We start from the raw sequence: 115343 nt of genomic DNA, 5'->3' as shown, positions 1-115343 counted from the left end.
TAATATGTTATAATGTTTTAAAAATGGTGGTGTGACAATGAGCGAAGATAAAGAAACACCTGAAAGAAGAAGAGAGAGATTAAAACACGAAGAGGTAAAAAGAAATCCAGCTGGGAATATGAACGATGCATTTAATAGAAATGAAGCTGGAAACTTATCTGGTTTAGCAGGCAGCTTAGGATGGAAGGGTCTTGGTGTACTTATTACTGTAATGATTATAGGTTTTATCATTGCGTCACTATTTTTAAAATAATATCAGGTTTATAAATTAAGAGTACTGGAGGCGCTTTTTTGAAAAACTATGCAGTGTTTATTGGTAGTTTTATATTGTTGCTATTTGCTTTTCAAATTGTTTCTGGTCTATTTCTTACACTTACATATGTACCTGAGACTTCACAGCACTTGAGTAGCTCAACGGTCAGTATTTTTTCTGTTAATTATCCATTTTTAAGTTCGATTATAGCGGCCACTTTTTCATTTATTATTTCAAACAAAGTATGTAAAGTTAAGAAGAGTACCTATAAATAAGTAGGTGCTCTTTTTGTGCTGAGAACAGTGATTACTATTTTTAATAAATTACATATTCCTTTTTATGGTATTGTATATAGATACGTATTAAATACTGTTGAAAGAGGGAGATACTTAATGTTGCAATCACTAATCTTTGATATGGATGGAACGCTGTTTCAAACAGATAAAATTTTAGAATTATCACTTGATGATACCTTTAACCATTTGCGTACACTCAACCAGTGGAATACTAGTACTCCTGTTGATAAGTATCGTGAAATCATGGGTGTACCGTTACCCAAAGTATGGGAAGCTTTATTACCTACTCATTCAGGTGAAATAAGAAAGTATACGAATGACTATTTTTTGAAAAGCTTAGTTGAGAATATAAAAAAAGGCAAAGGCGCTTTATACCCTAATGTAAAAGAGGTCTTTAGCTATTTAAAAGAAAATAATTGCTCCATTTACATAGCAAGTAACGGTTTGAAGGAATATTTAGAAGCGATTGTAGACCATTACGATTTGGATAAGTGGGTAACAGAAACATTTAGTATTCAACAAATCCAAACGCTCGATAAAGGAGATTTAGTCAAAACGATTATAAAGAAATACGATGTAAAGCACGCAGCAGTAGTGGGAGACCGTCTATCGGATATCAATGCTGCAAGGGATAATGGTTTAATGGCAGTGGGGTGCAATTTTGATTTTGCTCAAGAAGCTGAGCTTGCACAGGCTGATGTGGTAATAGATGATTTAATGGAGTTAAAAAGGATTGTATCCAACATAAATAGTAGCTTGTCAGTTTAATAGACTGATCCTCGTACATAACCATTATAGATGGTTAATGTCTCAATTTTATTAAGAAAATAAATTTTTTATATGCATGTAAAAGGATAGGTCTTTAAAGGGCTATCCTTTTCGTTTACCTTACAGTATTGGAATCCACTTGATTTTTTAAATCTTCACTGCAGTTTCTGCTCCGTCAATGAACTCACACATATATAGACCTAAATCTACTGAAGTTGAAACATAAGTAATGAGCGGTTCCCCTGTAATTTAAAATTTTTACATAATCTTTTCTTGTCATTAATAAATGGTTTACAATACTGAGCTATGCTTAGGTTAAGATTTCCAAAATAGTTTTATAAGAAGGGAGAGTTTGGATTATGACTTCACATATGATTCGTAAATCTGATAGCGCTCACTTATATATTAGAGGATACAAAATTAAGTTGACACTCAGCCAGTGGAAGCTTGTAAGCACTCAGAGATAATGGTTAACCCAACTGTAAAAGAGGAAAACCTCCATCTTAATTTAGATGGGGTTTTTTGCATTTCTTTTAGTAACTTTTTAATTGGTTAACTATTTAGACTTTATAATAAAAAAGACTAATAAAAGTTAAAAAATGTAATAAAAAAGAGAAATATTATTTAAGTGAAATTAAAATAAAGCACAACTAAATATGCATTTTTTAAATGTTTTACCATTTTTTATTGACCATAAAAATTTAAAAGAATTAAAATAAATATAAAGTAAGTAATTACTTACATTTTTAAAATTAGTTTGTGGGAGGATGAATATTTTTAATGTATAGCTTAAGTTTTCAAAAGGTGGACGAGGCGAATGAACGAGTTGGAGCAAAAGCTTTAAACCTTATAAAAATGAAAAGAAAAAATTTACCGATTCCAGATGGGTTTGTTATTCAAACGGAAGCTTTAAAGCGATATATCGAATGGAACGGGATTGATCGTCAAACGGATAATATACACGAGAGAATTTTACACGGGGAAATTCCTATTGAAATTGAATCAGATCTCATAGAGGCATTTCGAAACCTAAAGTGCTCTTATACATCGGTAGCTGTTCGTTCATCATCTAGTGCTGAAGATTTAGAAGGTGCATCTTTTGCTGGCCAGTATGAAACCTATCTTAATGTGAAAAGCACCGAGGATTTTTTGAGTAAAGTGAAAGCGTGCTGGGCCTCATTTTTTACTGAAAGAGTCGAACAATATACTCAAAATATGTATGCTAATTTTGACGAAGTTTCAATGGCAGTTGTTGTTCAAGGGTTAATTGAGTCCGAAGTATCGGGAGTGATATTCAGTCAAAATCCTGTCACTCATAATACAAAAGAAATGATGATTAATGCCAGCTATGGATTAGGAGAAGCCATTGTATCGGGCTTAGTAACACCTGATGTTTACCTAGTTAATAAGCAAACTTTTAAAATAGAGAAAGAAAAAGGGCTAAAGGAAGTAAAGATAATTCCACTTGCTGAAGGCGTTGAAGAAATCGAAACAACGGAAGATGAGCAACAAAGGTTTTGTTTAACAGACGAGAAAATCATTGAATTGGCCGAAATAACAAAAGAAGTAGAAGCTCTTTACCAACATCCCGTAGACATAGAGTTTGGGGTTCAAGACAATCAAGTATATCTATTGCAGGCAAGAGCTATTACCACATTAACAGAGGCCAAAGAATTAACTCCTTTCCAAAAAGATATATCTTTAAGTTTCGACGATATGGAAGAGTTTTGGATTTTAAATGACACAAGTTTTTCTCATGCTGTTAGTCCTTTGTACGCTTCATTTATTATTCCGGCATTTTCTGAAGGAACAGCTGCTAGTTTTAAAAAATTAAAGTTTATGTTTAATAGACTTAATTTAAAACTTTATAAAGGTCATATCTATACAAAAATGGAGCCTTTTAAAGGAGATTCTAATAAAAGATTCCAAGAAAATAAAGAATTGATGGAAAGTATTTATCCAATCCTAACAAAACGGATGAATCAAATGATTACGGAACAATTCTTGCCTTACTATAACAAATTAAATAGTTTTACCTATGAAAGTCTAACCCTTCAGAGAGGAAAAGAGATTCTTCAAAGTTTAGCTGATTTTTATAAAGTGGCATATGATCTGCACTTTGATATTGTTATGCCTCAAATGTCTTTAAATACTATAGTTGAAGAGTACTATAAAAACCTTACAAATAAAAAATCCGGACATGATGTTTATGAGCTATTGACGGGGAAAATGAACAAATCGTTGGAAACTGATCAGGAGCTTTCTAGACTTGCTTTAACAGTGAAAAGAGATAGTGAACTTACTGAACTCTTTCAAGAAGAATGCACAGAAACTTTAGTGAAAAAGTTAGAGGAAAGTGAAGCAGGAAAAAGCTTTATGGCTGAATTAAATACTTTTCTAAAACAGTATGGATATCGAAACGTTGTAAGTCACGATTTTGTAGGAGAAACTTGGCTAGAGAATCCTCTTCACGCATTATCAATTATTCAAGGGTATGTTAATGACAATTACAACTTTGATGAGAATTTCAAACAGACGGTCAAGAAACGTGAACAGAACTATAATGAATTTCTGGAACAGATAGCGGATAGCAAACACAAAGAAGAATTTAAAAAATATTATCAGTGGGCATTAGATGCGTCCGTTATAAGAGATGATCATCATTTTTATATCGATGCAATGTTGGATGCAAAAGCTCGTTTATTCCTACTTAAGCTAGGTAATTTACTAGTTAATCATCATGTTTTTCTAGTGAAAGAAGATATTTTCTTCTTATATCTTGATGAACTAGAGTCTCTTTTAGAAAATCCAGTAGACATGACCCAATTAATTGAGAAACGTAAAGAAGAACATGTAGAACATGAGCAAACGTCTAATTTACCTAGATACTTCGGAGTCCCTGAAGCAGCTCAGCTGAAAGAAGCTGAGAAATATATGGGAGCTATTGAGGAAGATGACGCGAACAGCGAACATTCTATTAAAGGATTAGCCTCTTCTTCAGGAGTCTATACCGGAAAAGTAAAAGTTATTTCAAGCACAAAGGAATTTTACAAGTTAGAAAAAGGGGACGTTTTAGTATGTAAGACCACTACTCCACTTTGGACTACTTTATTTCAAACTGCGGGGGCTGTTATCACCGACGCTGGAGGTATTCTTTCTCACTCGGCAATAATTGCACGTGAATATGAAATTCCTGCAGTAGTTGGTACGAAAATAAGTACGGATAAGCTAAAAGATGGCGATATGGTTATGGTCGATGGTACGAATGGAATTGTCACGCTTTTAAATGACTAAATGATTCTCTTCGCTTCTATTTGACAACAGCTCTTTTTCCTTTATATACTGCCTAATGGAAAGTAAATACTTACATTCAGGAAGCATAAAGGATGATTAACATGAAAAAAGATGAAACAAAAAAGAAGATAACAAAAGCTACAATAGAACTGCTTAAAGAAAAAGGCTATAAAGGTACTACCACTAGAGAAATTGCAGAGCAAGCTGGCGTTAATGAATTGACTGTTTTTCGCCACTTTGGCAATAAAGAAGGCATTATTCAAGCTATTGTCAAAACAACAAGCTTTTCACTTGAGATTTTTGATAAATCAATTGAATGGGAGCTTGAAAAAGATTTGACGAATTTCGGTTACCTGTTACTAAAAGACTTTGATAATAACCGAGACATGATTTCAATTGCTTTAAAAGATCCTTTAATTTTCTCACAAGCGCACGAGGAAATTATAAAAAAAATTAATGATACGAAAAAAATATTAAAAGAATACTTTGAAGAAATGCAAAGGAAAGGATATATCAAAGAATTAGATTGCTGCACACAAGCAGAGATTTTCCTAAGTACGTATTGGGGATATTTTATGTATAAACTAAATTTTGGAGACAAAGCCTTACATGCGGATTATCAAGATATGATAAAAAACAGTATAAACACGTTTATAAAAGGAATTTCTCTCCACTAAAAGGAGGCATTAATGTTTGGGTAAACATAAAGAGCTTATCTTGATTATTTCATTGCTAATTGGGACATTTCTTGTACCAATTAATTCAACCATGATTGCCGTTGCTCTATCAACTATATCAGCTCATTTTAATGAACCACTTGCAAATATTTCGTGGGTAGTAACTATTTACTTGATTGTAATGGCTGTTACTCAGCCTATCGCTGGAAAGCTAGGAGATTTGTACGGAAACAGAAATATCTATTTATGGGGCGTAGTGTTCTTTCTTATAGCATCTTTAGGATGTATATTTTCAACTAATCTCATTTCCCTTATTATTTTTCGATCACTGCAGGCAGTAGGAGGAGCTTTACTCACCCCTAACACGATAGCCATCATTAGATATGTGGTGCCAAAAGAGCGGCTTCCTAAAATTTTAGGTGTATTTGGAATGGGAATGGGATTGGGTGCTGCAATTGGACCATTGCTAGGGTCTGTATTGCTTGAAAACTTCAACTTGGAAGCTATATTCTGGGTGAATGTGCCTTTTCTTTTCTTGGCTTTAATCAGTGGCATAGTTATGATTCCTAAATCTAATGTAAAAAAACAAGCAAGTACTTTAGATATTCAAGGTTCCATCTATTTAGCCATTAGTATTTCCTTATTGATTTTATTAACACACGGTATGGAAATTACTAAGGCTTTAATAATGGGATTAGTATTTGTTTTATCTTCATTCTTGTTTATCAAAAGAGAAAATACGGCAGAAAACCCGATTATCAATTTTTCTTTGTTTAAAAATGCCACCTTTACAAGCGCTAATTTGTCTATTATGCTTAGCAATTTTGTTATGTATGTGATTTTATTAATTATGCCGCTGTTAATGAAGGCTCAATTTCACTTATCTACAGCACAAACGGGTATTGTTTTATCGGTTTTTTCGATTTCAATGTCTTTAAGCGGCTGGATAGGAGGATTGTTAAACAATAAGTTTAGTTCTAAAAAAGTGATTGGCTTTTCTTTTGCTATGATCATTGTCTCTACTATTCTTTTTCTATCTTTAGAGAACGTTGGATCTATTCTTTTTCTTATAGTGTCTTTAATTATTGGAGGTTTTTCGACCGGAATAGGTCTAACAAGCATGCAGGTTGCCTCTCTAGACTCGGTAAGCAAAGAGCAGTCTGGTACAGCCTCTGGCATTTATTCAACGTTTCGTTATTTCGGAAGTATTATTTCGTCCACGCTTATTGCTCTTGTTACAAGCTACAACTCCATCTTCATTATTTTAGGGTTATCGGGGGTAGTAGGTATACTAGTAGCTAAAAACATTAAATCTGGTAGCCAAGACATGATAAGCAGCAATAATTCCAGTGCAAAAGCATAGTTGTTTTTTGATAAAGCTTTTGGTTATATATGTGATTTACTAATTAATCAATAAAAAAAGTACTGCTTCTAAAATAGGAGCAGTACTTTTTTTGCTTAAAAACCTTAGAAAAAACAACACACGAATTTACAAACCGACTTGTTTCAAATAAAAAAATTCTAATAATTCAATCTTGTTGTTGACGAACTCGCATTTCAGATGTACACTTAAGTCACAAAGCTACTTAGTATACAAGTTACCTAAGTGTACTAAATTATATGTTAATGGATATATCGTTTAGAAAACAGCAAGTCATAAATTAATGAGGTGACTAAAATGAAAGAAATTAGTATTGAAGAATTAAAAGGAAAAGCCATTCAATTAAGAAAAACAGCTCTTACAATGATTTATGGAGCACAATCTGGCCATCCAGGAGGTTCACTTTCTGCAGCTGATATTATGGCAGCGCTTTATTTCAAAGAAATGAATGTTGATCCGCACAATCCTAACTGGGAAGATCGTGATAGATTTGTTCTTTCTAAAGGTCACGTTTGTCCCATTCAATATTCCGCTTTAGCTTTACGAGGATTCGTTCCCTATGAAACGATATACACGCTAAGAGAATACGGTTCTCCGTTTCAAGGGCATCCAGATATGAAAAAGTGTAAAGGTATTGATATTTCAACAGGCTCACTAGGACAAGGACTTTCGTGTGGCGTAGGCATGGCAATTGCAGGGAAACGAGATTTTAAAGACTACCGAGTTTTTTCTTTAGTAGGAGACGGAGAATGTCAAGAAGGACAAATTTGGGAAGCTGCTCAAACAGCAGTTAAGTACCAATTAGATAATTTAATTGTATTTGTAGATAATAACAGACTTCAAATTGATGGATTTTGTGATGAAATTATGCCATTACAAGATTTAGAGAAAAAATTTGATGCGTTTGGTTTTGAAACAAAGCGAATTAATGGACACTCCATGGAAGAGATTGTAGAAACATTGGATGAAGTAAGAGTAGCGAAGAATGGAAGACCAAAATGTATCATCTGTGACACGGTAAAAGGTAAAGGAGTTTCGTTCATGGAGGATGTAGCTGATTGGCACGGAGTTGCTCCTAATGAAGAACAATATCATCAAGCAATGGAAGAAGTAGCAGGAGGTTTAAGATAATGAGCATACTAGAAAAAGATCTTACAGTAAAAAAAGCTACGAGAGAAGCCTTTGGAGATGAAATCGTAAAATTAGGGAAAGAAAATAAAAATATTTATGTCATTGATGTCGATATTGCAAAGTCGTGTAAAACAGTAAACTTTATCAAACAATTACCCGACCAGCATATTAATGTCGGTATTGCAGAGCAAAATGCAGCTGGGTTAGCAGCTGGACTTGCTACGACTGGTAAAATTCCTTTTGTAAGCACTTACGCGGTTTTTGGTTCGTTAAGAATGCTTGAACAAATTAGACAAGAAGTCTGCTACCCTAACTTAAATGTAAAGATTGCTTGTTCACACGGTGGTCTAACGCCAGCTAACGATGGCGGAAGTCATCAGGCTATAGAAGATATGGGTGTATTAAGATCGGTTCCAAATATGACCGTCATTATGGGAGCTGACTATTATTCTACTAGAAAGCTAGTAGAACAAGCTGCGAAAATATACGGACCTGTATATCTTCGTTTTACTCGCGATACGGTTCCCATGATTTACGATGAAAATGAAGAGTTTACAATTGGAAAAGCCAAGAAAATTAAAGAGGGAAGCGATATCGCTATTATTGCCAACGGCGATACAGTACGACTCGCTTTAGAGGCAACGAAAGAATTAGAGAAACAAGGCATATCTGTGAAATTACTAGACATGCATACGATTAAGCCTTTAGATCGAGAAGCAGTGGTTGACTGCTTAAATATTGGAAAAATCATTACGGTTGAAGATCACAATATTTTAAATGGCCTTGGCAGTGCCGTATGTGAAGTAGTTGCGGAAGAAGGAAAAGGTACAGTTCGAAGAATTGGTGTACAGGATCAATTTGGGCAATCTGCGCCTTATGAAAAACTATTAGAGTTAAATGGAATTACTGTAGAAAATATTATCAAAACAGCTAAAGAACTGATTTAAGACTAACTAAATTAAATAGAAGAAGCTAACAAGATGGGGGAAATATAATATGTTTGATTTAAAAGAGAGAGTAGCAATTATTACTGGTAGCGGTTCCAAAAAAGGAATTGGACGTACAATCGCCCTGACACTTGCAGAGCAAGGAGCGGCTGTTGTTATAGCAGATATCAATTTTGATGGTGTACAAGATACAGTCAACGAAATAAAAGAAGCCGGTGGCAAAGCCTTGGGAATAGAGCTAAATGTAACAAGTAAGGATTCTTGCGATGCGATGGTTAAACAAACACTTGAAGAATTCGGCAGAATTGATATTTTAATTAATAATGCAGGGATTTCTCAAAAGGTTACCGTTCAGGATATGACGCTTGAAGACATTACAAAAGTGTTTAACGTCAATATGTTTGGGTTGTTTCTATGTACGCAAGCAGTATTAGAAACAATGAAAGATCAAAAGTATGGTCGAATTATAAGCCTGTCTTCTGTTTCGGCTAAAAGAGGTGGAGGAGTGTTTGGGGGACCTCACTATTCGGCATCTAAGGCAGCAGTATTAGGTTTTTCAAAAAACTTAGCGCGCGAGGTAGCTTTAGATGGCATTACGGTTAACTGTGTAGCTCCCGGACTCGTTAATACAGAAATTTGGAAGTCTCTCCCTGAAGAAGATGCAAAGTCTGTGATTGATAGTATTCCTATGGGTAGACCAGGTGAAGTGAAAGAAATCGCGGCTACAATTGCCTTTTTAGCTTCAGAAGAAGCTTCGTATATTACAGGAGAAGAAATTGATATAAACGGTGGCTCACATATGGATTAATATTCAAGTTCGTTATACAGGCATGCCATTATGGTATGCCTGTATAGCTGTTTATTGATAAAATCATTAGCAAAATGAAAAACTCACTACATAAATAAGGATTTTTTTGTTAGAAGATGCTAGGCTTGTTGCCCCTAAAAATAGAACAGTATATAATAATTATGTCTACTTAATTATGAATAAAATGAGTTAATAATTATAGAGAGAAGTGATTTCCATTAGTTTTAATCCAGTTTCCAATAATAAATTATATATTCAAATTTATAATCAAATTCTTTCTGAAATTCAATCTGGCGCGTTCCAAGTGGGAGATAAACTCCCTGCTGAAAGGGAGCTGTGTGAACAATTCGGTGTAAGTCGAGTGCCTGTTAGACAAGCCCTTAGCGCACTAGAATTGAACGGTTTTATTTATTCTCGTCAAGGAGAAGGTGTATACGTTAAAGAATTTCAAACAGAAGCTGAAAATTCTCAATCCACATTTTTGATGGAATCTGCCTCCCCTGAAGACATTGTTGAAGCAAGAATGAACATAGAACCTCTTATTGTACGCTTTGCAGCTTTGAGAGCTACAGAAGAAGACATTAAGGAACTGCGTGCAACAATTAATAAGATGGAGGAAGAAACGAACGCAGGCGTGTATGTACCAGAAACGGATGAAGCCCTACATAACGGCATAGCCAAGGCCTCGCATAATGATTTATTTATTAGCATTATGGCAGCTATCAGCAATGCAATGAAGCAGCAGGAAATGTGGAAGTTTATAAGAGATCGAACAGTAACGAAACCTGACTATAGAGAAGTTAATTTTAATGAGCATAAATTACTTATTAATGCAATTGAACAGCATAATGAAGAAGAAGCTGTGAGAATTATGAATTTTCACATGCGAAATTTATATGATCGTTATTGGAAAGCCTAATTCCAACTGACTTTCTATCAAAAGCATATTAAATATGAAGTTAAAAGGCAGCTAAAGTGCAGCTGCCTTTTTTGTGTTAAAAAAACCGCATAAAGCAAGCACTTTTCTATAATGTCAAAATACGCATTCTTCTTCTCTTCTAATAAAATTCAGAAAATTTTTAATTTAATAATTATATTGACAATTGCTAGGTATGTAAGTACACTGTTTATATAAGGTAACTTAGTATACAAGTAGCTAAATTAATAAAACGGAGGTAATGTGAATCTTAAAATTCATTATTTTTAAGCTTGATATTTTTTGAAGAGATTAGCAGAGGGGCTCAAAAATGTAAGCGTTTTTTATCGTTGCTGTGCATTACAAATATTTTGGATTATTAGTATAGAAAGTAGATTTATAATGCTTTTATATCGCTAGTAAGGTTTTGTTGTACGATATTTTCTAATAGTTCTTACTTTTTTAAATGATAAATAATACAGGGGATACTTCGCTTTTTCATTTTTTACATCTCCATATGAAAGGGATTACAGAAGTAGGAGCTAGATTTACTTAGACTTAGAAATAGATTAATCATCTTTTATATCAACCACTAATTCTTTCTGTCAATTAGCCTAGGGTAAATACTCGGGTCAAAGACCAAAGAACACGAAGAGGAGAAAGATGATAACCCAGGGGAGGAATTATTTTGGATTCAATTAACTTAGAACGTTCAACTACCAAAAAAGTAACGTTGAGGCTCATTCCATTTCTATTTTTATGTTTTACCATATCTATACTTGACCGAGTAAATATTGGGTTTGCTGCATTACAAATGAATGAAGATTTAGGTTTTTCTAATGCTGTTTTTGGATTAGGAGCAGGAATTTTCTTTCTTGGCTATTTCCTTTTAGAGGTACCTGGCAGTGCTATGATGACGAAGGTCGGGGCTAGAAGATGGATTAGTAGAATCATGATTACATGGGCAGTTATTGCTATTTTAATGGCTTTTATCCAAACACCATGGCAGTTTTATACAGCAAGATTTCTTTTAGGAGTTGCTGAAGCTAGCTTTTATCCTTGCATGGTCTTTTATCTAAGTGGTTTTTATCAAACAAAACATCATGCAAAAGCAATTGCCGGATTTATGATTGCGATCCCTGGTGCTAATGCAATAGGATCTCCTCTCTCTACTTACTTATTAGGCATTGACTGGTTAAACATGGCTGGATGGCAATGGCTTTTCGTTTTGGAAGCGATTCCAGCTTTGATCTTAGGTGTGATATGTTTCTTCTATCTTGACGATAAGCTTGAGGATGTCAAATGGCTGACGAACGAGGAGAAGAAATGGTTAATCGACGTTACAACAAAAGAGAAGTTAGAAAAACAGGAAGCCAAACACTATACATTTGCTCAGGCCTTAAAAGATCGTGACGTCTTAACCTTATCCCTAGGATACTTTTTCTGGATGGTTGGCTACTATGGCATCGTCATGTTTTTACCGACAATTTCAGAAGGTTTATCTAAAACGACTTCTCTTAGTACACATGCGATGGGCTGGATTTTAGGATTAATGTATGTTTGTGCAATGGTAACCATGATGTTGGTTAGTAACCACTCTGACAAGAAAAATGAAAGACGTTTTCACGTAGTTGCTTGCTTAGTAACAAGTGGCGTGGCATTGATTATTAGTAGCTACGTTGCAAATACGAACATTGTTTTATCGTTTGTATTCTTGACGATCAGTCTTTGCGGAGCGTTCGGAGCATATTCTCCGTTTTGGGCAATTCCACCATCTTTCTTAACAGAAGCTGCTGCTGCAGGTGCTATTGCTCTTATCAATAGTATTGGTAATCTAGGCGGTTTCTTCGGACCGTATATTGTGGGATACATTAAAGATCTAACAGGATCTTTTAATGCTAGTATGACATTTTTAGGTATTAGCATGTTTGTAGCGTCCTTTATCGTAGCCTTTTTACTAAAACAGTCAGGAAGAGCTATTAAAAAAACCACAGTCGATCGATTAGAAAAAACTAGTTGATTCTTGTTTGAAAGAAATGTGTAGTACTAGAAGTGGCTGGCAATTAGTTTCTAAGACTGTCGGTCAACTTTCTTACATGGATAAGAATAACAGGGGTGTATGACAATGATGAAGCTAGGAGTTTTAACAAGTGGCGGAGACGCTCCAGGAATGAATGCTGCTATTCGAGCAGTAGTAAAAACAGCTGTTTATCACAACATGGAGGTAATGGGAATCGAGGGTGGTTACCAAGGTTTAATAGAAGGTAAACTTTATAGATTAACCTCTACGGATGTAGACTATATTGCGGATAAAGGAGGAACATTTTTAAAAACCTCCCGGTGCCCAGAATTTATGAAAGAGTCGGGGAGAATAAAAGCTTTAAGTATATTAAAAGATTATGGAATTAATCATTTAGTAGTAATCGGCGGTGAAGGCTCTTTTAAAGGAACACGAAAATTACATCAGTTAGGTGTAAATGTCATTGGTATACCGGCAACGATTGATAATGATTTATCTTACACAGATTATTCACTTGGATTTGATACTACATTAAATACGATATTAGAATGTCTCGGTAAAATTAAGGATACAGATTTATCTCATGAAAAGACTACGATTGTAGAAGTTATGGGAAGATATTGCGGAGATTTAGCCCTGTACTCTGCTTTAGCGGGAGCTGGAGAAATTATCTCGACACCGGAAAGAAAATTAAGTTTTGAAGAGATATGTTCCAAGCTGAACAAGAAAATCAAAAGTGGCAAAAAAGATAACCTAATTCTAATTACTGAAAACATATACGATATTCAAGACCTGAAAAAATATGTTGAGGATCAATTAGATATCAGCGTAAGGACGAGTATATTAGGTTTCATCCAAAGAGGAGGGCAGCCATCCGCATTTGATCGTATCTTAGCAAGTAAAATGGGGATTACAGCAGTAGAACTATTACTTAAAGGGTATTCTGGTAGGGCCGTAGGAATTAAAGAAAATGACTTAATCAATGTAGATATTGAAAAAGTTCGTTCGAAGTTATCTAGTAATGATGATAAATACAGCTTACTGGATACCATTCTAGCTTAAGCACATCTTTTCTATCATACAATGGTTTATCAAACTAAAGATAAAACGAATTTGTCTTTAAAGAAATGTATTTGAATACAAACGAATTTTTCTAATAAAAAGGAGGAAATAGCTATGAATAAGCAGGTCAATGTAAAACAGGGAACTATCGTTTGTCAAGTATGTGGGAAAGTTATTGAGAATGTAGACAACTCTGAAGGGGTTAAAACATGGTACGGGAAGTGTTCTGAGGATTGTTCTAGGAAATAACGTATCAGGAAAAGAGACTCAAAAATCATTAGAATTTTAATTAAGACTATAGATGAATGAGGAGAGTAATCTTATGAAAGTTATAATTGCTTCAGATCATGGCGGAATAAACATTCGTAAAGAGATTATCAATCTGCTAGATGAAATGTCCATAATATATGAAGATTTAGGCTGCGAATGCAGCAGTTCAGTCGATTATCCGGACTATGCGATTCCAGTTGCCAAAAGAATAGCGAATGGAGAAGCCGATTTTGGAATTTTAATCTGCGGTACAGGGATTGGGATGAGTATTGCCGCTAACAAAGTAAAAGGAATTCGTTGCGCACTCGTTCATGACGTTTTTTCAGCTAAGATGACACGTGAACACAACGATACGAACATTTTAGCCATGGGGGAACGAGTAATTGGGCCAGGTTTAGCCCGCGAAATCGCGAAGACGTGGTTATCAACTCAATTTGTTGGGGGGCGTCATGAAAATCGCATCTGTAAAATTACAGAATACGAAAATGTATCAGAACCTTCTCTTGAAAGAAAATAAAGACAGAAAAGGCAAGAATCAATCTGATTCTTGCCTTTTCCTATTACTTCACTTACTGATATGATGATTACAGATCTTATCAGAATAGCAAAACTAACTATTCCAATTCCCATACCAGTTAACCTTCCGTAAAAGCAGCTTATTATGACAACACTGAGACTAATTCTTTTGCAATTAAAATGGATGTAATAAAATATGCCTGATTTATTCTTGAGAGCTAAAGAAGTTTGTTTGCTGATGAAGAAATTTGCACGGTTAGTATCTATATATAGGAGGAAGCAAGCATGCAGGGTAAAACGATGATAACAAAAGTTATGGCTTACATAACTAGATTCAATGATCCCTATACAGAGTTACTAGTTTGCGAACATAGAGATTATCCAGAAGCAGGAGTTCAAGTTCCAGCAGGTACTGTAGAAGAGGGAGAAACAATTGAAGAAGCTTTATATAGGGAGGTCAAAGAAGAATCTGGATTAGTGGAGTTTTTATCGGTGAACAAAATAAAAACATACGTCTATCATCATGAAAGTAAAAGTCAGTATCATGAACGACATGTTTTTCATTTAGAAGTTCAAAAAGAAACGGCAGAACGGTGGGAATATAAGGTGAATTCTGAAGGGGAAGATGCAGGATTAATCTTTTTCTATTATTGGGTTCCTGTTGGAGCTGTTCCTAAACTAGCTGCAAATCAAGATGACTGCATTAATCAGTTATTCGTATAGTTTTGAATTTACTCATAAAAGAAACATGCATTTAAACAAAAAATAAAACCGATTTTCATATTATATTAAACCGTCCATAAGGAGAATAGGAAACATGCTTAACCAATTAAAGTTGTGGGCTAAAAAGTTAAAAAAGCAGCTATTTATCTTATACTTAGCTTATAAAGATAACCGAGTATCTTGGTATACCAAAGTATTTACTGCTTGTGTGGTTGCATATGCCTTCAGTCCAATCGATTTAATTCCTGATTTTATACCGGTTTTAGGCTATATTGACGATATAATCATTGTTCCTTTAGGAATTATGCTTGCTTTAAAGATGATACCTAAAAATGTAATAGAGGACTGCACAATAAAAGCAGAAGAGCTCATTCAAAATGAAAAACCTAAAAATTGGGTTGTGGGTTCAATTATTATCATAGTATGGCTACTTATTTTTACGTGGAGCTGTTTTACTGTTTTTAAGTTTTTAAACTGAATGTACTCTTACAAAGAAAAAAATATATTAGGTTTACTATCGATCGTTATGATAAAAAATGGTAAATGATATATACAATTGAAAGGAGTACATTAGAACACATGCAGCAAATTGATATTCAAGAAAAAAAATAGACAGAGCTCTCTTTCAATGTATTTCCTCCATATTTATCTTAAAACAGAAACAAAGATTGTACCTCAGCCCATAATTGATAACCATAGGTATCAATTATGGGCTAATTTACCTCTATGCCTTTTGAAGAAATGTTCAGGTTAATGGTTTTTTTATATAAATTATATTGATTTACAATTAGAAATAAAGGTTGAAATCAAGCTAATAATCCATTTGTTTAGTACGGTTTTTTTACTATCCACTTTTTAGAGATGTAGTGTAAGAGAAAGCCTCTGTACTGATTTATAATATAGTAGCTAGCAATATAGAGTATACTTCCAAATAAGAAGCTGTTAAGAATCATGCCTGTTAAAAAATTCTTTCCTACTTTTGCTCCCAGTTCTAGTCGATTATCTAAATCTTCATCTGTATTCTGAAGTAAAGTTTGATCAAGATCGATTGGGAATATATATCCTCCAACTACTGTATTCAAGTAAAACATCAACGGAAAGGCCCACATAAAAAACATTCCACCAATGAGTCCTGCTATGCTGTTTCCTTTACATAATTTAGCTAAACCTACGGATAGTATAAGGCCAAATCCAAAGGTAGGAACAAAGTTCACAACAGAACCTAGACTAAAACCTAGCGCAACTTTATGTGAATGATCTTTTAATCGTAATAGTTTAATAAGTAAGTATTTAAATCGGCGCTTCAAACCCGCTATTTTGCTCACATTATTCCCCCTATCCTTTACCATGCAGCCTCTATTTTTCTTTTTTATGTTCACAATTATAAAAAGGTGCTTTATTGTATGAAAGATTTAGCGGTATATACGTAAAACAGTAAGGTCAAAGAATAGTAACTTTAACCATTATAAGTATATTTATACTTTATATGACAAAACAAATAATTACCTCCTAATAAATCAAGTGATTTTTAGAATTGTCACGAAAAATTCACAAATAGGTTGTTTCTTTTCTATTTCTCCCTGCTAAAATTTTATAGTCAAGAACAAGAAAAATATAACATCGGGGGATATACTTAGTGAAAAAGATAATTTCTTCATTAGCTTTATGCTCATCATTGATTGTTTTACCAACAATAAGCCATGCAGCTTTAGGGGACAAGCTATTAAAAGAAGGTATGACAGATCCAGACGTAAAAGAATTACAGGATGTTTTAAGACAGAAGGGCATATTTTCAGCTACTTCGACTGCCTATTTTGGTTCAATTACAAAAGATTCAGTTCTAAGCTTTCAGCGTTCTCATAGTTTAACCGCTGATGGAATGGTGGGACCTAATACATATCAAGCGTTAATAGCTAATTCAACAAGTGCGGTTACAAGCAGTACACTTCTGAAATATGGAATGACTAGTAATGAAGTTGAAAAAGTACAGCAGCTGTTAAAGGAAAAAGGTTACTTTAACGCCACACCAACAGGCTATTTTGGCACAATTACTCAAACTGCCGTTATGAATTTCCAACGGGATCATGGCTTAGCTGTGGATGGAATAGTAGGTCCAGCTACTTTAAATGCCTTAAATAACGCATCTACTAGCGCCACTGGTTCTTCAACTGTTAATAGTTCAACGCAAGCGACAGCTAGTGATATTGTGGCTTATTCTAAAAAATTCATAGGGGTGCCATATGTTTGGGGCGGAACTTCTCCAAATGGTTTCGATTGCAGTGGTTTCATTTATTATGTATTTAAAAATGGAGGTGGAGTAACTGTACCGCGAACAGTAGCCACCTTGTATCAGTCAGGAAAAAGTACATCTACTCCGAATATTGGAGATATCGTATTCTTCGATACTACTGGAGGTCCTTCACACGCTGGAATTTATATTGGAAACGGGCAGTTTATTCATGCTGGAAGTTCAACTGGTGTAACTATTGCATCGTTAAGCAATTCTTACTGGGCACCTCGTTATTTAGGAAGTAAATCTATCCTCTAATAGATTACTAGTAAAAAACACAGCAATTCTAAGCAGCTGCTTGATTATTATTTATGTAAATAAAGTAAAAAGTCCTGATATATAGTCAGGACTTTTTATTATAGCCACCAGTTAGCCATTCAAACGTTAAACATTCCTTATATAAGCTTGTTCCATTGAGTGGCTTTGATAGGTTTGAGTGTATGTGGTAAACATCGAAACATTGGTAAGTATTCCTGCAGCAAGCATTAACAATGTCAGCGAAGAACCTCCAAAGCTTATAAAAGGTAGGGGGACACCGGTAATAGGAAGAAGACCCGTGACAGCTCCAAGGTTTACAAATACTTGAACAGCTATCATAACGAAAATATTTAGAAAGAATGTTTGTTAAAGTTTTACCTTCTAACTTTTATATAAAAGCTGTGATTACTTGCAGCGCGCAAAATTTTTTTGAAGATTACCTTTTTATTTTTATGAATATTGAGCTTTATGATACGATATGAAGTGAACTTTTTAAATGAGGGTCTATATGCAAAAAATTAAAGGTAAAAGAGTAAAGATCAGTATATTCATGCTGGGATTAGGGATGGTTTTTTTCCTGTTTGCCGGGAAAGAGCTTGTAGTGAACGAAAAGCCTGTAAAATCTGACGTGATTATTGTGTTAAGTGGTGATAATGATCGACTGGAGAAAGGAATTGAATTATATAAAAAAGGATATGCGTCTCATTTGATCCTTTCGAATGGTCAAGAGAATAATTTTTATCATCAAGCCAAAGACTCTGGAATACCTGAGGGTTCAATTATATTAGAAAATCACGCTACAAGTACTACGGAAAATGCTAAATTTACAAAAAAGCTAATGATGAACTATCACTTTCAATCTGCTATCGTTGTTTCTTCAAACTATCATATGAAAAGGGTAGAAAAAAACTTTAATAAAGAATTTGAGGATACCCAAATACAATTAACCTATTGTTCTAGTGGAAGTCGTTATTATAATCCACAGAGATGGTGGGAAACTGCTTTAAATAGAAAAGTTACTTACACAGAATACGTCAAACTTATTGGCAATTATTTTGGTTTTAGCGGAAAGAAATCTAAAGAATTATTAAGAGAATTTATTTAACAAAATAGCAAAAAGTCCATAGGGAATGCCTCTATGGACTTTTTGCTATTTGAAATTCCGGCTAGTTTAACATAGTCTTGTAAGCTCATATGAAACGGAGTGATAGTGGATTATTTGTTTAACATAAAGGAAAGCACGGTGCCCCATATAAAGATTACTAAATAGAATAACCTTTGCAGCAGACCGGTAGGCATAGGAACAAAAAATACAAGCATAATGAGTATAAGGATGACTAGTAAGGAGACTAAGCAGCCATAAGTCCAATACTTGCCGCTGCTTAAAGATGATGCATACATCCAAAGACCAGCTAAAACAGTAACCATGCCAAGCTGAGCAAGTATTGAATGCCAAAATAAATTAATATCAGCCGGGATAAAGCCTGAAACAATATTACCTAAAGCTAATATAAGAATAAAAGCTGTTGCTAGTTGGCTTTTTCTCGTTTTCTTTAGGTTTTGTGAAATGTACAAAACACCAATTGAAAGTGTCAATCCGTTTATAATAAACAATACGTTCATCCAGAAATGGTGAGGAGAGCAAATTTCATGAGGTGCAATTGAATAGGTGTAGTTTCCACAAGAAGTTACACCAAGATCACTCATTGCGTGATGTAAAAAACTGTAGGGAGCAGTTGAAGTCAAAATAAAGAAAGGTTCAACTAAAAAATACAAGCAAGTAGCAAACCAGCTTAAAATGCCAACCTTTTTTGATATATACAGAATCATCACCTCTTAAAAAGCGTTATATACGAATTATATATCCAAATAATGTTAAAAAGAATGCCCTTGAAGCCTATTTTTATGTAGGACTTGGGGTTGATGTGAGGAAGGAGGACAAAGTGTTTAACTTGGAGGTGTTTAGGAAAGGACCTCTTTACTAATGCTTTGTAGCGCTAGAGAGGTCCAAAAGCAGCTTGATTAGAAATGAATAACGCTGATTATACGGCCTAACTTACATAGAGTTTAATGTATCCAAAACGCAGTGACATTCAAGATGTTTTCTCTAGAATTTAATAATCTGCTGTTTTTTGAATATCTACATCATATTCATGTGCAAATGTTTCTAATTCCTTAAAAACATTTGGTGGATTAAATAATGCTATTCGCATATTCCACCCGTTTTCTACTTTTACTACTGCTAATTTTGATTTCCAACTTAACCGTTTAAATACAATTCTTTTAATGTCCCTGGGTTTAACGGTTTTTGCATATACTTTAAACCATAATATATATATTCTATAGGTTAAAGTATCTCTGTCTATCTGAAATTCATATCGGAGAAAAAGGGAAAGAAACAAGCAAAGGATAGCCAAAAGGTGTAAAAAGACAAGTTCTTTATGTTGAACTGCTTGAATGAGTAATAAAGTATTTAAAAGTAATAAAGGATAAACAACAGTTTTTTGAGCGGTAGCTTTAAATAACATAAAGTCTCCTTCCTTTAGTAAATAAGCCAACTTATTTTTCTTCTATGATATTATTTAGTTATTGATTTAGATTAGATTTATATTGGGAGGTCTTTTATATGTATAATACCATTTCAGATTTTATCAAAGAATGGAACAACGAAGCCATGCTGACTCAAAAAGTTTTAGATAGCTTGACAGATGATTCGTTGAAACAACAAGTGTATCCTGAAGGGCGTACGTTAGGGAGAATTGCTTGGCATTTTACAACAAATATTCCAGATTACCTAACTGAATTCGGATTAAGTATAGACAGAATTGAAAGTACAGCAAGCGTTCCATCTTCAGCACAGGAAATCGCTATAACCTTTAAAAATGTAAGTTCTCATGCTGCTAAAATTATCGAACAGCAATGGACAGATGAATCTTTAGAACATACGCAAGAAGCGTTTGGAAGAACCCAATCCAATGCCACAATCTTAATGGGACTAATCAAACATATTGTTCATCACCGAGGTCAAATTACCATTCTTATGCGTCAAGCAGGCCTAAAACCTGCTGGAGTTTATGGGCCTCCAAAAGAAGATTGGGTTCATTTAGGTGTGGAAAATCCACCGCTTTAATAATATCAGGTAAGTAAAAAAGAGGCTGCCCATAGAAAATACTATAAAATTATTTTCCAGGCAGCCTTTACGTAAAACCTAATTAATCATTTAGTGCTTACTCTGAAAAAGATTTTGAGTAATGTACAACACCTTGCACATTTTTTAGAGATCCTTCTGTTAACTCTATGGCCATAAAAAATTCTTCAGGCACGTCAAATGGAGCATATATATTCCATGAGCTAGCTGGTTTAAATCCAAACTTAGGATAGTAATCTTTGTGCCCTAAAACAATTACTGAATGATAACCAAGCTCTTTTGCGCGTTTTAACGCAGCGTGTATTAGTTGGCTCCCAGCTCCTTGTTTTTGATACTGAGGTGCAACTGAAACTGGAGCAAGTGCTAAAGAAACGGTAGCGTTATCGCCATCTATAATTGTTATTTTAGATAGAAGAATATGGCCTATAATATCTACTGCATTCGGATTTAATGCGACTAGTGAAAGTTCAGGAATAAATTCATCTGACTTCCTAATTCGTTTCACAAGTAAATGTTCTTTCTTATCGCTGTATTCTTCATTTAAAAAGGCGCTTTTCACAACTTTTTCAGTTTCATTATATTCTTCAGTGAGTTCTTGTTTAATTAAGATATCCATTTAGAGTCTCCTATCAACTTGCTAAATTACCGCTTTTTATACTCCATAAATGGGGCTTCCTTTATGCACACATTCATTAAGGAAGCTTACTCACCCAGCTCTAAGCATAAGTTTAACAAACAAAAACCTCCAAAATTAGTATGTATATATTTTACAGTGTTGTATTTTGTGAGTCCACCTTTAATACATAATATTTGTTTATTGATTATGGTAAAATGTACTATATATGTTAAATTAAAGTATGTAAAGAAGGTGTAATGTCTGGTGTTGAAATTATTATTTATAAGTCTAGTAAGCTGTTTAATCATTTATATTGGGAAACGTGTATGGAAAAAAGGTAGTACTAATTTTATTGCTGGATATGGAAAGATATTTACACCTAAGGATGAAAAGCAGCTCGCTAAAGGAATTGGATTTATTATTATGTTGTTTGGCTTTGAAACTATAATATTTCCCATTCTTTCTTTATTTTTTGAAGGGCTTGGCTTTTATTATGGATTGCTGGTTGTATTAAACTTCTTCGCTATATTTGGACTTATGATAAAGGATCAGGTGCAAAGAGAAGCCTAAAGGGGGAGAAAACAATCAATAAAAATATTCGGCTTATGATTGGTTTAATCGGCACTATTATCCTGTGTTTTTATGGAATAAGAGGTTTATTCATGCATGAAACAATACCGTTTTCTTCTTATCTCTTTGCGGTAGGTGGAGCTATTTCTACCATTGCTCTTATCTGGGAATTAATAAAGAAAGATGCAGCTTAAATTGAAAGGAGTGATGATGTGAAAAGACGATGGATTTCCTGGTGGATAGCTAATATAATTTGGATCATACTTTTCGTCGTAGGAACAGCTGTTGTCTGGACAAGAGAAGTGGATGGAGCGGGTGTTACCCAAACACTAGAGCTGAAATTGTTCGCATTTATAGTGTTGCTGATTGCATTTATTTTTCCTTTGATTCTTCAAGTTATATGGCTGATTTTCAATTTTAAAGCTAACAAACATGTACTGTAGAAAATAGAAATGATGTTATGGAATAGAGAGGTGATATGTATGCAAAGCCAAAAGTGCTCTAAATGTGATTCAACTCTAACCAAAGCTCGTATTCAATCATCACCTGGTACAGTAGGTGTAAATAAAACACCGAGCAGCGTATTAAATAACAATTACAATTGCAGTGAGTTAATACCTTATGTTTGTTCAAGCTGCGGTTATGTGGATTTTTATGTGGAGGAGCCTGGAAAGTTCGCGTAATAGACTTTTATAGTAAAGCAAATAAAATTTTAAGAGGTCGAAAGTGAATAAAAAAATTCGATGGGGCTTAGCTAGCTGTATAACAATTATAGGGGTGTTAAGTATATATTTTTTGTTCTTTTCTTACGATAAGTTTTATGTAACGAAAGATGAGAATATGTTTAACACAAAGCTTTTAAGTGATACGTATGGAAATTATGAGTGCGTGGAGATGGCTGATCAAACAAAGTATGACTCTAAGAAATATTTTAGAGCCTTTGGTAAAACACAAAATGGGGATTTTGTTTATGCTATTAAAGGTGACCCTAAGCATAAACAAGTGCTGCTAATTGAAAACACAGAGATGCCTGCGTGGTTTTTGTATTCTCGTCAATAAAGATATTGTATCATTTTTCTTTTGAAATATAGCTAGAATAAAAGGAGGGATGTTATGAAAAAAGGGTTATGCTTATCTTTTATTTTATTTTTGATTATTCTATGTGCAGCATGCTCAAGTTTAACTTGGAAGAAACAATATGCGGATTCTCCACCTAAAGAGTTATTGTCAGATGGAGAAGAATATTCTATTTTGGCAGTAGGAGAAGACATCGACCATTTTGAGGAAATAAGCGGCTTAAAGCAGGTTCGATATTTTTCTTCTTTGGAAGAAGCAAAGAATCAATATCCACACTTAAAGGTAGAAGGCAGCCCTTTCTTTATTATTTTTAATGATAAAGAAGTCGTTTTAAGAACTTCAGAATTAAACAAAGCGATACGTTTTGTAGAAGAAAATTACTAGATACAAAAACAAATAAATTTTGTATCATCTTTTCCTCCTCCAAATCTAATTTTTTAACTAAACGCTTAAGAACTAATAAAAGACACCAAGGAAACATAAAGCACCTTGGTGTTTTTACGTTTAACAATATATCATATAACAATTGCAAAATACAAAATATAGAAAATATGATAACATATGTTTATTGTTGTGGGATAAAAAATGTTTGGGGGAGAAATATGAAAAAGTTCTATCTTGGATTGTTTGTTATTTGTTTGGTGTCTATCATTTCCGCTTGTTCAAAAACGGAATATGTAAACAATGTTGATTACTTAAAATTACAAAAAGCGGAAGTAATGTTAACCGATGATAAAAAAATCGTTGGGGAAATGATAGTACCTGATAAAAAGAATAAGAGTAAACGTATCGTTCCAACGGAGTTACACTATACATTCACGATGGAAAATAAGTCTAATAATAGTATGGCTCTCTCTGATCCTGTTAAAACAAACATTCGCATAGAACCAGATAAGGAGTTAGTATCAGCTGTAAAAGAAGCAATTGGTTCAAATATTTATAAGATGGATAACAATAAGTTAGGGGTTGGCATGAGTATAGGAGAAATTCCATCTAAAGGAACAAGTAAATTCACTCTTAATTATACGTTAGGAGCAAAGGGAAAAACAATGAATTACCTCTTTTGCCAGCTGAAGAAAAGCTAAAAAAGCTACAGGCTAATGCATTAAAAGGCACACTCATTATCTCTCAAGACGACAAGGATATTGCCGAATTTAGATTGGATTCAAGCCAATAAACATGATTATTGGCTTGAATAGGTTAATAGCTCTCTAACTCTGTATATCGTCAGCGTTAGCGAGCTATTGTTTTTATATTTATACGCTTGTATGTGGATTTACTTTTCCCAAAAATAAAATTGATTAGCCTTACTTATTTAGTTACGATAAGCGCTCGAATAATTTCATTCCAGTAGTATTTGAAGTTTTTTTCACTTGTTTCTTTTTGCGTTAGGCTAATTGATTCTTTTGTATTTTCTTTTTTTATGGTCATTATGATTTCCCCTTATCTCTTTATATTTAGTATGTTGTGGTTTGATTTACCATATTTTATAATGAAATTAACGATCGTTACAGATGAACATTACGATTGAATCAATCGGAATACCCGATTATATAGAGGTGAGGAAAATCGAAATAAAACAACTGATTACATTTAAAACAGCTGCAGAAAATTTAAATTTCACCTATACGGCTAAAATTTTAAACTTTGCTCAATCAAGCGTTACCGCTCAAATAAAAGCTCTTGAAAATGAACTTGAAACGCCTTTATTTGAACGTCTCGGAAAGCGCTTGGTTTTAACAGAGGCAGGCAGAGAATTTAAAAGGTACGCCGATAAAATGATTCAACTGACTAAGGAAGCAAAAAATGCTGTAAGTGGAGTGGAGGAACCTGCCGGTACACTTATTATTGGGTCTTCTGAAAGTCAGTGCACGTATAGATTGCCTCCAATATTAAAAGAGTTTAAGGATCAATTTCCAAAGGTTAAAATGATTTTTAAGCCCATTTACTCTCAAGCACAAACAAGAGCGCAGCTGCTAGACGGAACTCTTGATATCGCCTTCACAATGGAGCCTATTCAGCATCATGATGCAAATCTACATACGCAATGTCTTGTTGCAGAAAACTTAAAAATTATTGCTTCTCCTCAGCATCCTTTAGCTGATAAAGCGGAAATCTACTTAGAAGATCTTGAGAATGAGACTCTTTTGTATACCGAATCAGGATGTTCATATCGTGTAGTATTGGAAAACTTGTTTCGTGAGGCGGGTATTTGTACATCAACTAAATTTGAATTTGTAAGCGTAGAAGCTATTAAGCAATGCGTTATGCTAGATTTAGGTATTGCCATATTGCCCGAAGTAGTAGTAAGAGGAGAGCTAGAGAAAGGCATATTAAAAGAATTGGCTTGTACTAAAGTTGATACGCCTCTTTATACACAAATGTTTTGGCATAAAGATAAATTTATGTCTCTTCCTTTACAATCTTTTATTCAATTGGCTTGTAGTACTTTTGGGTTAAAGTATAAGGGGATTGAAAGTAAGAATCTCTAGGTACATTATGCTGACTAAAGAATTACACAGGATCCATAAAATAATCTCATATCTTTCCTAATAAGATAAGAGGTGAAGGAAATCTTTATTCCCTCACTAATATATAGATGAACCTTAATAAACTAGATTTTAATTGGTGAAATCTGAGTTAGGAGTTGATCTAATTTGAAAATGGGAGTAAATCAAATTGAACTGAATGGTTTAACATTTCAATATCGAGAGTCGGGCGAAGCTTCGGCACCCGCCATTATTGCACTTCACGCTTTGGGAATGAGTGCAGAGTCGTGGGATGAAGTAGCAGCTGTATTAGGGAAGGAATATCGATTTTTAGCTTTAGACCAGCGAGGACACGGTGGAAGTGAAAGAACCGGCACCTATACGTTTGAACTTATGTGTGATGACTTACTTCAGTTCGTAAATGCCATGAATTTGGAGCGCTTTACGTTGATTGGGCATTCTATGGGCGGTACGGTGTCCTATCTTTTTTCTGAAACATTTCCAGAAAGGGTAGATCAATTGATTGTTGAAGACACTCCTCCACCTTTTACAGGAGAAAAGTTCGAAATTCCTGCCAAACCTCCTGGTTCTTTACCGTTTGACTGGGAGGTTGTACCTTCAATTCTTCAACAGTTAAACAACCCCAATCCTAAATGGTGGGGAAGTCTTACAGAGATAATTGCACCTACTCTCATTATAGGAGGAGGATCCAGCCATATTCCTCAAGATAAATTGCAGGAAGTTTCTAAGCGCATTCCAAATTGTAAATTAGTAACGATAAAAGGGGCTGGACATGAGGTGCACGCAGGAAACTTATCCGCTTTTTTAACTGCTGTGAAAAGCTTCCTTGCTTCGTGACTTTCTGGAGCTTTTATTTAATTTGAAAGACTGTTTAACTAAATATAATTTTTAAAAGTTATTAAACTTTTATAGAAAGGGAGACTATACGTTAGTCTCCCTTTTAACTTGTGTATATGTTAATATATAGATTATATGTAATAAAATTCATAATTAAATAATTTTTGTGGAAGATAAATAAATGCTCATCTAATGAGTTATAGAGAGTGCTATAACTCATTAGATGAGCACTTTTGAAAGGAGGAGAGTTTCTTGTTGAAATTTATAGAAAAAGGTTTTTTCTACGGCCTTATTTTAGGAGGATCATTAGGTTTCTTTGTGATTCCATATAAAGAAGTTGAATCAGTCGGTGATGGTGTAATAGAAACAACTTATTTAAACCTTGATGATTTTATTATTCATCTAATTCGCTTTAGTATTGTGATAGCTGTACTGGGGGCGATAATAGGGTTCTTTCTTTATAGGAAAAAGAGCTTGGAGTGATTCACCCAAGCTTTTTCCGACTGGTGATTGGAGGGCAAGGCGAAGACTCCTGTGGGAAAAGCGGAACAGGTGAGACCCCGCAGGAGCGCAAGCGACGAGGAGGCTCAGCGGCCGCCCGCGGAAAGCGAAGCCTTGCACGGAAATCAACTGCGGTGTCACAAGCGATTCACCTCATGTATACTAGTTGTTCATCTTTAGATTGGATTCATTTCGTTATGTCTCAACCTTTTATTCTTTTACTATAGGAACATTCTTAAAAAAATGTTCTCGAATAGCTGCCGATTTAACTGTTTTATTTATCTTTTCTTTATTATCATCTATAAATTGCTGTGCTTCTTCTTTATCAAATAATTTATTACTATCCGGTAAAGTTTTAATGTTGCCAGAAATAAACTGTTCCATTTCTTCTCTAGATACTGAGAATTTTTGATTGTCTACTTTAAAACTGTAACCTTGAGCATTAGGCACTAATATTGCTAAATAAATAGCATTGTAAAGAAAGTTTTTCTCCAATGTATTCTTACCGTCAAACCAATATTTTAACGTTTCATCTTCTGAAAGAGAGCCCGCTTTAGTACCATACGTTATTTTTAGCGTTTTATTATGTAAATCAATTTCTTTAAATGTTTCTCCTCCAGGCAAGTCCCTTACGATAGCTACCACGTTAGAATTATTTCCAACATAAGTTCCGCTACGCTCTTTAAGCTTTTTTACATCAACAGTATTAATGCTTGTAACTTCTTCTTTTTGAGAACAGCCGGTTATGCCTACTAGGAGTAATAAGATTAAACAAAAAAACACCTTAAAATATTTCATAAAAAGCCTCCATTTTCTTACTTTAATACCCTTATGTGGATATTTCATGAATTATTAGTGTATCGTAAATAGGCTGTCTTGAAAAGATGTAGGTCCTTTTGTACAAAATACCCTTTGCTATAGAAAACGTTTTTGTCAACTGCTAGTAGAAGAAAGGAATTTTGAAATATGAAAAGACCCCAAAGCTTTCTTGAAAAAGCGCTTTGAATTCTTCATTTCTCTTTTTTTACTTTTAAGAGCTAACCCCTACAATTGCTTCGATAATTTGGTCCCAGTCCTCACTATGAACTTCATGTCCTGTACCCTCAAGAGCTATTAATTTAGCATGAGAAATAGCTTTTGCAAGAGCAAGTCCATGTTCATAAGGAAGTGCCGGATCTTTTGTTCCATGAATAATCAGCGTAGGTGTGCTAATTTCACTCAATCTGTCATAATATTGGCCTCCTCCTTGAAGTAAAGCATGATTAAATCTACTCGGCAACTGTTTGGCGCGGGCAGCTTCTCTTTTTGCTAGCTTATACATTCTTTCCTTTTCATAAGGTTTTGTTCCACTTAACGTTTTCCATCCACCTGCAAGGTAGTGAACGGTTGCCTCTTGATTTGACCAGTCTATGGAAGTACTTTTTGTATGATAATCAAGTATACGCTGGTCCATTGGAGGCAATTTTTCCGCCTCAGTTCCAAAAATGCTTGATGCAATTAAAGTAAGGGAATCTATGCGTTTTGGATATCTAAGAGCAAGAATCTGACCTATCATCCCGCCCAACGACATTCCAACAATATGAGCTTTTTCTATAGAATAAGCATCTAAAACGCCAATTGCATCATCAGCCATATCCGTTATTGTATAGTTAGAAGTACCGGGTGGATAAGTGGTAGAGCGGCCTAAATCACGATGGTCGTAACGAATAACAAATCTCTCCCTTTCAGCGAGGCGAAGACAGAAGTCTTCATCCCACCAATCTAACGAGGACATTGCTCCCATTATTAAAAGAATAGCCGGATTTTTAGGGTTCCCAAAACTTTCTGTGCAAATCTCTGCTTTATCTATTTTTAGTATTTGTTCATTCATTTGTGTACCTCCTTTTAAGTGTTAGAAAAATGAAAAGCAGCCCTTTATTCACTTCTCTAAAATGAAAATATTTCCTTTTTGAATTTTATTTAGGTAATCGATTGTTCCGTCTGTTACCTTATTGACTAGAATAGAGCAGGAAAGTTGAATGCACGTATGGAAAACTACTAATGTGAGGTGAAATAAGAATGGATGATTACTATGGAGAGCTTTGCACAAGGTTATACGAAGTTGATAAATCCGTTGCAGAGAGAAAAGAGCTGGAGTTTTATCTTTCCTTTGTAAAAGACCAAAATATGAAAGTATTAGAACCGATGTGTGGGAAAATACTTTTAACGATTATAAAGAAAAAAAGTGAAATTGAAGAACTAGTAGATTGGACTGAAACAAATAGAGTATCTTTTAATAAAGAAATCATCGTCGTTTACAAAAAAAGCTTCTACGATAGAAAAGCGAGCTCTTTGAATACTAAGATAAAATATGAGCTACTTCAAGGAAATCAGACAAAAAAGGTGGAGATCATGGATTTCCCTCTTCGACTTTATGGCTCAGAAGAATTTGAACGTATCCTTAGCTCTAATGGATTTAACAATCTTACTGTTCATGAAGTAAAAGATGGCTACGGAGAAGGCATGTCATTCTCTGTCTATGAGTGCAGAATATAGACATTGTAATACCATTTAAACTTTGATTACCTTTTTCATTCATTACAACTTGATAGATTAATATACATATACAGGATTGCTGAAATCGTGTGCTATTGGTGAGCATATAAATTCAGCGTTCCCATGAGGAGATGCTTTATGAAGCGATTAATAAATAAAATTGCGATTGTTACTGGTGCTAGTCGGGCAAAAGGTATTGGTACTGAAATATGCAGGGAGTTAGCTAAAGAAGGCGCAGATATTTTTTTCACTCATTGGTCAAATTATGATCGTTTAATGGATTATTGTAATGAGGATGATTTTAATTGGTCGAAGCATCTGATTGAGGAGATACGCAGTCTGGGAGTACGATGTGAATCGATGGAATTGGATTTATCACAGCCCGATGCATCAAGAAAACTGCTTGATACAGTTCAAACCAAACTGGGTTCTCCATCAATCCTTGTAAATAATGCAACACATTCTGTAGACGTAGATTTTCGTTCGATAGATGCTGATGTTCTCGACGCTCATTATAACGTGAATGTTAGAGGAACATGTCTTTTAACTGTTGAGTTTGCACGTCTAATCGAAGGCAAGCATGGCGGTCGAATTATTAATATGGTATCAGGTCAAGATAAGTCACCTGAGCCTGGCAATTTGGCTTATGTTGCCACCAAAGGTGCCGTTTCTACATTTACTAAATCAGTTGCTATTGAATTAGCACCTCTTAAAATTACTGTTAATGCTGTAGATCCTGGACCAACTAATACTGGGTGGATGAGCAGTAAGTTGAAGGAAGATTTACTGCCGAAGTTCCCAATGGGTCGACTTGGTGAGCCCCGGGATGCCGCAAAATTAGTTGTTTTTTTAGCAAGCGAAGAAGCAGAATGGATTACCGGACAAATTATCCACTCAGACGGTGGCTTTTGGTGATTTAACATAGTAGCGGTCTCCCGCTTTTTTAGCGGATTTTTGTATGAAATAAGCAGTCAAAAAGATCTTCGAATGAAGATTCTTTTTTTATAATGTAAAGTAACATTAATGGGCTATGAAGGGAAAAGTACGGGCTGTTCTAAATAGATGGTGAAATAAGGTATATCATTGTGGTAAATGTTTTATCACTTTCACTTATTAACGACAAATCGGGTATATTCAGGGGGAATATTTATATGTCAGGCTTTAAGGACGAAGAAGTACTAACAGGAGGGAATGTTTCTAACGTTTACCGCTCGGGAAATACCGTACGACGAGAATTAAAATCAGATAGTCATAAATTTCATAAGCTATTAAAGCATTTAGAAAACAAGGGGTTTACTTATGCACCAAAATTTTTAGGCATTGACGAAAAAGGGAGAGAGGTCTTGTCATTTATTGAAGGTGAAGCTGGTAATTATCCCTTGAAGAAATATATGTGGTCCGATGCTGTTTTGATAGAAATAGGGAAAATGCTCCGTCTTTATCATGATTCAGTGAGTGATTTTTCATTTGATGACAGCTGGAAATCAATAGATAACACGCCTAAACCATTTGAAATACTATGTCATAATGATTTTGCTATATACAACATTATTTTTAATGATGAGAGACCAATAGGAATTATTGATTTTGATGTTGCTGCACCTGGGCCAAGACTTTGGGACATTGCTTATACTCTTTATACGTGCGTCCCTTTGAGTAGATTTTATCTTTCTGAAACAGGTGAGAAAATTCATTATAATTCATCACAGCATGCTCAAGATAGAAAGCGCAGAGTGAAATTATTTTTTGAATCTTATGGCGAAGAATTACAAGAAGGTTATTTGCAAATGGTATTGCTGCGATTAGAGGGGTTATGTAAAACAATTACAAGAAAAGCTAGTGAAGGTGATATTGCGTTTCAAAAAATGAGAGACGAAGGGCATCTTGAGCATTATCAAAACGATATCAAATTCATTTATGAACATACAAAAGAATGGATTTAATTTTAATAGAGGAGCCCTTGTCATGCGAATTATTAATATTAGAGAACAGGTAGAGTACAAAGACAAAGCTATTGAATATACTCAGCGTAAGTGGGCGAGTAAAGAGAATTTAAAGCTTTACGAAGACTGTATTATATAGCTTAAACACAAATAGTTGTCTTCCAGTCTGGTACCTGTTAGAAAACGAAGGAGGAATTATCGGCTGCGCAGGGCTTATCACCAACGATTTTATAAGTCGAATGGATTTATGGCCCTGGGTGTGTTCTCTTTACATTGAAGAAAGTTATCGAGGTAAATCCTTAGGTGAGCAACTTCTTTTAAAGCTGAAAGAAGATACGAAAAATGCCGGATTTGATAATCTTTATTTATGCACCGACTACGTTGGATACTATGAAAAGTATGACTTTTCATATATAGGCGATGGTTATCATCCGTGGGGGAGTAGTTCAAGAATCTATAGGGCTAATTTAATAGGTTAACTATCAATTTTTTTATAAAATGTTTTTAGCTGTTTCAATCAGTGAATAGCGGGTATAAGTTGATTATACAAGCGTAGCCCCCCCAGGAACATGCATGTATATTTCTTTTTCTTACTTACCCTGTTGAATCCTCTTTTTCATGGAGGATTCTTTTTTATGTCTAAAAGAAGACTTCTCAGACTATATACATCAAACACCTTAAACATCCCTTATGTATTTTATACTCACTGAATCTAGGTTACGTTACAAGATGAAAGAGATTCAGAGGTCTCATGGGACTGTGGATAAATGTAAGAAACCTTGCAGAAATACTAAAGACAGGTATAGCCAAATTTTTATTTTATAAAATATTTTTATACTTTTACGCGTTTTGCTTATACCAATTTTTGCTTTCTTCATAGTATGTACTATAAGTGTATAAGGAGGTGGAGTTATGCCAGGACGTCGTAGTGGAGATCGTCGTACATCTCAATCTCAATCTCGTTCTATAGTAGATAATTTTCGAAGAGGAGATAAAATTCAAGTTTTTTCTGCTGGAAGACAGCTTGATGGAAATGGTACGTTTATTCGAGCAGAAGGCGGATTTTTAGTATGGGAAGATAATTCAGGTAATAGAAATACGACTAGTTTAGAAAGTATCAGCGTTCGCAGATTAAGAAAACGTAATTGCTAATAATTTGGACAGGCTCTGATTTTATATAAATAAAAAACACCTTCAAGCTGATAACTGGGTATGGGGTACCGAGCAATCACTTGGAGGTGTTTTTTCTCATAGAAAACATCAGAAATAAGTTTTTTGACAGTATCACTTATAGATTAATACCTTTCATAAGACGGAAGGTTTCAAGAAGCAAAACGTTTAACCCTAGCCATACTCCTCCAAATACATATCCTGCTGCAATGTCACTGGGGTATTGTATGCTCAGATACAAACGACTAATGGCAATAAGCAATAAAATAAGAATGGCCACTATTGGTGCTACTGTAGGAACCCACAATCTTTTAGAGTGTCGAACCAGCATAAATACAGCAAACCCATAAATAACAAAAGCCATTAAAGACTGCTCGCTTGGAAAGGTGTATGAAAGCTGTTCTATCAACGACTTTCTAATAGGGGAGAAATGATGGAACATTCGTCTCAGGCTTTCTTCGTATAGCTCTCCGCCGCCTGCAACAACTACCAGAGATAATAATTCAATTTTTTTATCTCTGCCTTTCCATAAAATCCATACAAGTGTAAAGAAAATCAATGTTACCAGAACCTGCCTGGATCCCAGTATGAAAAACACCCGCATTGGTACATTCCAATCTTTATTAAAAAGAGCTGTTATTAATAAACTCGTTATTTTGTTAAAATCTCCAAACTCGTTTGCGATAAAGTCTTGCGTCATTCCAATCATAAGCAGAATAAACCCTAATGTAACTAATGCTGTAAATATAAAAACAAGACCCGCCCGTTTCCGCGTATGAAATGCGTTTACTATCCACTTGAGGCAATTAATTGCTATCTTTTTAATCGTTACTTTGAACTTTTTATAAATGTAAATAGCTACGAACAAACTTACAGCTACAATCAGCCCAATGACAAAATACTTCTTAATAGAATGATGAAACTGTTCCCACTGAGGTCCTAATAACTTTCCTAAAGTAATAAATGTGGTGACCCAAAGAAATGATCCACTATAGGCATACAGTGCATACGTACGAAAGGGAAGCCGAGTAATTCCTGAAAAATATCCTGTAATATGTCTAATAACCGGGAGGAAATAAGCAATAATCAACAGCTTGTTTCCATGTACACCAAACCATTTTGACATTCTTTCAATTCGCTCTGGCCCCATATGAAGGGTTTTTCCGTATTTATCAAAAAAGGGAGTCCCTAACCTATAACCTACCCCGTAGGCTATGGTCATTCCAACCATACTCCCCATACCAGCCACCAAGATACTTCCCACCCAGCTCAAATGTCCTTGAAAAGCAAGAACCCCAGCGTAGCCCATGAGCAGCTCCCCTGGAAGAGGAAGTGCAAGAAGTTCCAGCATCAATGCTAGAAACAGCACGATATATCCGTATTGATTTATATAAGATGTGATAAAATCCATGGTTTGTCCTTCTTTCATAGTATGTATGTATCTAAAGCACAGTCGGTAAGGCGAATATGCTTACATGCGATTGAAATACAAAGGTGAAAAGATTAATTTCACCTTTGTATTTCTTTTAATGTAGCACTATTTATTAAAAAAACTGGATTTTTCATTAATTTTTAATGTTATTTTTAGCCTATTTTTAATTACAAAACGTAGACTGAAAATGTGCTATTTGAAAGCTCAACTTAAGACTGTTTGTTTTTCTAATAAATAGTGTAAGGAGTTCCTAACCAATCTATGTAACGAAAAAGAAGAAAAGATATACCCTACAAATCGATTAAAAAGGAACTACCCATTATTACTTTTTTATCAGCAGAGCAATTCTTTAATCGCCTAAACAAAAGAACAAAAAGATGTGCTGAAAAGTCTAAGTTTTACCCCACAGCAAAAGCATACAAACTACAAGGAGGGAAAAGTCATGAATAACCGTGAACGGGATAAATACTTAATTCTTTCCGCTACGTTTGGAGAAGGACATAAACAAGTGGCAAATGCGATAAGTGAAGCAGTAAGTAATGTGGTTGCTGATGCTGAACCTATTACCATTGATATCATGGAGTGGGTTCATCCCAACCTTTATCCAATCAGCCATTATATTTATAAAAAAGGAATTAAGAAGTTTCCACAAGTGTATAGCTTTTTGTATGAAAAAACTCGTGTGAAAAATTCTTTTTCTGTTAAGTTAAATTCGATCTTTTTATCGGGTATGGAAACCGTGCTTAAAATCATACAGGAAATAAAGCCGAAAGTAGTGGTTAGTACCTACCCATTTGCCGCGGGAATTATATCCAAATTAAAAGAGCAAGGGTTAATTGATATTCCAGCGGTAACCATCATCACAGATTATACGGATCATTCTTATTGGACTCATTCCTCTACAGATCAATATGTGGTAGGGTCTGCTCGATTGCGTGATCAATTAATTGCGTTAGGGGTAGAGGCAGATAAAATTAAAAACACTGGAATACCTGTACGGAAAAGATTTATGGATGTTCTTCCAAAGGATCTTCTCTTAGAAAAATATATGATTGATCCCAATATATTCACCCTGCTCATCATGGGAGGGGGCGACGGATTTTTTGGGAAAGGACTTTCAACCTTTAAGGCCTTAGAATCCATTTCTACACCGATGCAACTTTTTATAGTATGCGGTAAAAACAAGAAGTTAAAAACACAATTAGAGTCGGAATTAAAAGACTCGAAGCATGACGTGAGAATTTTGGGATATTGTGAAAAGGTTGAAGAATTAATGGCTATTTCAGATTTAATAATCAGCAAGCCGGGGGGAGTGACAACGTCTGAGGCAATGGCGATGGATTTACCCATATTAATTTACCATTCGTTACCGGGACAAGAAGAAGACAATGCAGAGTATTTATGTCGTTCAGGATTCGCACTTTCTGTAAAAACAGAAGAAGAGTTGGTTGCGCGGGTCGAAAATCTGGTTCATGATTCAGCACCTTTAAAATGGATGAAACAAAGAATAAAAAAATACCAAACTAAAACGTCATCCATAGACGCTCTCCATGTCATTGTCGAAGCAGCAAGACGTAGTCCATTACTCAACGTAAATGATAGAACAATACAAAAGCAAAAGGAGATAGAGGTGAGTATATAATATGGAGTTCATGATTCCTGCTATTATTTTTTTAATTTTATTATACACCGTTATTCCGTATTTCCTATCACGTGGTCTAGGAGTAAACGTAGTTAAAAGGGGAAGGGATTTATCGAAAATTGCTTTTACGTTTGATGATGGTCCGAACCCTATTTATACGCCGATACTTCTTGATTTATTGAAGAAAAATGAAGTGAAGGCAACCTTTTTTGTGGTCGGTACCAAAGCAGAAAAGTACCCTGAACTGATTCAGCGAATGCATAATGAAGGCCACTTAATCGGAATTCATAACTACGTACATCACTCCAACTGGTTTATGTCGCCTTGGAAAGTTCAAAAAGGGCTGAAGGATACAGCCAAGGTGATTGAAGCTATCACGGGAGTCGAGCCTAGATATTATCGCCCGCCTTGGGGAATGCTTAATCTTTTCGATTTTATCAAAAGAGGTAAATATAAGATTATTCTATGGTCAACCATGGCGGAAGATTGGCGAACCTCTGGCGGAAGCGAAAAGATTAAACAGCGCCTAGCAAATATAAAAGGCGGGGACGTGATTTTGCTGCACGACTGCGGTGATACGCTAGGGGCGGAATCTGAAGCTCCAAGAAATACAATTAATGCGTTAAGAGATGTGTTAAAAACAGTGAAAACGAAAGGATTCACTTGTGTCCGTGTTGATGAATTGGTAGAGAAGCTATAAGTAGTAAGAGAACTATATTTATTAAAGCTCACAAATGACATTTTAATTCTTGTCATTACCCTAACTAAATATCTTCTCTGTTATAAAAAGAACCTCTATTTTAAAGAGGTTCTTTTTTATGGTCAGTAAAAATATATGGTAATATAATCATATATTGGCTATATTTATAATTTCGTGATTTTTAAATTCTGTGTTGAATCAGCAGTCAATCTAAACGACATCTATGAAAGTAGGGTAGTTCTTGAAAAAAGTTATTTTGAAATTCTTGGTATATTTTTTAATTTTCTTTGGAGGAAACGTAATAATTAATATTCTGTTTACCTCTAATTTTGATCTTTTAACAGCATTTTCAACCGCTTTTGGAGTTTCTTTTGGAATTGCTACCTTTGGGTATTGTACACATAAAAGAGGCAAGGAAGCATAAGATGCTGTGTTTTTGACCCAATACATAAAAGATTTTATGAGAAACGTAAATATCATAGTATTAAATTATAAAAATGTTGAGGTTTGAGATGGGGAATTTGTTGAATTACATTTATTTTTTTATGGCCATTTTAATTGGCTTGTACTTTTTTATCACCAATAAGCACTCTAGAAAGCCACTATTCATGTTGTTACTATCGATGCTTTTATTTTATAGCAGCGCGTATTCTTTTTACTATAAGACTTACCCAATTAACTTACTCAGTACATCATCCATACTTGTGTTTTGGTGGATCATTCTTTTATTACTAAGAGAGATTTATTCTAGAGAAGAAAATATTTTATGGAGTCTTTGTTTAATCTATGTAGCGCTATACCACTTTTTGCATTATTTTTTTGATTCATTGGCTCAAAAGAACTTTTGGTATGGGTCTATTTTTTATGTTTATACAAATGTAGGATTACTTCTGCTTGGCTTGTACTACTTCGTGAGAATCTATAAAAATAGAGCCGTACATTAAAATAAATAAAGCTCCTTGTAGGTGAATTTTTAAAATTCTTGTTACGTTAAATTTTTTATAACAGATTGCTTTGCAGAAGATCAATTATTTTTCATTATTTAATAAATAGTATTAAATCTCATGGACGCCTTGTATATTTTTATATTATTTACCGCAATTTAAAAGAAAAAGGTGAGGCTGATATAATGGCTAAAATAATTTCATCCTTATGTATTTTGCTGGGGGCTTATGCTCTTATTGTATTCATCGACGTTTTTCAGGGAAACTATATGTTTCAATCGTTTTATAACCTAAAACAATATTTTGTAATTGCACGTGGAGAAGATTATTTTTTGATTGTTTTATTTGCTTTGTTGTTCGTTACTGTTAGCATTTTTCCTGTTTTAAAAAAACAATAGCCTCCCTTGTCATGAAAGGGTAGGCTTTATTTTTTGCTTAATATATGCTGTAATCAGCAATAGGATAGGAATTGCTATATGAAAAGGGAGGTGTAATAAATAAGGAACAACTTTGAGCCCTTCATTTATATGAGCTTGGTAGCTAGGAGCAATCATCAGTGAGGAGAAAAAAATAACAACACCAATTAGATAAATGTTTGTAACAGAAGGTTTCATACGAAACAAATCAGTTGCCCCAATCACGGCACAAAAGAAATAGATGGATATTTTAACAAAACCTAAAATGACCATGAGAATAAGAATAAAGGTATCCAGCCTTTGAATAAAACTGGCTATGTTAATGTAACTAACAGCTGTAAGAGCTGGGAAAGAAGATCTTAAAACAGTCTCTGGTCCGAGTACACATAAAAGAATAATTGAATTAATGGTTAAGACAATCCCTCCTATTATAATGGCGGATAGTCCAATTGTTGCAGCCTGACTTTTTTTATTCAAATAAGGAAGAAGCATAGTAAAGGTAATCAATTCTCCGAAAGGGACAGTAATGCCAAGAGGGACTAACTCTTTCCCTATGTTTCCCCATCCATTTGCTAATACGGGTTGAAGGTTTTCCACTTTGATATAACCTCCTACTACATACAAAACATTTAATATAAAAAGAGTCAGTAAAATAACAACAAAACATAAGCATGTAACTCGTGCGAATGCTTCTATTCCCAAGTGAATACTATAAATTAACACAAAGGTCATGCATATGCCGAGCGTAATAATCGATGTAACATAGTAAGAAGAGCTAATTAGTAATTCTTCAAAATCACGTAGTACTCTAGAAGCAATATAAACAAAATATATAATATAACAAAAGCTGATAGCACTGCCTACGTATTTACCCCAGATTTTAATAAGATAGCCGGTTAAAGGCATATTAGGGTATCTCTTATATAGGGAGATATAGACTAAATACAGTGCACATCCAAAAATAGTAGCCAAAAAGGGAACGATCCATGCATCTTGCTTAGCAGCCTTTCCTATATCTAAAAGCAACGTACTGCCTAATATAAAGATAAACATCATACAAAATAATTGAAACCCATCGATTTTTATTTTAGTCAATGCTTTTTCAGCTCCTCATCTAATTTACCTCATAAGGATTTGTACGCATTCCGGTATTTACGATAGTGACGTTCACATTCATCGATACCTTCGCACTTGAAAATAGACTCTCCCAATTCTGTTTATGCTGACGCCAATAACTAGGGTTGGTTCGAGATAAGCTATCACCAAAGCCAAATATATCTGCCTTTTCTTTTTGTGCGATGCTAATAGTTTTTGTAATTTCCTTTTGTAGTTCATTTTGGACTTCTTTTTCCAACTCTTTTAATACCTTAGGGTTGCTTAAATCTTTTTGGCATGATGTTTCCGTAATTTCTCCCATCACATTCAGATCTGTATGAATAAAAGGTTGTCCACGGCGGATTTTTGTTTTTATTTCACTTTTTATTCCAGTCGCTGTAACTGTGATATTCTCATTTATATTACAAGGGAAAACAAGAGCTGTGCTCTTCACTTCAGACGTAACAAGTTGAACAGATCGAGCTTCATCCCCATCCAGCCATCGAACTAATTTTCCTTTTCTAAACATAGCTAATCCTTTTACCTGCATAGCACTTGGGCTGGTATTCTCTAAATTGCCTGCTTCTTCTGACTGCTGAGAGGGTTTGTTAATATTGATTCCAGGAAGAGATAGATCTTTTCCCTCACTCAAAAGCATAGAAATAACTTCATATGCTTGTACATTACTAACTATTCCATACATTTTTTGATTGTTCTGGGTTGTACTTAGGATACTTTTGACTGGAGTAACCTCAAAAGGTTCAATCACACCAAGCAATTTCTCAGCAGTTCCATCACGCGCAATAAAAACTGGAATACTTGTACGAGCTTGTTTGCCTCGATCCAAGGCATCAAATAATAAGCTAAGACCATTTCTTGCTAACTTTTCACCTACGACGATAAGCGAAAGATGAGAAGTAATATGTTCTCTTGGAATGACGACAGAGGCTTTTTTTAATGCTTCTACTAACGATTTGGCAGTTACTGTGTAGTTAATGACAGGAAGACCCTGTCCTCCCGACGAACTGCCTTGTGACAAACCACTTGGGTTAATAATCTGATAGGTTACTTTATAGGGTTCTTCCGAATTTTTATTCTCATCAATTCCCAGTCCTATAATGACTCCTATTTGGTTCAATTCTCGATAATTCGAACACCCTGAAACACATAAACAAAGGGCAGTGATCCATAAAAGTGAAAGGTAACTTTTCATTTTTCATCCTCATTCATCTTTATGTGGCTTCTATTTATTTTGTTGTTTTCTTAAAAGAGATGGTAAAGAGAATCGAGCTAAAGTATCCTTTTGCTCTTTAAAATCAAAGGGGGCAAAAGGTGAAAAGTAGGGGACACCGAAAGATCTTAGACTACTTATATGAAGCCATATACATAAGGTCATAAGCAAAATTCCATATAAGCCAATAAATGCTGAAATTAGAATCAAGATAAATCGAAAGCCCCGGGCCGCATTGACAATGCTAGTAGATGGCAGTGTAAAATTGCTGATGGCAGAAATAGCAACAATGATCACAACAGCCGCTGATACAAAACCTGCTTCTACAGCTGCTTGTCCTAAAATCAGTGCTCCTACAATGGAGACTGCTGGTCCGATTGCTCTAGGCATTCGGATTCCTGCCTCTCGCAACATCTCAAAAGCTAGTTCCATCACTAATATTTCTACAATTGCTGGAAAAGGAACTCGTTCTCTTTGAGCCATTAAGCTGACCATTAATGTGTTTGGAATAAGTCCCTGATGATGCGTAATCAATGCTAAATAGATAGCAGACGCATACATAGAAAGAAAAAAAGAACCAAATCTCAAGATCCTTAAAAAGGAAGCAATATAATAATTTTGATAATAATCTTCGGGAGACTGAAAAAATTGAGAAAAAATAGCGGGTGCAATTAAAACAAAAGGTGTTCCTTGTACAATAATAGCAATTCGTCCCTCTAATAAATTTCCTACAACGGCATCAGGTCGTTCTGTATTTAATAGAAGTGGAAAAATAGTGGTCCTATCATCCCGGATAAATTCTTCAATATAGTTCGACTCAAGGATCCCATCTACCTCAATCCCTTTTAAACGTTCTTTGATTTCTTCTACAATACGTTCATCTGCATTTCCTTGAATATACATGAGCCCTATATCTGTGTGAGTTACGCTTCCAATTTTCATGCTGTCTAAACGTAAATTAGAATCCTGAATTCTAGCTCGTATTAAAGAAGTATTCGTCCTTAAATTCTCTGTGAAACTATCTTTAGGTCCCCTAACAACCGTTTGACTGGTTGGTTCTGTTACTGCGCGGGACTGAAGTTTTTTTGTATTGCCAATGAAAATTTTAGAACTTCCATTCATTAGTATGACCGTATCACCAGTTAAAACTGCTGACACAAATTCATGCCAATTCTCTTTTATAGTCAATTGAGATACAGTCAACATCTGAGGTATTTGTTCTTCTATCTCTTCAACGGTTACTACTTGATTACTTTCTTTAAACCACTGAATAAGAGGAGTCATGATATTCTCATTTATAATGTTTTCATCTGCTAATCCGTCAAGGTGAATAACGGCTGCTTTTAACATGTTTTGATGCGGAGACTCAACCATTCGAAACGACACATCAGAACTATTTCCTAATTCGTTCAATAGCCTCTCTATATTTTTATTTACATCATCATATAAGGGAGTTGCTGCACAAGCTGTTGTCTTTTTTTTATTAGGGCTTTTCAGAAGATATCTTTGTCGCACGTTTTACCACCTTTTATATGAGTGAATATTTGTTATACAACGAGTAACGTTATCATTCCTATAAAATGTAAAAAATATGTACGTGAGGAAAATACATAAAATAAAATGCTAGTATTACTTTATACCCAGTGACAGATCAGAAGATATTGTTTTAAGAATTAAGTAATTGGAGAGAAAAGCACATCGTATTTCTCTGTATATCTGATGTTTTTATTGCCGATATCGTACATTATGATAACTAAAAATGAAGTGAATATTCAAATTGGTTGATTCCAAAATTCCCAATGCAAAAGAATAAAAAGCCCTCTCTTAAATATAAGTGCTTAGAGATTGGGCTTTTGTATAGGAATATTTTCAACATTATAAGTGAATTTCTACTTGGAATGCTTTTCTCTTTTATGCCTTAACAGTCTGTTTTTTTACAGGAATGTAGATGTCAATCTCTTTATTTTCTGAGCCATAACATCTTTTGTCGTACAGTTCAAATTCCATTGATCCGTAGTGCTCATAACCCGATTCAGGGAACCATTCTGTAAAAACATAATTCCACGTGGACTGAATGGAAGAAGTAAAAGATTCTTCATTTGATTTTGGTGTAGTAAATACGGCATATTCTAGTTCAGGGAAGCTTCTGTAAATTGTTCCTTCAGGTGCTGGAGTGTCTTTCTCTACCTCCATGCCAATTACATAAACAAACTCACCCGTTTCAGGATTAAAATCAGTGCAAATACCAAGCTCCGTGTTTTCGTTTATGGGATTGGGAATTTTAGATCCCAATCTATTTTGCATGTACTGTTGCCAAAATTCAGGAATGTCTTTATTATTCTGGCCACCCTCGTTCTTCGTTTTTAGCTCATATCCAATGACATAAAAAGCAGGTTTAGTGACTAGTTTTGGTTCCATTTTATTTCCTCCTGACAAAAGTGTGGTAGTTAGGTAGGCTTTTCCCCGTAGCGGTCCAGATATTCTTCTTGCGTTACGGTATTGTTTCGGTGAAACATCATAAAATTTTTTGAACGCTCTGTTAAAGGACTCTTGATAGTGGAAACCAACATCAAGGGCGATATCAATCACTTTTTCATCTGTGAAAAATAAGCGTTCTGCTGCGCGCGTAAGTCTTCGTTTCCTCACATAATCCATCACTGATTCTCCAGCCATGGCTTGGAAGACACGGTGATAGTGAAAAGGAGAAAAACAAGCAATTTCTGCTAACTTTTCTAAAGTGATTTGTGTCTCCAAATTCTCTTCAATGTAATCCAGCGTTCTCTGTATACAGGTTACATAATTCATTTACATTCACCTACCTTACGTTCACTATAACAGCAAACAAATCTTTGTTCTTAACATTTTTTGCTATATTCAATTAGGTGGGGGGACTTTTCCAATATACGCCTCTAGATGTATAGTCCTAGGAGGATTTTAATGTTAAAATTTTCTATGTAAATTAATGGAACAAATACATTGTTAAAGGGAGCGTTTGAATTGAAAAAACTTTGTTTTAGCTTAATAATTATTTTTTTATTAGGCGCTTGTTCTTATCAGGAAAGTACAAAAGAAGCTAGTGGAAAAATTGTATTACCAACTTCCATATTTAGTTCATCGAAAAATAATGCCTTAATTGATGAAAAAGAAATGAAAGAAAGTATAAAGACATACTTAGATACTAACGAGGATCTATCCAATACCGGTGATCAATTTGAAGAAATGATGGAGTCCGATCAAAAATTAAATAAAGCTCAAACGAAAAAATTTGAACAGTTAAAAGACCTGGTGAAAGCAAATGATCATAACTTTTCCACCTATATTTCGCAAAATACTTTACCAGAAGGATATAAAAAAGATTCAGAGAGAATTAGCCGCTATATTATGGGTTCCAATCAAATTTTGGATGAACTGGATCAAGCAATCGATGACATGGTTGAGCATATGAGTGAAGGAGATTTTTCTGAAACAGAAATTGAGTCACTTATGAATAAAAATAAAAGTGTAAATGGAAGAGAGCAGATAAAGATAGAGAGTTTCCTAGATGACAAAAATATTGATACAAAAGCTTTTGGACGAAAGAGTTAAAACATTTTAATAGATTTTCTTTGGTTAGGGGGAGTTTACTATTGGAATAGTTAAGTCTACAAACAAACTTGCATTTTCTATTATATATTTAGTCTTCGGTACAGCTTTGGGGATAGCAGCCAAATATTTAGATACTGTTGCAGGTGTTGATGGAAGTTGGCGGATGAACATCATAACATATTTTGGATATTTGTGTTCAAGGACAGGTATTTGGGTACTGATTGCTACTCTTATAGCCGCGTATAGTAAAACCAAAATTAGTGCGGCTCTTAATACATTCGTGTTCTTTATAGGAATGCTAACAGGCTATTATATATATTCCGCTTTTTTATTTGGATTTTTTCCAACCAGTTATTTTTTACTGTGGGGAAGTATCGCACTAGCGTCTCCGTTTCTAGCAGCTATTGTATGGATCGCTAAAAATAATTTACGTCTAGCTTGGATATTACCAGCGTTGCCTATGGGGTTATTGTTAAGTCTTTCTTTAGCGGTTGGAATATTTTATATACATGTAAACTATATTGAAGAATTCATTATGTATGCTGTTTTATGCGTAGTCTTTTACAAAACTCCAAAGCAGCTAGCGGCAACAATTGCTGTTTCGTTTATTATTTCGTTTGTTATCAAACAAGTGAGTCCATTTCACTTTTGATTTAGATTAAGATTTTTGTTTTTTAATGAACGTTTACTATGGGAAAAGAAGATTTTGGTAACTAACTATACATACAATTTAAAGTGTTTTTTACATATATATTCTTTAAAATACAGTAATTAGGAAACTTTTAGAGGAGTAATTCGTATAAAAGGTAGGAGGTGATGGATATTAACACTGAAAAACGTCTGGATGAAATTGAAAGAAAATTAGATGATTTACATAATAAGATAAGTAATCAAGAAAATAGAGCAAAGTATAAACCTATCTTTACAGTTGTACTCATTCTATCTGCAATTCTCATATTTTTTGTGCTGATAGGTGTTGTAAGTTTTTTCACAGGTTAATTTTTTTACTAGTCTCTCAGAATTATTTCTGGGAGACCTTTCACTGTTTAAACTAACGGCAATTTGCTTTATATAGAATATGCCTGAGGATAAAAGGGGATAAAATTATAATGGAAAGTGAAAAGAAACGTTCCGCATTTAGCGCATCTTTCAAAATCTACGATCAGTTTTTAAAAAAGATCTTACATATGTTCTTTACTAGATAATATTCTATGCGGCGTTAACTAAAAATATTTTAATACAATATAAGTTAGTAAAAATGACATTATGCTGTTTACTTGGAGGACGAGGATGAGAAAGTTTTGTATTGCTTTATTTAGTCTTTTCTTTTTTGTTTCATTAGTTGGATGTCAAAGTAAAGTTGAGGATCCTTTAGAGTTTTCAGGTGAAACTCAAAGCTGGTCAGCTACTATTACGTTATATCCCGTTGAAAATAGTAAAGAAACAGCTCAAATTAACTTAAATTATCTAGGTAGTAAGGTAGAAAACGTAGGGGATTTTGGAATTAATTTAGACACTTCAAATAATCAAAATGGAATTGCAGTGAGAGACGCAAGGTTAAATGAAGAAGGGAATTTTAAAGAGAAAGTAAAGGTTGACGCTAGTGAAGGTATAACGAAATCTAAACATTTGATTTTAACTGTTAAATGGAATGACAAATCAGAAGATGTTGTTTTAAAAGGTAAGTAATTCGAGAGAAAAAGTACCCCATACTCATCTATATCAAGTATTCCCCCAGGTCTTCAGAGTAGGGGCACTATACGAACATTTTTAAAAATCTAATAGAGGATTATTAATGCTCACTTCCGTCTATTTCGTCTTATTTTTACGTAAGTAGTGGGTGATGTACCAATGACGTTCCCGCATGAATCTAATGCTTTGACTTGAAAATAGGGACCACCTGCCTCAGCATGAATATCTGTTTCAAATCCAGTACGAGGGGTACTAAATACCACTACTGACAATTTAAAAGGTGTTGGTCCCGCCAGCACCTGCCAAGCGACTGTTTCTGTTGAACCATTCCATGATGCGTAAACTGTAGCTTCACCGTCGCGCAATAAGTCTACAGTTATGCTAGGCGGATAAAGTGGGAGACCTACCCACTTATTTTTAAAGGCTCGATACGAAAGATTCTGATTTGGATACTGCATATCATATAACAAATTAAATGAAGGGTTTCTCCGTGTATTGCCAGCGTTCCTAAATTCCGAAAGGTACGGTTCTTGTCCCCACCCAATGAGTTGATTTCCATTGGAAAGCTTTTGCGCATTTCCTTGACTTGGAACATATAAAGCGGGGTCATGATAATATGTTCGATCTACATTTGCAACCTTGTGTTTATAATCTAAGTGAAGAATTAAACCACGCGCTTGCCCTTGAGGTGGAGAATCAGGAGAAGCACAGCAGGCATTGTCAAACAAGCTTATCCTGTTTTCGGACCTGTAGCGCGCATCATGCTGCCAAGAAAATTTAGCGTTCGGTCCAAGCCTAAAATCACTTTGCTTTCCACCAAGTTGCCAAATTACCTTTCCCGTTTCTTTGTCAATATTATAAATAGCCCACATACTACGCATGCTCACTAAAAGTGTATTGTTTGGACCTTCTTCGACTGAATTTACGTGGTAACAATCCCATATATTATTAGAGCTTGTTGCGGATGAAGCAGGTACCATCGAATCAGCTGGATTAACATGTTTAAGTACATCCCAAAAGAAAAGAAGCTCTCCCGTCTCAATGTCTACTTCTTGAATAGAGTAATTACTAAAATACCCGTTTAAGAGCCCTCCATACTTAGATAAATCTGCAGGTACTTGTTTTACCGCCGTAAATAAAGCCGTATTCCGTTTGGTGATTGTAAACTCGTGCAAATCAGAGGTAAACCCTTTTTTAGCAAATAACTTTTTAATGACCTCATAATGCTGATTGATAATTTGAAAATAAGCACCAGGCTCAGGTTCACCTACTGGAAGGTTAGGGTTTGAAGTTTGAGTGCCTGAAATTGTCCCATGCCACATCGTAAGAACAGGGTTCCCGCAGTATATTTGTACTCGAAAGTCTGTATTTTGGATATACCTACTAGCAAGCGGTCTAAACCACACTGGATTACCCGTCTGATCCATAATTAGTGCGCCGGTCTGTCCAATCATCGCTGCTCCATATACCGTATAAGGTGCAACAAATAATAGGCCGGGAGCTGTTCCAGGCTTATTAGTATTAATGGTAACCTTCATGGGATGTAAATTAGGAGCTGAAACAAAATTCCATACTTGCGGGTTTGGATGATCAGTGGATGATTGTGAATTAAAATTATCCATTCTCACTCTCATCTCCTCTAACTTTTATTAGTAAACACTGTCTCTTGAGCTATTAATATGTCATTCGCTTCAAAATATGTACATACATTTTAGGTTTACTGGTGTCTTTTGTTTATTTGAAACGGTTATATGTAAGGTAGATAAAATAAATATAAAAAACGAGCTCTTAGCAGATAAGAGCTCGTTTTTCTTGTTCATATACGATTATATATTATCAATACAGCAATACTTTAATTGTGTTTAAAGTTGAAAACCATGCAAAAGAAAAGCAAATTTTTGTGTATATATTATTCGTCAAGATTTAAAAAGATGATCAAGCTTTGTCTTTATGTAAGCTGAAATTTTCATCTTTTTCTTGAAAAAATTCTATAAAAGGTAAAAACTAAAGCCTATCGCAATGTAGGTACCAACAAGTAAAACACCTTCGAACCAGTTGGAATCACCATCGTTCACAACGGTCACCGTCATGAGAGCGGCAAGAATCATCGCAATCATTTCCGCTGTATTAAACACAAGAGGCAAGAAATCATACAAGTATGAGAACAGAACAAGTATAGGAGCAACAAACATGGCCGTTTGGACGGTTGAACCAATGGAGATCTCCACCATTACGTCCATTCTGTTATTATAGGCCATTGCAATTGCTGACACGTACTCTGCAGCACTTCCCACTATGGCGACAACAATAATTCCAATAAAAACGTGACTCCAGCCTAAAGCAGCACCTACTGGCTCAATGGTGCCAACAAGTTTCTCACTAATATAAGCTAGTACAATTGTCGCCAGTCCAAGCACAACGATTGCTTTCTTTTTTCCCCATTCTGGTTCCTCTCCATTTTCTTCTGCGTTTCCGGTGAAAATCCCTTTATGCGTGACAAGTTTAAAAAGAAGAGCAAGCAGGTAAATGGTCAGCATCACAATAGCAAAAGAAGTGGATAGAACCTGCATATCTTTATCATCCAAGCGTTTTGCAAAGATAAACGGCAATACAAAAGTTACGATAATAGCAAACATTAAGAGGGAAGTATTATGTCGTGTTTTAAACACACTAAATTTTTGCTTTTTAAATCGAATACCTCCAACGATCATGGATATTCCACTGGCAAAAAGAAGATTAACAAGAACTGCTCCCGTAATTGAGGAAATGACGATTGTATTTAATCCTTTACTTAATGCAAAAAATGAAATAATAATTTCCGCAGCGTTGCCAAACGTAGCATTCAGTAATCCGCCTGCTGTTGGACCTACTACAACGCTAAGGCTTTCAGTGGAACGTCTAATGTAATTAGCCAAACTAATTAATGTCACGCAATAAATAAAAAACATGAAAATATAATTCCAATTAAACATGCTGCCAATAATTGAAAGAGGTACACCAATAATCATAAAAATAAAAAAGACTTTATTCATATTTTCCTCCATGGTCATTATAGATCCTATAGCAAGAAGAGAAGCTCTATATTATCTTAGCGTTTTTATTAATATAACTCTTAAGACTTTTGTTATTCACATGGAGAGTGCAACTAGCAATTAACTCGATGCATAGAAAGAGAACATACGTAATAGCTGCTACAAAAGGAGACTAAAGTTAAAAAAAGAAAAGAACCTTACAAGATCAAACGTTATGAACTCCTCAGCATAAGCTTCAAAGTATACTGAATAGTCTTTTCTGAATAACTAATATGTATCTTTTACATGTTCAAAAGATATGAATTTTTCAAACGTCTATAATTGACGTTTGCGTTAACGTTAAGTATGGGTAATGTAGTTTATAGAGTTAAAAATAATTAGAATGAAGCACCATTTAAATATGATTCAAACTGGTCATTATCATTAAAGGAGAGAGCTATCATGTATACACTTGGAGAACTATTAGAGCAAAGAGCTAAACAATCTGCTGAAAAAGAGGCTTTAATTTGGAGTACATCTTTCCATACATTTAAAGAATATAATGAACGTGTCAATCAGCTGGCTCATTACCTGTTAAGCCATAATGTTAAAAAAGGAGATCGAATTGCAATTCTATGTCAAAATAATCATCCGTTTCCTACAATTCTGCTAGCTGCATTAAGAATTGGAGCCGTAGCGGTTCCTATTAGCTGGCAGCTGACGAAGTATGAAATTATCGATATTTTAGACAGTGCACAACCTAAAGTTATTTTCTACGACCAAAAATTTCATGAGGTTATTCCTTTTGATTCTGAAATATTAAATGACGTTATTACTTTACAAGTAGGAAGAGAAAATAGTGTGGAGACAGTTGAAGAATATAATGACATTTTTTCTGCGTATTCTATACTAAATCCAAATATACAGGTCTCTCAAGATGACATTGCGATGCTTCTTTTTACTTCTGGAACAACTGGCAATGCAAAGGGCTGTATGATTGAGCATGGTCACGTGTATTCTTATATACAACCATCGAGTCAACGAATAGACTATGAAGAGGATGGTCGATTTCTTGCCTCGCATCCTTTTTATCATATGAGTTCTATTAACAATATTTTAAAATCTGTTTCCAACGGAATGGGGTTGTTTCTGTTGTCAGATCCTACACCAGAAATCATGTGGGAAACGATTGAAACTCACGAGATCACTATGATGCTAGCGTTTCCTTCTATGTATATGCAAATGCTTGAAAGAGTGAAAAATGCAGAGTCAAAGAACTCTTCACTAAAGGTTGCTATTGCAGGAGGAGCAAAAGTTCCTGCTTATCTTATTAAGAAATATGATAAATTAGGCATTAGCATGATACAAGGGTATGGAAGTACAGAAGCATGGACAGTGAGTGTATGGACACCGGATATGGGAAATGAAAAAATTGAATCGGCGGGTAAGCCTCTTTCCGGTGTAGAAGTGAAAATTATTGATCCCGAATCAGGAAAAGAAGTAAAAACAGGAGAAGTTGGAGAAATCATTATAAAAAGCCCCTACTGCTTCAAAGGCTATTGGCATAATCAAGAGGCAACTGAAAAAGTGCTTCGAAACGGTTGGTTCCATATGGGGGACGCTGGAAAGATAGATCAAGACGGTTTTTTATATATTATGGGACGCTATAAAGATGTTATCGTATATGGCGGCGATAATATCTATCCCGATCAGGTCGAAGAAATCATTGAGCAAATAGGCACGGTTATAGAAGCTGCTGTAGTAGGAGTAGAAGATCCTGTTTATGGAGAAAAACCTAGAGCTTATGTAGTGAAGGATCCTCATTCTTCCTTAACAAAAGAAGATATTATAAGCTATTGTAGAGATCGTCTAGCAAGTTACAAAGTTCCGGAAGTTTATTTTATTGATCAACTCCCTAAAAACCAGCTCGGTAAAGTGTTAAAAAGAGAACTAAAATGAAGAGGGTTAAAAGCGCGGGCTGAATGCAGCCCGCGCTTTTATAATTTAATAGAAGCGAAATCATTTTAACGCAAAAATGTTAAGTAGAAAGTTTCCTGATATCAGAGTAACAAATACAAAGTGTATTTTCATATTCAGATTCGTATCCTGTAAATACGAGATTTCTTTCTTTATTATCGTAATGAAATCCGAATTTCTTTAAATCATCTTTCAAGATATCTACACTAATTTTAATGGAAGAAGCAATATCTTCATAAGAAGCACCATTATTTAGCTTTTGAACAATCTCACCTATTAACAAGTTACGACCTCCAGTAGCATATGTTTCTTCAGTAATAATTTATCCTAAATAGCTGCTTTTATGAAAGTTGTGCGGAAAGCCATTCTAGATTATTAAAATTTGCATTGAGTGCTTCGTTTGCTAATTAGTGAATTAATTATGTTTTTTCTTTTTACAATAATCATTAAAACAATAAATGAAAAAAATACTCACAAAAAAACCAACGAAGAGACCAATGAGACTTTCTAATTGAAAATCTTTTTCCCCAATTATTTGGCCGTAAACGATTCTGAATATCACACCAAAAAAAGAAAGAACAACAGCCGTTGTGGTAATACGTAAAAAGTTAATAAAATCACACCTTTTTACAAAGTGTATTCCCCTTTTTTAATACATTTAAAGTTAAGACTGATTATAGGAGGTTCTAAAGTGCAAGTGAGAATATCACTTAGAAAACACAATAAATAATACAAATATGGAACTTTTATGAAATTAGTTCGTAAAAGATATAGGAGGCGATAATATGGATATATCAAGTGTTAATTGGGCGGACGTAGCTTTTCAAATCTTTTGGTTAATTTTAATGGTTTCTTTAGGTTTGTTTATTTATAAAGTCGTTCAAGTTAAAAAACAAAATAAACATTTTGGAAAGAATAGATGATCCTTTTATACATAAAGATGTGAATGGAGTATTCAAGCAAAAGAGGTGTTTTTTTGAGAAAATTGATAAAAAAATATTCATTTATTTGTACAGGATTCTTATTTGGTTATTTTCTTTTACTGATTTTAGGCTTAGATGTTTCTATTAGTATGTTTAAAGTGTTTATACCAGTAGCAGCTGTAGGACTGTTGCTTGGAGAAATTATAAATATGACTTTTAATCATCATCAGACTAATATGAACTAACATTATAATTCCGCTCAAAAATTACATAAAAACAAATAAAAGCATAAGACAAGAAAGGTAGAGTATATATGGCTTGTTGCAATCATTGCAATTACAAATGGAACGCTAAAAATGTATGGTTACTTGGGTTTTCTAAGAAAGGAAAGAAGTGTCCTAAATGCCATACCAGACAATTTATCTCCATTAAAGGTGCTGGTCCTTTAATGGGGCTAGGTTATTTAAGTGGGATTGTTGCTATATCTCTTATTGGTTTATTTCCGTTTATCGTAAAGCTAACAGATAAAGAAGAGCACAGATGGAAGTAAATTAAAAAAGCAAAGAGAATATTAATATTCTCTTTGCTTTTTTCTTGGTTTTACATTCATAGAAGCCATATAGTAAATCAATTATAAAACACCTTTTTTTTACTACTTAATTCTCTTTTTCTGATACCACTTCAGCTTTACCTGGCCAGAAAGCAAATCTTCCTAAAACCGTAGTGATTGCAGGTACAAGGAATGGTCGCACAATAAATGTATCTAACAGAACACCTAAAGCCGTGATAATTCCGAACTGAACCAGAACTTGAATAGGCAGTGTTGCTAGAACCGCGAATGTAGCAGCTAAAATAATTCCAGCTGATGTGATAACACCGCTTGTTTCACTTACGCCTTCTTTAATCGCTTGTTTTAACGGCATGTATTTCTTTTTCTGCCAGATGCTTGAGATCATAAAAATATTATAATCCTCACCAAGCGCCACTAAGAATACAAATGCGTATAAAGGAATCGCTCCTTGGATAGCATCTGCTCCCATGATATTGTGGATGATGAGCCAGCCTAAGCCTAAAGCTGCACTGTAAGAGAGGATAACGGTTCCCACTAAATAAAGCATAGCTACAATAGAACGCAAGTAAGCCACTAGCAGCAGCGATATAAAAATAATAATTAACGGGACAATAATACTGTTGTCTTTATCACTAACAGTCATCGTGTCATATTGCGTCGCTGTTTGACCGCCAATCCATACTTTGGATTTTACTGAGGAAACTCCGGACTGTGACAGTGCCTTTTCGGCTGCATCTTTCAAGTCTGGAATAGCCTCCATAGCTGTTATACTATATGGATTTACATTAAACGTGACGTCATATACCTTTAAATCCTTATTACTTTTACCGCTTTGAGGTGCAGAAACGGTACTAATAAGATCGTTTTTCTTTAACTCTTTTTCTAGATTTACCGATTTTCCTTCTGTATCAATTACTACTTGTGCTGGTGCTAGTTCACCAGGAGAGTAAGCGTCAGAGATAATCGTAAATCCTTCACGAGAAGGCATATCTTCAGGGAAAGAAGACAATAAATCATACGTGTACTTGATTTGACTAGAGTATATGGATAAAGCTCCAAAAAAGACTAGACAAGCTACAATGATTGTCCATGGTTTAGTCGTAACCACATTACCGATCCAATTCCCGAAACGGTTTTTCTCTTTTCGGTCACGCACCGGTTTTCCTTTCTTTTTCGCCAATTCTTCTTCCATTTCGGGAGTGCGAGGAACAAAAGGATAAAAAGAACCTCTTCCCATAACTGCAAGCAGGGCAGGAATAAGAGTTAAGCTCGCTAATCCCATAACCAGAATAGATAAACTAAACGGGATTGCAAAACGGTGGTAAGCCCCGTACTTTGCCACGATTAAAGCTAAAAGAGAGATGACAACCGTAAAGCCACTCATCGCTATAGCACCTGAAGCACCTTTAAAGGCGTTGATAAGTGCTTGTCTCTTATCTTTTACTTTGCGAAGCTCATCGCGATAATGAGAAATTAAAAATAAACAATAGTCTGTTCCGGCTCCAAATAATAAAACGGTCATAATGGATATGGACTGTGAATCGACCGTAATCCATCCTTTATCTGCTAAAATACCGAGAGTTGGACTCAGAACCCCATAGGCAAAACCTACACCAATTAAAGGAATAATCGCTAAAATTGGGGAACGATAAATTACAAGAAGTAAAATTAAGACTAATAAAACTGTCGCAATTAGTAACGAAACGTCTGCTCCTTCAAATAAGCTCGTTGCATCTACTTGAATTCCTACAGGACCGGTAACGCGCGTGCTTAATTTATCTTTTTCATCTATATCCGTCGCAAAAGAATCGTATGAAACGTTTTCTTTTACTTGTTTTTTAATCGTATCTAGATTTTTTTCTAGTACATCCGTCTCAGCGTTTTCTTTAAAGAAAATAGGCTGTACAAGCGTGGTACCATCTTTTGATATCATTTTTTGTAAAGCTGCTAACGGTAATTTATGCAAAGGCGGTGTAGACGTTTGTTCTTCTAATGGTTTTTTTTCTAAAGCTGCCGCCATTTGCTGAATAGATTTTAGATCATCGTTTTTCAAACCTGATTCTTTGTGCCATGTAAGTAAGGCAGGAACCCCTGATGAGTTAGGGAATTCTTTCTTTATGAGATTTTCAGCTTCTACGGAAGGTGAATTCTCACTTAAGTTGGGTGCATTGTTCACTTCCGTCTTATTCACGGCAGGCCAAGCAATCGTTAGGACTACAGTGGCCAGAATCCATACGGCAATAACAACCCATCGACTCACTTTCCCAGTCATAAATCGGCTGAATGTTGCTAAAGGTGATTCTTTCATTAATTCTCCCTCATTTCCAAATCTGTTTGTTTCTATTACAATATATATAGAACCTTCAATAATTATATATACCAGAAGGTTAATTAATCAACTAGTTTAAATGTGGCAATTTCTTGAACTAGAAGGAGGCCCTCTTATGAATACTGATAAGACACCAAAAAAAAAGCCTGGCAGACCCAAAATAACAACTGAAAATAATATAACAAGAGAGCAAATTTTAAAGACTGCTGCCCATTTATTTATGGCATATGGATATGAAAGAGTCTCAATGGAGCAAGTAGCTGAGGCTAGCGATGTGACTAAGGCTAGTGTTTACTACTACTTTAAAAATAAGGCCACTTTATTTACCGTTTCGGTATCAAGCATGTTCCAACGTATTACAAAACAGACAGAGAAATTATTACAAAATTCCAAAGGGCTGAAACATAGATTATACGAGGTAACATTGGATCACTTAAAGAGACCGCATATTGATTTTGAAACATTATTGCAGGAAGCTACTTCTTCGCTTACAGAAGATCATATTCATGAAATTCGTGAAGCAGAGAAAGCCATACATCAGGCATTGGAGAACGTATTCAAACAAGCTGCAACCAACGGTGAAATTGTCGTAACAAGCCCTCGCTTGCTTGCGCATACATTTTCTATGGTCACAATGATTCGGAATAAAAAAGAATTAATAACTGAATTAGGAGGCCCTGAAAAAACGGCTCAGGCTTTAGTAGATCTTTTTTGGGTAGGGATTAGTCCTAATTGACCCGTTTTATTGCATGGTACAAAGAAGAAATAAAGAACGGCTAAAAAATATTGATGAATATTTTTTAGCCGTTCTTTTCATTGGTCGCAAGCACTTTGTAAAAAAAAGCCTGAAATAATAGCGATTACCTATTAACCATCCAACTTATAGAGATGTTGGCCCGAAGTTTTCATTAATCATGTAAAAAAGCGACATTATATGATAAAAAACGTAAAAATTTAATAATTTGGTTTTTATTTGTATTTAAAGCAGTATTTTATAGAAGGTTAGTGTTAAAATAATGAAAATCCTATCTTTTAGGGTTGCCTTTAGCATATATGGTTATTCTATTGTAAACAAAACCTTTAGCATAGCAGCTTACATTTTGGAAAGGGGAGAAGCGGATGGAATCTATTTGGCTCGAATACGTATGGGCATTATTGATTCTAATTGGATTAGAAGGATTATTATCAGCTGACAATGCTCTTGTACTGGCAGTTATAGCCAAGCATTTACCCGAGGATCAGAAAAAAAGAGCGATTAATTACGGAATTCTGATGGCATTTATTTTTCGATTTGGAGCTCTTTTTGCCATTTCATTTATCGCCAACGTCTGGTGGATACAGGCCATAGGAGCCGTTTATCTCCTGTATCTAGGTTTGAAGCATGTCATTCAGGCGCGGTTTGGGAAACATAATGAGAATATTCATGATGATGATGAGAAGGAGTCTGCTGGAAAGGGGTTCTGGCCAACAGTGGGGAAAATTGCGTTAGCTGACCTTGCTTTTGCCATAGATTCTATTTTAGCTGCAGTGGCCATAGCTCTTGGGCTTCCGGATTCACAGTTTGGAGAAATCGGTGGGATGGATGGAGGACAGTTTGCAGTTGTAGTTCTTGGAGGAGTTGCAGGTCTTATCTTAATCAAGTTTGCAGCAACCTGGTTTGTAAAACTTCTCGAAAAGCGACCTGCCTTAGAAACGACAGCATATGCAATTGTTGCCTGGGTCGGTGTGAAACTTGCGGTTATTACTTTTGCACATAAAGATATCGGGGTTTTAGATTCTCATTTCCCTCATAGCACTGCTTGGACACTGATTTTCTATGGAGTATTAGTTGGTATCGCGCTATTGGGTTGGTTTGCACCGGGCAATAAGTCATCAGAAAAGCCATCAACCTAAAATACGCAACTATAAATTACACTTTTATCAAACATTATCGGTTATTATCTTATGGACAGTGAACACCCTAAATTTACTAATTACTCTTTCCATCCAAACGGAGTCTTATTTTTAACATGTAAAAGCATTTTAGATTCTATAAAAAGAGTGAATTTTGTTAATTCATACGTATCTCTCAAGTGCGTTAATCCAAGTAGGGTTAACGCACTTTTTAATGGGAACGATTGCGCAAATGAATCTGGTTATTTTATTTATTATTTTTTTCCTTTTACGGTAATAAGTGAAATAGGCAGTCTATATTTTATTGGCTTGGAAGTAGATAAATTACCCTATTTTATACAATATTCAGCTGATAGTTTATAGTCTTTTATCCCATATCCGAATAAATTGGTTTTAATTGGATGCTTAAGGATACACCTATTAGTAGAAAGACATATTCTATTGGGATAGAGGAGGAGAAAATAGTGAAGGAAATTAAAGTAGCAGAAAATAGTGGTCAGGCAAATAAGTTTATTGAAGAGTTTTTTGCCAACGGGTTTAGTAAAAGTGAAATTTATTTATTGACCTATAATAAAGAGCGCTCGGAATATTTAACAAATACAACAAATACAAAAGAATATCAAGCTTCTGAACAAGGAGTTTTTGAATCTGCATTTAACAAGTTATTTTCTCGTGAAGATGAACTTCATTCTAAAATGTCCTCGTTAGGTTTAACCCAAGAAGAAGCTAAACAATGTGTCGGTGAAATGAAACAAGAACGTATAATCATTATTGCAAAAAAAGGTGTGTAATGGTTTTTCCTTGTAATAACTTTCTAAGAAACTAAGTGATCGAGAAGTATTAGTAAATCTTACTAGCATGCTGCTTTATATATAATATTGTGCTTCTATACGAATGTTTTATGAATCGGAAAGATACTGAACTGAAAGTATTTTACTAGGGTCGTTTACTAATCTCATATGGAGGTGAAAGGATAATGATTCAATTTCTTGGTATCCATATAGGGACGTCATACTTTCCTACAAGTGTCCTTCTAATTACTTTATTAGTTTTAGTAGGTTTTATTATCTATTTTCTTAGTAGAAGAAAAAGAAATAGAGATCAAACGATTCATTCAAATGAGAATAGAGTAAAAGGGAAAAGAGGAAAAGACAAAGCTCTGTAAATAATCTAAAAGAAGAATTCATCTATTTCGTCATCAAAAAGAATTACAGTATAAAGTGAAAATAAATTATCCTAATCCTACAGTTCCTGATACAGCCTTACATTATGATTTAACCCGTGAGAAAGTATGATTTAAATAAATGCAGAGAAGGCCCTTGAATTCATTTCCAGGGGTCATTTTTATTTTTATTATGGTTTTTTAAGATCTTAAACAAGCAATTGAACCCTTGATAAATATGAAATAGTAGTCTAACCTTTATGTTAAGGAGTGAAAATTATGAATGAAAACATTTCGGGTATCGATTATCAGGAAGTCATTGAATATGCGCTAGATCCACTTATTATTCATTCAAATCATAAGATTATATATGTTAACCACGCGGCTGAACATTTTTTTAGAGGAAAAAGGGAAGATATCATAGGTGCAAGCCCTTTAGATATATTTCAAGAAACATCTAAAGCAGCAATAAGGAAAAGAATCCAATCTGCCTATGAGCGCCCAGCAGAGCTCATTGAGGAAACCATATTTAGAATGGACGGGACAACTGTTAATGTTGAATTATATTGTCATCCCTTGCTACTCGGAGATAAAAAAGTAATTCAAACCTATGTGAGAGATATTACGGTAAAAAAAGAGAGTGAAACAAGACAAAAAGAAATAATAAAGCAAATAAATGAACTGTCTACAACCCTTGTTCCTCTTTTAGAGGGAATCGCTGTACTTCCCTTAGTAGGATCTATAGATGAGCAAAGAGCAAACCAACTTTTAATGGCCGTTCCAGTAAAAGTGCAGACGCAAAATATAAATTGTTTAATTATAGATTTTTCAGGTATTTATACATTGGATTCAATTGTAACGGAGCATCTTTTTAAAATTAATAGCGTTATGTCACTACTTGGAGTGCAATGTATCTTAACAGGATTAAGACCAGAATTATCTCGCTCTGCTGTACAGCTAGGTATTAATTTAGCTTCTACCCCGACAATGGCCACTGTAAAAAATGCACTTCATTTTTTAGGAATTACTTTTAGTAAACAACCTGTAAAATGAAAATACCTAAAGCAACTTTTATATTTTCAAAGATACATATTATATAAATCTTTAAATTAGACCTTTTATAGGAATTTTCTAATCGACGGAATAATAGCGGCACCTTTACTGTTTCGTGCTGTTTTAACTATGTCCGAGTGGTTTTTTTAAATTAGATTTATTAGAAAAACAAAAGAAACTCCCGGACATATACCAGGAGTTTCTTTTGTCTAAAATAACACATATTGTGCGGTCGCACGTTTGTTAAATAAAAGATAGAAGAATCATTAATTGCTTTCTTCAGTTTAAGATCTTATATAAAGCTTCAGAAGCGTTATCTATATCATAATCGTTGTAATTTAAGGTTTTTTGATCTGTAAGTGTAGTGATTTGAAAAATCTTAGATGTTTTACAATACGACAATTCCAGTACTTCAGGAATTGTATGAGTAATAGCGCTATCCTCATATTGAATAAGAGTATAAAGCGTTTTTTTTATTTCAAGTATATTCATAAAAGTACCTCTTTCCATTATAAGGAAACCTAGGGTACAAAGAGACCATATAATTTTAATTTATGTTCTTTCTCTATTGTAACATATGAACGTATAGAAAAATACCTGCGGAGAACAGACAATATGATGTGAATTTAAAAATAGTTTTTATAGATGAAAAATAAGATCACGCATTTAATTAGTTAGCGAATACCGTTCTCTCTAAAATCGAGGGTTCGTAAAAGTATAACTAAGGGATCTTTGTTTTGATTTTACCGTATTATTATAAATATCAGGTTCAACTAACTTCTACTTCCATGTAACGGAATCCAAAAAACGCATAATATGTAACGCGGTAATGTTGATTTGATTTTTCTGTCACACTGCTCCACTAATGTCCATTCGGTTTTGCATGTACATAAATAACAAACCTTAGATAAAATATACTTAGTTTGTTGTCCCATTTATAGTAATCATCCATTTTAACTACTGTTATGATTACGATTTCCGTATTTTATGCTATAATAATCCCTAGTTTTTTAGTTTGTATAGAGAGGTGTAAAACAGAATGATGCCAAAATATCTGCAAGTAGCTGGCCAAATTGAATCTGATATTACTGAGCATGTTTATCAAAAAACAAATAAACTTTTGACTGAAGATGAATATGCAGCAAAGTATCAGGTGAGCCGTAATACAGTACGAAAAGCAATTGAAATTCTCGTAAATAAAGGATATGTATATCAAGTTCAGGGCAGCGGTGCATTTATTCGTAATCATCACAACAATGGATACGTTAATCTTGAAAAGCTACAAGGAGTTACCAATGACTTTAGTGACCGTCTTGTAGAAAACAAGCTCCTAGATTTTAAAGTAATTACTGCGGACGAGGAACTAGCTCAAAATATGGGATGCAAGATTGGATCACCTATTTATTATGTGAAAAGGCTAAGATATGTTGATGGAGATCCATTTTCAATTGAAACTTCATATTTTAACAAAAATCTTGTTAAATATCTTGATGAAAATATTGTAAAAAAATCCATTTATACATATTTACGCAATGACCAGCAACTAGCAATTGGCTTTGCAGATCGTGTTATTCGTGCCGATTATCTCATGTCTGAGCAAGCTGGTTTATTGGGATTAAAAGAGAACGATCCGGCTTTGGTGGTAGATAATACGGTTTATTTAATAAACGGTGCTATTTTTGATTATTCACAGTCAGTGCATCACTTCAAACATGTAAAATTGCTAAAAGTATCAAATATGAAGGGTAGTTAAGGTGCAAAGAGAGCTCAGGGCTCTTTTTTTTTGTCTGAAAATAAAAAAAATAGTTTACATATGAATCTGAGTAAGTTATTATAAATTTATAAAATTTGTACCAACAAATTAGATTTGTACTTACGAAAGGGTGTACATATATGGTTGAAGAATCGATTGAGATTAGCTCTGAAGATATTTTTGGATTAATTGCATTTTCAGGTGATGCTAAAGCGAGCTATCACGCTGCTTTACATCTGCTCAGAGAAAACAAAGTAGAAGAGGCAGAAGCAGAAGTAGCAAAAGCGAATTCAATTTTAAACGAAGCACATGCTATTCAAACAAAATTTGTCACACTAGAGGCCCAAGGGAAATCGGCACGGGTTGGTGTATTGATGGTTCATGCCCAAGACCATTTGATGAACACGATCTTAGTAAAAGAGCTATTGGATCATATGATGACCATGCAAAAAGAAATTAACTTATTGAAAGGGATGAATTGATATGGTGAAGATTGGATTATTCTGTGCAGCAGGTATGTCAACAAGTATGTTAGTGGAGAAAATGAAAGCGTTTGCTGGTGAGCGTGGTGTAGAAGCTGAGATTGCAGCTTACCCTGAGTCAGAGATGGAAAAGTATGTTGATAATATCGATGTTGCTTTATTAGGTCCTCAGGTAAAGTATTTGTTAAACAAAGGAAAAGCTGTTTGTGAACCAAAAGGTGTCGCTATTGATGTTATTAACACGGTGGATTACGGCATGATGAATGGTGCAAAAGTACTTGAACAAGCGATTAAATTAGCGAATAAATAAACGGGGTGAATGATTTGAAAATGCCAAAAGATTTCTTGTTCGGCGCAGCTTCAGCTTCTTATCAAGTAGAAGGGGCATGGAACAAGGACGGTAAAGGGGTTTCGAACTGGGACGTCTTCTCAAAGATTCCCGGTAAAACATTTGAAGGAACAAACGGTGATGTGGCCATTGATCATTATCACCGATATAAAGAAGACATCGCACTTATGGCAGAGATGGGATTGGAATCGTATCGGTTTTCCATTGCCTGGACACGTATTCTTCCCAACGGTACAGGTGAAGTAAATCAAAAAGGATTGGAATTCTATAATAATGTCATTGATGAATGTTTAAAACACGGAATTGTTCCGTTCGTCACATTGTATCACTGGGACCTTCCTCAAACGCTTGAAGAAGAAGGCGGCTGGCCAAATCCTAAAACAGCCAATGCATTTGTCACGTTTGCTGATGTTTGTTTTAAAGCATTCGGCGATCGAGTACGGAATTGGATTACCTTTAACGAAACGGTTATCTTTTGTTCGTTAGGCTATTTAACCGGTGCTCACCCACCAGGAATTGAAGGGGATGCGAAAGCATACTTTCAGGCGACACATAATGTGTTTGTGGCTCATGCCCGTGCGGTTGAACTTTTCAAACAGTCAAGCTATGAGGGGGAAATTGGCATTACTCATGTTTTTAACCCGGCGTTTAGCATTGATGAAGACGAAGAGAACAAATTTGCAGAAAGACATGCGAATGCATATTCGACACATTGGTATTATGATCCAATTTTGAAAGGAGCTTACCCACAATATGTAATAAAAGAGCTCGAAGCTAAAGGGCTACTCCCGCAAATGACAGAAGAGGAACTGGATTTGCTTCATAGAACGGCACCTATGAATGATTTCATCGGATTAAACTATTACTGCCCACAGCGCGTAATGAAAAACGATTCAGCCCTCGTATTGTCTGGTGGACGTGAGAACTCAACAGGTAAACCTGGAAACCCTTCATTTGACGGTGTATACAAAACAGTCATGATAGAAGAAAAGGTATATACCAAATGGGGATGGGAAATCGCTCCTGATGCTTTTCTAGAAGGGATGCGTATGCTTAAAGAACGCTACGGGGACATCAAAATGTATATCACGGAAAACGGTTTAGGAGATGAAGATCCTATCGTTGGTGAAGAGATTCATGATCAACCTCGAATCGACTATATTGAAAATCATTTAAGCGCTGTCAAAAAAGCTGTCATGGAAGGAATTAACGTCTCAGGATACTTTGCATGGTCTGTCATTGATTTGCTTAGCTGGTTAAATGGTTATAAAAAACAATACGGATTCATTTATGTCGATCACAAAAATAATCTTGCAAGAAAACGAAAGCAGTCATTCTTTTGGTACAAGGATATTATCGCTACACGCGCAGAAGAACTTTAAGGAGGTACCCCTATGGGTCGCTTAGAAAGTGTATTTGAAAAGTTCACCCCGTTCTTCCTTCGATTTGCAAATGCAAAACCAACACTTGCAATTAAGGATGGGTTTATTTTAACAATGCCGATGACAATTATCGGCTCTCTCTTTCTATTAATTCTCGCTGCCCCGATTCCAGGCTGGGAAGAGGCTATGGTGAAATTCTTTGGAGAACAGTGGAACCTTCCACTTACCCAGGTTGTCGGTTCTACATTTGATATTCTGGCTCTTATTGGTGTGTTTGGAATCGCTTATTCATACGTCCGGAACGAAAAAATTGAAGGTACGCCAGCTGGTATTTTAGGTGTAGTTGCCTTCCTTATTATCACTCAGTCCTCTGTCTTGGCAAAAAGCGGAGAAACCGTCACAGGTGTTATTCCCAAAGTTTGGACCGGCGGGCAGGGTGTACTAGCCTCGATTGTAGTTGGTCTATTTGTTGGCTTTGTGTATTCGCAGTTTATTAAGCGTGATATTCGTATTAAAATGCCAGAAGGTGTTCCGCCAGGCGTTGCGAACTCGTTCTCTGCACTAATTCCTGGGTTTGCCATCATTACAGTAGCTGCCATTGTCTTTGGATTATGCCAAGCTTTTGCAAATAAGACATTCACTGAAATTGTTTATAAACTGCTGCAAGTACCCGTGCAAAATTTGACGGACACGCTTACTGGTGCAGTTCTTATCATGGTCTTAATGTCACTTCTTTGGTGGTGTGGAATTCATGGTGCTGCCATTATTATGGGAGTAATGGGACCGCTTCTAACAGCCAATGCTCTACAAAACCAAGCAATATTGGATTCTGGTAAAGAGCTTGTTGTAGGCGAAAATGCTAAAGTTGTAACCATTCAATTCCTGGATGTATTTACGAAACTAGGAGGATCAGGTATTACCATTGGTTTTATTATTGCAGCTCTTATAGTGGCACGGTCATCGCACTTAAAGCAGCTCGGTCGATTATCTTTAGCTCCTGGATTATTCAATATAAACGAGCCAATCATTTTTGGTATGCCAATTGTATTTAACCCAATAATGTTTGTTCCTTTTATTGTTGTTCCTGCAATCTCATCATTTATGGTTTACTTCTCTATCATTTGGGGATGGGTAGAGCCTTTCAATGCACTTCAGGTTCCTTGGACCACACCGCCGGTTATTTCTGGCTTCTTGATTGGCGGCTGGAGAGGGGCTTTATTGCAAATAGTAACCATTGCGATGTCAGTGATGATTTATCTTCCTTTTGTCAGAATGCAAGATAGTATTTCTTACAATGAAGAGCTCGAAGCAAAAAAACAATCAGAAAGTAATATTGCTTGAAACAACTAAATAAAGAATTACCCCCCGTATACTTTTATAGGGGGTAATTCTTTATTTATGCACTTATAATGAAGTTATAGTCAATATTTTGAAGAAGAAAGTAGGATATACAATGAAATTTGTATTAGCTTGTGATATTGGTGGTACCGATTTAAAAATGGGGAAATTTTCTCTTTCCGGTGATCTTGTTGAATCCGTAAAAATACCTCTAGCCAATAGGAAAGGGGAGACTATTCTTACTCAAATTGAAAGCCGAATGGATTCTGATGTAGTAGGGCTAGCTCTAAGCATACCTGGTTTTATTAATCCTAATACAGGTTTTATTGAAATGGGCGGTGCTATTGAAGATTTTAATGGGTTCAATATCTTTGCATATTTTAAAGAACGATTTCCTGATTTGGCAATAAGTGCAGAAAACGATGCGAATTGTGTAGCTCTAGCAGAAAAATGGAAAGGAAGTGCAAAAGAAGAGGCTGACTTTCTTTGTCTAACTATTGGAACAGGAATTGGAGGCGCAATTTATTTGAACGACGCTCTTTATAGAGGGAGACGTAACCGATCTGGTGAGTTTGGACATATGTTCAGTGAACACGTTACGAGTGGTATTGCAGAAAATCATAAATTTAACAAAACAGCTACGCTGGCAGTCATTCGTGAAAAATATGCAACGTGTATGAACATACCTTTTCAAAATGTCTCAGGTGAACAAATCTTTGAAGCTTACGACCAAGGGGAAGAAGCAGCATCGCTTCTGGTTAGTGACTTATATAGTGGATTGGCAATGAACATCTTAAACTTATATTATGTGTTTGCTCCTCCTACTTTTTATATTGGGGGAGGGATTACTTCAAGAAAAACATTCATAAACGAATTAAAACAGAGAATCTTAGAAATTGATCCAGCATTCTGTGCTGTTATCAGATCTACTAGTTTTGGAAATCAATCAGGTATGATTGGTGCAGTTTACCATCATATTGCGTCTCGAAAAACGTTGGAGTTAATTTGAGACTAAACATTAGAGCTATGACATGTACAGACCATAATGAAGAGATTTTCATCTAGATAAGGTATAGGTAGAGAATTGAATGGTTTATAGGTTAATATCAACATAAAGATTTAAATAAATAAGCGTAGCTGAAGTAAGCAGCTGCGCTTATTTATTTTTGCAAAGACCGTTCGTTAAAATGCAAAATGAAAATGTCCCTGCATTTATGAAAAAACACTGGAGTAGATAGATAAAGCCTACCTACATATAAAAGAATAATTATTGGTAAAAGGGTTATGTATCTCAAGTATGACTTCTCCTCCTTTATCGTAACATTGTGAACTGATGCTTTCGATTTGCTTGCTATTAAAATAACTAGCGCAATTTACTAATACGGAGATGACAAGTAATAAGGTTAGAATAATGAGTAGTATGTCTTTAAATCTTCTTTGAAAAGTTGATTGCAATTTTATGCTCCTCTCTAATTGATAAAACTCTACCATTCGTTATTCTACAGACAGCGTATTATTCCATATGACTAGTGAACAGTAATATGGATGTCAAAAATAGTAGAAGAAGAACATATAGTACAGATATTGTACCTAATTTTAAGACAAGTAGATTCATCATAATAAATAAAACACTGATAGATAAAAAAAGTCTGTACACAAAATCTAGTCTCTTATTAGCAAAAATATATCTCTTAGTGTTTTCTGAAGACTTATACCTTTTATCTATTACGCTTGTGCTAACTACTATAAATGCAAGGATGGACCATGGTATAAAGCTACTTTTACTGATAAGTAAATATACGGAAAACACGGCCAATAAGTAAGGAAATAAACGATGCTGAACATATCTTTGACTCATCTACACACATCACCTTTTCTAAAATTAGTATTTGCATTAGACATCTACTCAATAACTGTTCTCATTTGAATTTGGTTATTCACTTCCAATTCGTTCACTCCTTAAGAATAGTTTAGGTTTGAGTATACCATAAAAGGTAATAAAATCCTTTTAATCTATAATATTGATAATTTTAAAATAATTTCAGGTGTTTTAGAGAACAATTACAATACAAAAAAGGTAGTGCATGTTGCATTACCTTTTTTTGTACGTTTATTTTTTATATCTATGTAACATCGAATGGATCATGATAAAGAAAAAAAACGGGCATGTGGCATAATATTCTGCGCAAATCTTATCTTTCCATGTTAGATTCAACTAACTTCTGCTTCCATGTAACGAAATCCAAAAAACGTGTAATATGTGACACGGTAATTTTTAATTGATTTTTGTTTCACACTATTCCACTGATGTCCATTCGGCTTTGCTTGGTGACTTTGCACCATAAACTTATCCAGTGGTTCAAGTGACCACTTTCGGAAATTTTCTTCGAGTTCTTCTACTTTCTTTTTTTCTTCTGATGAACCTAAAGCGCTTGCTTCATTAGCTGTTATCCTTGGTATGCCAATAGCTACAATAATAATAACCCCAACAAGAATGCTCCAACTCAAAATCCGCTTTTTCATATTGGATATTTCTCCTTTTCTATTTTATTGCTTTATAGACAACTGGTGATGAAAGTTTAATCAATGTAGATGGCTCTCCAAAAGCCATAGATTCATCAATAAATGTTTCAAGAGATTGAACGGAATTAGTTAAAACTTTTACTAGATAGTTGTATTGACCCGCCAAACGATGACATTCAATAACTTCAGGGTGTTCTTTACAATATTCTACGAATTGCTTGCATTTTGTATTGCTAAATAAAATAAAAGCAGTTACAGGTTTGTTGAAATTTTCAGGGTTAATTATTGCTCTATATCCATCTATTATGTTTTTCTCTTCAAGTTTTTTTACTCTTTCATTAACAGCAGGGGTGGATAAACCAACCAGCTTTCCCAACTGTGTAACGGACAAACGAGCATTCTCTTGTAGATGTAGTAATATATTTTTATCAATTTCATCCATAAAACATACCCCGCTTTAAATTATAAATTAAAATAATGAATTTTCCGTCAATATTAAAGCTATTAATTAGTAATACAATAAAATAGATATGTGAAAATAGAAATTTATACAATACAATTTAATTATATCAAAAGGAGGGATTTAATGGCTTTAGAAATGAGAAATACATGCGAAAAGTGCAATAAGAAACTCCATAATAGCTCTGTTGCTTATATCTGTACACATGAATGTACATTCTGTGATAAATGTAGTGAAAGTGCGATGTATATTTGTCCTAACTGTGAAGGGGAGCTGGTCAAGAGACCAAGGGGGCAAGAAAATCCGCTAAGTTGCTCATTGATTTAGACACAACACTGTATAGATAGTGAAGTCAGAACAGCTACAATCAATGGGGTGGATGTGACATTAGTGAGTGATGGACATTCAACAATGGACAGTAATGGTTTTAAGTGCTGAACAAATCATAAAGCATTATAAGGAAACTTTACATGGTCATTACAACGTTGCACACTTTTCAATTGTCAGAAATGCAGAGGAAGACTTGTTTTGTCCCACACTTTATTCATAAAGGTAATAGTACACAACTAAAATAAAGCTCTAAAAGTGTTTAATGGACGCTTTTTAGAGCTTTATTTCTGCATTATGTCTCAATCTAAGCAGGAAAGCCTCCCGTTGGCGGTGGCCATGCTCCGTTTAATCTTCTCATAATGACAATTTCACCTAGATGATAGCTGTTGTGAGAAGCAATATTACGCAGTAATCCCCCTGGGGTTTCACTTGGCCAAGCATCGAGAGGTTCTTCGATTGATAATGTCTCAGCTAAGTGACAAGCTTCGTCAATTCCATCACAAAAATGCTGGATCGTCTTTTGCCATTCTTCCTCATCAACCGGAGCAGGATGTTCAGGCCAGCTTTCAATTACACTTTTCGGTCTCTCAGGGTTTTCTCCTTTAGCAAGAGCAAGTAAAAAGTCTTGCCAATAGCTCATATGCTTCACTAATTGATAAATAGAGTAAGGTAATTCCTTTTGTTTATGTGAAGCAAGTTCCATATTAATGTCGGTTATTGCATTAATTGTTGGAAGATGACCTCTTTCACCTCTGAGTGATTTGATAAGTGCATCACGAAATGCTGTATTTGTTTGTGTCATGTTTTTTCCGGCCTTTCTTTTTCGAAGTATTAATCTTGTAACAGTCTAACACAAATTAGTTTAATATATGTACTTCTGTGATTAACAATTTACTATAACAAAGCCACTAAAATAAATAGTCTCAATCACAATTTTTTGTTTGTAAGTCACCTTTATATTACTAAATATGGTTTAATGTAAAATATATGTAAAAAACACAGCGAATCTTCGATTAAATACAGAACTTTTCCTCTTTTTACAATTCATTTAATCCTCAACGGTTATTTCAACTATATAGAGATTTCCTTGATATAAAATAGAGAACGAACGAATAATGGTCGTGACAGTTGTGCCTTCTATCTTTTCCCCAGATGGACTGGTAAGCCAATAGCCAATATGCGTCTTGTCGTCCTCTACGTATACCGAAATACTCATAACACATAGGTCTGAAAACAGTATGGTGCGACTTTCAAGCAAAGAATCGTATTCAACTATGTAATAGTCGAGTGTCTCATTAAGTGTGTCGTAGTCTAAAGTATCTTGACTAAGGATTTTATCCAATTCAAGTGCAGGTGGTTTTTCAATACTAATATTTATTTGTTCTGTGCGCATATAAACCGCTCCTTAAAAAGAGTATCGACAAGTATAAGTGTATGTTTACATAATACCTACACCTTACTATTTATAAGTAAAGAAAAAACATGAGGTGAAAGTATGAATTGGACTGAACAACAAAAAAAGTATTTAACACATATGTACCGAATGGCGACTGGATAAGTTTTATGGCCCATTTGGGGATTTCACAAGAAGAAGTAATGTTAGTTATTCTAGATGAAGAAATGACAATTGAACAATACTGTCAACATGGACCACCAGAAGCAGCAAAAGAAGTGTTGACATACTACAAGGAAAACGGAGCACTCGTGTCCTTCGACCAAGAAGGTTTGTCTATTAAAGGAGATAAAACCATTCCTCCATTTCGCTCAATGGAAAAGAAAATCACCCATTTTTCGTTAAAGGAACGAGGGTTCATTTGTCAATTAGCGCATCAATATTTGGAAACCCATGAGTTAACGGCAGAAGACATTAAACACATCTTAGAGATTTAAATTGAATTAATCTATGTTTTAAATAAACTATTTAAAATAAAATCAGCAGCTAAATAATCACAAATTTTTTTACCTTATATTGTATAGATTATAAAATAAAGTTATATTTTGACGTGAGTGAGGTGTCCTATGATCTTTCTAAGTCTTACCTTCCCGTTGTTCCTGGGTTTGCTGTATATTGCATTTGCTACGCTTTTGAAGAAACTACATAATAAAGAAAATACAACGGGTGTTATCGTATACGGAGCAATTATTTCCGTTATTTTAGGTAGTTATGTTATCATGTTGTTTACCTAAAATTAAATAAAATATATGTGCGTTTCATATAAAAAGCCGCTATCTCAAGTATAGAGTTAGTGGCTTTTTTAATTATTTATATGCCGATTTAATTGTATCTAAATAAAAATAATCAGCATCTGCCTCATCTTGAACAACCATTAATTGATAGAGATGGTCAGGCTTATCTGGAATATTAAAAACAATGTTTAAATCAAGTGGTTTGTCTTCTAGTTTCATGTTTGGATAATTTGTTGTAAAAAGCGTATATCCCTCTTTTGTATAAGCCTCTCTAGTAGCTGGTTCATAGGTCTTACTGTCTGTTACGTCTTCTAATGTAAAGTGAAGGTCTTTTAGCGATACAGAATTTCCTTCTTCAAACGTATTTTCTAAACGTACAGATACATTCATAAATGTTGAAGTTCCGTTAATGCTATCGATATCATCCACGTAAGATGCGCTGTTGGTTGAAATATAGTATTTATGGTGTTTAGATTTTTCATGATAAGATAGGCTGCCTTCTGCCGGTCTAACGTTTGTTACGTGCTCAAGGCTAGCGGTATGTTTTGGGGCAGGTGCTTCTACGGTTACTTCGTTTTCTTTCTTTCCACTTTCGCAAGCAGCAAGGCCAGAGACTAAAACGGCACACATGATGCTTGTTTTTGTTAATTTATTCATTATACTCCTCCAAGATAGATGATAGTGTTTATGTTACATGGAATATATATGGGAATCAAGGAAAAATGTGAAAGATAGTTACAGAGGTAAGGAGTTTAAATGTTCTAGGATGCTTCCAATTTGGAGAAAAAAGAAAAAATGGTAAAAAAGAAATAAGGAGAGTGCAGAAGTTGGGGTGAAGGTAAGAAAAGCTGATTCATCTTTACCGATGAACAGTCTTTTTTTGCAATCAGTCTGATGTTATGGGAGATGTCCCTTATAGTATGAAGTAAGACTCAACAGGTAACACATAATGTTTCAATTGGTTATAAAAAGGATGGTGTTCAGGATGAAAAAACGAATAAAGATGTTAATTTCTATTGGAATTGCAGCGTCTTTAATTATTATTTCGTCTCAATCGAAAGTGCATGCTAGTACTCCGATTGGTACGGTTCAGGTTAAAGCTCATTCGTTATATCTTCGAGCAGGAAATAGTTTTAATGCAAAAGTAGTTCGTACGTTACATAAAGGCGAGCATTATAATGTGTACGCGAAGAAAAATGGCATGTACAACCTTGGACAAAACGGATGGGTAACGGCAAGTGCAACTTATGTTAGCTCAAATGGCAGCGTTTCAGCTCACAATACAGCTCCATCGCCAACATCAGTAAAAGAGCCGGCACCTTCGAAAAATGCAAATGGAATTATATCATATGCTAAATGTTTCTTAGGGATGCGATATATCTGGGCATCTGCAAATCCTCTTTATGGTGGATTTGATTGTTCAGAGGGAATATAGTGAAATTCAGAAGTGACGGTACCTTTATATTTTTCGTAATAAACTAATCGAATGTCCATAAAACCAACCTTTCGTAGGATAACGCACAAATAAACTATCTGGAAGAAGTAAAACTATTATATAGTTGATGATAACAACAATAAACACCAAATGAGGTGATACGATGAAAAAAGAAGAAAAAGTGGAAGCAGAAGAAGTATTGTGCCGGTTGTTTAAAGGTGGAAAAATTAAGCACGTTGGAGATGGAATACGTTCTGATTATTTTAGACTCAAAATACAAGCTGCTGATGGTCAACCACTTGTTATTACTGCGGAAAACAAGTGGACTGTTTCACCTATACGTTCCTTTTTTTCACTTATTGCCAAACAAGAGGAAATCACAGACATATTCTTAGGGGAACAAGAACCTCATTTAACGTTACAGTTTACAAGCGGTGTGCTCTTAACAATCTTTGGAGTAGATAACCTCTATGAAAGTTGGCAAGCCGGTACAGATTCACAAGATTGGTTAGTCGTTGCATGTCCAGGTGGAGATGTGGCAGTTTGGTCTCCAGAGAATGAAGAAAATATATAACAGTAGGGGGTGTCGGCAATGAGCAATATATACGAACAATTAGATGAATTGCAGGAACAGCTACAACATTATGCTCTTAATAGAATTGAAGAGTATTATTACACCAGATGTTGTGAAGTAGCCGGAACCGAGGTTACTTAAGGGGCTTATTTATCTTATTTTTATTAGAAAGCTTTCAGTATAATAACCCCTGTAATAATAAGAGTAACGGAGATAATCTTTCTTTTGTTTTTTGATTCTTTAAATATATAAATACCTAACAGCGTTGTACTAGCAATCGTTAGCCCTGCCCATATAGCAAAAATGATGCCCATTTCAAAATAGTGTGTTGTTAGAGAAATGAAATAAATACAAGCAATGAACAATAAGAATGCACCTATCGTGGGAACAGTTTGTCTAAAGCCTTTAGATAGTTTTACACACATTTGCCCTGCAATGCCTAAAACTAAGCCAATCGTTAAAAATACGTATCCCATTACGCTGCCCTTCTTTCTTTAGAACTTCCTTTAATGTTAAGAGAAACTGCACCAATTACAATAAGAGAAACTCCTAAGATTTTAGATAAGGAAATAGTTTCATCAAAAAAAATAATACCTGTGACAACAACAAGTACGGTTGCACCTCCTGCATATAAAGCACTTGCTACTCCTACTTCACCTTTAGCGTTAAGGAGCATATAAGCAGCAATCGAAGAACAATAAAATAGTATGGCAAAAACAGTCGGAACAAAGTTTGTGAATCCATTTGTAAGATTAAGAAAAAATACTGCGATTACCTCCAAGATGATGGCAAGAAACAATAGTAAATAAAACAATCAGATTTCCTCCTTTTAGTCACCTCATTTTAAGAACTTTATGTAATGGCTACTAAATAATTGCAGTAACAATTGGATGTCATTATTTTATCTAGAGCTTGATATCTTGTAAAATAATGATAAATGATTGTAGATATCACTATTGTTAATACCTAAATGAATGTAAGTGGAAAGGAGGATGTTTATGGAAGTAGAAGATATACGTATATTTATGGCTGTGGCAGAATACGGCAGTGTAAGCCTTGCTGCTGATAAGCTAGGTTATGTCCAACCAAATGTAACAGCACGTATTCGATCTCTTGAACGAAAAATTGGACACCCATTGTTTCATCGTCACAGACGCGGAATGACATTAAATGTAGAAGGTCGAAAACTTTTAACGTACGGAGAACAAATGATGAGGCTAATGGATGAAATACAGAAAGCATTTCAAGATGAGCGTAACCTTGTTGGATCATTATGTATTGGATTAGTTGAAACGGTAGTAGGGTTTCCTGAAATCATTTCTTCCTATCATAATAAGCACAAAAATGTGGATATTTCTCTAGTATCAGGAGTAAGTACACAATTAATAGAGAAAGTTCTTAAGTTCCAGCTAGACGGGGCATTTGTAGCAGAACCAGTAAATGTGTCAACGCTTGATCAAATTCCGGCTTTTGATGAAGAAATTGTACTTGTATGCAGTGCGAATGAAAAAGGTAAGAAGCAGATTCAGTCTGCCAGAGAGTTACTACACCTACCATTCATTTTATTTAATGAAGGCTGCCAATATAGAGAAAGACTACAGCAATGGTTAAAAGACGAACAGATCTTATCTCCGAAAATTATGGAATTTGCTACACTCGAAACGATTATGGGGACAGTAGTTTCTGGTCTTGGTGTGACACTTATAGCCCGGTCATTAGCGGAGAGATATGAGAGGGACGGGTTAGTACAACTCTTTTCAATACCTGAGCCTTACAGAAACCTTAGGATTGTATATGTTCGTCGTTCCGACTCCTATCTAGGAGTAACTGAGCGTGAATTTACAAAGACAATCAGCGAAGTAAGAGAAGGAAAAAAGCAGAAATAAACAGACTGTGTTTTCATAAAGAGCTTTTTAATGTAGCTTATGTTTAGTATGAATATGCCAAGTGTTAATTTGAGCAGTAAACTTTAGTTTTTTAATATCTAAAGAGGATTACGCTGCTTAACTTTTTATATAGTATACATCTAAAACACGTGTAACGGAGCAGCTACAGTGAAGATAGAGGACAAAAAATTTGCGGAACGAGTACTGAAGCACTTACTTATTAGCAGTCAAATAGATGGCGTGAAATTTGGGCTTAATAGCTCTGTAACTCTATTGTATTTTACTAACTATAATAAAAAAGATGATAGTGATTTTGTATTGAATATCGAAACAACTTGGACTGTATATCCTGAAGCCCGCGATACATACCCATCATCAGAGGATGCAGTGCCTTTCCATACAGAAGAGCAATATTTTAAGCATATTTGGGATATCAGGAGACAAAAAGTAGTAAATGTTCAGCTGGATGCCGTATCGCCTCATCTTATCATTTCTCTAGAATCGGGAAGAGTATTATTTGTGAACGGTCATGATCCTAACTATGAATGCTGGCAATTAGGAGACCCTTTTGCAGGAAGTGATTGGCTTTTAGTTGCAACTCCGGGGGATGACATAGCTGTTTGGTGTCCTGAGGAGTTTGAATGAGCGTTATGTTAACTATTCTTGCATGTTGTATACAGAAAAATTACTAAGGGAAATGTTAAAATAAAACTAAAATATGGAGTGGAATTCATGAATACGATCCTAGAGAGCTTTTATGACTTAAAGGAAATACTGAGTTCTTTTAATAATTTTCATGAAAAGTACAATTGGCTGTTGACTGATTTAGATGGATCTTTGCCAGATAAGTACCTTGATCACTTTACTGACTACAGAATTTACAACAATGGAACGAGCGGCAATACATACTGGATTACAGGTGAAAAGCTCACAAAGCTTGCTAATAAAGAGGATATCTATTTTATATGGGGAGTTTTTTCTGCCTTTGATAAGAAAGAAACTATAAATTTAGATATGCTTAAAGAAGAGCCTTATGCTGATGGTAATCCGGGTTTTTGGATTGAAACACCGACAATTCAGCACCCTAAAGCAATTATAGAATTAGTTTTTTGGGACTCATCTTTAATTTTACTTCTGAGCAAAGACGAAGAAATATCTAGAAATCTTAGAAACAAGTTTACAAAATGGAATGACCTAGACAAGTATAATAACGAATAGTTTCATGACGTACATGTACTATCGGAAGATTAACTAACTAGAGGTAGGAGGGGAAAGTTGATGATTGATAATAGGCTACGAAAGATAAAGAATCATGAAATCAATGATTCTTTATCTGAACTTACTGATACGGAAGTTTTATTAAATTTTCAGCGTGCCATTACCAGCTTATATCCCCATCTAATACGCATACATGCTCATGCTTATGAATCATGGGATGATATTGTCATCCCTTTATTTTATGAAATGGTTTATAAAACTTTTTCGTTCAAATATGGCGTTGAGATTATGGCAAGTGAAGCACACCCTTTTTTGTTTACTTTAAGGTGCTACGAAGGGATTCATCATATCCAGTGTCTTCCCAAAGCGTCATCGTTTCAAGGGATATTGAATAATGAGAAATTTGGTGTTAGTAAAGAGAACTTGGAAGGGAAAAGGCTTATTTTTAAGTCTTTTGGCGATAGTATTAATGGTTTAACAATGGGTCTAGATAGTCAGGATCCTCAGGCTGTTCATTTTAATCTGGTTGAGGTAGATGTAGTATGTGCTCAGTCTAATAAACGCATTGGGATTGACGGGTGTACTACATTTTTTATTCATAAAGACGATGTAGAATTTGAATTTGTCGCTGAGACTTTTAACCAGAAGTTGCAAAAATAAAAAGGTAATGCAGCAAACCTATGGTATGGTGCATTACCTTTTTATACTTTCATTCTTTCCATATCTGTTCCAAATAATATTTAGTACAATCAAAACTAAAAATACGGATAAAGTGTAATACCCTGGCCAACTTTTATCTCTCCAAGTCAGGTTGAAGACTGTACTGGATAATATTAGTATAGTTAGAACCCAAAAACAATTTCTTTTTAACTGTCTCATTAATAACTCCTTCAAAGTAGTACTCAACATTACTTCCTTCTTTATCCATGATAACATACTTTAATTAGCTATCCATTTGTAAACTAGAAATGTTTTGTATACCTCTTATGACATTTGTCTTCTAAAAATCGTACACTTTTACAGACGTATTTGGTAGACTAATAGGAAATAAACGGAAAAAGCTATTTAAAGAAAGGAGATTTTTTATTGTCTAAATATATAAGCATTTTCTTCTTGAACCTTTTTATAGGGATTATACTATATTTCGTATTAGGTTCTCTTTTAATGACTGGTGATAATGCAGCAGAGGAGGCCATTAATACCTTTGGATTCATCATCATTGTATTTCTTTCGTTTTTAATTGCGCAAATGTACTACTTAATACATTTAGTAAAGAAGAAATAATAGGTACTGATGATGATCTCATCGGAATTACAAAATAAATTAAAAACACTTATTGATACAATATGTTTCCTCTATTTCTATTTTGATAAACGTAACTCAGTTTCTTTAAGAGCATCTGTACAACTTAAAGCCTATACAATTACATACTAAAAAGAAGTATCCAATATAAATAAAACATAATAACAATTGAAAGCGATAGAATTACGTTGTACAAAGATTTAAGCTTCACAGATTTACCACAATCACAAGGCTCGGGTCATTTAAGACAGGGGAGAATAGAATAATGAAAAAATTAATTGGTGTAACTATTATGGCTGTTTCGTTGGTAATGAGCGGAGCCTGTTCAAACCAAGGAAGCTCAGATGTAGAAAAAAATAAAAAAGTGTCAAAAGAATATCAGCAAGATAATCAGAAAAAACCTTTTAAAATTACTAATGTTAAAGTAAAAGTAGTTAATGACAAAGGTTTGGTAGGATCTACAATAGTAGAAGAGAACGGAAAAGAGAAAGAAATTGTGCCTCTTGCTCTTTACTACGATATGAGAATTAAGCATTATAGTGATAAAAGCCTGATTAATTTTGATAAAGACGATTTAGATTTTAAAATTTTACCCAATAAAGAGTTAATAAAGGCCTCTAAGGACGCTGTAGGGATTAATATTTTTGATGACGAGAAAGGGCTTGATGGATTAGGAAGAGGATCAGGATATGGGGATTTTGATAGGAATAGAAATGGGAAAATAAATGTAAGTTATGACTTAGGATTCACCACTAAGTCCGGAGGGCTGCCAGTGGCTCCTAATAAAGAAAAAATAAAAATGCTTAAAGAAAATGCTTTAAAAGGTGTTTTAGTAGTCATTAAAAATAAAGAAGAAATAGGTCGCTATAACCTTACTGCCATAAACAAAATAGATTAATACATTCTAATTGTTTAGTTACTTACAAAGAAAGCTTTAGCTGCAAATAAAAGGAGAAAAGCATGAGAAAAGCAACTATATCAAAATTAGACAAATTAGTGGGCTTAAATGTAAGATGCGCGGGGAGAGCCTCAAATTTGTTTTGGCTAGGATTTGGAGAAAAAATTTTAGTAACCAGAAGGGGGAAAACGGAAGAGGTAGCTGAATACGCTTTACATATTCAATGTTCATGGCGTATTGTCAAAGGTAATAAAATTGTAGTAGCCTCACGGGATTTCTATTCTCCAAGAACAGGATTGGATGATGAAAATGAGTACTTTGAATGGGATGTCCAAGGAAATAATCGATTCGATGAACGAATTGAATTTTTTATAGAAGGTATAAACGAACACACGATTGTTGAAAGAGTTGGCTCGGATGAAGTAGGAGGGCTAAAGATCTTTTTATCTCAAGGTTATTTAGTGGAGGGATTTCCGGATACGTCAGAAGACGATGAGTATAGTGAGTTCTGGAGACTTTTCAACCGAAAGGAAGACAGCCCTCACTTTGTTGTCACAGGAAATGGTATTGAAAACGAGTAATCCTATAATTAAAGAAAAGAAAAAAGCACAAACCCGTTGGAACCAAACGTTTTTGTGCTTTTTTCTTATTTTATAGTTGAGTTACATATAATCATAAGCGGAATCATCAAAATAGAGCCAGTGATAATATTCAACCTGCGGATCTGTCATTTTTAAAACTTCTTCTTCATTGAATTTTTTATACTCAACTAATTTCTGTACTTTAGAATTTCTTTCCACTTGGCTCATTTTAAATCCTCCTTATAGTTTGAAAAGTAACAATGTATTTAAATTTAGAAAGCGTTTTCTTTTTTCTTATTTTTATTATATATCTCAATATGAGATTAAAACAATATCAATTATAGATGATTTTTCAAAAAACAATATAGAAATGGTATTATGGCGTCGGATTGGGACAACAAGGCTTCTGCAATCGAAATTAAATAATAGGTGATTGCCAACGGCCAGGCCAAAATTTTTTTGTTCGTATCGTTGCTTAATCCCTAAAAAACATTATGATAACTGGCTCTATAAACTAGAAACAAAGCTAACTGTGTTAAGCTAGCTTTAAATTTTTTTATGCTGTTTTCCAGAGCGGTTAATCTTCAACCGTCGTTCACTTTGTTATAAAAACTCTTTAACAATTTCATCATGTTACGCCCCGAGGTTTTTGACATTTGATGATGATCTTCATCATCACGTGTACTCAGGTACCAGCTTCCCTTGTCATCTTCATTTAATCTATATACCTTATTGGTTCTACTATCTGTATAAAAGTTTCCATCCTTCAGCCTCAAATAATCGCCCCTCTACCAAGTATCTATCCTGTATTATGCCCAAGATATCAATTTTATGAAAAATTTTATATACACAAAAACAAGCAGGTTTCTTACTACGCTTATTGTTTTGTATGTAATCTACAGAGGTGCAAAAATGGTGAAAGTTTATTGAATTTATGTGCTACTAGTAAGCTTCAAATTAGGTCTTTTTTTTGATACATGTTTTTCGGTTTTAAAGTTTTATCTGCTTTTCTATATTTGCTATCTTCGGTTCTGTGTGTTACGCTTAGCTTAATTATTTTTGTTCGGTGTAGGATTGAGAGAAGAGAAATCTCTTCCATAGAAATTTTCATCTTAAGATAGTATGGTTGGACAAGGGTAGTAATACAAGTGTGGAGTATTCCACATCAGGAGGCAATATCATGGAACAAGGTACAGTAAAATGGTTTAATGCAGACAAAGGCTTCGGTTTTATCGAAATTGAAGGCGGAGACGATGTATTCGTACATTTCAGCTCTATTCAAGGTGAAGGCTTTAAATCGTTAGAAGAAGGTCAAAAAGTAACGTTTGACATCGAACAAGGCCAACGTGGAGCACAAGCTGCTAACGTTCATAAAGTAGCGTAATTAAAATGAGTAAAAAAGACTCCACCTAGGAGTCTTTTTTTACTTTTGATTTCATTAGCTAGCAAAAAACATATTATATTTTATTTTAAAATCTCGTTATGATAGAAAAATCAGAGTTTTAAGTCTGGTCTCTACGTCATACGAAGGGTACAAGGTATGGACTGGTTATACCATACACTAGAAATACAAAGTAAATATGGCATGTTTGTTTGGTAAGAAGTTTACTTTCAGTTAAAGAAGTGCCGTAAGTTTTTTATAGATTTATACAAAAGACGGTCATAAATTATTTTTGATGGGGATTAGAAGACGCCTCTAAAAGCCTTTCTCCGGATCTCATTTTATGTCCACATAAAGGACACTTTTGATGATTTTGATAAGAGAAATTTTTTCTCATCCAACCATTACATTCTTCTGATTCACATTCCCAAATCTCTATTCGTTCTTTAGGTAAGGGCTCTTGATTTTTCTTCCTATGGTTATAATACATAACTACATCATCCCTGCTCCTAAATAGTATACCTTTTAAAAAAGAAATGGTAAGAACCATATCTTTCTAAATTAAACCACACTTTATAGATCCTATAAAAATTTATAAATACACGAAAGCGCGGATAAAATAAGGCATGAATTCGCTTTATATAGATACGCTAAAATAAGATGTTCGTGAATAATAAGACTGATTTCCAATACGCAGAAATGAATAGATAACAGCTCTGGTTAAAGAGTACTTTTCTCATTTCTGAATTTAAGTAAGAGAAGGAGCACGAAAAATTGAAAAAATTTTCTGATTTTAATTTAAGCAAAGACATTGAAAAGGCCGTTCATAACTTGGGTTTTGAAGAGGCTACGCCGATTCAGGCTGAAGCTATTCCGATAGCTATGACGGGTAAAGATCTAATTGGACAAGCTCAAACCGGTACTGGAAAGACAACAGCTTTTGGCATCCCCCTTATAGAGCGGGTTGAGCTTGGTGAAGAAGGAATTCAAGGAATAGTTTTAGCACCCACACGTGAACTGGCTATTCAAGTAGCTGAGGAGTTAAATCGAATTGGACAGGTAAAAGGAGTTAAAACGCTACCCATTTATGGAGGGCAGGATATTAATCGTCAGATCAAAGCTCTTAAAAACAGACCGCATATTATCTCGGCAACCCCAGGACGCCTTCAGGACCATATGAAAAGAAGAACCATTCGTTTAAATCATATTCGTACAGCTGTTCTGGATGAAGCAGATGAGATGTTAAATATGGGCTTTATTGAAGATATCCAAACGATCCTTGGCGGCATCTCTTCTCCCCATCAAACCTTACTATTTTCAGCAACCATGTCGAAGCAAGTACAAAGTCTAGCTCAGAAATTTATGAACGCTCCTGAACTCGTAAAAGTAAAAGCGAAGGAGTTAACGGTAAAGAACATTGAGCAGCAGTATATGGAAATTCCAGAGAATAGAAAATTTGATGTTCTTTGTAATCTTGTAGACCTTCAATCACCAGACCTTGCTATTGTGTTTGGACGCACAAAAAAACGTGTGGATGAACTTGCTGAAGGCCTAAAAAAGCGTGGGTATGCAGCAGAAGGCATTCATGGAGATCTTACACAATCTAAACGTGCCGATGTGATTCGTCAATTTAAGAATCATACGATTGAGATTATGGTTGCAACCGACGTTGCAGCAAGAGGACTTGATATTACAGGTGTTAGTCATGTCTACAATTTTGATATTCCTCAGGACCCTGAAAGCTATGTTCATCGTATCGGCCGAACAGGACGGGCAGGTACTAAGGGATTGGCAGTTACATTTATAACTCCAAGAGAACGTAATCACTTAAAAGTGATCGAAGATGTCACGAAAACAAAAATGTCTAGACAGTCACCTCCTACTTCTAGTGAGGTAATGGCAGGGCATCAGGAAGCAATCATTCACCAGGTTTTGACCGCTATCGACAAAGGGGAGTTTGTGGAGTATAAGCCAATGGCGGAAAAGTTATTAGAAGAAGTCGATTCTGTTTCTTTACTGTCAGCCACTTTAAAGCTCTTAGCAAAAGAATCAAATATGACCCCTGTCCAATTAACTGAAGTGGCACCGCTTCGTAATAAAAAGGCAAAAGCAGAACGTAAGAGAAATAGAGGTAGAAAAGAAACAGTAGGCCGTAAAAAAACATATAGAAAATAATCCCTGATTACTTTTGATGCGAGAAAGGATAAAGGCTATGAGTGAGAAAATATTTAGTAATGGAGAAATAGTAACTATAAGAGTATCGAATGAATCAGTAACAATCTTAAAAAATCATTATGTAAAAAACATGAAAAGATACTCTTATACAGTCGACAAATATCCAAGTACCTTTTTCTTTGAAGAAGAATTAAAAAAACACGAACTTATAATTATTGATAAATAAGTTTTGATATAAAAATCTTTTTAAATAAAAACAGACTCTGAAAATAGAGTCTGCTTTTTAGTATGGTTTTTATGCTTTATTTACGTTTGTCGCTTGTGGTCCGCGTTGCCCCTGTTCGATATCAAAAGTCACTTCTTGACCTTCATCCAAGGATTTAAAGCCTTCACCTTGAATAGCTGAGAAGTGAACAAATACATCTTCTCCACCTTCACGCTCGATAAATCCAAAACCTTTGTCAGCATTAAACCATTTCACTTTACCGTGTTCCATTTTTTGTTGCCTCCTAGAATGTAGAAAATAAACCAGATTATCATTAAATCTAGCTTATTTATTATATTATCCCAATAGAGACATCTTAAACTTAAATTAATGTGATCTTTCTAACTTTCTTTATCAATACTCACTTCACTAAAAAGGTGATTGGGGTATGACGATCTACATCATAATGAGGTTCTCATGCAAAAACCTCAAAATATTTATAAGTGATCTTCTAAACATCGAAATGATAGAAGTCAAAGATTAACCAATGCCCACATACTCATTATGGGCATTTTATTCATAAATATGAACTAAATTAGATGAGAGAGCACACGGGGACCCGTCTGCCCAAAAGAAAGGGAAGTTCACTCAAAATCTTTTTGAATAGTGGTGTAAAAATAGATTCTATTAGATAAGAATCTATGTACCTTTTCATATAAATCCAACCTTCGCATGAAGCATCCTTAAACTTGTTTACAAATAAAAAATGACGCCGTTGGAGGCGCCATTTTTTATAGAATAGAGAAGGACACACCCTATGCACGGGCGGTACTCTTAACACATCGTCTTGATTTGATAATACCCAGTGTTTAAGTTTAATAAACCTTTTTTTGGTATGACGATTTATGCAGAATATCTACATGTACCTTTTTAGTGAACATAAGGTCTCCTAGAGGCATCAATCAAAAGAGTTCTTACAGGTGCAGTTTCTTATGAAGGAATTTCAAATAATCTCCAGCATTCTATTGGAGATTATTAAGATTATTTATTGAATTTCTCTGGAAACTGTTTCACAACTCCCGCAGATATAGTATCTGCCATTAAGACGATATGTGAGATTCCTTCATCAATTGCAACGATTCTTGCTTCCCAATCTTTTTCTAAGCTTGCAGATAAATCATTTGTCACCAATTTTAGATGCATATACAGTAATTTCTTTAAGTCTTCATTTTTTAAATAAGGGTTAGCCTGGCTAAGGAACGCTGCTATATCATCAGCATTTCGATACCATTCTTTGTTTAATTGATTCACCAAGGCTTTCTTTCCCGTTTTAGCTGCATCTACAATCTTGCCGGCAATCACAATATGTTCCTTAAGCAAAGCCGTAAGTTTGTTCCCAGCTTTTTCTCCGTATATCGGCTTCACAGCATTCCCGATATCTTCCTGATTTTTTAATAGCCTTGCCAACACCTGTTTTTGGTCTTCTGATCCTGCTGTTGTTGCACTTGTAATATAATTACTTGTCCACAATACATGATCCATCCAAAGTCTTCTGAATTCATTTTCAAACGTTACCTGAGATTGACTAACACGATGTTCTAGTGCTTCAGCACGAGCACTACTTGGTTCAACCAGCATGTTTAGCGAAAATAACACAATAAATCCTACCCATAATAATCTTTTCATAAAAGCCGCTCCTTCCAATTTATACGAGTATTCGGCTTATTATTTGTATATGGGATTTTTTACATTCCTTAAAATGTTACTTTCTAATAATAATTCTTTATAGAGTATTGTCACACTCCCAATCAGTTCACACGGATGAAAGGTTGACTCATCCAATTATTTATACATTCTCTAAAAAATGTATTTAACATAAGAACCTAATGGTAACACTATAAGCAACAGTTAGTGAGTATGATTTCATTCCATATATTTAGGGTTCCGGTTAGTTAAAACTAGAAAAAACGAGATAAGAATTGATGAGCTATTTCTTTCACATAAGCTTGTCAGAATACTATCTAAAGAGAGGTCGAACAATATGAAAGTGACGGATACACTTGTTCAATGTTTAGAAAATGAGGGAGTTGAATATATTTTCGGAATACCTGGTAAAGAGACGTTGGATTTTATTGATTCTTTATCCAACTCTAAACAGATTCAATTCGTGAATGTGCGGCATGAACAAGGAGCTGCTTTCATGGCAGATGTATACGGAAGGTTAACAAACAAAGTAGGGGTATGTTTATCAACATTAGGACCAGGAGCTACTAATTTATTGACAGGTATATCTAGTGCAAAGCTAGACCACTCTCCTGTTGTAGCATTAACGGGACAGGCTGTTTTGGGGAGACAGCATAAAGAGTCACATCAATATATGGACATTATTAAAATGGTAGAACCAGCAACGAAGTGGCGTGTTCAAATAAAAGATGCACAAACGCTTCCTGAGATTATTCGAAAAGCATTTAAAATTGCACAAATGGAAAAGCCAGGACCCATAGTAGTAGAATTGCCAGAAGACTTAGCAACTCAAATCGTTCCCATCAAACCTATTTCACCTACATCTATACCCGTAAGTATACCTATCATGGAGTCAATTCAGGCTGCCAATACTCTTATTAGGCAGTATGAGAGACCTTTTGTTATTATCGGTAACGGCGTTGTTAGACAGGAAGCCGTGGATGAGCTTCAACTATTTATTGAACGTCTTCAATCACCGGTTACCCATAGTTATATGGCTAAAGGTGTGTTATCTAAAGATCATCCACGAAATTTCTTTACGTTTGGATTTAATGAGAAAGATGAAGTGCTCGCAGGCTTAAAGGAAGCTGATCTGCTTATTGTAATTGGGTTTGATTTTGTCGAGAAGCTACCCAAAGAATGGAACACGGAAAAAACACCAATTTTACATATAGATACCTTACCAGCAGAAATAGATGAATATTATCCTGTAGAAGCTGAATTGGTTGGAGATATAAAGCAGACTTTACGGGTATTCAATCAGCTCGATATTCCTTCTAAACCGTGGATTCCTTCTGGTAATCTCCAGAAACAAATTAAGCAATCCTATCATATTGAAGAGAAAAAGATAGACAGCAATTTACTTCATTTGACAATCGAGAATATCTTGCATAGTATCGATAAGCTCTCTTCAGAGGAAACAATTGTGATTTCAGATGTGGGAGCTCATAAAGTATCTATAGCTCGAACTTATCAACCCAAAAACGCTAACAAGTTCATTATATCAAATGGTCTAGCTTCCATGGGTATTGCTTTACCAGGCTCAATTGGAGCTAAACTAGCCTGCCCTAATGATTCAGTTATTTGTATTACTGGAGATGGAGGAGCTTTAATGAATTTTGCAGAAATAGAGACGGCAAAGCGCTTAGGGCTTTCATTCATTATTATTGTCTTAAACGACTCTACATTAAAAATAGAGCAGGAAATGATGAACAAAAAGTTTGGTAAGAGCTATGGAGTAACTTTTACAAACCCAAATTTTGTCCAATTGGCAACTAGCTTTGGAATTAAAGGAGAACGGGCAAATAGTTTAGTCGAATTTGAAAATATAATAAAAAGAGCCTTAAAAAATTCAGATGAGATTGTCCTAATTGACGTTCTTCTAAAAGGCTAATTGCGATTTCTCCATTATTTTAACGAGTTATCTCTGTTAAGAGATTAATCTGTAGATTCACTAGGAAATAAATGTTTTTATTTTTTTTAAATAAGCTAAGCTGAGCTCAACCCAAATCCAACTATAAAGGAAAGTAAATACAAAAATTAAACCAGTAGTAGAAAGAGAAAAATTATTGGGAATCGCAGGACCTAGTACTGGGAATTTGAAACCGTACAATAAGGTAATAATCCCAACAGTTAATAGAGTGGCCCCACTTATAACAATGTACAATCTCTTGTTAAAAATGTAAAAAGCGGCGCCTATGCCCATTCCCAATATTCCGGTTGTAAAAGGAAAAATAATAAGTTCACTTGGCTGGATAATCAGAAGAAGCAGATTTGTTAGTGTATAGGTAAGAAACCCTAGAGGAAGCGAAAGTATAAAACAAAAAAGAATGGGTGCGGTAGATAATGGACTAATGAAAATTCCTATTCCTGGTAAAAACCCTCCTGCTGATTGAAAAAGGGCTGCTAAGCTGGCGAAAAGAGCGCCTGATACAAGCTGCTTAGTTTTAGATAGTCTATTAAAAAGAAGCTGCGCAGATTTTACTTCATTTGAAAGAGACTTTAAAAAGTACATGAATTTCACCTCGGTTAACTGTTTTTACATTATAAGGGGGTAAAGATCCATTTAGACCACTGCCCGATATATCAACTCTTACATGTAATATATAAAGAAATTAAGGGGGAGCACTAATAGGTCGCATTTATTTTCACAGAAATAGGTCGTATCCGTTAAGATAAGTTTCTTTATCTTTTTAAAGGTATGTACTGTAGCCCATAAAATGAATCTTTTATGGGCTTTATTGATTAAAGGCTTTTTTATTTTATAGAAAGTTCATTTGCTCATTCCTATAAAATAGCTACTGAAAAAATTAAGCTATAATTTTTTTTGGGGAAGTCAATGCTTAGTCGAATTTTATAAATGTAAATCATGGAACAATTTCAAAAACAGTACCTTGATTAAAGTCAGACACTTTCATAGAGCCATAAACTCCTAAATAAAGCCTCGTTTGATCCAGGTTCGTTCCCAAACTAACGTAGTAAGCTGATTGAGAACCAAAATTATACTCAATTTCCACAACCCTAAAATCATTTAGCTTACAATCTGTACCTGCCTTGGTATAAGCTAAAACTCCTCTAACTGGAGATTGAGATTCTTTAACCTGGGCAATATCCGTAAACATAACGCTTCCTGTTAAGTTAGGGATTTTATTTCCCATATAAGGCTGAACTCCAGTAAGGGAGGTTCCTCCAAATTTATTGGGACGGGGATCTTTATGAAAATAACTAGTTAAAGGTTGAAGACGTCTCGCTGAAGTTTTTACTGCTTCATCGTAATAAGCAATTATTTTCTCATCCAAAGCCGGATTTTCAGAACACCTTTTTATAAACGAAGTTGGAAAATCTCCTTCCCATCCCCGCCAGCCAAGGTTAATAAATCCTTCTTGACTGAGTTTAGCTCTCATTAAAGAAGCTTGAACAAGTTGAGGAACAGGTATTGGCCTATAATGAACAAATGAAAAAATCGACTCTACCACGTCTTGTCCAACATTTCCCACATATTTGATGTACTGATTATAAAATTTTTGAAATGAAATGCCGGTTATATTGCGAACTCCTTTGGCAATGAGCGCAAGGGTTTCCTGAATAGGTGAGGGGAGTTCACTAAAGCGTGTGACTGCGGGTGGATTATGGATGAATGTATTCTTACTTACATCAATTTCAATTATTTTTCCGTAAATCTCCATATCATCCTGACTTAAATTAAAGGGGTCATATCCTGATCCGCCATCTCCAATTGTTAAGATAAGTTTTCCAGTTTCAGGTGAAAAGTTTAAGCTGTTAACACCATTATGATTAAAAAACGGTCTTCTTAAGTTAAGTAACGTCCGTCTTTTTTGAGGCTGAGCATTTGGTTGGAAAATCCATTCTTCCACTGTATCAATATGATCATATTTAGTTTCTCTATTTATCCACTTTAGGTTTGAAGTTTTAGGATCACACGGGTTAGGCTTAAAATGTTCAGAAAGTGCACCTGGTCCTTGTGTTCCAGCTACTGAGTAATGAAGATAAAACAGACCGTTATAATGAAATTCTGGATGAAACGCTAGCCCCATCAATCCCCGTTCATCATATCCCCCACGAGAAACACCTGGTTCAGACGTACCCAATTTTATGATTTGTGAGCCCATATCTAAAAAAGTCCGTATAGCTCCGTTCCTTATGTAAAAGATCTCTCCTACTTGGGTTGCAATAAATAAGCTTTCAAGTGAGTCACCGGGAAGTATAGCTGTTTTCAAAACGGTAGGTAAATTTATCTTACTAATAATAGGCCGTAAACTAACCTTAGTTTTTATCAACTAACTTGACACTCCTTTTCAATGTTTTCTCTTATAAGAATATGATTGAAACTGTTCTATTAGTATCAATACTATTTTATAAAGTGCTGCAATTTAATTGAGAGACCTAATCGAGAAGCTTCTTTCATAAAACTTATTTATTCCTGGGTACGCCTGCTATTTTCTTCTCTTAGTACTCACGATTCTCCTAACTATTTGTAGTTTCCAGAAATTATGACTAAGGAAAAATAATACTTAATTTACAAAAAATATTGATATTATTTTATGAATTGGAAAAGAATATGGCTTAGGAAAGGAGTGATTGCAAATGTCTATGAAAAAGTGGTTAACGGGATGGGTCATTTTGTTTGCGATGCTTATCGGTGTGATAACTTCAGGGGCACTCGGCGTTTTGGCTGAATCGGACGTGGCAAGACAAAAAGCCATGGAGGTTCAGTTGAACGATGATTACTTTAATCCAGAAACCATCACTGTTCCAAGTGGAAAAACGATAACATTGATATTGAAAAATAAAGGTCAGAAAGAGCATACCTTCACAGTGGAAAAACTCGGAATTGACGCTGAAGTCCAGCCTGGAAAAGAAAAAACCATTACCGTGAAACCACAAAATTCCGGTACATATGAACTGATATGTAGGTATCATTTCAATAGTGGAATGGTAGGGAAAGTGATAGTCAAATAACAAGCAGGGCCAATCGGCCTCTGCTTTTTGAAGTGAATATAGCATACTTTCTTAGTTAACATAATAGATTTTAAAGGTGCAAATAAATCATTCACAAGTTCAAAAAAGTAATAAATATTAATTTGAAATATATACTAAATGAAGAAAAGGCACAGGCAAGTATAGAATAAAAACAGCATGTATATCCACATTATGAAAAAACGTATCCTTAATGCGCGATGAACATTGTTTAATTAAAAGGAGGAGTTTTATATGAGTGATAATCAATCAAATGATTTAGAACAGGTATCAGAGGAATTAGCTGATCTTGAGAAAGAGTTTGCAACAAAGCCTTCTGATCCTTATCCCCATAAGTATTATACTGGAGACACTTCTATAGTTTCTAATGCTGTGCCAGGAAACGATAAAGAATAAAAATTCCCCCTTATCTATTAATAGATAAGGAGAAATTTAGAGCATATAAGCTTAAGCACTGTATTTTTCCAGAACCAAAATACATCTCATAAAAAGACAGTTATATTTCATTTATTATTTTAAATTAAAAGTAATCGCTTTCATTTTTTGCTTTCCCGAAATCATTTGATAGGTTATAATAAATATCTACAAAAATATTAAATGATATGTAAGTAACAAGCAATTACACCCTTAATATTTAACTAAACAGAAAAACTCCCTTAAGGCATTAGGGGAGTTTTTCTGTTTTTATGTATACTATATAAGGGTAATTTCACCATAATAATAGGGCAAACTCATTTTTCAATTCTAACTAATGTTTTTTCTGGCATATCAATATCGTCAATGTCAAAGTAATGGATGTTTAACGTTAATTTCCTCTCTGGTTCTTTAGCTTCTTCTCCTACCCAACAACTATACAATTCAAAAAAGTCTCCTGATTTAAGATAGCGGTCCATCAATTTGCATAGTGCAATTAGTTTCTCTTTTGATTCTTTGCGCCTGCTCTTATTCATATATTCCGTAATCTCAATTCCCCAGTCACTTGCAACTTCATAAACATAAAGGGTAGTAAATTGGTGTTTCTTTATGTTCAATCGATTTCTTTCATCTGAAAAGCAACTCCCAATAGTAACTAAATCATCTAATTCCTTATTAATAGGTAATTCTACGTTCGAACCTATATAAGTAGCTAAACTCATTTGTATTCACTCCGTTCCTCATCTAAATAACCCGTTAAGTTTTGTGGAACTAACCTAGGTTGTTAACATCCTGTTATCAAAAAGGTGTTTCACTAAACTTTATTACAAATACTCGAGTTTTATTCAAGGTTTACTATTATTCTACTTAACATATGAATAGGCTGCGAAATGTTTATATACCTGTAAATGGGGGATTTACCATATAAGAACATTGATACCTAATTGGAAGGAGAATGAAAAATGAACAATAATACTGAAACCGTTGAAAATAAAGTAGAGGATAAACTAAATGAAATGAGTCAAGAGAAGAAAGACAACATCCTTTCTAGTTTTAACGAATTTAAAAGTTACTTAGGAGATAAAGTCACAAAAGGTGAGAAACTAGGGTTAAATGATAATCAACTAGCTCTAGCAGCTAAAAAAATAGCTGACTATCTCGCAACCCATGAGGAGCCACAAAATGAAGAGCAATACTTGTTACATGAGTTATGGAAAGTTGGAAACGAGGAAGAACAACATCATCTTGCTCATATGCTTGTTAAATTAGTCAAAGAATAATCTAAATCGATTATAGATTGCGTTTTGCTATTATTTATTAGAGGTTCAAGTGAATTCAATCCACATAGCAAAGAGCCACTTGCGTAAAATAAGTGGCTCTTTTTTCTCTTTCATGCTGCACCTCTGTTTATTTTTTAATATGTCCCTGCGATGCATCAATTAAAAGATAAAGCTATATTTCCCCAACAATAATTTGACTACATGCTATAACTCACTTCATTGAAAACATCAGTACGAATCCAACGGATTCGTATTTTTCGGTGACATTCAAAATACGTACCAAGCAATAGAAAGAAGAGGTTTTGAACGTTTATAATTCGGTTAAACATGAAGTAACAAATTATTTTTATTTATTCTGTATATTTAAATTATTCGTTCGTAATGGTACAATAAAATGATGGAAAGAGGATATGATGCTTCTTTCTTAATAAAGGATGAAGAAATATGGATATTAAGGCTCAGCAAACAAAATTGGCGAATAACTTGGGCAAATTGTTACGAGATAACTTTGGAAAAGGCCCCGAGGCTGTTCATGTCACGATTTATGAACCTTATGTTGTTATTTATGTTAGTGGCTTTGTATCACCGATGGAACAAGTACTGTTAAACCAGAATGAAGAACTTCAGGTTATGACTACAAGAGAGCTTTTGGTAAAGACTCTTGAACCTCAAATCACTGGTCAAATTAAAGGGATTACAGACCTTGACATCCAGCACTTATATTATGATTGGAATTTAGATCATCACTCCGGAATTTTTGTGGGAGTTTGTCTGGACGATTTGAAAGCCGATTTGACTGAGGGTGACCCTTACCCAGGAAAACAAGCAATTCATGATCGGATTATAAAGATGAGTGAAATTGCACAAAAAGGGCCTGAGAAAATCTCTTCGTATAAATTAAGTGATCGTACATTGGTCATCGTAAGAGAAGGAATACTGGTGGCTATTGAAAAGCAGCTAATTTCGTTGGGTTTTGATGACACCTTACGCATCTCTAAACGCCCTTTGGAAAAAGGAATCTTACGACAAAATGATGACTATGATGAGATATTAAATGCAGACATTCTTGATATTTTTGTGGATTGGGATTTTGAAAAGGACAATAGCATTATTACGCTTATCTTAAAACCAAAAAATTAATGAGGCAGTAATGAATTGGACACATTGTGCCAAACATAAGCCGAGGAAGAAAAGCTCATACCTTTTCTTTTTCGGCTTATTTTTGTTGTCTAAAAAGAGTAAGTCCTTTTGTAACGGAATAATTCCCTAAAATAGCATCTAAAAATAGGATGTGCCAACAGAAAGGATTTGGTCGGTATGGCTGATAATCATGAGATTGTATTGTTTATAAAAGAGCTTCGTCGATTGTTGCAGGATTACCAAAAGCATGACAATGAGTTTTACAAAGAAGAAATTAGCAAGGATATAATACTGTTAAGTACCATTATCTATGGAAGTAAAATTGGAATTTCAAATAAAAGAAGAATTTTTAAACATAGAAAATACAAAGGTAAACAGAAACCAATCTATTAAAAATATACTAGTATGACTCGTTTACATTTTGTGAAAAGTGAATTCTTATTACCCAAAATGATCTTATGATGAAGAAGGAGTTTTCATAAAACATCACGAATAGTATACCTTATGAAACTAGAAACTAGGTGCACCATCTATGGATAAAACGAAACTGGAAAAAGAATTAAGTAGTTATATGGGAAGATTACTTCGTGAAAACTTTGGAAGAGGTCCTGGAGGTGTATTCACCGTCATTTCTCCTCCTTTTATAACCGTTTATTTTAAAGCCTTTTTATTACCTTTAGAAAAGGCTTTGCTAGACAAGGGACAAGTTATCTATGTTCAAAAAACACGTGATTTGTTGATGGAGACTTTAATTGAAGAGATAAAAGGATATATCCAATTAAATATACATTTAGATATTGAAGAATTTTATTATGATTGGAATTTAGAGCTGCAGTCTGGCATGTTTATCATGATCCATTCTGATAAAAATAACATAGTCAACCATTCCTATAAAAATCAGAAATTGCTGCATAAAGAAGTTGAGGAAGTGACTCAAAAAGCAGAAAAACTTCCTCAAGGTGTTTCTTCTTATTTATTAGATCAGAGAACACTCCTTATAATCAGGGAAGGTATTATGGTAAATGTAGAGAAAGAATTAGTTCAATTAGGGTTTGAAGAAAACCTTACATTGGCTAAAAGAAATCTCGAAAAAAGGCTACTCCATGAACATAGCCAATCATTAGAAGTGATTTTAGATTCAAAGGTAACAGATATACTAGTCGCATGGGACTTTCATAAAGATAAAAGTACAATTCTTCTGATTTTAAACCCAACTTCATAACGGCACTGATAAGCTAGGCACTGAACTAGATGTAGGCCAAAAAGAAAGGTTATCTAACCTTTCTTTTTGGCCTATTGTTTTTCCTCTCCTATTAAAATAAAGAAAGTGGTGATAATGATGCTATTTCAATCGGATGAAGGAAAGGAACCTTTAACTGTTGAGATACACACTGAAGTGGATATAGTAGAAGCGCGTCAGAAAGGACGGATGTTCTCTAACTGCTTAGGCTTCAGCACACTTGATCAAGCCCGAATTATTACGACTATTTCAGAATTATCCAGAAATATATATAAATATGCCACTACGGGAAAAATTATAATGGAAATAATAGAGAATCAACTTGAAATAGGACTCAAAATAATAGCTATAGATAAAGGACCAGGCATTAAAAATATTCAACAAGCGCTAGAAAGTGGCTATACAACGTCAGGGGGATTAGGCGTTGGTTTATCAGGGGTAAAAAAATTAATGGACGAATTCACCATATCATCTCAAGAAGATCATGGCGTTAACATCGAGGTTATAAAATGGAAAAAAAGAAATAAATAAAAGAAACACAAGGTAAAAGGTTAAGAAAGAACTGACTTCCTCTTTACAAAAAACTCCTTTATTAAATAGGAGATAGCTTCTAAAAATATCATCCCCTGATGATCCTGCTCTAGGATACGGTTAAGATATTTCACATGCTTGAGTTGGTGCCTTCAGCATGTGCTTCTCCTCTATTAACTCTTAGCCGTAGGACAAAAATTTTTCTCCGCAGTAATCACAAGAGGCTTAGAAACATGAGAAAAAGGTGTGGAAAATTATGAGCAATTCCATTTAATCGTTAAATGGAAGGAGCAAGCTCTTATGATAGAGAGCTTGCTCTTTTTATTTCTTAATATAATCCTATCTGACAAGAAACAGCCTGTTTCAAGTACACCAAAAACATACATTTATGACACATAGATTTTGAGATCATCTCTGGAACATTTCTACCCGTATTAGGGGCGCCATAGAGGGGGAGTGTGTAAAGAGGTTACCCCTTACTTAACTCAGTTATATAAACAAACAATACTCATATACATTTATTGAATGGCTTTTTTAAACTTGTTGCGGAATAAAACGTAAATAGATAAAGAGTACATAGGAGGAGAAAACATGTTTGTTCATATAGTTCAGCCTGGTGATACGTTATCTTCAATAAGCAGGAGATATGGTTATGCCGTTGCACAGCTCAGGAGCGTGAATGGGTTAGAAGAAGCAAATATTGTTCCAGGTCAAGCCTTGCTCATAGCCCTATATGTATACACAGTTCAACCTGGTGATACGATGAAAGGTATTGCTAAAAAAGCGTACGTGTCCTTGGAGCAATTGAAAAGGGCTAATCCTTCAGTCTCGTATAACTACTTGCAAGTCGGAATGAAAATAAACATTCCTAACATATCAGACTATATTGCAGGGACACTAGAATACTATGCCGTTCGAAATCCAGAAGCAGATCGCGAGTTAATCAGTGATTTTGCAACGTATTCCTCTTCCATTTCTATCTTTGAATATCATTTTGGCAGCAATGGAGATATTATAAATAATTTAAACGATTTAGTAGCGATTGAAACGACTTGGAAAAATCGCGTTACACCGCTAGTTACGATTACTAATCTAACTTCTGAAGGGTTTAGTTCTGATCTTGCCCATCAAGTTTTAAATAATCCTCAGGCACGAAAAAATCTTGTCGATAATATCTTTGATTTAGTATCTAGAAAAGGATACGGAGGGGTAAATATTGATTTTGAACGTGTGAAGACCGAAGACAGAGACCTTTTTACCGGATTTTTACGTCAACTGAGTGAACGTTTAAAACCTGCAGACTATGTGCTGACAATAGCGGTTCCAGCCAAGACAAGCGAAGATATCCCTTGGTTAAAAGGATATGATTACGGAGGAATAGGTGCGGTTGTTAACTTTATGTTCATAATGGCATATGACTGGCACCATGCAGGCAGCGACCCTGGTCCTGTTGCACCTATTACTGAAGTAAAGAGAACAGTAGAATTTGCGATAAAAAGTGTTCCGCGAAGAAAACTCATCATTGGCGTTCCTTTGTATGGATACAATTGGCCAATTCCTTACAAGCCCGGCACGGTAGCACCCGCTATATCCAACCAAAATGCGATTAAAACAGCAATGAGATATCAGTCTCCCATTCAATATTCAAAGGAGTACAAATCTCCATTTTTTCGGTATAAAAATCAAGCGGGGCAGATGCATGAAGTATGGTTTGAAGATGTAAGAAGCATGAGTGAAAAAATGGTGTTAGTTCGTCAATTCGGCTTGCAAGCAATAGGTGCTTGGCAATTAACGCTTGGGTTTACGCCAGGACCTTGGCTTTTAAAGAAATTCTTTACTATTAGAACAGTATAAATAGCAGTAGTCATTATGGATTAATCTAGAAAATTTTATGTATAGTAAATTATAAGAGGGTGGGGAGTTCTTCTATGGCAAAAAGGATAGATGTCTCAATAAAGCAGCATCAATTAAAACTATATGATGGAGCTAAATTAGTAAAGACATATCCTATTGCTGTAGGGAAAATGATCACTCCAACTCCAATTGGGAAATTTAAAATCATTAATAAAGATACGACCCCTCCAGCTGTATTTGGCCCCTTATGGATGGGACTGTCAAAGCCTACATATGGAATACACGGGACTAATGATCCAGCTTCTATTGGCAGAGATATGTCACATGGATGTGTCCGAATGGATAATGAAGATATTCTAGAACTTTCCTCTGCAGTTCCCATTGGAACGCCGGTTTATATACATAAATAATAGTTTAAGAAGAGCACGACTGTTTACATTTAGCTAATTGTCGAGATCGAGGGTATCAAAGTTTAAGGATATGCTATACAATCATGTTTTTTTTATGTAATACAAAAAAGCACCCCGATTAACAGAGGTACTTTTAGCATTTTAGCTTATTTTGATGCTGGAGACGTAGTAACTTCTGGAGACGTTACTTTGTCATAAAAATCTACGAATTTGTCACGATCCTCGCTATCACGGTAAGCCATAGCTACACGTGGATGTTCATTCAGCACACCAGAAATCATGTAAGGGATGATATAGCCCCATTCCCACTTTTGACGCATTTCAAGCATATGCTTTTCAATTACGCCAAGAATCGGCTTCATCTCATAGCTTGGTTTTGGTATGTAGCTAACAAGCAGCTCTGTGTTACAGTTACCAGCTGCACGGCCCATACCATAAACAGATGAATCAAGGAATGTAACGCCATTACGCATCGCAGTTAATGTATTAGCAAAAGCTAGTTGCATGTTGTTATGGGTATGGATCCCAAGCTGTTTGCTAGGAATCATGGCTTGGAACTTTTTCACTTGATGCTCAATATCGGCAGGGTCTAGGCTTCCAAAGGAGTCAACAATATATACAACATCTACGGGGCTTTTCTTTACCATTTCAAATGCTTCAATAAGCTGATTTTCCGGTACGCTAGATAGTGCCATAATGTTAAGTGAAGTCTCATAGCCTAAATCGTGGAACATTTTTATAAGCTCTAAGCCTTTATCTACTTCGCGAATATAGCATGCCACTCGAATCATATCTAACATACTTTGCTCACGCGGCAGGATGTCATTCGGATCTACACGCCCGATATCTACTAAAGCAGATAGCTTCGTGAACTTTTTCTCAGGGATAATTTCTTTGAGAAAGTTATCGTCAAGAAATCTCCATGGGTTGGGCTCAGTTGCTTGAAGAAGCTTAGGTGAATTTTTATAACCGATCTCCATATATTCAACGCCGGCTGCGCTTAGGCCGTTATATAAGTCTTGCACAAATTCAACGCTAAAATCCCAATTATTAATTAAACCTCCGTCACGAATGGTACAGTCTATAATTTTGCTATTATGTTCCATGATATTTATTTCCTCCTATGTCGTCTATTTATGTATTTTTTTAAACTTTACCGCTTTTATGCTTTTAAGCACTAAACTCTCCTATTGTGTTTATACCATGACTGATTCAAAGGCGTCAATGTATTTTCTAAATGTGTCTATGCTTTACTGTATTCCATGGGTAGAAGATGCTTTGTCTTTTCATCCGCTTGATGCTCTTAAAACAACACCAAGTTCAGCACTACAACCCCTAGTATATACAAACACACCCTTTATTACATCACTACTTACTGCAATAAAGGGTGTTTTTTAATTGAAACCGTTTATTAAGGAGAGGAACTGCCATTAGTATCTAGTATAGGTTTAGATTTCTCTATAATTAATCCATAAATTTGGAAAGATATTTAAAACCTGAGAAATAAAAGACTTTTTCACATTAACAGTTGTATACGAAGTATTAGCTGTTACTTAATCATTTTAATTTACTGGTCTTTACATTGTCCAAAATGTAAGAAATGATAAGAGTATAGAAGTAATAAACATCGCAATCAACGGCTTTAATGCTTTTGTTCGAAGAGCCTTCATACTTACATTTAACCCTAAGCTGACCATAGCCATTGTTAAAAGAAACGTGGTTAGAGTTGAAATATCATTCATGATCATTTTAGGTATGATAAGGTGCTTGCCTACGACATAACTTCCAAAAATACTCATGATGATAAAACCTATTAAAAACCAAGGAAATTCAATCTTCGTATCCTTTTCCATTTTTCCTGTTCGCTTCATCCAGTACATTAAGATAAAGCTTAATGGCACAAGTAAAAGCACTCTGCCTAACTTAGCCAACAGGCCAATAGCTAGGGCGTCGCGTCCAGCTGGTGCTGCAGCTAGAGCTACATGGGCAATTTCATGGAGGCCAACGCCTGACCAAATTCCATATTGGATATTCGTTAAATGTATATAGGGTCTTAAAATGGTATATCCAATGGCAAATAGAGTTCCCACTAAAGCGATAACACCAGCTCCGATAGCTGTATCTTCTTCTTTTGCTTTTACAATCGGAGAAACAGCTGCAATAGCTGCCGCACCGCATATTCCTGTTCCTATTCCTAAAAGAAGAGATAAACCACGATCAGCCTTCATCCATTTGCCTAGAAGAATTGTTAAAACAATCGCAAATACAGCCGTTCCCACATCGCGAAGTAGCAGTCCTAGCCCTTGATGAATAACAACATCAATATTAAGCTTTAGTCCATATAAAACAATCGCATAACGTAACAGCTTTTTAGAAGAAAATTCAATTCCAGATCTTATTTTTTCAGGGTATCCCCAAATTTGACGATAAATGACTGCCATTATAATTGAACAGGCTAGTGGACCGATATGATTAAATCCCGGGACTTTTGCTAATCCATAAGCAAGTAAAGCAAAAAGAAAAGTAAAAGCAATTCCTCCAGCCCATAAAGAAATATTAAATGACGTCCGGGTATTTGTTCGTAAGAATACAGTCCGCTTTTGGGCTTTATTTATATTTATCATACATTTCATCTCCAATATGAATTCTTATCAAGCGCGGCTTCACACAAGAAGTGTATGATTTAACTATAAAAGACACTTTATTATTAGTAAAATACAGATAAATCATGATTAAGATTAAAAATATTAATAAGTGAAACAAAAAAAGAGCAAGTTGATCTTCAGAGTTACTGAAAATCAATTTGCTCCTTTTGTATGTTTTTATCGTTTAATTCTTTAAAAAATCATTCATACCAAAACATCTGTGCTTATGAGAGAGATACAGTCTTACTAGTTGCTAAGCCTTTTTTACGTCTATACCATAGCAGGATCAAACTGCCTAGCACGCAAAGGAAAGAAACGAGCTGAGCTATTCTGATATGAGAAGTTAGCATTAAGCTATCTGTACGCAATCCCTCTATAAAAAATCGTCCTATCGAATACCATAGTAGGTAAGTAAGAAAGACTTCGCCTCTTTTTAACAAAGATTTTCTTAGTATGATCAAGACAAGAACACCTATTATGTTCCAAAGGGATTCATAAAGGAATGTAGGATGATAATAAGTTCCATTGATATACATTTGATTAACAATAAAATCAGGTAAATGTAAAGTTTCTAAAAACTGACGTGTAACAGGTCCGCCATGTGCTTCTTGATTCATAAAGTTTCCCCACCGGCCAATAGCTTGGCCTAATAATAAGCTAGGAGCTAAAACATCAGCCATTTTCCAAAAAGAAAGATTCTTTTTTCTGCAAAACCATATAGCTGTTAATACAGATCCAATAATTCCACCGTGAATAGCTATGCCTCCATGCCAAATTGCTATAATTTCGCCTGGGTGGTCTTTATAATAACTCCATTCAAAAAGTACGTAGTAAATTCGAGCAGTAACGATAGCAATGGGTAGTGCTAGCAGAAGTAAATCAGAGATGGTTTCTGAAGAGATACCTCGTTTCTTTCCTTCTTTCGAGGCTAACAAAAAGCCTAAAAAAGCTCCTATCCCTATAATAATTCCATACCAATGGACCTCAAGTGGACCAAGGTGGAAGGCGATAGGGTTTAAAGGTTGTGTGTGTTGGTTCATGTTTTTTCTCCTTTACTTCGTATCAGTTTTCTTACATTTTTTTAGAGTGATATTAAATTAGAGTGCCTTTTTAGTATATCTAATTAGATATAGAAAGGACAACTTTTGCTTACGAAAGGCCACTATTTCTTTGCCTGCTTTAGTGTAACAGAATAGTCAAAATTAAAATAAACAGTACATTGACTTAATTACCAAAATATACTATTATTTTAGACAATATATTGTCTAAAATGGAGGGTTAATATGGATATTTATAAAGATCTTTTTTTAATGCAGCAAACTTACGCTACCTTATTTTCTCTGGCAAATAAAGTTCAGGTGAAAGGAGATCAGTCTCTTGAGCTCTTAACATCAAGACAGCATATGGCGATGGTGGCAATTGCTCATTTACCTGAAGATGAAACAACGTTAAATAATATTGCTAGAAAATTAGGAACCACAAAACAAAGCGTCAAGCAGTTAATTACCATTATGGAAAAGAAGGGGTATGTTGACGTGGTTCCTAGCAGTAAAGATAAACGTGCAGTTAACGTAAAAATCACCAAAGAGGGAAAAGAAGCGCTGCTTGTTGTTTCAGAAAAAGGAATTTTCTTTTTGGAAGACCTTTTTAAAAAGTTTTCAACCGAAGAGTTGGAAATAATGTGGAAGCTTTTAAAGAAACTTTATAGCTTTGACGGGGAAGAACATGATGGATTTGAAGAAGAAGGCAACATCAAAATGGATGAAGATCACAATGAATTACAGTTGAGAGTGATAAGGGAGCTTGAAAGTCGAAGAGTTCAAGCAATTGATAATATAAAAAAGAACTTATAAAAATAAATTTGATAGGCTACTTTACTTTGAAGCATATCAATCCTTTTAATGATTTTCGAAATAAAGGATGAGGGAGAGCACTCATTATGTTTGAAATCAGTGATGAAACAGTACGATTAATTAACAAGACCTGTAGAGGAAAAAAGAATTTGAAATTAACCGTTGGCTATTTAACGGACAACCAATATGTTATCAAAATTTATAATGAAAGCGGTGAAATTGACTCATCCAAAAAATATCATTATGAAATTGGTTCTATTACTAAGACTTTTACTATATCGCTGCTATCAAAATACATATCTGAAAACAAGTTGACACTAAACGATTCTATACGAAAGTACATAAAAGAACTTAAGGAAGACACGTATTATCCTACATTGCTCCGCCTCGCTACTCACTCTTCTGGATATTCAGGAAGCTTACCTTTAAATAAACGGGAATATTTTAAAATAATTTTTAATTTGATTTTTGGCGGAAGTGATTTGAATAAAAATAATCCGTTACATATGGATTTTAACAAAATGAAGATGCTGATCGAAAAAAGTAAATTAAAAGAAGTAGATTATTCATGGAAGTATTCCAATTTCGGTATATCCCTTATTGGATACGTGTTGGGAATGATATCGGGGAAGGGGTATTGGGATACTATGAATGACTTTCTTCTTAATGAGCTTGGACTAAAGGATACTTGTTTAGGCGCTTCAAACAATAATCTACATGGCTATGACCGCAAAAATAATGATTGTGGCAACTGGCAGTGGGACAAGGGGAATTTTATATCACCTGCGGGCGCAGTATCCTCAACCGCTGATGATTTACTTAAATACGCAAAAATAAATATGGATGAAGATAAACCATATCTGTCTTTTTGTCATAAAAAATACGCCAATGGAACAAAGAAGTTTGATATGGGTCTTGGATGGTTGCTTTTAAAGAAAAACAATAATGTGATATTGCACGGCGGTGGAACAGGATGCTTCAGCTCATTTTTAGGGATTGATAAAGAAAAGAAAGTTGCTTCCGTCGTTTTAGCTAATTATAGACTAAGTAGAAATAAGGATGAACATATAGGAATGTCTTTATTAGAAAGCCTCCAAAATTCAAAAGATATATAAAGATGGAAGACAATTTGAAAGACTGTCGCCGAATATGACCGACCTTCAAGAAGCATAGAATATGCTTCTTTTTTTGAGGAAACCGTGCTATTATCATTAAGGTTTGTAAGGAACAGAAGATTTTTGTCTTTCCGTACATTTTTTTGGTATAGTGTTAGAAATAAGGAGTGGGTAAGTTGGTTTTCACTGAATTTTTCCAGCAGTTTCCCTTAAAGGTTTTAACGGTAGGGCTGCTGATTGTACTTATCGTTTATTTTATTCGCAAATTCATTAAGCTTTTCTTTGATAAAACGAGCTTTTTAGATGAAAAAAGAGAAGAGACGCTCATGCACTTTTCTAATCAGGTCACAAGAGTATTGGGGCTGGCTTTTTTCTTTATTTATGTGCTTAGCCATTTCTTTGACTTCGGAAAGATTCTCACTAGTTCGGTAGTGTTGGCCAGTGCCCTGGCAATAATCCTCCAGCATATCATCCGTGATTATATAATGGGACTGACTTACTTGTTTGAACGCCAGATCCACCACGGAGATTATGTTATTCTCAACGGAAACCGTCAAGGGAAAATAGAAGAAATTACGATGCGCTACTTAAAGATTCGTCAATATGACGGCTACCTCTATACCGTCTCATATAGCAACATTACGGAACTTCAGAACGGAACCCGAGGAAGACGCCGGGTAAATGAAAGTCTTATTCTCAACTATAGGCAAAACCCGGACGATGCCTTCAAAGTAATGGAGCAGGTAGCACAAACATGTAACGAGAAATATGGTCAATATTTGTTAAAAGATGTGAATGGAGTTCCTATAGAGAGCTTTCAATTCAATCAAATTACTGAACTGAACGTAGGTTTTAAAGGTCACCAATATTCATTATCAGGACTTGTGAAGGAAGCTGATTTTGTAGAAGCGAGCCAAAAGGTACGATATGAACTCGCAATGGCTGCCTACAAAAATGACCTTATGATGGCTGAAAGCTTCGAGACAAGCCATTAAAAATAAAACTCGTACCTTGTTTATATACAAGCTTTTATATTTAAGATACAAACACCCTTTTGATTTTTCAAAAGGGTGTTTTTTATTTTTAAAAATATCTATTAAGTACTTCTCTAGTACAGATTAATTATCTGAAACAGAACAAATTAATTAGTACATCTAAATTATTCTTCTAGTGACATGGTAAAATTAAACAAAGTACGTAAAAAGGTAAAGGGGGATTAACTATGACGCAAAAATCTAATTATACAAAAATCAACTCCGAAATGTGGGATGAATGGGCTTCAGCTGGAGGAGAATGGTCATTAGCTATTAATCATCAAGATTTTGTAGATGCAACTCAAGGTAATTTTGATATCTACTTAACACCTTGTAAGCCTGTTCCGCATAACTGGTTTATTCCATTTAAAAAAGCAAAAATATTGGGACTTGCTAGCGGAGGAGGACAGCAGTGCCCAGTCTTTGCAGCCCAACATGCGGAAGTTACGGTTTTTGACTACTCTGATAAGCAATTAGAATTAGAAAAAATGGTGTCCACTAGAGAAGGCTATTCTATTGACTTAGTTAAAGGGGATATGAGTAAGACATTTCCATTTGAAGATGAGACGTTCGATATGATTTTTAACCCTGTATCAAACTGCTATGTTCAAGACGTTGAACACGTTTGGCAAGAATGTTTTAGAGTTCTAAAAAAAGGTGGCGTTCTGCTATCTGGCTTTGCAAATCCTGCTCTTTATTTATTTGGAGAAGATGAGGAAGCGTTACAAGTGGTTAATAAATTACCTTATGATGGAACGAAAAACACCGTAGAAAATGATGAAGAACTTATAAAAAATGGCGGTGTACAGTTTAGCCATTCATTAGAAACTCAAATTGGCGGACAGCTAAAAGCTGGATTCACCTTACAAGACCTTTATGAAGATCATCATCACAAGGGGAAAATCACTGAATATATGCCTTGTTATATTGCGACTAAATCTATTAAATAATAGTTAGTTATCATATTGAATGAGCTACCTCAACTTTTTCTAATACGGAGTCATAGTAGAATAATAGCTCAAAAATGAGATGCCATGTTCACCGAGAGAAATGGCAGAAAAAGTGGGCGAGCTTTTAGAAAAAAACTTATAAGCCTATGTTTGGTTAACAGATGCTTCAAAAAAATGAAATGGTCTACCTTTTATTTTTAATTACAGTATTTTTTGTTTTAACGTGGAAAAAAAGGGTAAATATTCTAAGAATCACCTAAAAATAGGAGGAGATCAAATGAGAAGAGCGAAACAAGCTGTTGTAGCTTCTGCCGTAGGTTTAGCTGTGTTAGCGACGCCATTAGCTCTACCGAATTTAGGAGGTTCTGCAGGCTCCGCAGAAGCTGCAGAAGTTGGAGGAGACGTAACAGTTGATCCCGTAGCCATAGGACAAGCGATTGCAGATGCGGCTAAAACGGCCGACAATCGAAGTGGGTTCGTCAAGGGAGCAATGGAAAAAGCGTTTTTTGAATCAGGTCAACAATATAATGTAATGGTTATGAATTTGAGTCAAAGTTATAATTCAGATCAATTACAAGGTGTTCAGTATTTTGATACCGTGGATTATGATGGTATTACGTATGGAGTCTGGATATTTGAAGAAGGAACATTTATTAATGAAGGTGATGGAGGTTATGATAACTGGGCCTTTAGAGGTTGGTTTGAACGCACAGGAGATGACGAGAAAACAGTCAATTTTCATAGACCTTAACTAAAGATAACATAAGACTCCCCTCAGGGAAGAGCATATGAAGAGCCTTTACCGCCATGGTAAGGGCTCTTTTCAATATTTGAAAGCCTGAGACCGGATGTTTATAAGCATGCAGAATAGAAATTTGTATATCATCTACAGCTTAAAAAGAGAAAAGCTCCTGTTGCGTCTGAGCAGGAAGCTTATACTAATTCAACCTTAGTTTTTATTTTTGGTTTGTAAATATTCTTTTTGAAACATACACATTCTTATAGCGTTATGATAGCTTCCATCGACAAAAAATTCATCTTTTAACTCACCTTCGATAGAAAAACCGACCTTCTTATAGATATGAATTGCTTTTTCGTTTTCCTTGTCTACAATTAAGTAAAGTTTATGCATATTCAATACCGAAAAGGCATAATTCATTGCTAGATTTGTGGCAACCATGGCGTAACCATGACCTTGATATGTAGGGTCAATGATAATTTGAAACTCTGCTCTACGATGAATATAATCAATTTCGACCAATTCGACTAATCCAAGCATATCCCCGTCCTTTTCTAGTATGAACCGACGCTCACCTTGATCGTGAATATGTTTATCATATAAGTCCTGTAGCTCTACAAAAGCTTCATAAGGCTCTTCAAACCAATAAGACATAATATTTGCATCATTATTGAGTTCATGGACAAATTTTAAATCTTCTCTTTCCAAAGGACGTAACTTAAGTTCCTTATTCATTTCTCAAACCTCCATATTCTAGCATTACTTTAGCACTTTCCGTTTTAAATGTAAAAGTTGCTGTAGTTTAAAAAAATAACAAGACATAGTGCGATGTTTTACATACTTATTAAAAGAGCCATAGTATAATTTAAACATCTTGTAAGTGAAACTCATTAACTTTAAGGAGTATCTTATGAAAAAAGCAGTTGGTATTTTTCTTATTTTACTGTGTTGTATAAACCAAAGGGTTGAGGCAGCTAATCAGCCTTCAGTAGAACCTATACATCATGAGATCTACGTTTCTCCTACAGGGGATGACAAAAACTTAGGTACTAAAAGCAAACCTTTTAGAACATTAAGGAAGGCAAGTGAAGCAGCTCAACCCGGAACTACGGTTTACATCAGAGGTGGTATTTATTACGAATAATTAATTATTAGCCGTTCAGGTACTAAACAAGAGCCTATTATTTTCATGAACTATAAAAGTGAAAAGCCCCTTATTAGTGGAGAAAAAATAAAGCAGTCTACACAAATAGACTGCTTCTTGATTAATTATTTACCTGTTTCGGCAAAACGCTGAATACGCTCACCAATTTCATCACGGACACGTTGAAAGAACGCCCATTTCTCTTCATCTGTTCCTTCTGCTTTTGCAGGATCATCAAATCCCCAGTGTTCACGCTTCACATGAGGAGGTGTTACGGGGCAATGATCAGCTGCATGGCCACATAATGTAACCACTAAATCCGCATTATTTAAAATTTCAGGATCAATAATATCAGATGTTTGGTTTGAAATATCAACACCAGCTTCTTTCATTGCTTTTACAGCGTTAGGATTTAATCCATGAGCTTCTAATCCTGCACTGCGTACATCCCATTCATCGTTATTTAGATATTTTTTTGCCCATCCTTCAGCCATTTGGCTACGGCAAGAGTTACCTGTACATAAGAAATAAAGTGTTTTTTTAGACATGTGTAAAATCTCCTTTATGATGTGTTAAGAAATAATTGATAACCAAATATATAAACCAACAAGTGTAATAAACAATGTTGGGATGGTTAAGATAATACCTGTTTTAAAATAAGTTCCCCAAGAAATCTTAACTCCTTTTGTCGAGAGAACATGAAGCCATAAGAGCGTCGCTAGAGAGCCAATAGGTGTAATCTTTGGTCCTAGATCCGAACCAATGACATTTGCATAAATCAGAGCTTCTTTAATCGTACCTGTTGCAGAAGTTGCATCAATGGCCAAAGCATCAATCATCACGGTTGGCATGTTGTTCATAATCGATGAGAGAATGGCTGCAATAAATCCCATACCAATGGTTGCTGCAAATAATCCTTGATCAGCGGTTGTTTGAATAAGGCTTGCTAGTACTTCAGTTAGCCCCACATTGCGTAATCCATACACAACAACATACATACCAATCGAAAAGAAAACAATCGCCCACGGAGCTCCTGCTAACACTTTTCTCGTGTGAACAGCCGGGCTTTTTCTTGCTATTCCTAAGAATAAAATGGCAATAATACCTGCGATAATAGAAACTGGAACATTGAAGAACTCACCAATAAAGTAACCAAGAACTAAAATAAATAAAACGATTCCTGATAAACGGAACATTTTCATGTCTTTAATGGCCTCAACAGGTTTCTGTAAATCATCTAGATTGTATTTCTTAGGGATGCTTTTACAAAAATACAAATACAAGACAGTAATACTTGCCAAAAGTGAAAATAAATCTGGCACAATCATGCGTGAGGCAAATTCAGAAAAACGAATACCAAAGAAATCAGCTGATACAATGTTGACCAAGTTACTTACTACAAGAGGTAACGATGTTGTATCCGCAATGAATCCACTGGCGATAATAAAAGGAAAGACCATTTTATCTTCAAATTTGAGTGCCCGCACCATAGCAAGTACGATAGGTGTTAGAATTAAGGCTGCCCCATCATTTGCGAATAATGCGGCTACTACAGCTCCAAGGAGGGATACATATACAAACATGCGAACGCCATTACCTCCTGCAGCTCGTGCCATATGTAACGCTGCCCACTCAAAAAATCCAATTTCATCTAAAATTAAAGAAATAATAATAACTGCAATAAACGTTAACGTTGCGTTCCATACAATTTGAGTTACATCCAGCACGTCATGGAAATCAACCACACCTGCTAAAAGAGCTAAAACTGCGCCTCCACACGCTGACCAACCAATAGACAAGTTCTTTGGCTGCCAAATGACAAAAATCAATGTCACTAAGAAGATGAGGGAGGCTACTATAACTGATACCACTTTACAAACCTCCTACTATTAGCAACAACTAATGCGTAATCCTTGCTTTTCTAGTTCTTTTAATCGTCCATCTTCGCTTGGTAAAGATTCCAGTATATTAAGGACAAACTGATAATAGCCGTTTTCTTTATTTAATGAATAGAAAATCCAATGTCCTTGTCGTCTTTCCTTTACAAGTTCGATATCTCTTAATTTACGCAAGTGTTGGCTAATAGCCGGTTGACTTGCTTTATAAATTTCAACTAGCTCACAAACACAGCACTCGTTATTTTGGAGCAGTTTCATCATAGATAATCTTGTCTTATCGCCAAGCAGCTTCAGTATCTGTGCTGCTTTCTCCATTTCTATTTGTACTTTTACATCCAATCCAACTCACCTCCTTATTTCCAAATATAATTATATAAGTATTTGATTATATATTCAACAAAAATATACACTACTATTAAACAAAAAAATTTGATTAATGTCTTGATTTATCTAAATTTTCCGGATATGATGAATACATCAAAAAAAATTGATTTATAAAAGTGAGGGGAAAAGCAGTGAGAGTCAACAACTCTGGAAACTTATCGGTTACGTACTTTCGAGCCTATTTTCATTTAGTTATGAACACTCAAGGGATGAACTATAAGGAAGCACAAAGTCTAATCTTTCAGCGTTTTTTTCATCAAGATCCTACGTTAAGAGGGGAAACTACATACAGTAACTTTAAAAAAGCTGCCGAGAGCTTCGAACTTTAAATCAAAAAAAATTGATGAAGGAGAATGACAATGGAAACAGTCAAGGAAGGAAAGCACCCATTTAAACAGTACGAACAAAAATTTAAAGCTCTTGCTGATCAAAAGAGATTAGAAATTATGTATGAGCTCTGCCAGCGAGGACAGACATGCGTATGTGATCTAACTGAATTCTTTAGGATGTCTCAATCTAAACTTTCCTACCACTTAAAGATTTTATTAGAAGCAAACCTCATCACAAAAGAAACAAAAGGGACATGGAGTTATTATGATTTAAATGATAAAGAGGTAAACCACCTCTTATCAGAAGAACTTTGCTGCTTGTTTAGAAAAGATACAAGTAAAAGCGGCCCATGCTCTTAATTTACTACATTCCAAATAATATTATTTAGCATGCGAAGGAGGAAGTGTAAATGAAATATGTTCATGTAGGAATTAATGTAACGAATCTAGAGGCGTCCATTAAGTTTTATCAAAAGGTATTTGGCGTTCAACCTGTGAAAACGAAAATAGATTATGCTAAATTCTTGTTAGATGAACCGGGATTAAATTTCACCTTGAACGTACGTGACGATGTAAAAGGTAATCAAGTGAATCATTTCGGCTTCCAAGTAGAAACTCCTGAGGAGATTCATTCTCATAAATCACGACTAGAAAAAGAGGGGTTCTTTGCTCGTGAAGAAATAGATACGACCTGCTGCTACGCTGTGCAAGATAAGTTTTGGGTAACAGATCCTGACGGGAACGAGTGGGAGTTTTTTTATACGAAATCTGATAGTGAGGTTCATAAGACTGAGGATAGCGTTGGAGTGAATGAAAAGTCACCTGCAAGCAACTCATGTTGCTGATGCTTAAATGACAAAAAAGACAGGAAGAAGTAGACTCTTTCTGTCTTTTTTATTTAGCATAAAATCGATTATGTTTAGCGGAGTTTTCTTGCTAAGACAGCTAACTGTAAGCATATATATTTTCTTGCTTATAATTAGAACTCGTTCCTATGCCAAAACTTGATTAGAATAGATAGAAATGAATGCTTATATGAACAATAGGTTTGATTGTATGTTAAATGTTAAAGGAATAAAGAGAGGAACTCTCCTTAATTATTGGGACTCTTTTATTCCTTCTTCCTGCTTGCTTATATAAGCATTGCCCCATTTCTCTAAAGATTTAAGTATTGGGATAAAACTTTCTCCAAGCTCTGTTAAATAATATAAAACTCTTTTAGGGTTATCGTTTGTTTCTTCTCTTTCTATTAATCCGTCTTTTTCCATATCGCGAAGCTGGAGTGTAAGGATGCGCTGAGTAATACCCGGTATTTCACGGCGCATTGCATTATAATACATAGGTGACTTTGATAACAAAGACAAAATAATGCCTTTCCATTTACCGCCCATAATATGCATCGCTAATTCAATTGGACAGGCTTGCTTTACAGTTAACGTACAAGGGCCGTATTGATCACTTTTAAACTCTGACATTTCCTCACCTCAATGGGGAGTAACAAATTTGTGCCTTCTTGTTACTCCTATTTTTTCTGATTACACTTATGATATCAAATAAATCAGAAGAAGGTGTATGAATTGGAATTTGTTCAAATCTCTGAACATGTTTATAGACTCACTTATGAAACCGTCGTTGGTATCCGAGTTAAGATCAATACATGGTACATAGTGGATGGTGAGGATGTTTATCTCATCGATACCGGAATGGAAGACTATGCATATGCGCAGTTGAATGCAGCAAAATCTTTAGGTATTCCCAAGAGTATCTTGCTGACACATGGCCATTTGGATCACATTAATGGTGCCAAGTATTTAAAAGATCATTTAAATATTCCTATTTACGCACACGAAATTGAAACGCCTTTTATCAATGGCGAAAAACCGTATCCAAACAAGGCAGAAAAAGAAACAACAGGCGTAGAACATCAAGTTGAAGGTTTAAGTGACAATATCATTAAAGCGTTACCCGTAGACGTATATCTAACACCCGGTCATACCCCGGGACATGTCATATACCATCATAAAGATGACAATGTGCTGCTAACTGGAGACTTATTCTTTTCTAATACCGAATCCTTACATCCACCGATTCGAAAGTTCACAGTTGATATGGATGAAAATATTAATAGCGGGCGAATTATAGATAAAATTAAACCCTCTATTATTTCTTCTTCACATGGCGAAGATGTCAAATACAGCAATGATTTATATTCTATTTATAAATTTATCTATGAATGAGAGGGAAAAACATGAAAATACAATTATTTCAAATGGAGATTATTGAAGGAGAAGTTAAGCAAAACGAAAACCGTATTGTATCCTTATTTGCAGAAAAGCTGGATATAGATACAGAAATTGTTGTAATACCTGAAATGTGGAATACGGGTTATGATTTAGAAAATGTAGCAGAAAAAGCAGACATTGATTTAAAGAGGGCTTTTCCATTTATCCAAAGTTTAGCAACTAAGTATCAGGTGAATATCATTGCAGGTTCAGTTTCGAATAAAAGGAATGGAAATATTTATAATACAGCCTTTGCAGTATCAAAAACGGGGGAACTGCTCTATCAAAAAGATAAGATACATCTTGTGCCGATGTTAGATGAACATCATTATTTAACAGGTGGAGATGAAGTACCGGAAATATTCAAAATTAACGGTATCAAAACTAGTCAAATTATATGTTACGATTTACGTTTTCCAGAAATCACACGTTTTCCGGCTTCTCAAGGTGCAAAAATCATATTCTACGTTGCACAATGGACTACCAAAAATATAAATCATTGGAGAACACTATTGAGAGCAAGAGCTATAGAAAATGGTGTATACGTCATTGCATGTAACAGCGTGGGGAATGTGAATCATAAAAATCATGCCGGCAACACATACGCTGGACATTCAATGGTCATCGATCCAAATGGAAACATTATAAAAGAGGGGAGAGACAAAGAAGAAATCATAACAGCAGAAATTCATATACAGAAAGTTACAGAACAACAAAAAAACATCCCAATATTTGAAGGCCTGAGACCCAATGTTTATAAGCATGCGGAATAGAGATTTATATATTATTTATAGCGTAAAGGCCAGCACATGACTGTGTCTCATTGCTTTTCCATACTGAAAAGCACCCTTTTTCAGAATACTAGTATCAGTATGGAAAAGTTATATGTTTCTTACGTCAGGAATGAAAACTTTACATCTTTTCTTGATAATATCTCCGATAGACATTAGGAGTTATGTTTTCATATTTTTTAAATGTCTTGATGTAATATCCAGGGTCATTAAAACCTAATTCATCGCTAATCTGTGCAATAGACAAATCCGTTTTTTCTAATAATTGTTTGGACCACTCTATTTTTTTGAGAGAAATAAAAACAGAAAAATTCATACCCGTTTCTTTGGTAAATACACGGCTGAAATAACCTGTGCTAATGTGACATAAATCAGCCATCTTTTGTTGAGATATTTTTTCTCTTTTATGTTTATAAATGTAGTCAAAGGCTGGCTGTAATACTTTGTTTTTACATACTAAGTGATCGTTAATAGACGTTTTTACGTAAGCATTAGTAACTGTGTTGGCTAATTCCTTTTTTATATTTTGAATATTATCTAGAGAATAACCGTAAGAAATATCTTCAGTAGTAAGGTCCTCTTTTACTGGAGCCATCTTTTCATATACTTCTAAAATCAAGTTTTTATTCATAGCTTCCTCTACAATGTAGTTACAAAGCCTATATAACATTTGAGCAGCTTCGTTAATTTCTGTATAGGATAGAGTAGGAATAGAATCATATAGACGCTGTATTTCCTCATTATTATTTAAGTTCTGTTCAAATCCTTTCGATGGAACAGTAAGCATTTGTTCCAAGGGAGGATGTTTGTCACCATCCTTAATTTTCACTTCTCCCGCCATGATGGCGCCTACATATTTATCATCAATTATAATAGGAATGGCAATATCGACAATATTCCAGTGACATAAATAGATATAAGGAGCATTGGTTCTAACTGCCTCTAATCCTCCCCGCGCATCGCACTTTTCACAAAGTTTTGCCGTATCAGGATTTTTACGCATAGTCTCACAAAATGGACGTACACCACTGTGTTGAGAAATGGGCACTCCTTTATAGTTAACCGTAACAATCGCTAATTTTGTAACAAGCGCAAGCGAATCTTGAAGGTTTCGCCATTTCTTTAAATCTAGTATTTTATCTAAATTCATGTAAGTAGTTTTCAATGATGTTTTATCTCCCTTGCTTCTACTTCCCGTGTGGTAGTTTGGATTACCTACTTGAGAATACCTTTATTTTGTTCCTGAGTTTGTAAAATAAAAGAGTGTTCAGCGATAAAGGTAACCTCTTTTCAACGTGAACTTAGTAGTATTTTCACCTGAAATAATGTCATAATAATACCATATTAAATGAAGAGAGCAAAAAAATACGATAAAAAGTTGTAAAAACTCGTCATTTAAGACTAATGTAATCTTACACAAAAGATAGTAAAATTCCGATTGTAAGGGATTACAAAGTTAATTAGGAGGTTGTATTCATGAGAAAAGCATTTATTAGTCCTTCAAAATACATTCAAGGTGAAGATGAGATTTTAAATTTAGGTTATTTTGTGAAAACATTTGGTACCTCTGCACTTTTAATAGCACATCCTGAAGATATTAAACGTGTACAAGGCAAATTAGATGCAACAGCAGAAAAATATGGTATTACATTTTTTGAAGGCGGATTCAATGGCGAGTGCTCAAGACCAGAAATTTCTAGATTGCAGGAAATAGCAAAAGAAAACAACTGTGATTGTACAATTGGTTTAGGTGGTGGTAAGGCAATTGATACAGCAAAATGTGTAGCAGAGGGAGAGGGATTAATTATCGTCCCAACAATTGCTGCTACGGATGCACCTACAAGTCATTCCGCAGTTATCTATACACCAGAGGGTGCTTTTGATGATTACGCATACTTTAAGCAAAGCCCAAGTGTTGTATTAATTGATACAACAGTCATTGCTAATGCACCTACTAGATTCTTAGTATCTGGTATGGGGGATGCGTTATCCACTTATTTCGAAGCAAGAGCAACAGCACGTTCTTTCTCTAATGTAAATGCTGGATTACCTTGTGGAGTGCGTGAGGACGTATGTGCACCAGCAAAAGGTACAAATGCAGCGCTAGTTTTAGCAGAACATTGCTACAACACTCTATTAGAGGACGGGGTTAAAGCAAAAGCAGCAAGCGATCATAATGTTGTTACTCCGGCCTTAGAAAACATTATTGAAGCCAATATTTTATTATCAGGATTAGGATTCGAAAGTGGTGGATTAGCTGGAGCACATGCGATTCATGATGGGCTTACTCTCTTAGAAAGTGCGCACCACTACTTCCACGGTGAAAAAGTAGCTTTTGGTACATTAGCACAATTGGTATTGGAAAATGCGCCAACTGAGGAAATAGAAGAAGTGTTAGATTTCTGTTTAGCAGTAGGACTCCCAGTTTGTCTTGCTGATATTGGAGTAGAACAAATTACACAAGAAGAGTTAATGGAAGTAGCTAACAAAGCTTGTATCCCAGAGGAATCTATTTATTCTATGCCATTCCCTGTTACTCCAGAGTCAGTAGCTGCAGCTATCCTTGCAGCAGATCAAATTGGAAATGATTATAAGAAGAGGTTGATATAAGATGAAAAAAATTATTAATAAACCAGAAGATGTCGTACTTGAGATGTGTAAAGGGATGGTTCTAGCACATCCGGAACTGAGTTTAATTGAAAAATATAAAATCATTAAAAAAGAACAAATTAACAAAAATAAAGTAAGCATAATTAGCGGGGGCGGCAGTGGACATGAACCTGCTCATGCTGGGTATGTTGGGAAGGGTATGTTAGATGCAGCAGTTTGTGGTGATGTATTTGCCTCACCTTCTCAAATACAGATTTATCAAGCCATTAAAGAAACTGCTAGCGATAAGGGAACTTTACTCGTGATTAAGAACTACAGTGGTGACATGATGAATTTCAAGAATGCTGCTTATCTAGCTGAAGAAGATGGAATTCAAGTGGATTATGTAAAAGTAGATGATGATATTGCTGTACAGGACAGTTTATATACAGTTGGAAGACGTGGAGTGGCTGGTACTGTTCTTGTCCATAAAATAGCAGGTGCTGCAGCAGAACGCGGATATGATCTATCAAAAGTGAAAGAGGCAGCAGAAAGCGCTATTGCAAATGTTAAAAGCATTGGTATTGGATTAACTTCTTGTACAGTTCCCGCTAAAGGAACTCCTACTTTTGAGATTGCAGAAGATGAGATGGAATTTGGCGTTGGCATTCATGGAGAACCTGGTATCCGTCGTGAAAAAATTATTTCAGCAGACGAACTTGCAGAGCGCATGGTAACGGCATTATTAAAAGAAATAGGGATAGAAGATGGAAAAGGAGAAGTGGCTGTCCTAATTAATGGATTTGGAAGCACACCTCTTCAAGAACTGTATTTATTAAATCATTCTGTCATTCGTGAATTGTCACGTAGAAAAGTAACGATTGCAAGAACGTTTGTCGGAAACTATATGACAGCCATTGATATGGCAGGTGCTTCTATTTCGATTATGAAATTAGATGAAAACTTAAAGAGTCTCCTATCTGAAGAGTGCGATACTCCTGCGTTAAAAATCAAAGGTGAAGTACCAGCTGTCACTTATGATGAAATCATCGGTAGCGTAGAGGCCCCGAAAGTGTCTTATGAGGTGCAAACCAACAAAGAATATTCCGTAGTAACGGAAAATCGATTGACGTTGAATAATATTATTTTTATGGTAGACCAAATGAGTGAATGTATTATTAGAAATGAAATACCGTTTTGTGAATTAGATTCCCATGCTGGTGACGGAGACTTTGGTATGAGTGTTGCTAAAGGATTCAAACAATTGAAAGCTGAATGGCACGAAATTCTAGAAAATAAATCAAATGATATTGGCAACTTTCTAGAGGCATGTTCCATTGTTATCATGGAGCACTGTGGCGGGGCATCAGGGCCTATTTGGGGATCAGCATTTCGTGCGGCTGGAAAGAACACTGAATCTAAAACCGAACTGACTTTAACAGAATTTGCTGAAATGATCCAAGCGTCTGTAAAAGGAATTCAAGCAACAGGAGAACGTTCTTTTGGACGTGGAGCTGTTGTGGGAGATAAAACTTTAATTGATGCCTTAGTACCTTATGCAGATACGTTAACGTCAAGTGCCGCTGAAGGTGAAAGCTTGAAACATGCGCTTGTCAAAGCAGCAGAAGCTGCTGTTGAAGGAGCAAAATCAACTGAACAGATTGTTGCACGTATGGGGCGTGCTGGTACGGTTGGAGAAAGAAGCCTTGGTTATCCGGACGCAGGTGCACATGGCTTAGGTGTAATTTTTACTGAAGTAGCTCAAGTAATGCAAGAAAAACAGTAAAATTTGGTATTATCTCCTCTAAGTATAGTGTAAAGAAATTACTCTTTGAGAGTGAGGGTTACACTATATTTAGTGGGGATTTTTTATGGTTCACTAAGGACGAGCTTCAACTTACTTAAACTGGAAAATGATAGTTTTCTTATCTCAAAAAAAAGCCCGTAAAAGTATACTGTTGCTGACTATCTATATCAGGCAACCTTAATCTTAAATTAAAACATGTTAGCGATATTCAAAAGCATACTAACCGTCTAGAAAAAGAGTGGGAAAGATATAAAAAGAGCAAAGGCTTCTTCATCTATAAGAAGCCTTTGCTCTTTTTATATTGTTAGCTATTAGTAAGTACTAGTTAGAGAAAAACAATTCCAAGTATAAATAAACATATGGTAATAATGTTTATAACATTTTTAGCTTTGTCATCTTCTTTTATTGAAGTTACAAGTTCAAATATTATGACAAGAGTAAGTATAGACAAAGCTATCTGTAGATGTAAGTTAAATGCATATACAGATATTACAATTAGAGCATATATAATACCTAAAATTATATTTTTGTTATTCTTAGTTTTTTCATAATTACTCATTTAAAAACTCCTTATTTAAAAATATTAGCTGTTTTTTGTTTTTTAAGGGAAGGTTTCAGTAACTAGGAGTAGGGTAAGGAAGATAATAGAAAAAGAAAAGCTATGTATAATATGATTTATATTTTCTTTGTCTGCTTTCTCTCAAGTGGATAATTTTACAAAAGTTTAAAAAATGAATACCTCCTATAATTTCTGTAACTAGCATTTTTTATAATATCAAATACTTCTTTCTAAGAATTGTAGCAAAAATAAAAAGCTCCCCCAGCACCATTTGTTTTAGAAAAACTTGATAAGCAATTTTATTTTTTAATACCCTTTCATCCTTGTTGGGTGAGTACACTGAAAGATGGGGTAGTCCTCATATCATATTCTGTAAAAAGTGTACTAAATATGACTGCCTATATTTCTGAAACAGTACGTTTTCATAAAGATATTCTGTCTAGCTCAACTGTATATTAAAATAAACGTACTAGCTTAATTTATTGCTTGTTGATATGTTGTTAGATATGTACCTGTTTAGAAAAAAATAAAATAACTTACTGATAGTCCTTATGTAGAGCAGAACAAGCAGATTCTTAATTATTAAGAGCCTGCTTGTTTTACTTTACACGTAGCAGTAGATTCTTTATTTACGCTTTTATTGGCAAACAGAGCCTGGCACTGTTCGTCATTAGCAATGGGTCAGAAAAGTGCGTCAGTCTTTTTTTATTCTTAATTAATTACCTGTGGGCTAACATCTAAATACGCATTAATGCGCCATTAGGCTTTGGTAACTCTTGATCCGTTATCAAATTCATTTTGCAAAAATGTTCAAAAAATTGCTGTGCCTGCTCTCGTTCGTTTGAGTCACTTTTCAATGAAACTATATCAAGCAAAATTTGAGCCATCCATGAATTATCAAAATAACGGTATTTACCTGTATTCCACACCATTTTTTGGGAGTTCTTTTCGTTTGTATAATATTTCCAGAAAAGCATCTGAT

The 115343-nt window shown here is 35.0% G+C and carries 133 protein-coding genes and 1 pseudogene (1 of these 134 only partly in view); 92 read left to right on the top strand and 42 right to left on the bottom strand.

What is annotated here, in order from left to right; genetic code table 11:
* The first annotated feature begins 37 nt into the window (after window positions 1–37).
* The 15 genes from ACMX9J_RS23375 to ACMX9J_RS23305 all read left to right on the top strand — a co-directional run bounded on the left by ACMX9J_RS23375 (window position 38) and on the right by ACMX9J_RS23305 (window position 15540).
* The gene (locus tag ACMX9J_RS23375; RefSeq protein WP_034265158.1) at window positions 38–253 is read left to right on the top strand and encodes a DUF6366 family protein; all 216 of its coding nucleotides are present in this window, start codon (window positions 38–40) and stop codon (window positions 251–253) included.
* Between the two features lie 392 nt (window positions 254–645).
* On the top strand, window positions 646–1317 hold the full coding sequence (locus tag ACMX9J_RS23370; protein ID WP_028413897.1) for an HAD hydrolase-like protein: 672 nt from the start codon (window positions 646–648) through the stop codon (window positions 1315–1317).
* A gap of 780 nt (window positions 1318–2097) precedes the next feature.
* Window positions 2098–4611 (top strand): PEP/pyruvate-binding domain-containing protein, encoded by a 2514-nt coding sequence (locus tag ACMX9J_RS23365; RefSeq protein WP_416226251.1) that lies wholly within the window; start codon window positions 2098–2100, stop codon window positions 4609–4611.
* Between the two features lie 101 nt (window positions 4612–4712).
* The gene (locus tag ACMX9J_RS23360) at window positions 4713–5288 is read left to right on the top strand and encodes a TetR/AcrR family transcriptional regulator (protein ID WP_226313282.1); all 576 of its coding nucleotides are present in this window, start codon (window positions 4713–4715) and stop codon (window positions 5286–5288) included.
* Between the two features lie 16 nt (window positions 5289–5304).
* A complete protein-coding gene (locus ACMX9J_RS23355) occupies window positions 5305–6651 on the top strand; it encodes an MFS transporter (RefSeq protein WP_099330799.1) in 1347 nt (448 codons plus the stop codon).
* Between the two features lie 297 nt (window positions 6652–6948).
* Window positions 6949–7800, top strand: coding sequence for a transketolase (locus ACMX9J_RS23350; protein WP_051137098.1), 852 nt, complete (start codon window positions 6949–6951; stop codon window positions 7798–7800).
* Window positions 7800–8747 carry a transketolase family protein gene (locus ACMX9J_RS23345; RefSeq protein WP_048018606.1) on the top strand — a complete coding sequence of 316 codons (948 nt, stop codon included), beginning with the start codon at window positions 7800–7802 and terminating at the stop codon, window positions 8745–8747. Before ACMX9J_RS23350 ends, ACMX9J_RS23345 begins: the two co-directional genes overlap by 1 nt.
* 49 nt (window positions 8748–8796) lie before the next feature.
* Window positions 8797–9555, top strand: coding sequence for an SDR family NAD(P)-dependent oxidoreductase (locus tag ACMX9J_RS23340; protein WP_034265135.1), 759 nt, complete (start codon window positions 8797–8799; stop codon window positions 9553–9555).
* Window positions 9556–9763: 208 nt separating this feature from the next.
* A complete protein-coding gene (locus ACMX9J_RS23335; protein WP_034265132.1) occupies window positions 9764–10474 on the top strand; it encodes a FadR/GntR family transcriptional regulator in 711 nt (236 codons plus the stop codon).
* A gap of 685 nt (window positions 10475–11159) precedes the next feature.
* Window positions 11160–12491: an MFS transporter gene (locus tag ACMX9J_RS23330; protein ID WP_221817559.1), complete on the top strand. Its 1332-nt coding sequence runs from the start codon at window positions 11160–11162 to the stop codon at window positions 12489–12491.
* A 105-nt stretch (window positions 12492–12596) separates the two neighbouring features.
* Window positions 12597–13553, top strand: a complete 957-nt coding sequence (gene pfkA, locus ACMX9J_RS23325; RefSeq protein WP_325075761.1) for a 6-phosphofructokinase — start codon at window positions 12597–12599, stop codon at window positions 13551–13553.
* Between the two features lie 114 nt (window positions 13554–13667).
* A complete protein-coding gene (locus tag ACMX9J_RS23320) occupies window positions 13668–13802 on the top strand; it encodes a GapA-binding peptide SR1P (protein ID WP_107917869.1) in 135 nt (44 codons plus the stop codon).
* Between the two features lie 73 nt (window positions 13803–13875).
* Window positions 13876–14340: a ribose 5-phosphate isomerase B gene (gene rpiB, locus ACMX9J_RS23315; RefSeq protein WP_099330801.1), complete on the top strand. Its 465-nt coding sequence runs from the start codon at window positions 13876–13878 to the stop codon at window positions 14338–14340.
* A gap of 284 nt (window positions 14341–14624) precedes the next feature.
* Window positions 14625–15062: an NUDIX hydrolase gene (locus ACMX9J_RS23310; protein WP_416226249.1), complete on the top strand. Its 438-nt coding sequence runs from the start codon at window positions 14625–14627 to the stop codon at window positions 15060–15062.
* A gap of 94 nt (window positions 15063–15156) precedes the next feature.
* Complete coding sequence (locus tag ACMX9J_RS23305) at window positions 15157–15540, top strand: YkvA family protein (RefSeq protein WP_028413889.1); 384 nt, start codon at window positions 15157–15159, stop codon at window positions 15538–15540.
* Between the two features lie 349 nt (window positions 15541–15889).
* Here ACMX9J_RS23305 and ACMX9J_RS23300 read toward each other — a convergent pair whose 3' ends face one another.
* On the bottom strand, window positions 15890–16387 hold the full coding sequence (locus ACMX9J_RS23300; RefSeq protein ID WP_028413888.1) for a DUF2062 domain-containing protein: 498 nt from the start codon (window positions 16385–16387) through the stop codon (window positions 15890–15892).
* A gap of 311 nt (window positions 16388–16698) precedes the next feature.
* Between ACMX9J_RS23300 and ACMX9J_RS23295 the strand changes: the two genes are divergently transcribed.
* A complete protein-coding gene (locus tag ACMX9J_RS23295) occupies window positions 16699–17610 on the top strand; it encodes a peptidoglycan-binding protein (RefSeq protein ID WP_028413887.1) in 912 nt (303 codons plus the stop codon).
* 126 nt (window positions 17611–17736) lie between these two features.
* Here the strand turns inward: ACMX9J_RS23295 and ACMX9J_RS23290 are convergent, their stop codons facing one another.
* Window positions 17737–17958, bottom strand: coding sequence for an FtsW/RodA/SpoVE family cell cycle protein (locus tag ACMX9J_RS23290; RefSeq protein WP_372454480.1), 222 nt, complete (start codon window positions 17956–17958; stop codon window positions 17737–17739).
* A gap of 160 nt (window positions 17959–18118) precedes the next feature.
* On the opposite strand from ACMX9J_RS23290, the gene ACMX9J_RS23285 reads away from it, so the two are divergent.
* The gene (locus ACMX9J_RS23285; RefSeq protein ID WP_416226248.1) at window positions 18119–18715 is read left to right on the top strand and encodes a YdcF family protein; all 597 of its coding nucleotides are present in this window, start codon (window positions 18119–18121) and stop codon (window positions 18713–18715) included.
* 110 nt (window positions 18716–18825) lie between these two features.
* On the opposite strand, the gene ACMX9J_RS23280 is transcribed toward ACMX9J_RS23285, so the two are convergent.
* Both ACMX9J_RS23280 and ACMX9J_RS23275 read right to left on the bottom strand, forming a co-directional pair.
* The gene (locus ACMX9J_RS23280; RefSeq protein ID WP_033578556.1) at window positions 18826–19440 is read right to left on the bottom strand and encodes a DUF998 domain-containing protein; all 615 of its coding nucleotides are present in this window, start codon (window positions 19438–19440) and stop codon (window positions 18826–18828) included.
* Between the two features lie 284 nt (window positions 19441–19724).
* Complete coding sequence (locus tag ACMX9J_RS23275) at window positions 19725–20138, bottom strand: diguanylate cyclase (RefSeq protein WP_416226247.1); 414 nt, start codon at window positions 20136–20138, stop codon at window positions 19725–19727.
* Window positions 20139–20236: 98 nt separating this feature from the next.
* On the opposite strand from ACMX9J_RS23275, the gene ACMX9J_RS23270 reads away from it, so the two are divergent.
* Window positions 20237–20740, top strand: a complete 504-nt coding sequence (locus tag ACMX9J_RS23270) for a DinB family protein (protein WP_028413883.1) — start codon at window positions 20237–20239, stop codon at window positions 20738–20740.
* A gap of 97 nt (window positions 20741–20837) precedes the next feature.
* On the opposite strand, the gene ACMX9J_RS23265 is transcribed toward ACMX9J_RS23270, so the two are convergent.
* The gene (locus tag ACMX9J_RS23265) at window positions 20838–21374 is read right to left on the bottom strand and encodes a GNAT family N-acetyltransferase (protein WP_099330808.1); all 537 of its coding nucleotides are present in this window, start codon (window positions 21372–21374) and stop codon (window positions 20838–20840) included.
* A 264-nt stretch (window positions 21375–21638) separates the two neighbouring features.
* Here ACMX9J_RS23265 and ACMX9J_RS23260 point away from each other — a divergent pair, with 264 nt between their 5' ends.
* The 10 genes from ACMX9J_RS23260 to ACMX9J_RS23215 all read left to right on the top strand — a co-directional run bounded on the left by ACMX9J_RS23260 (window position 21639) and on the right by ACMX9J_RS23215 (window position 27096).
* Window positions 21639–21944, top strand: coding sequence for a hypothetical protein (locus ACMX9J_RS23260; RefSeq protein ID WP_416226246.1), 306 nt, complete (start codon window positions 21639–21641; stop codon window positions 21942–21944).
* A 212-nt stretch (window positions 21945–22156) separates the two neighbouring features.
* Complete coding sequence (locus tag ACMX9J_RS23255) at window positions 22157–22387, top strand: DUF3923 family protein (protein WP_416226245.1); 231 nt, start codon at window positions 22157–22159, stop codon at window positions 22385–22387.
* Between the two features lie 39 nt (window positions 22388–22426).
* The gene (locus ACMX9J_RS23250; protein ID WP_416226244.1) at window positions 22427–22627 is read left to right on the top strand and encodes a hypothetical protein; all 201 of its coding nucleotides are present in this window, start codon (window positions 22427–22429) and stop codon (window positions 22625–22627) included.
* Between the two features lie 43 nt (window positions 22628–22670).
* Window positions 22671–23003, top strand: a complete 333-nt coding sequence (locus tag ACMX9J_RS23245) for a hypothetical protein (protein ID WP_047751279.1) — start codon at window positions 22671–22673, stop codon at window positions 23001–23003.
* Window positions 23004–23057: 54 nt separating this feature from the next.
* The gene (locus tag ACMX9J_RS23240; protein ID WP_416226243.1) at window positions 23058–23405 is read left to right on the top strand and encodes a hypothetical protein; all 348 of its coding nucleotides are present in this window, start codon (window positions 23058–23060) and stop codon (window positions 23403–23405) included.
* A 218-nt stretch (window positions 23406–23623) separates the two neighbouring features.
* Complete coding sequence (locus tag ACMX9J_RS23235) at window positions 23624–24106, top strand: hypothetical protein (protein ID WP_416226242.1); 483 nt, start codon at window positions 23624–23626, stop codon at window positions 24104–24106.
* A 483-nt stretch (window positions 24107–24589) separates the two neighbouring features.
* The gene (locus ACMX9J_RS23230; protein ID WP_034265115.1) at window positions 24590–25513 is read left to right on the top strand and encodes a LysR family transcriptional regulator; all 924 of its coding nucleotides are present in this window, start codon (window positions 24590–24592) and stop codon (window positions 25511–25513) included.
* A 165-nt stretch (window positions 25514–25678) separates the two neighbouring features.
* Window positions 25679–26368 (top strand): alpha/beta fold hydrolase, encoded by a 690-nt coding sequence (locus ACMX9J_RS23225; protein WP_080974246.1) that lies wholly within the window; start codon window positions 25679–25681, stop codon window positions 26366–26368.
* A 252-nt stretch (window positions 26369–26620) separates the two neighbouring features.
* The gene (locus ACMX9J_RS23220; RefSeq protein ID WP_034265079.1) at window positions 26621–26851 is read left to right on the top strand and encodes a hypothetical protein; all 231 of its coding nucleotides are present in this window, start codon (window positions 26621–26623) and stop codon (window positions 26849–26851) included.
* 23 nt (window positions 26852–26874) lie between these two features.
* Window positions 26875–27096 (top strand): hypothetical protein, encoded by a 222-nt coding sequence (locus ACMX9J_RS23215; protein WP_047751883.1) that lies wholly within the window; start codon window positions 26875–26877, stop codon window positions 27094–27096.
* On the opposite strand, the gene ACMX9J_RS23210 is transcribed toward ACMX9J_RS23215, so the two are convergent.
* The gene (locus ACMX9J_RS23210) at window positions 27080–27667 is read right to left on the bottom strand and encodes a DUF4825 domain-containing protein (protein ID WP_047751274.1); all 588 of its coding nucleotides are present in this window, start codon (window positions 27665–27667) and stop codon (window positions 27080–27082) included. The genes ACMX9J_RS23215 and ACMX9J_RS23210 overlap by 17 nt on opposite strands.
* Window positions 27668–27899: 232 nt before the next feature.
* Window positions 27900–28739 (bottom strand): alpha/beta hydrolase, encoded by an 840-nt coding sequence (locus tag ACMX9J_RS23205; RefSeq protein ID WP_328141934.1) that lies wholly within the window; start codon window positions 28737–28739, stop codon window positions 27900–27902.
* A gap of 188 nt (window positions 28740–28927) precedes the next feature.
* Here ACMX9J_RS23205 and ACMX9J_RS23200 point away from each other — a divergent pair, with 188 nt between their 5' ends.
* The 5 genes from ACMX9J_RS23200 (at window position 28928) to ACMX9J_RS23180 (ending at window position 32499) form a co-directional block, all read left to right on the top strand.
* Window positions 28928–29404, top strand: coding sequence for a hypothetical protein (locus ACMX9J_RS23200; RefSeq protein WP_310877334.1), 477 nt, complete (start codon window positions 28928–28930; stop codon window positions 29402–29404).
* Between the two features lie 138 nt (window positions 29405–29542).
* Window positions 29543–30319, top strand: a complete 777-nt coding sequence (locus ACMX9J_RS23195; RefSeq protein WP_033578569.1) for an SDR family oxidoreductase — start codon at window positions 29543–29545, stop codon at window positions 30317–30319.
* A 236-nt stretch (window positions 30320–30555) separates the two neighbouring features.
* Window positions 30556–31347 (top strand): phosphotransferase, encoded by a 792-nt coding sequence (locus tag ACMX9J_RS23190; protein WP_416226241.1) that lies wholly within the window; start codon window positions 30556–30558, stop codon window positions 31345–31347.
* Between the two features lie 173 nt (window positions 31348–31520).
* Entirely contained in the window at window positions 31521–31826 is a 306-nt protein-coding gene (locus tag ACMX9J_RS23185) for a GNAT family N-acetyltransferase (protein WP_416226262.1), read from the top strand.
* A 433-nt stretch (window positions 31827–32259) separates the two neighbouring features.
* Entirely contained in the window at window positions 32260–32499 is a 240-nt protein-coding gene (locus tag ACMX9J_RS23180) for a hypothetical protein (protein WP_048018629.1), read from the top strand.
* A gap of 136 nt (window positions 32500–32635) precedes the next feature.
* On the opposite strand, the gene ACMX9J_RS23175 is transcribed toward ACMX9J_RS23180, so the two are convergent.
* Entirely contained in the window at window positions 32636–33928 is a 1293-nt protein-coding gene (locus ACMX9J_RS23175) for a VTT domain-containing protein (RefSeq protein ID WP_416226240.1), read from the bottom strand.
* 463 nt (window positions 33929–34391) lie between these two features.
* On the opposite strand from ACMX9J_RS23175, the gene ACMX9J_RS23170 reads away from it, so the two are divergent.
* From ACMX9J_RS23170 to ACMX9J_RS23155, 4 genes are all read left to right on the top strand, one after another.
* On the top strand, window positions 34392–35591 hold the full coding sequence (locus ACMX9J_RS23170; protein WP_416226239.1) for an MGDG synthase family glycosyltransferase: 1200 nt from the start codon (window positions 34392–34394) through the stop codon (window positions 35589–35591).
* Window position 35592: 1 nt separating this feature from the next.
* The gene (locus ACMX9J_RS23165) at window positions 35593–36291 is read left to right on the top strand and encodes a polysaccharide deacetylase family protein (RefSeq protein WP_416226238.1); all 699 of its coding nucleotides are present in this window, start codon (window positions 35593–35595) and stop codon (window positions 36289–36291) included.
* A gap of 241 nt (window positions 36292–36532) precedes the next feature.
* A complete protein-coding gene (locus ACMX9J_RS23160; protein ID WP_328157684.1) occupies window positions 36533–36715 on the top strand; it encodes a hypothetical protein in 183 nt (60 codons plus the stop codon).
* Window positions 36716–37420: 705 nt separating this feature from the next.
* Window positions 37421–37633, top strand: coding sequence for a hypothetical protein (locus tag ACMX9J_RS23155; protein WP_226313283.1), 213 nt, complete (start codon window positions 37421–37423; stop codon window positions 37631–37633).
* Window positions 37634–37642: 9 nt separating this feature from the next.
* Here ACMX9J_RS23155 and ACMX9J_RS23150 read toward each other — a convergent pair whose 3' ends face one another.
* From ACMX9J_RS23150 to ACMX9J_RS23135, 4 genes are all read right to left on the bottom strand, one after another.
* A complete protein-coding gene (locus ACMX9J_RS23150) occupies window positions 37643–38746 on the bottom strand; it encodes a GerAB/ArcD/ProY family transporter (protein WP_416226237.1) in 1104 nt (367 codons plus the stop codon).
* Window positions 38747–38765: 19 nt separating this feature from the next.
* The gene (locus ACMX9J_RS23145; protein WP_063246975.1) at window positions 38766–39959 is read right to left on the bottom strand and encodes a Ger(x)C family spore germination protein; all 1194 of its coding nucleotides are present in this window, start codon (window positions 39957–39959) and stop codon (window positions 38766–38768) included.
* A gap of 30 nt (window positions 39960–39989) precedes the next feature.
* Complete coding sequence (locus ACMX9J_RS23140; RefSeq protein ID WP_325075751.1) at window positions 39990–41492, bottom strand: spore germination protein; 1503 nt, start codon at window positions 41490–41492, stop codon at window positions 39990–39992.
* 396 nt (window positions 41493–41888) lie between these two features.
* Entirely contained in the window at window positions 41889–42782 is an 894-nt protein-coding gene (locus ACMX9J_RS23135; protein WP_416226236.1) for an AraC family transcriptional regulator, read from the bottom strand.
* A 192-nt stretch (window positions 42783–42974) separates the two neighbouring features.
* Between ACMX9J_RS23135 and ACMX9J_RS23130 the strand changes: the two genes are divergently transcribed.
* The 4 genes from ACMX9J_RS23130 (at window position 42975) to ACMX9J_RS23115 (ending at window position 45251) form a co-directional block, all read left to right on the top strand.
* The gene (locus tag ACMX9J_RS23130; RefSeq protein ID WP_165573362.1) at window positions 42975–43562 is read left to right on the top strand and encodes an NDxxF motif lipoprotein; all 588 of its coding nucleotides are present in this window, start codon (window positions 42975–42977) and stop codon (window positions 43560–43562) included.
* Window positions 43563–43725: 163 nt separating this feature from the next.
* Window positions 43726–44214 (top strand): DUF6518 family protein, encoded by a 489-nt coding sequence (locus tag ACMX9J_RS23125; RefSeq protein ID WP_047751267.1) that lies wholly within the window; start codon window positions 43726–43728, stop codon window positions 44212–44214.
* Window positions 44215–44378: 164 nt separating this feature from the next.
* Window positions 44379–44561, top strand: a complete 183-nt coding sequence (locus ACMX9J_RS23120) for a hypothetical protein (RefSeq protein WP_014460704.1) — start codon at window positions 44379–44381, stop codon at window positions 44559–44561.
* A gap of 291 nt (window positions 44562–44852) precedes the next feature.
* Window positions 44853–45251, top strand: coding sequence for a hypothetical protein (locus tag ACMX9J_RS23115; protein ID WP_154991491.1), 399 nt, complete (start codon window positions 44853–44855; stop codon window positions 45249–45251).
* Window positions 45252–45361: 110 nt separating this feature from the next.
* On the opposite strand, the gene ACMX9J_RS23110 is transcribed toward ACMX9J_RS23115, so the two are convergent.
* The gene (locus ACMX9J_RS23110; protein WP_416226235.1) at window positions 45362–46876 is read right to left on the bottom strand and encodes an arylsulfotransferase family protein; all 1515 of its coding nucleotides are present in this window, start codon (window positions 46874–46876) and stop codon (window positions 45362–45364) included.
* Between the two features lie 366 nt (window positions 46877–47242).
* Window positions 47243–48286, bottom strand: a complete 1044-nt coding sequence (gene cax, locus ACMX9J_RS23105) for a calcium/proton exchanger (RefSeq protein WP_154991489.1) — start codon at window positions 48284–48286, stop codon at window positions 47243–47245.
* Between the two features lie 441 nt (window positions 48287–48727).
* Here cax and ACMX9J_RS23100 point away from each other — a divergent pair, with 441 nt between their 5' ends.
* On the top strand, window positions 48728–50224 hold the full coding sequence (locus ACMX9J_RS23100; RefSeq protein WP_416226234.1) for a class I adenylate-forming enzyme family protein: 1497 nt from the start codon (window positions 48728–48730) through the stop codon (window positions 50222–50224).
* A gap of 79 nt (window positions 50225–50303) precedes the next feature.
* Here ACMX9J_RS23100 and ACMX9J_RS23095 read toward each other — a convergent pair whose 3' ends face one another.
* Window positions 50304–50525: a hypothetical protein gene (locus tag ACMX9J_RS23095; RefSeq protein WP_155017171.1), complete on the bottom strand. Its 222-nt coding sequence runs from the start codon at window positions 50523–50525 to the stop codon at window positions 50304–50306.
* 502 nt (window positions 50526–51027) lie between these two features.
* On the opposite strand from ACMX9J_RS23095, the gene ACMX9J_RS23090 reads away from it, so the two are divergent.
* The 3 genes from ACMX9J_RS23090 to ACMX9J_RS23080 all read left to right on the top strand — a co-directional run bounded on the left by ACMX9J_RS23090 (window position 51028) and on the right by ACMX9J_RS23080 (window position 51715).
* A complete protein-coding gene (locus ACMX9J_RS23090; protein ID WP_155017172.1) occupies window positions 51028–51165 on the top strand; it encodes a hypothetical protein in 138 nt (45 codons plus the stop codon).
* Window positions 51166–51218: 53 nt separating this feature from the next.
* Window positions 51219–51410 carry a hypothetical protein gene (locus ACMX9J_RS23085; RefSeq protein ID WP_033578587.1) on the top strand — a complete coding sequence of 64 codons (192 nt, stop codon included), beginning with the start codon at window positions 51219–51221 and terminating at the stop codon, window positions 51408–51410.
* A gap of 68 nt (window positions 51411–51478) precedes the next feature.
* On the top strand, window positions 51479–51715 hold the full coding sequence (locus ACMX9J_RS23080; RefSeq protein ID WP_098113365.1) for a hypothetical protein: 237 nt from the start codon (window positions 51479–51481) through the stop codon (window positions 51713–51715).
* A gap of 106 nt (window positions 51716–51821) precedes the next feature.
* Here the strand turns inward: ACMX9J_RS23080 and ACMX9J_RS23075 are convergent, their stop codons facing one another.
* Complete coding sequence (locus tag ACMX9J_RS23075; protein WP_034265016.1) at window positions 51822–54044, bottom strand: MMPL family transporter; 2223 nt, start codon at window positions 54042–54044, stop codon at window positions 51822–51824.
* 136 nt (window positions 54045–54180) lie between these two features.
* Between ACMX9J_RS23075 and ACMX9J_RS23070 the strand changes: the two genes are divergently transcribed.
* The 4 genes from ACMX9J_RS23070 (at window position 54181) to ACMX9J_RS23055 (ending at window position 58173) form a co-directional block, all read left to right on the top strand.
* Window positions 54181–54801 carry a TetR/AcrR family transcriptional regulator gene (locus ACMX9J_RS23070; RefSeq protein WP_155017174.1) on the top strand — a complete coding sequence of 207 codons (621 nt, stop codon included), beginning with the start codon at window positions 54181–54183 and terminating at the stop codon, window positions 54799–54801.
* Between the two features lie 383 nt (window positions 54802–55184).
* A complete protein-coding gene (locus ACMX9J_RS23065; protein WP_034265004.1) occupies window positions 55185–55958 on the top strand; it encodes a TerC family protein in 774 nt (257 codons plus the stop codon).
* 464 nt (window positions 55959–56422) lie between these two features.
* A complete protein-coding gene (locus ACMX9J_RS23060; RefSeq protein WP_416226233.1) occupies window positions 56423–56749 on the top strand; it encodes a general stress protein in 327 nt (108 codons plus the stop codon).
* Between the two features lie 650 nt (window positions 56750–57399).
* Window positions 57400–58173, top strand: a complete 774-nt coding sequence (locus ACMX9J_RS23055; RefSeq protein ID WP_047751260.1) for a PAS domain S-box protein — start codon at window positions 57400–57402, stop codon at window positions 58171–58173.
* A gap of 279 nt (window positions 58174–58452) precedes the next feature.
* Here ACMX9J_RS23055 and ACMX9J_RS23050 read toward each other — a convergent pair whose 3' ends face one another.
* Window positions 58453–58665: a hypothetical protein gene (locus tag ACMX9J_RS23050; RefSeq protein WP_047751259.1), complete on the bottom strand. Its 213-nt coding sequence runs from the start codon at window positions 58663–58665 to the stop codon at window positions 58453–58455.
* A gap of 547 nt (window positions 58666–59212) precedes the next feature.
* On the opposite strand from ACMX9J_RS23050, the gene ACMX9J_RS23045 reads away from it, so the two are divergent.
* The 6 genes from ACMX9J_RS23045 to ACMX9J_RS23020 all read left to right on the top strand — a co-directional run bounded on the left by ACMX9J_RS23045 (window position 59213) and on the right by ACMX9J_RS23020 (window position 64486).
* Window positions 59213–59926, top strand: a complete 714-nt coding sequence (locus tag ACMX9J_RS23045) for a UTRA domain-containing protein (protein ID WP_047751258.1) — start codon at window positions 59213–59215, stop codon at window positions 59924–59926.
* A 140-nt stretch (window positions 59927–60066) separates the two neighbouring features.
* Window positions 60067–60408, top strand: coding sequence for a PTS lactose/cellobiose transporter subunit IIA (locus tag ACMX9J_RS23040; protein WP_014460688.1), 342 nt, complete (start codon window positions 60067–60069; stop codon window positions 60406–60408).
* A gap of 1 nt (window position 60409) precedes the next feature.
* Window positions 60410–60718 (top strand): PTS sugar transporter subunit IIB, encoded by a 309-nt coding sequence (locus tag ACMX9J_RS23035; RefSeq protein WP_047751256.1) that lies wholly within the window; start codon window positions 60410–60412, stop codon window positions 60716–60718.
* A gap of 14 nt (window positions 60719–60732) precedes the next feature.
* Window positions 60733–62139, top strand: coding sequence for a glycoside hydrolase family 1 protein (locus ACMX9J_RS23030; protein WP_416226232.1), 1407 nt, complete (start codon window positions 60733–60735; stop codon window positions 62137–62139).
* A gap of 12 nt (window positions 62140–62151) precedes the next feature.
* Window positions 62152–63480 carry a PTS sugar transporter subunit IIC gene (locus ACMX9J_RS23025; RefSeq protein WP_416226231.1) on the top strand — a complete coding sequence of 443 codons (1329 nt, stop codon included), beginning with the start codon at window positions 62152–62154 and terminating at the stop codon, window positions 63478–63480.
* A 112-nt stretch (window positions 63481–63592) separates the two neighbouring features.
* A complete protein-coding gene (locus ACMX9J_RS23020) occupies window positions 63593–64486 on the top strand; it encodes an ROK family protein (RefSeq protein WP_416226230.1) in 894 nt (297 codons plus the stop codon).
* Between the two features lie 1202 nt (window positions 64487–65688).
* Here the strand turns inward: ACMX9J_RS23020 and ACMX9J_RS23015 are convergent.
* Complete coding sequence (locus ACMX9J_RS23015) at window positions 65689–66000, bottom strand: hypothetical protein (RefSeq protein WP_034264981.1); 312 nt, start codon at window positions 65998–66000, stop codon at window positions 65689–65691.
* A 19-nt stretch (window positions 66001–66019) separates the two neighbouring features.
* A complete protein-coding gene (locus ACMX9J_RS23010) occupies window positions 66020–66442 on the bottom strand; it encodes an Lrp/AsnC family transcriptional regulator (protein WP_034264978.1) in 423 nt (140 codons plus the stop codon).
* A 144-nt stretch (window positions 66443–66586) separates the two neighbouring features.
* Here ACMX9J_RS23010 and ACMX9J_RS23005 point away from each other — a divergent pair, with 144 nt between their 5' ends.
* Both ACMX9J_RS23005 and ACMX9J_RS23000 read left to right on the top strand, forming a co-directional pair.
* The gene (locus tag ACMX9J_RS23005) at window positions 66587–66787 is read left to right on the top strand and encodes a DUF1272 domain-containing protein (RefSeq protein ID WP_028413848.1); all 201 of its coding nucleotides are present in this window, start codon (window positions 66587–66589) and stop codon (window positions 66785–66787) included.
* A pseudogene (locus tag ACMX9J_RS23000) lies at window positions 66788–67010 on the top strand (cysteine hydrolase); the annotation flags it as partial.
* Between the two features lie 84 nt (window positions 67011–67094).
* Here the strand turns inward: ACMX9J_RS23000 and ACMX9J_RS22995 are convergent.
* Together ACMX9J_RS22995 and ACMX9J_RS22990 are read right to left on the bottom strand one after the other, a co-directional pair.
* Window positions 67095–67592: a DinB family protein gene (locus tag ACMX9J_RS22995; RefSeq protein ID WP_416226229.1), complete on the bottom strand. Its 498-nt coding sequence runs from the start codon at window positions 67590–67592 to the stop codon at window positions 67095–67097.
* Window positions 67593–67838: 246 nt separating this feature from the next.
* Window positions 67839–68183: a hypothetical protein gene (locus ACMX9J_RS22990; protein WP_416226228.1), complete on the bottom strand. Its 345-nt coding sequence runs from the start codon at window positions 68181–68183 to the stop codon at window positions 67839–67841.
* A gap of 170 nt (window positions 68184–68353) precedes the next feature.
* Here ACMX9J_RS22990 and ACMX9J_RS22985 point away from each other — a divergent pair, with 170 nt between their 5' ends.
* Entirely contained in the window at window positions 68354–68680 is a 327-nt protein-coding gene (locus ACMX9J_RS22985) for a hypothetical protein (protein WP_416226227.1), read from the top strand.
* Between the two features lie 369 nt (window positions 68681–69049).
* Here ACMX9J_RS22985 and ACMX9J_RS22980 read toward each other — a convergent pair whose 3' ends face one another.
* Window positions 69050–69634, bottom strand: coding sequence for a hypothetical protein (locus ACMX9J_RS22980; RefSeq protein ID WP_416226226.1), 585 nt, complete (start codon window positions 69632–69634; stop codon window positions 69050–69052).
* 328 nt (window positions 69635–69962) lie between these two features.
* Here ACMX9J_RS22980 and ACMX9J_RS22975 point away from each other — a divergent pair, with 328 nt between their 5' ends.
* A complete protein-coding gene (locus ACMX9J_RS22975) occupies window positions 69963–70412 on the top strand; it encodes a hypothetical protein (protein ID WP_416226225.1) in 450 nt (149 codons plus the stop codon).
* A 163-nt stretch (window positions 70413–70575) separates the two neighbouring features.
* Window positions 70576–70986: a hypothetical protein gene (locus ACMX9J_RS22970; protein WP_051418576.1), complete on the top strand. Its 411-nt coding sequence runs from the start codon at window positions 70576–70578 to the stop codon at window positions 70984–70986.
* Between the two features lie 164 nt (window positions 70987–71150).
* Here the strand turns inward: ACMX9J_RS22970 and ACMX9J_RS22965 are convergent, their stop codons facing one another.
* Together ACMX9J_RS22965 and ACMX9J_RS22960 are read right to left on the bottom strand one after the other, a co-directional pair.
* Window positions 71151–71462, bottom strand: coding sequence for a DMT family transporter (locus ACMX9J_RS22965; RefSeq protein WP_047751245.1), 312 nt, complete (start codon window positions 71460–71462; stop codon window positions 71151–71153).
* Window positions 71462–71800 (bottom strand): DMT family transporter, encoded by a 339-nt coding sequence (locus tag ACMX9J_RS22960; RefSeq protein WP_033578604.1) that lies wholly within the window; start codon window positions 71798–71800, stop codon window positions 71462–71464. Before ACMX9J_RS22960 ends, ACMX9J_RS22965 begins: the two co-directional genes overlap by 1 nt.
* A gap of 184 nt (window positions 71801–71984) precedes the next feature.
* On the opposite strand from ACMX9J_RS22960, the gene ACMX9J_RS22955 reads away from it, so the two are divergent.
* From ACMX9J_RS22955 to ACMX9J_RS22925, 7 genes are all read left to right on the top strand, one after another.
* A complete protein-coding gene (locus ACMX9J_RS22955) occupies window positions 71985–72872 on the top strand; it encodes a LysR family transcriptional regulator (protein ID WP_416226224.1) in 888 nt (295 codons plus the stop codon).
* 168 nt (window positions 72873–73040) lie between these two features.
* A complete protein-coding gene (locus ACMX9J_RS22950; protein WP_098999950.1) occupies window positions 73041–73517 on the top strand; it encodes a hypothetical protein in 477 nt (158 codons plus the stop codon).
* An 87-nt stretch (window positions 73518–73604) separates the two neighbouring features.
* Complete coding sequence (locus ACMX9J_RS22945; protein ID WP_416226223.1) at window positions 73605–74090, top strand: hypothetical protein; 486 nt, start codon at window positions 73605–73607, stop codon at window positions 74088–74090.
* Window positions 74091–74150: 60 nt separating this feature from the next.
* On the top strand, window positions 74151–74750 hold the full coding sequence (locus ACMX9J_RS22940) for a hypothetical protein (RefSeq protein WP_416226261.1): 600 nt from the start codon (window positions 74151–74153) through the stop codon (window positions 74748–74750).
* 426 nt (window positions 74751–75176) lie between these two features.
* Window positions 75177–75374 (top strand): hypothetical protein, encoded by a 198-nt coding sequence (locus ACMX9J_RS22935; protein ID WP_033578609.1) that lies wholly within the window; start codon window positions 75177–75179, stop codon window positions 75372–75374.
* A gap of 283 nt (window positions 75375–75657) precedes the next feature.
* Complete coding sequence (locus ACMX9J_RS22930) at window positions 75658–76290, top strand: hypothetical protein (RefSeq protein ID WP_416226221.1); 633 nt, start codon at window positions 75658–75660, stop codon at window positions 76288–76290.
* Between the two features lie 62 nt (window positions 76291–76352).
* Complete coding sequence (locus tag ACMX9J_RS22925) at window positions 76353–76871, top strand: hypothetical protein (RefSeq protein WP_416226220.1); 519 nt, start codon at window positions 76353–76355, stop codon at window positions 76869–76871.
* Window positions 76872–76952: 81 nt separating this feature from the next.
* Here ACMX9J_RS22925 and ACMX9J_RS22920 read toward each other — a convergent pair whose 3' ends face one another.
* A complete protein-coding gene (locus ACMX9J_RS22920) occupies window positions 76953–77099 on the bottom strand; it encodes a BH0509 family protein (RefSeq protein ID WP_014460666.1) in 147 nt (48 codons plus the stop codon).
* A gap of 952 nt (window positions 77100–78051) precedes the next feature.
* Here ACMX9J_RS22920 and ACMX9J_RS22915 point away from each other — a divergent pair.
* Window positions 78052–78255 (top strand): cold-shock protein, encoded by a 204-nt coding sequence (locus tag ACMX9J_RS22915; RefSeq protein ID WP_013056405.1) that lies wholly within the window; start codon window positions 78052–78054, stop codon window positions 78253–78255.
* Between the two features lie 283 nt (window positions 78256–78538).
* Here the strand turns inward: ACMX9J_RS22915 and ACMX9J_RS22910 are convergent, their stop codons facing one another.
* On the bottom strand, window positions 78539–78742 hold the full coding sequence (locus ACMX9J_RS22910; RefSeq protein ID WP_034264940.1) for a cold-inducible protein YdjO-related protein: 204 nt from the start codon (window positions 78740–78742) through the stop codon (window positions 78539–78541).
* 284 nt (window positions 78743–79026) lie between these two features.
* Here ACMX9J_RS22910 and ACMX9J_RS22905 point away from each other — a divergent pair, with 284 nt between their 5' ends.
* Complete coding sequence (locus tag ACMX9J_RS22905) at window positions 79027–80427, top strand: DEAD/DEAH box helicase (RefSeq protein ID WP_176344272.1); 1401 nt, start codon at window positions 79027–79029, stop codon at window positions 80425–80427.
* Window positions 80428–80464: 37 nt separating this feature from the next.
* Window positions 80465–80653, top strand: a complete 189-nt coding sequence (locus ACMX9J_RS22900; RefSeq protein WP_251438949.1) for a hypothetical protein — start codon at window positions 80465–80467, stop codon at window positions 80651–80653.
* Between the two features lie 69 nt (window positions 80654–80722).
* Here the strand turns inward: ACMX9J_RS22900 and ACMX9J_RS22895 are convergent, their stop codons facing one another.
* The gene (locus tag ACMX9J_RS22895) at window positions 80723–80923 is read right to left on the bottom strand and encodes a cold-shock protein (protein ID WP_013056409.1); all 201 of its coding nucleotides are present in this window, start codon (window positions 80921–80923) and stop codon (window positions 80723–80725) included.
* A gap of 750 nt (window positions 80924–81673) precedes the next feature.
* The gene (locus ACMX9J_RS22890) at window positions 81674–82318 is read right to left on the bottom strand and encodes a glycosyltransferase (RefSeq protein ID WP_182030309.1); all 645 of its coding nucleotides are present in this window, start codon (window positions 82316–82318) and stop codon (window positions 81674–81676) included.
* Window positions 82319–82673: 355 nt separating this feature from the next.
* On the opposite strand from ACMX9J_RS22890, the gene ACMX9J_RS22885 reads away from it, so the two are divergent.
* Window positions 82674–84269, top strand: a complete 1596-nt coding sequence (locus tag ACMX9J_RS22885) for an acetolactate synthase large subunit (protein ID WP_328141949.1) — start codon at window positions 82674–82676, stop codon at window positions 84267–84269.
* A 60-nt stretch (window positions 84270–84329) separates the two neighbouring features.
* On the opposite strand, the gene ACMX9J_RS22880 is transcribed toward ACMX9J_RS22885, so the two are convergent.
* Both ACMX9J_RS22880 and ACMX9J_RS22875 read right to left on the bottom strand, forming a co-directional pair.
* On the bottom strand, window positions 84330–84890 hold the full coding sequence (locus ACMX9J_RS22880) for a hypothetical protein (RefSeq protein WP_176344269.1): 561 nt from the start codon (window positions 84888–84890) through the stop codon (window positions 84330–84332).
* A gap of 352 nt (window positions 84891–85242) precedes the next feature.
* Window positions 85243–86673, bottom strand: coding sequence for a PQQ-dependent sugar dehydrogenase (locus tag ACMX9J_RS22875; RefSeq protein ID WP_367032707.1), 1431 nt, complete (start codon window positions 86671–86673; stop codon window positions 85243–85245).
* Window positions 86674–86980: 307 nt separating this feature from the next.
* Here ACMX9J_RS22875 and ACMX9J_RS22870 point away from each other — a divergent pair, with 307 nt between their 5' ends.
* Both ACMX9J_RS22870 and ACMX9J_RS22865 read left to right on the top strand, forming a co-directional pair.
* Window positions 86981–87355 (top strand): cupredoxin domain-containing protein, encoded by a 375-nt coding sequence (locus tag ACMX9J_RS22870; RefSeq protein ID WP_416226219.1) that lies wholly within the window; start codon window positions 86981–86983, stop codon window positions 87353–87355.
* 252 nt (window positions 87356–87607) lie between these two features.
* Window positions 87608–87769: a hypothetical protein gene (locus tag ACMX9J_RS22865; protein ID WP_165635770.1), complete on the top strand. Its 162-nt coding sequence runs from the start codon at window positions 87608–87610 to the stop codon at window positions 87767–87769.
* 335 nt (window positions 87770–88104) lie between these two features.
* Here the strand turns inward: ACMX9J_RS22865 and ACMX9J_RS22860 are convergent, their stop codons facing one another.
* Window positions 88105–88509 (bottom strand): hypothetical protein, encoded by a 405-nt coding sequence (locus ACMX9J_RS22860; RefSeq protein WP_176344265.1) that lies wholly within the window; start codon window positions 88507–88509, stop codon window positions 88105–88107.
* Between the two features lie 240 nt (window positions 88510–88749).
* Between ACMX9J_RS22860 and ACMX9J_RS22855 the strand changes: the two genes are divergently transcribed.
* The 7 genes from ACMX9J_RS22855 to ACMX9J_RS22825 all read left to right on the top strand — a co-directional run bounded on the left by ACMX9J_RS22855 (window position 88750) and on the right by ACMX9J_RS22825 (window position 94242).
* Window positions 88750–89067 (top strand): DUF3243 domain-containing protein, encoded by a 318-nt coding sequence (locus tag ACMX9J_RS22855; protein WP_014460657.1) that lies wholly within the window; start codon window positions 88750–88752, stop codon window positions 89065–89067.
* A gap of 444 nt (window positions 89068–89511) precedes the next feature.
* Window positions 89512–90207 (top strand): Na-translocating system protein MpsC family protein, encoded by a 696-nt coding sequence (locus ACMX9J_RS22850; RefSeq protein WP_014460656.1) that lies wholly within the window; start codon window positions 89512–89514, stop codon window positions 90205–90207.
* Between the two features lie 177 nt (window positions 90208–90384).
* Window positions 90385–90600: a hypothetical protein gene (locus tag ACMX9J_RS22845; protein WP_048018665.1), complete on the top strand. Its 216-nt coding sequence runs from the start codon at window positions 90385–90387 to the stop codon at window positions 90598–90600.
* Window positions 90601–90739: 139 nt separating this feature from the next.
* Entirely contained in the window at window positions 90740–91429 is a 690-nt protein-coding gene (locus ACMX9J_RS22840) for a Na-translocating system protein MpsC family protein (protein ID WP_108674583.1), read from the top strand.
* Between the two features lie 117 nt (window positions 91430–91546).
* Complete coding sequence (locus ACMX9J_RS22835) at window positions 91547–91978, top strand: ATP-binding protein (protein ID WP_033578618.1); 432 nt, start codon at window positions 91547–91549, stop codon at window positions 91976–91978.
* 591 nt (window positions 91979–92569) lie between these two features.
* Window positions 92570–93832, top strand: coding sequence for a glycosyl hydrolase family 18 protein (locus ACMX9J_RS22830; protein ID WP_416226218.1), 1263 nt, complete (start codon window positions 92570–92572; stop codon window positions 93830–93832).
* Window positions 93833–93906: 74 nt separating this feature from the next.
* Window positions 93907–94242, top strand: a complete 336-nt coding sequence (locus ACMX9J_RS22825; RefSeq protein ID WP_033578620.1) for a L,D-transpeptidase — start codon at window positions 93907–93909, stop codon at window positions 94240–94242.
* A gap of 146 nt (window positions 94243–94388) precedes the next feature.
* Here the strand turns inward: ACMX9J_RS22825 and ACMX9J_RS22820 are convergent, their stop codons facing one another.
* The 3 genes from ACMX9J_RS22820 to lgt all read right to left on the bottom strand — a co-directional run bounded on the left by ACMX9J_RS22820 (window position 94389) and on the right by lgt (window position 97927).
* The gene (locus ACMX9J_RS22820; protein WP_034264917.1) at window positions 94389–95348 is read right to left on the bottom strand and encodes an aldolase catalytic domain-containing protein; all 960 of its coding nucleotides are present in this window, start codon (window positions 95346–95348) and stop codon (window positions 94389–94391) included.
* A 471-nt stretch (window positions 95349–95819) separates the two neighbouring features.
* Entirely contained in the window at window positions 95820–96866 is a 1047-nt protein-coding gene (locus ACMX9J_RS22815; protein ID WP_416226217.1) for a YeiH family protein, read from the bottom strand.
* 245 nt (window positions 96867–97111) lie between these two features.
* A complete protein-coding gene (gene lgt, locus ACMX9J_RS22810; RefSeq protein ID WP_335387687.1) occupies window positions 97112–97927 on the bottom strand; it encodes a prolipoprotein diacylglyceryl transferase in 816 nt (271 codons plus the stop codon).
* A gap of 243 nt (window positions 97928–98170) precedes the next feature.
* Here lgt and ACMX9J_RS22805 point away from each other — a divergent pair, with 243 nt between their 5' ends.
* The 5 genes from ACMX9J_RS22805 to ACMX9J_RS22785 all read left to right on the top strand — a co-directional run bounded on the left by ACMX9J_RS22805 (window position 98171) and on the right by ACMX9J_RS22785 (window position 102590).
* Window positions 98171–98740: a MarR family winged helix-turn-helix transcriptional regulator gene (locus ACMX9J_RS22805; RefSeq protein ID WP_028413823.1), complete on the top strand. Its 570-nt coding sequence runs from the start codon at window positions 98171–98173 to the stop codon at window positions 98738–98740.
* 86 nt (window positions 98741–98826) lie between these two features.
* Window positions 98827–99855: a serine hydrolase domain-containing protein gene (locus tag ACMX9J_RS22800; protein ID WP_034264908.1), complete on the top strand. Its 1029-nt coding sequence runs from the start codon at window positions 98827–98829 to the stop codon at window positions 99853–99855.
* 176 nt (window positions 99856–100031) lie between these two features.
* Window positions 100032–100850, top strand: coding sequence for a mechanosensitive ion channel family protein (locus ACMX9J_RS22795; protein ID WP_416226216.1), 819 nt, complete (start codon window positions 100032–100034; stop codon window positions 100848–100850).
* Window positions 100851–101077: 227 nt separating this feature from the next.
* Entirely contained in the window at window positions 101078–101839 is a 762-nt protein-coding gene (locus ACMX9J_RS22790; RefSeq protein ID WP_155008676.1) for a class I SAM-dependent methyltransferase, read from the top strand.
* Between the two features lie 277 nt (window positions 101840–102116).
* Window positions 102117–102590, top strand: coding sequence for a hypothetical protein (locus ACMX9J_RS22785; RefSeq protein WP_063247007.1), 474 nt, complete (start codon window positions 102117–102119; stop codon window positions 102588–102590).
* 198 nt (window positions 102591–102788) lie between these two features.
* Here ACMX9J_RS22785 and speG read toward each other — a convergent pair whose 3' ends face one another.
* Window positions 102789–103313 carry a spermidine N1-acetyltransferase gene (gene speG / locus ACMX9J_RS22780; RefSeq protein ID WP_013056444.1) on the bottom strand — a complete coding sequence of 175 codons (525 nt, stop codon included), beginning with the start codon at window positions 103311–103313 and terminating at the stop codon, window positions 102789–102791.
* Between the two features lie 175 nt (window positions 103314–103488).
* Between speG and ACMX9J_RS22775 the strand changes: the two genes are divergently transcribed.
* The gene (locus ACMX9J_RS22775) at window positions 103489–103722 is read left to right on the top strand and encodes a DUF1565 domain-containing protein (protein WP_224980019.1); all 234 of its coding nucleotides are present in this window, start codon (window positions 103489–103491) and stop codon (window positions 103720–103722) included.
* Between the two features lie 125 nt (window positions 103723–103847).
* On the opposite strand, the gene arsC is transcribed toward ACMX9J_RS22775, so the two are convergent.
* Genes arsC through ACMX9J_RS22760 form a run of 3 tightly spaced genes read right to left on the bottom strand, consistent with a single transcriptional unit; the run spans window position 103848 to window position 105959 of the window.
* Entirely contained in the window at window positions 103848–104270 is a 423-nt protein-coding gene (gene arsC, locus ACMX9J_RS22770; RefSeq protein ID WP_028413817.1) for an arsenate reductase (thioredoxin), read from the bottom strand.
* Between the two features lie 24 nt (window positions 104271–104294).
* Entirely contained in the window at window positions 104295–105593 is a 1299-nt protein-coding gene (locus tag ACMX9J_RS22765) for an arsenic transporter (protein WP_221818216.1), read from the bottom strand.
* Between the two features lie 18 nt (window positions 105594–105611).
* On the bottom strand, window positions 105612–105959 hold the full coding sequence (locus tag ACMX9J_RS22760; RefSeq protein WP_014460639.1) for an ArsR/SmtB family transcription factor: 348 nt from the start codon (window positions 105957–105959) through the stop codon (window positions 105612–105614).
* Between the two features lie 404 nt (window positions 105960–106363).
* Here ACMX9J_RS22760 and ACMX9J_RS22755 point away from each other — a divergent pair, with 404 nt between their 5' ends.
* Together ACMX9J_RS22755 and ACMX9J_RS22750 are read left to right on the top strand one after the other, a co-directional pair.
* Window positions 106364–106693: an ArsR/SmtB family transcription factor gene (locus ACMX9J_RS22755; protein WP_416226215.1), complete on the top strand. Its 330-nt coding sequence runs from the start codon at window positions 106364–106366 to the stop codon at window positions 106691–106693.
* Between the two features lie 50 nt (window positions 106694–106743).
* Window positions 106744–107178: an ArsI/CadI family heavy metal resistance metalloenzyme gene (locus ACMX9J_RS22750; protein WP_033578632.1), complete on the top strand. Its 435-nt coding sequence runs from the start codon at window positions 106744–106746 to the stop codon at window positions 107176–107178.
* A gap of 252 nt (window positions 107179–107430) precedes the next feature.
* Here ACMX9J_RS22750 and ACMX9J_RS22745 read toward each other — a convergent pair whose 3' ends face one another.
* Window positions 107431–107808, bottom strand: a complete 378-nt coding sequence (locus ACMX9J_RS22745) for a winged helix-turn-helix transcriptional regulator (protein ID WP_047751227.1) — start codon at window positions 107806–107808, stop codon at window positions 107431–107433.
* Between the two features lie 102 nt (window positions 107809–107910).
* Between ACMX9J_RS22745 and ACMX9J_RS22740 the strand changes: the two genes are divergently transcribed.
* Together ACMX9J_RS22740 and ACMX9J_RS22735 are read left to right on the top strand one after the other, a co-directional pair.
* A complete protein-coding gene (locus ACMX9J_RS22740; RefSeq protein ID WP_416226214.1) occupies window positions 107911–108570 on the top strand; it encodes an MBL fold metallo-hydrolase in 660 nt (219 codons plus the stop codon).
* Window positions 108571–108581: 11 nt separating this feature from the next.
* The gene (locus tag ACMX9J_RS22735; protein WP_367032702.1) at window positions 108582–109388 is read left to right on the top strand and encodes a carbon-nitrogen family hydrolase; all 807 of its coding nucleotides are present in this window, start codon (window positions 108582–108584) and stop codon (window positions 109386–109388) included.
* 139 nt (window positions 109389–109527) lie between these two features.
* On the opposite strand, the gene ACMX9J_RS22730 is transcribed toward ACMX9J_RS22735, so the two are convergent.
* Window positions 109528–110571 carry a PocR ligand-binding domain-containing protein gene (locus tag ACMX9J_RS22730; RefSeq protein WP_416226213.1) on the bottom strand — a complete coding sequence of 348 codons (1044 nt, stop codon included), beginning with the start codon at window positions 110569–110571 and terminating at the stop codon, window positions 109528–109530.
* A gap of 311 nt (window positions 110572–110882) precedes the next feature.
* Between ACMX9J_RS22730 and ACMX9J_RS22725 the strand changes: the two genes are divergently transcribed.
* Complete coding sequence (locus tag ACMX9J_RS22725) at window positions 110883–112016, top strand: glycerol dehydrogenase (protein ID WP_028413806.1); 1134 nt, start codon at window positions 110883–110885, stop codon at window positions 112014–112016.
* Between the two features lies 1 nt (window position 112017).
* A complete protein-coding gene (gene dhaK, locus ACMX9J_RS22720; protein WP_048018683.1) occupies window positions 112018–113781 on the top strand; it encodes a dihydroxyacetone kinase subunit DhaK in 1764 nt (587 codons plus the stop codon).
* A gap of 346 nt (window positions 113782–114127) precedes the next feature.
* On the opposite strand, the gene ACMX9J_RS22715 is transcribed toward dhaK, so the two are convergent.
* Window positions 114128–114361 (bottom strand): hypothetical protein, encoded by a 234-nt coding sequence (locus tag ACMX9J_RS22715; RefSeq protein ID WP_028413804.1) that lies wholly within the window; start codon window positions 114359–114361, stop codon window positions 114128–114130.
* 737 nt (window positions 114362–115098) lie between these two features.
* Window positions 115099–115343, bottom strand: partial view of a malate synthase gene (locus ACMX9J_RS22710; protein ID WP_325076010.1) — the final stretch only. It continues 610 nt past the right edge of the window; the window shows 245 of its 855 coding nt (coding positions 611–855); the start codon falls outside the window, past its right edge — the gene reads right to left on this strand; the stop codon is at window positions 115099–115101.

The organism is Priestia sp. RMT2NF4, from assembly GCF_047872835.1.
GTDB classification, from domain to species: Bacteria; Bacillota; Bacilli; order Bacillales; family Bacillaceae_H; genus Priestia; species Priestia zanthoxyli.
This window is presented reverse-complemented; position numbering and strand designations above follow the sequence as displayed.

Coding starts and splice junctions, on each gene's coding strand:
- ACMX9J_RS23280 (WP_033578556.1), bottom strand. CDS start 19,440: ATGATTCTGTATATATCAAAAAAGGTTGGCATTTTAAGCTGGTTTGCT.
- ACMX9J_RS23195 (WP_033578569.1), top strand. CDS start 29,543: ATGAAGCGATTAATAAATAAAATTGCGATTGTTACTGGTGCTAGTCGG.
- ACMX9J_RS22840 (WP_108674583.1), top strand. CDS start 90,740: ATGGATAAAACGAAACTGGAAAAAGAATTAAGTAGTTATATGGGAAGA.
- ACMX9J_RS22860 (WP_176344265.1), bottom strand. CDS start 88,509: ATGAGTTTAGCTACTTATATAGGTTCGAACGTAGAATTACCTATTAAT.
- ACMX9J_RS23015 (WP_034264981.1), bottom strand. CDS start 66,000: ATGAAAAAGCGGATTTTGAGTTGGAGCATTCTTGTTGGGGTTATTATT.
- ACMX9J_RS23010 (WP_034264978.1), bottom strand. CDS start 66,442: ATGGATGAAATTGATAAAAATATATTACTACATCTACAAGAGAATGCT.
- ACMX9J_RS23065 (WP_034265004.1), top strand. CDS start 55,185: ATGGAATCTATTTGGCTCGAATACGTATGGGCATTATTGATTCTAATT.
- arsC (WP_028413817.1), bottom strand. CDS start 104,270: ATGTCTAAAAAAACACTTTATTTCTTATGTACAGGTAACTCTTGCCGT.
- ACMX9J_RS23100 (WP_416226234.1), top strand. CDS start 48,728: ATGTATACACTTGGAGAACTATTAGAGCAAAGAGCTAAACAATCTGCT.
- ACMX9J_RS22820 (WP_034264917.1), bottom strand. CDS start 95,348: ATGGAACATAATAGCAAAATTATAGACTGTACCATTCGTGACGGAGGT.
- ACMX9J_RS22755 (WP_416226215.1), top strand. CDS start 106,364: ATGGAAACAGTCAAGGAAGGAAAGCACCCATTTAAACAGTACGAACAA.
- ACMX9J_RS23135 (WP_416226236.1), bottom strand. CDS start 42,782: ATGAATTATGTAACCTGTATACAGAGAACGCTGGATTACATTGAAGAG.
- ACMX9J_RS22850 (WP_014460656.1), top strand. CDS start 89,512: ATGGATATTAAGGCTCAGCAAACAAAATTGGCGAATAACTTGGGCAAA.
- ACMX9J_RS22890 (WP_182030309.1), bottom strand. CDS start 82,318: ATGAAAAGATTATTATGGGTAGGATTTATTGTGTTATTTTCGCTAAAC.
- ACMX9J_RS23180 (WP_048018629.1), top strand. CDS start 32,260: ATGCCAGGACGTCGTAGTGGAGATCGTCGTACATCTCAATCTCAATCT.
- ACMX9J_RS22735 (WP_367032702.1), top strand. CDS start 108,582: ATGAAAATACAATTATTTCAAATGGAGATTATTGAAGGAGAAGTTAAG.
- ACMX9J_RS22990 (WP_416226228.1), bottom strand. CDS start 68,183: ATGCGCACAGAACAAATAAATATTAGTATTGAAAAACCACCTGCACTT.
- ACMX9J_RS22715 (WP_028413804.1), bottom strand. CDS start 114,361: ATGAGTAATTATGAAAAAACTAAGAATAACAAAAATATAATTTTAGGT.
- cax (WP_154991489.1), bottom strand. CDS start 48,286: ATGAATAAAGTCTTTTTTATTTTTATGATTATTGGTGTACCTCTTTCA.
- ACMX9J_RS23170 (WP_416226239.1), top strand. CDS start 34,392: ATGAATAACCGTGAACGGGATAAATACTTAATTCTTTCCGCTACGTTT.
- ACMX9J_RS23320 (WP_107917869.1), top strand. CDS start 13,668: ATGAATAAGCAGGTCAATGTAAAACAGGGAACTATCGTTTGTCAAGTA.
- ACMX9J_RS22965 (WP_047751245.1), bottom strand. CDS start 71,462: ATGGGATACGTATTTTTAACGATTGGCTTAGTTTTAGGCATTGCAGGG.
- ACMX9J_RS22970 (WP_051418576.1), top strand. CDS start 70,576: ATGAAAAAAGAAGAAAAAGTGGAAGCAGAAGAAGTATTGTGCCGGTTG.
- ACMX9J_RS22725 (WP_028413806.1), top strand. CDS start 110,883: ATGAGAAAAGCATTTATTAGTCCTTCAAAATACATTCAAGGTGAAGAT.
- ACMX9J_RS22910 (WP_034264940.1), bottom strand. CDS start 78,742: ATGTATTATAACCATAGGAAGAAAAATCAAGAGCCCTTACCTAAAGAA.
- ACMX9J_RS23285 (WP_416226248.1), top strand. CDS start 18,119: ATGCAAAAAATTAAAGGTAAAAGAGTAAAGATCAGTATATTCATGCTG.
- ACMX9J_RS22895 (WP_013056409.1), bottom strand. CDS start 80,923: ATGGAACACGGTAAAGTGAAATGGTTTAATGCTGACAAAGGTTTTGGA.
- ACMX9J_RS23200 (WP_310877334.1), top strand. CDS start 28,928: ATGGATGATTACTATGGAGAGCTTTGCACAAGGTTATACGAAGTTGAT.
- ACMX9J_RS22785 (WP_063247007.1), top strand. CDS start 102,117: ATGAGAAGAGCGAAACAAGCTGTTGTAGCTTCTGCCGTAGGTTTAGCT.
- ACMX9J_RS23155 (WP_226313283.1), top strand. CDS start 37,421: ATGGCTAAAATAATTTCATCCTTATGTATTTTGCTGGGGGCTTATGCT.
- dhaK (WP_048018683.1), top strand. CDS start 112,018: ATGAAAAAAATTATTAATAAACCAGAAGATGTCGTACTTGAGATGTGT.
- ACMX9J_RS23175 (WP_416226240.1), bottom strand. CDS start 33,928: ATGGATTTTATCACATCTTATATAAATCAATACGGATATATCGTGCTG.
- ACMX9J_RS22805 (WP_028413823.1), top strand. CDS start 98,171: ATGGATATTTATAAAGATCTTTTTTTAATGCAGCAAACTTACGCTACC.
- ACMX9J_RS22830 (WP_416226218.1), top strand. CDS start 92,570: ATGTTTGTTCATATAGTTCAGCCTGGTGATACGTTATCTTCAATAAGC.
- ACMX9J_RS22825 (WP_033578620.1), top strand. CDS start 93,907: ATGGCAAAAAGGATAGATGTCTCAATAAAGCAGCATCAATTAAAACTA.
- ACMX9J_RS22865 (WP_165635770.1), top strand. CDS start 87,608: ATGAGTGATAATCAATCAAATGATTTAGAACAGGTATCAGAGGAATTA.
- ACMX9J_RS23375 (WP_034265158.1), top strand. CDS start 38: ATGAGCGAAGATAAAGAAACACCTGAAAGAAGAAGAGAGAGATTAAAA.
- ACMX9J_RS23005 (WP_028413848.1), top strand. CDS start 66,587: ATGGCTTTAGAAATGAGAAATACATGCGAAAAGTGCAATAAGAAACTC.
- ACMX9J_RS23310 (WP_416226249.1), top strand. CDS start 14,625: ATGCAGGGTAAAACGATGATAACAAAAGTTATGGCTTACATAACTAGA.
- ACMX9J_RS22920 (WP_014460666.1), bottom strand. CDS start 77,099: ATGAGCCAAGTGGAAAGAAATTCTAAAGTACAGAAATTAGTTGAGTAT.
- ACMX9J_RS22815 (WP_416226217.1), bottom strand. CDS start 96,866: ATGATAAATATAAATAAAGCCCAAAAGCGGACTGTATTCTTACGAACA.
- ACMX9J_RS23055 (WP_047751260.1), top strand. CDS start 57,400: ATGAATGAAAACATTTCGGGTATCGATTATCAGGAAGTCATTGAATAT.
- ACMX9J_RS23235 (WP_416226242.1), top strand. CDS start 23,624: ATGAAAAAGTTCTATCTTGGATTGTTTGTTATTTGTTTGGTGTCTATC.
- ACMX9J_RS22925 (WP_416226220.1), top strand. CDS start 76,353: ATGAGAAAAGCAACTATATCAAAATTAGACAAATTAGTGGGCTTAAAT.
- ACMX9J_RS23045 (WP_047751258.1), top strand. CDS start 59,213: ATGATGCCAAAATATCTGCAAGTAGCTGGCCAAATTGAATCTGATATT.
- ACMX9J_RS23305 (WP_028413889.1), top strand. CDS start 15,157: ATGCTTAACCAATTAAAGTTGTGGGCTAAAAAGTTAAAAAAGCAGCTA.
- ACMX9J_RS23205 (WP_328141934.1), bottom strand. CDS start 28,739: ATGAATGAACAAATACTAAAAATAGATAAAGCAGAGATTTGCACAGAA.
- ACMX9J_RS22790 (WP_155008676.1), top strand. CDS start 101,078: ATGACGCAAAAATCTAATTATACAAAAATCAACTCCGAAATGTGGGAT.
- ACMX9J_RS23345 (WP_048018606.1), top strand. CDS start 7,800: ATGAGCATACTAGAAAAAGATCTTACAGTAAAAAAAGCTACGAGAGAA.
- ACMX9J_RS23370 (WP_028413897.1), top strand. CDS start 646: ATGTTGCAATCACTAATCTTTGATATGGATGGAACGCTGTTTCAAACA.
- ACMX9J_RS23040 (WP_014460688.1), top strand. CDS start 60,067: ATGGTTGAAGAATCGATTGAGATTAGCTCTGAAGATATTTTTGGATTA.
- ACMX9J_RS23080 (WP_098113365.1), top strand. CDS start 51,479: ATGGCTTGTTGCAATCATTGCAATTACAAATGGAACGCTAAAAATGTA.
- ACMX9J_RS23035 (WP_047751256.1), top strand. CDS start 60,410: ATGGTGAAGATTGGATTATTCTGTGCAGCAGGTATGTCAACAAGTATG.
- ACMX9J_RS22955 (WP_416226224.1), top strand. CDS start 71,985: ATGGAAGTAGAAGATATACGTATATTTATGGCTGTGGCAGAATACGGC.
- ACMX9J_RS23075 (WP_034265016.1), bottom strand. CDS start 54,044: ATGAAAGAATCACCTTTAGCAACATTCAGCCGATTTATGACTGGGAAA.
- ACMX9J_RS22835 (WP_033578618.1), top strand. CDS start 91,547: ATGCTATTTCAATCGGATGAAGGAAAGGAACCTTTAACTGTTGAGATA.
- ACMX9J_RS22880 (WP_176344269.1), bottom strand. CDS start 84,890: ATGTACTTTTTAAAGTCTCTTTCAAATGAAGTAAAATCTGCGCAGCTT.
- ACMX9J_RS23270 (WP_028413883.1), top strand. CDS start 20,237: ATGTATAATACCATTTCAGATTTTATCAAAGAATGGAACAACGAAGCC.
- ACMX9J_RS23125 (WP_047751267.1), top strand. CDS start 43,726: ATGAACATCATAACATATTTTGGATATTTGTGTTCAAGGACAGGTATT.
- lgt (WP_335387687.1), bottom strand. CDS start 97,927: ATGAACCAACACACACAACCTTTAAACCCTATCGCCTTCCACCTTGGT.
- ACMX9J_RS22945 (WP_416226223.1), top strand. CDS start 73,605: ATGAATACGATCCTAGAGAGCTTTTATGACTTAAAGGAAATACTGAGT.
- ACMX9J_RS22800 (WP_034264908.1), top strand. CDS start 98,827: ATGTTTGAAATCAGTGATGAAACAGTACGATTAATTAACAAGACCTGT.
- ACMX9J_RS23110 (WP_416226235.1), bottom strand. CDS start 46,876: ATGGATAATTTTAATTCACAATCATCCACTGATCATCCAAACCCGCAA.
- ACMX9J_RS23050 (WP_047751259.1), bottom strand. CDS start 58,665: ATGAATATACTTGAAATAAAAAAAACGCTTTATACTCTTATTCAATAT.
- ACMX9J_RS23090 (WP_155017172.1), top strand. CDS start 51,028: ATGGATATATCAAGTGTTAATTGGGCGGACGTAGCTTTTCAAATCTTT.
- ACMX9J_RS23275 (WP_416226247.1), bottom strand. CDS start 20,138: ATGTTATTTAAAGCTACCGCTCAAAAAACTGTTGTTTATCCTTTATTA.
- ACMX9J_RS23120 (WP_014460704.1), top strand. CDS start 44,379: ATGGATATTAACACTGAAAAACGTCTGGATGAAATTGAAAGAAAATTA.
- ACMX9J_RS22930 (WP_416226221.1), top strand. CDS start 75,658: ATGAAAAAATTAATTGGTGTAACTATTATGGCTGTTTCGTTGGTAATG.
- ACMX9J_RS22985 (WP_416226227.1), top strand. CDS start 68,354: ATGGCCCATTTGGGGATTTCACAAGAAGAAGTAATGTTAGTTATTCTA.
- ACMX9J_RS22855 (WP_014460657.1), top strand. CDS start 88,750: ATGAACAATAATACTGAAACCGTTGAAAATAAAGTAGAGGATAAACTA.
- ACMX9J_RS22940 (WP_416226261.1), top strand. CDS start 74,151: ATGATTGATAATAGGCTACGAAAGATAAAGAATCATGAAATCAATGAT.
- ACMX9J_RS22915 (WP_013056405.1), top strand. CDS start 78,052: ATGGAACAAGGTACAGTAAAATGGTTTAATGCAGACAAAGGCTTCGGT.
- ACMX9J_RS23340 (WP_034265135.1), top strand. CDS start 8,797: ATGTTTGATTTAAAAGAGAGAGTAGCAATTATTACTGGTAGCGGTTCC.
- speG (WP_013056444.1), bottom strand. CDS start 103,313: ATGAATAAGGAACTTAAGTTACGTCCTTTGGAAAGAGAAGATTTAAAA.
- ACMX9J_RS23360 (WP_226313282.1), top strand. CDS start 4,713: ATGAAAAAAGATGAAACAAAAAAGAAGATAACAAAAGCTACAATAGAA.
- ACMX9J_RS22995 (WP_416226229.1), bottom strand. CDS start 67,592: ATGACACAAACAAATACAGCATTTCGTGATGCACTTATCAAATCACTC.
- ACMX9J_RS23265 (WP_099330808.1), bottom strand. CDS start 21,374: ATGGATATCTTAATTAAACAAGAACTCACTGAAGAATATAATGAAACT.
- ACMX9J_RS23025 (WP_416226231.1), top strand. CDS start 62,152: ATGGGTCGCTTAGAAAGTGTATTTGAAAAGTTCACCCCGTTCTTCCTT.
- ACMX9J_RS22745 (WP_047751227.1), bottom strand. CDS start 107,808: ATGTCAGAGTTTAAAAGTGATCAATACGGCCCTTGTACGTTAACTGTA.
- ACMX9J_RS23210 (WP_047751274.1), bottom strand. CDS start 27,667: ATGAAATATTTTAAGGTGTTTTTTTGTTTAATCTTATTACTCCTAGTA.
- rpiB (WP_099330801.1), top strand. CDS start 13,876: ATGAAAGTTATAATTGCTTCAGATCATGGCGGAATAAACATTCGTAAA.
- pfkA (WP_325075761.1), top strand. CDS start 12,597: ATGATGAAGCTAGGAGTTTTAACAAGTGGCGGAGACGCTCCAGGAATG.
- ACMX9J_RS22885 (WP_328141949.1), top strand. CDS start 82,674: ATGAAAGTGACGGATACACTTGTTCAATGTTTAGAAAATGAGGGAGTT.
- ACMX9J_RS22870 (WP_416226219.1), top strand. CDS start 86,981: ATGTCTATGAAAAAGTGGTTAACGGGATGGGTCATTTTGTTTGCGATG.
- ACMX9J_RS23165 (WP_416226238.1), top strand. CDS start 35,593: ATGGAGTTCATGATTCCTGCTATTATTTTTTTAATTTTATTATACACC.
- ACMX9J_RS22975 (WP_416226225.1), top strand. CDS start 69,963: ATGAAAAAACGAATAAAGATGTTAATTTCTATTGGAATTGCAGCGTCT.
- ACMX9J_RS23070 (WP_155017174.1), top strand. CDS start 54,181: ATGAATACTGATAAGACACCAAAAAAAAAGCCTGGCAGACCCAAAATA.
- ACMX9J_RS22775 (WP_224980019.1), top strand. CDS start 103,489: ATGAAAAAAGCAGTTGGTATTTTTCTTATTTTACTGTGTTGTATAAAC.
- ACMX9J_RS23190 (WP_416226241.1), top strand. CDS start 30,556: ATGTCAGGCTTTAAGGACGAAGAAGTACTAACAGGAGGGAATGTTTCT.
- ACMX9J_RS22845 (WP_048018665.1), top strand. CDS start 90,385: ATGGCTGATAATCATGAGATTGTATTGTTTATAAAAGAGCTTCGTCGA.
- ACMX9J_RS23240 (WP_416226243.1), top strand. CDS start 23,058: ATGAAAAAAGGGTTATGCTTATCTTTTATTTTATTTTTGATTATTCTA.
- ACMX9J_RS23365 (WP_416226251.1), top strand. CDS start 2,098: ATGTATAGCTTAAGTTTTCAAAAGGTGGACGAGGCGAATGAACGAGTT.
- ACMX9J_RS23250 (WP_416226244.1), top strand. CDS start 22,427: ATGCAAAGCCAAAAGTGCTCTAAATGTGATTCAACTCTAACCAAAGCT.
- ACMX9J_RS22980 (WP_416226226.1), bottom strand. CDS start 69,634: ATGAATAAATTAACAAAAACAAGCATCATGTGTGCCGTTTTAGTCTCT.
- ACMX9J_RS23115 (WP_154991491.1), top strand. CDS start 44,853: ATGAGAAAGTTTTGTATTGCTTTATTTAGTCTTTTCTTTTTTGTTTCA.
- ACMX9J_RS23145 (WP_063246975.1), bottom strand. CDS start 39,959: ATGAAAAGTTACCTTTCACTTTTATGGATCACTGCCCTTTGTTTATGT.
- ACMX9J_RS23020 (WP_416226230.1), top strand. CDS start 63,593: ATGAAATTTGTATTAGCTTGTGATATTGGTGGTACCGATTTAAAAATG.
- ACMX9J_RS22750 (WP_033578632.1), top strand. CDS start 106,744: ATGAAATATGTTCATGTAGGAATTAATGTAACGAATCTAGAGGCGTCC.
- ACMX9J_RS22900 (WP_251438949.1), top strand. CDS start 80,465: ATGAGTGAGAAAATATTTAGTAATGGAGAAATAGTAACTATAAGAGTA.